Raw genomic sequence first — 115,343 nt, forward strand, 5'->3', positions numbered from 1 at the left:
CCAGAGCCAACACCAGAGCCAACACCAGAGCCAACACCAGAGCCAACACCAGAGCCAACACCAGAGCCAACACCAGAGCCAACACCAGAGCCAACACCAGAGCCAGAAATTCCGGTCGTGTCAGACACGGCAGCTAGTGTTACCACTTTGAATAATGGAAATATCATTATTACTTATGCAGATGGCACAACGGCCACGTTTAAGATTTTTTCTGGAGTTGGTAAACCAGTGGCTGCCTTAATTAATGATGGTAACTATATTATTGCTTTAAACAAAACTGGTCGAGTTGTGGAATTAATCGACATAGCCAATGGTAGTGTAATACAAAAGATAACCATTCGTGGTCAAGCGCAACAAAACAGTAAACTACTCGTTTATAATTTTTATAACGATACCACTGAAGAAATAGTTATCGCCACACGTTACAACACAACAGTTAAACTATCCTCACTATCATTATCAGTTGATCATATATTAACTAAAGGTGAAATGTTGTCTACTTCAGCTAAAAGACAAGCCATAAAATTGCATAGAATAAATAATAATGTAGTAATAAAACAACTCACTGCCATTGTATTGAAAGCCAAAGTAAATTCGTCAGCTAGTTTGCAGGCTTTATTTTAGCTTGACTTTTCGCATTTTTTCTAGTAAACTCAAAAACAATAATAGTTATTTATTAGTTTAATAAACATTTATTTATGGTAGCCCAAGAAGCACATATTCCTATAGCACGCAGAGAAACTGAGCCGACTCGGGTTGATATTAGTGAATTGGATTTTCGTGTGGAAAATGGAAAAGTTATGTATTACAATCCACACGATCAAGTCCTGGATAATAGTAATGTTGATGATGTGTATAGAGAAGCGACACCGGCTATCTTAGACGCTGTACAAAATAGATGGAATAAATTAGTACAAGATGAAGTTAGAATGGGTGATGACTCACCGGCTGCTGTTAAAGAGGAGTTGGCTGCAACTAGAAATCATTTTAAACCCGTCATGGATTTTTTACTTAGTCCTAAATCTGTAGCGGAGGGTGCACTAGTCGATAAAAATTTTGTTAGATTTCAACAAAATTTTGGAGTAGAAGATATATTAAAAATGGCCGATTTATATTCTTTATATCAAAAACCAGGTGCCTTGGCTGTATCTGATGAAAAAAAGAAAACAACCTCGGTAGTTAGATTTGAGTACGTTGATAGTGCTAAACCAAATAAAGGTTGGAAAGTAGCTGAAGTAGTATCATCTGATGAAGATAATATTGTTACAGTTGGGCAAATATTCAGACGTGACTTAACGGATTTGCCACTTGAGTTAAAACAAGGGTTAGATCAAACAGTTGCCGCTCAAGGTGAAACAGTGTCGACTATAACTAAAGATATGTCCGATGCCAAAGAAGCGGCTAGAAATGTAACTAAATTACAAAATGAGATATTAAATAAAAAACCTGAAACTTCACCGGATAATGTCGAGATAAATTTAGGTCGTAAAGGTAGGGTAATAGTTAGTGTCGGGACACGGACAAATAAGGAAGGAAAATCATTATATACGATAGTATCAGCTGATAAATCATCTGGTTATGTGAAAGGTACAACTTATACTGAAACAACTCTGCCAGTAGAATTGTCTGATGAAATAATTAAAAACTATTAAAATGCTTCCCAGTGAAGCCAAACAAAAGGTTGAAGAACTGACCGGACGGATAGATGCGGTGAAGGGAGAGATGGTTAAAATTAAACAGGAGATTGATCGGTTTGTTAGCCAAAATTTACTCGTAGAAACTAAAGAAGCGCAGGCGGATTATAATCGACTCCAGCAGCGGCGGGTGCAGCTTGAACAAGAGTTAGCCAAGTATCGGCGATTCTGGTAGAATAAGACTCCTTATGGGAGAACTGTCTACTTTACACGCCATCAGCCCAAGCGACGGTCGTTACGCCGACGATTTAGCGGTGTTGCGGCCATTTTTTTCTGAAGCGGCTTTAATGCGCTATCGCGTCCGGATAGAGCTACAGTATTTTATTGCTCTCACCAAAACAGTGGCCAAACTCAGTAAAGCCGAGGCTAGGTTTTTACAGGACATAACAGTGACTGATCGGCAACTTGAGCAGATAAAAACCATCGAACAAGCCACGCGCCATGATGTTAAAGCCATTGAGTATTATTTAAAAAATCAGCTGGCTAAAACTAGTTTAAAGAATCGTTTAGAATTGATTCATTTTGGTTTAACCAGCGAAGACATAAATAATCTGGCTTATAGTTTAATGTTGCGTGATAGTCTTAAGCAGGTGTATCTGCCGGCTTTAAAAAATTTAATTTACCAGCTAAAAAAAGCGGCGCGGCATAATGCCAGTTTAGCCTTATTGAGCTTAACCCATGGCCAAGCCGCCACACCCACTACCTTAGGTAAAGAACTAAATGTATTTGTCTTACGCCTGCAACGGCAATATGATCAATTACGGCAGATCAAACAATTTGGTAAGTTTAGTGGAGCCACCGGTAACTGGGCAGCTCTCCACGTTGCCTATCCAAAAATAAATTGGCTAAAATTTAGTAAAAAATTTGTCCAGAGTTTGGGTTTAGAATTTAATCCAGTCACCACTCAGATTGAATCACATGATCGATTGGTGGAAACGTATCATATTATTAGTTTAATAAATTCTATTATCAAAGATTTGGATCAAGATATGTGGTTGTATATGGCTCGTGGCTTGTTTGTGCAACAACACATTACCGGAGAAATTGGTTCGTCGACGATGCCACATAAAATCAATCCGATATTTTTTGAAAACAGTGAAGGTAATGCCGGTGTGGCCAACGCTTTATTAAATCATCTCGCCGAAAAATTACCCATCTCTCGTTTGCAGCGCGATTTAACCGACAGTACGGTTTTGCGCAACCAGGGTGTCGCGGTCGCGCACAGTTTATTAGCCGTGCGTAATACCATAAAAGCACTGACGCGGGTTGAGCCCAATAAACCGGCTATACAGCATGAGTTGAACCAACATTGGGAAGTGTTAGCTGAACCAATTCAAACAGTGATGCGTCAATTAGGTAAAACCACACCTTATGAACAACTTAAACGTTTAACGAAAGGTCAGCAACTTGATAAGATGACTTTACACATGTTTATCGATCAACTAGATATCCCAACTGTGACAAAACAAAATTTAAAAAAACTCACGCCCGCCAACTACAGCGGTTTATCTAAACAACTAGCCAAACTGTAACATGTGCGGAGTGATTGGTATCTACGGTAAAAAAAATACTTCAGTTAATCTGGATTTATACGACGGCATGATTGGTTTGCAACATCGTGGCCATGATGCCTGCGGGATGGTGACATACGATGGTCAGTTCCATACCAAAAAAGCTTTGGGTTTAGTGCGTGACGTGTTTCATCTCTCTACGATTCAGCGGTTGCGTGGTCATATGGGGTTAGGGTTTATTCGTTATGCTACCGCTGGCGGTATGTCCATGGAAGATTCGGCTCCGTTTACGGTTAGTGCGCCCTACGGCATTAGCCTAGTGTTTAATGGTAACATCACTAACTTCGCCGCTCTTAAACAAGAATTAAGAACCGAAGATTTAGTTAATCTTAATGCCAACAGTGATATTGAAGCCATGTTACACGTGTTTGCTCAGGAATTGATGAAACGAGCCGATGGTTCCATGGTTGAACAGGTTTATCAAACAGTGCGTGCCGTACACAAACGCTGTCACGGTGCCTACTCAGCCATAGCCTGTATTGCCGATCATGGGATGGTGGCCTGGCGTGATCCATTAGGGATTCGTCCTTTGATGATTGGTAAACGCGGGCGCGGTAAGTACGTGGAATACATTGTGGCATCTGAGTCGGTGATGTTTACGATGTTGGATTTTAAATATATCGATGATGTCAAACCGGGTGAGGTGGTATATATCGATGAACATCATCAACTGCATCGTAGCGTGGTGACACCGGGTAAATGGAAACCGTGTTTATTTGAGTATGTCTATTTTGCTCGGCCAGATTCAATTCAAAATAATATTGGTGTCTACAAAGCTAGGTTACGCATGGGAGAAAAATTAGCCGATCGCTTACAACCGTATTTAGCAGACTTAAAAATAGATGTAGTAGTGCCAGCTCCGGCTACTTCTAATACGGCGGCTCTAGCATTAGCACAGAGGTTAGGCTTAACCTACCGTGAGGGTTTATATAAGAATCAATTTATTGGGCGTACTTTTATTATGTCTGGTAATCGAAGAAAATCTGTCCGGAGAAAGTTAAACCCGCAGATTTTAGAAATTCGCCGGAAGAATGTCTTGTTAGTGGATGATAGTATTGTGCGCGGTAATACTTCGCGGGAGATTATTAAAATGTTGCGCGAGGCTGGGGCTAAAAAAGTTTATATGGTATCAGCGGCACCACCGGTTATATCACCGTGTGTGTATGGCGTCGATATGCCCACGCGACAAGAATTAGTGGCTAACCAAGTGGGCGGCAGCATTGAAGCGATTCGTAAATATATTGGGGCAGATTTTTTACTTTATCAAACCATTGCTGATTTAATTGAGGCGGTAAAAATAGACAAAGGTCCGGCGCAAGATTTCTGTACCGCCTGTTGGACCAAACAGTATCCTACCCCAGACGTCACACCAGCGGTGTTACGCAAAATTGAGCAACAACGCTTACGCGATAAATCATGAATATAAATGTTGCCATTATTGGGAGTGGTGCCAGAGAACATGCGCTGGCCTGGAAATTAGCGCAACAACCGGATGTAATATTATTCAATTTTGGTGCAACTGATAATCCTGGTTTGAAACAACTCTGTCAGGCGGTTATGTTAGGTGATGTTAATGATGTCACGGCGGTGCTGACTTGGTGCCAAGAACAACATGTCACGATAGTTTGGATTGGGCCAGAGGCACCTTTAGCAAGTGGTCTAGTGAATGCTTTAGAGGCGTTTGGGATTGCCTGTATTGGGCCAACCCAAGAATTAGCTCAACTGGAATCATCCAAAGCCTATACCCGGAAGTTATTGGAAAAATATGATATTAACGCTTCACCGGCTTTTAAAGTATTTACCACATTAGATGGTATTAGTGACTACATGTGGTCGTATCATGATAATGTGGTGATTAAACCGGATGGTTTAACTGGCGGTAAGGGTGTGCGGGTGCTGGGGGAGCAACTTAAAACTCGTGAAGAGGCACTACAATATTGTACAGAATTATTTTCAACTGGCAGTGAGCGAGTTGTTATTGAAGAAAAGCTTGTGGGGCAAGAATTTTCTTTAATGAGTTTTTGTGATGGAAAACATTTAATCCATATGCCGGCTGTGCAAGATCATAAACGAGCGCAGGTAGGCGACTTAGGTTCAAACACTGGCGGCATGGGGTCTTATACCGATGTTAATCATAGTCTGCCATTTCTTAATGAACATGATATTAAACTTGCCCAGCAGATTAATGAGAAAACAATTCAGGCTATTCAAGAAGATTGCGGCGAAGAATATAAAGGAATTCTGTATGGTGGTTTTATGGCCGTACGCGACGGTGTTCGTTTAATCGAATATAATGTACGCTTTGGTGACCCTGAAGTGATGAACTTACTGGCGTTGTTAGATACACCGCTCATTGCTATTACCCAAGCCATTGTTAATCGATCGTTAGATCGACTGACGGTAAAATTTTTACCATTAGCGTCAGTGTGTAAATATGTTGTACCAGCCGGGTATCCAGAGCATCCGGTTAAGGATCAATTGATTGATGTGTCGCGAGTTGATACTAAACAAGTGCAGCTGTTTTATGGAGCGGTCAATACTACCACCCAAGGTTTACAGCTGGCTGGTTCACGCGCGATCGGTTTAGTATCTACCGGTACTACTTTGGCTGAAGCTGAGATAAAAGTAGAGCAAGAAATTAAAAAAATTACTGGGCCTGTTTTCCATCGAGCGGATATTGGTACAGCCGCTTTAGTTTCTAGCCGTGTGCAAATGTTAAAAACCATTCGTTATGCTTAATATTGCTGTGCTTGGTTCAACCCAAGGCGCCGATCTTCAGGCTTTGCTTGATGCTAAGGTTAACATTGTGGTGGTGTTATCCAATAAACCGTTAGCCGGTATTTTAGATAAAGCTCGGCAAGCTGGGGTCGAGGCTTTATCGTTTGAGGATAATTTTGAAGAGCAAGCCTTAGTAGTCTTAAAAAGACGCCAGGTTGATTTGATTTTATTGATTGGTTTCATGAAAATTTTATCACCTAATTTTATAAAACAATTTGAGCATAAAATATTAAATATTCATCCTTCATTACTACCTAAATATGCCGGTGGTATGAACATGAACATACATGCCGAAGTATTAAAGAATAAAGACGCAGTCACCGGTTGTACTTTACATTATGTCACAACCGAGGTGGATGCCGGCCCGATCTATGGTCAAGAAGCCGTGCCGGTGCTACCAGATGATACTCCAGAAACTCTTAAAGCCCGCGTCCAACAAGCCGAACAGAAATTATTATTACGAGCCATTAATGAATTATCCATCTTACTGGTTTGAAGCCATACCAGATAAATTACACTTTCCAAAATTGACGGGTGATAAAACTGTTGATGTAGTTGTAGTCGGTGGGGGCATGTCCGGTATATTGACCGCCTATCTTTTAACCAAACAAGGCAAAACTGTTGTTGTGTTGGAACAAAACCATATTGGTACCGGTGATACAGGATTTACCACGGCTTTTTTGAATCGTATTCCAGATACTGACATAGTAAAATTAACCACTAAATATGGTATTAATCGGGTGAGAGATATTTATGAAACCTATAGTGCCGCGCAGAAATTATTATTTAAACTCATTCAAGCTGAACAGATCGACTGTGATTTTATGTCTGCACCGTCACGGCATTATTCTAATATACCAAACAGTGCCGCTTTGCTCGCTGAATGGAATATTGTTAAACAACTTGATCACCAGGCGGAATGGAAAGATAATAATATACAATTTAATCAAGAAGGCTCATGGCACATTCGTAAATTCATTTTTGCCTTAGCCAAAAAATTACAAATTTACGAACAGACAGTTGTTACTGGTATAAAAGTAAATAAAAAAAACGTACTTGTAAATACTAGTGAGGGGGAAGTTACTGCACAGAAAGTTATTGTCACCACAGGTTTACCGGCCACACTGACGGAATGGCATCATTTATTTGAAACTAGATTATCCTATGTGATTGCCTTACAGTATGATAAACCTGTCACCTTGGCGGATGGGCAATTTTGGGACAGTGCTGAGCCGTATCATTATTATCGCAAGGTAAATGAGCGCACCATCATTTTAGGTGGTGCGGATCGATATGGTTGGCAGCCACAACCGGCGCAGACTCCATATCAGCAGTTAGAAGATTGGGCAAAACAAAACTTATCAGGAAATTTTACTGTCACGCACCGCTGGTCGGGCAGTTTGTTTGAAACTAGTGATGGTTTACCATATATTACGCCGCATCCCTATTATCCAAAACAGGTGTGGTTGGCCTGTGGATTTTCTGGAAATGGTATGGTGGGCAGTGCCGTAGCGGCGCAGCTAATCAGTCAGGAAATAGTGTCGAAGAACTTTACATTGCAACGTACTAAACAAACATTAGCTCGCCTGACCACTTCAAACCCTATGACACAAGGTTGGTGGAAATGGCCAACCCGGTTATTGTTATTTTTAATTTATGGTGTTGCCTTAATCACTCCGGCGGTAATATTTTATCAAGATCGCGGTGGCTTTGGTTGGCAGATAAACATTTTTCCCTTGGTTGGTTTGTACGCCTTTACATTGGTGTGGGCACAAATCGTATTGGGAGCGGGGATGTGGGTATGGCGCCGGGTATTTACTTGGATTGAACCGTATCATCGTGCCGAGGGTGTGGTGGCTTTATTATTTGCTTTACTTCATCCTATTCTAATTCTTTATAGTTATGGTTTATCCAGCTATTTAGATCGTATACCGTTTCTGTATTTAGGTTATTTTCAGTTAATATTATTATGTAGCACAGTCGGTACAGCCATTTTGATGAAATGGAAAAGACTAAAACACATTTGGTTATATATTCATCTAGCGAACTATGTTGTATTTACTTCAGTCTGGATTCACAGTTGGTTTATCGGCAGCGATGTACGCTTTAGTAATTTGAAATATCTCTGGATGTTTTATGCTATAACCGCGCTGGGGGCGGTGGGGTTACGGTTATATAATTATTTCAAACCAGTGAGTGCTCGGGTTAAAACCAGTGGCTGGGTGCAGGCGGCTAAAATTTCTGCAGTGCTAATGGGGCAACCATATTTAGCTCGCGTTGGTCAATTACAAGTTGCCATATTCAACATCAAAGGTCAGTATTATGCCATCGATAATGTTTGTAGTCATGCCGGTGGGCCACTTTGCCAAGGCTCATTGAACGGAACGACCATTCAATGTCCTTGGCATGAATCAAAGTTTGATGTTGTTACCGGCCATGTTGTTACCGGTCCAGCACGACGCGACCAGCGTCGGTTTGCCACAAAAGTAGTGGGAGATAGTATCTATATTAAGTCTTAGTTCAGCGTACTGAAAGGAACTAATTTAGAATATCTGCCACCCAAATAGGTACCAACAGCGCGCACGTGAACCTTATAGGCAGTGGCGGCGGTGAGGCCTTTAACGGTGAGTTGGTGTTTGGTTGTGATAACCTGTTTTTTTAGTTTGTTACCATGTTTAATTTGCAACACATAAAGATCGGCTCCGGCAACAGTGCGCCAACGAATTTGTGCTCCTTTGCTTGTTTCTTTTGAAACTGTCACATGTTTTACTTTGGCTGGAGCAGTCAGAGCAGTACCGCTTGGCGAATAACTAGTCGTACCAACATCGTTAACATAGACAGCACCAATTAGTTCAGCTTCTTGACCATCCGGATTAATCACATCAACATTTTGAAAACCACCGGATCCACCACTGGGTAGCAAACCAACTATGGCAGTATCGGTCACGGTTAGATCAATTAATGGTACACCGCCAATGGCTGCGACTGCACCATCCACAAAGCCGGAGCCACTAATGGTAATAGTGGTAGCCGTACTATCATCAGCTGTTTCCGGTGACACTGAATAAATAGTTGGAGCTGTATCTGTCGTCACAACTAAGGCATTTGCTACAGTCGTTTGTTTACCACTGGGTGAAGTAACGCGAATGCCATATGTACCGTTACTTAATGAACTTGGTACAGTGACTTGAATTTCTGTACTGCTCACAACAGCCACGGTATCAGCTTCAACAATAGAACGGATGGCAGCACTACTGGATGAACCAGGTATAAACGATACAGTTGAGTTGGCTAAGAAATTATTGCCATATAACCAAACTAAACCACTTGGTTGCGCAGTGGCTTGGCCGGGTCCACCATAAAAGCTGGCTGTTCCACTGACAGTAGTAGCATCTGGGCAGGTTTGGCCAGCTGGTAGTTTTACCCAAAGTATATAGTAACCAGCATTCAAGAAGACACCACTGTTAATGCCGGCTGTTCCAGAAGTCACATAATCATCAGACCCAAATGGGGTAATGTACCAATCACCAGAACTTTCCACCTGGACTTGTTGAGCACGATATAAATACATTTTAGCCGGTGTCGCTATAGCACCACCACTATCACCACCGCAACTTTCACTGGCTTGAGCAGTTTGAGAATCGAAAGATGGTTTAACGGAAGCATCATCAGTAATGCGCACATCATCAATCAGCCAGCCGCGAAAACCATTATATTTTTCATCCATCGTATCAAAACTGAATTTGAGTTTTATGGTACTACCAACGTACTCCGACAAATCAGCTTGCGTATGAATCCATTGTCCAATTTCACCCAAACCGCCAGAGCTATATGGTTTAAATGATTCACCATCAACATCATTAATTGGGTTCATACCAACTACTTTAGCCCAAGTGACGCCATCATCGGTCGTAACGTAGGTATCCATTAAATCATAACGATCAACATCGACACCTTCTATTTCCCACCAGCTCCAAAAAGTTAAGTCAGCATTAGCAGCTGTTGTTAGATCAATTGATTGGCTGACTAGTTCTCCAGAATTTGATAGAGCTGACCAGCCACCATTTTTTTCCACTTGATCAGCCAAAGTCCAGTCACCTAAAAATGTGCCATCTGCACTACTGCCATACCACCAGACATAATCACCCGAATAGGCCGATGGTAAGTAGCCAAAATCAGGCAATGATACCAAAGCTGGGTTAATGTCACTTGAAATGGCCACATCATTTGGATTAGCCTGGAGGTGCCATTGGCCAGTACTGGTCCAATTACCCACGCCACTTTCCATATCGTCAAAAAATAATGTCGCGGCACTGACTGGTTGTGAGCTTAAGCTAAGAGCCAAGCCACAAATGATACCGAGCAAAAGTCCTTTTTTCATATTTTTTCTCCCCCTTAATTTTTAAAAACTTATCTCTTTACTTCAGTATAGGATAACTTGTTTAATCTGGCTAGTTCCGCTATGCTGGGCACATGATTAAACGCGCCTTAGTTAGTGTTTCTGATAAAACTGGCATTGAAGAATTGGCTCGTGAATTGATCGAATTAGGAGTAGAAATTGTCTCCACTGGTGGTACCGCGAAACGTCTCGCGGACGCTGGCGTGACTGTGCGCACCATTGATGATCTGACCGGCTTTCCAGAAATGATGGATGGCCGCGTAAAAACTCTCCACCCCAATGTGCATGGTGGTATTTTAGCGGTGCGGGATAATCCGGTGCACATGGCTGCGGCGAAAGAACATCATATTGAAATGATAGATTTGGTAGTAGTGAATCTATATCCATTTGAGTCTAAACCTAGTATTGAAAATATTGATATCGGTGGGCCAGCCATGGTGCGGTCAGCGGCGAAGAATTATCACGATGTTATCGTAGTAGTTGACCCATTAGATTATTCTATAGTATTAGATGAACTCAAACAAAATCAAACTGTGTCTGAACAAACTCGTTACTACTTAATGCAAAAAGCCTTTGCGCATACGGGGTACTATGATTCTATGATTGCTAATTACATGAATCAAACCCGCGTGTTTACGACCGAACTCAGTTTTGGTTATCGTAAAGTGGCCAATTTACGGTACGGCGAAAATCCACATCAAGCCGCTGCGTATTATGCCGAACCTTTATTTCATGGCAGCAGTATTGTGCAAGCCGATATTTTACAAGGTAAGCAATTATCCTATAACAACATCATGGATGCTGATGCTGCCTTACGTTTGATCGTTGAATTTCATCAACCCGCCGCAGCGATTATTAAACACACTAATCCGTGTGGTACGGCAGTAGCTGATAATATTACAACCGCTTTTACTAAAGCTTATGAAACAGACAGCCTATCGGCTTTTGGTGGGGTCGTGGCTTTAAATCGAACGTGTACGGTGGAGATTGCAGAATTATTGAGTAAAGTTTTTGTGGAAATAATTCTGGCGCCGGATTTTGAAGACAAAGCCGTTGAGGTGATGAATAAAAAACCCAATGTGCGCTTGTTAAAACTAGGTGCTTTAACTCCACCGGACGGAACTTGGGAAACGCGCAAAATATTAGGTGGTGCCTTAGTGCAAGACACCGACACAAAAATTATTACTGAGCATAATTTGTCTTTTGTCACTGATAATAAACCTACCAAAGAGCAGGTATCAGATTTATTATTTGCTTGGACAGTATGTAAACATGTTAAATCCAATGCGATTGTTCTAGCACAAAATGGGGTAACCTTAGGAGTAGGCGCCGGTCAGATGTCTCGGATAGAGGCTGTTAATATTGCTTTACAAAAAGCTGGCGATAAAACCCAAGGAGCCGTGCTGGCGTCGGATGCCTTTTTCCCCTTTAGAGATTCCGTTGATGCTTTAGCCAAAGCCGGAGTTAGTGCCATTATTCAACCGGGTGGTTCAGTGAAAGATCTTGCCGTGATTGAAGCAGCTAATGAGCATAATATTGCCATGGTATTTACCGGGCACAGAGCCTTTTTACATTAATATGTCTCACCAATACATTGCCGTTATCGATTTTGGTTCACAATTTGCTCATCTGATTGCGCGCCGGATTCGGCAGCATGGCGTGCTAGCGAAAATATTTACACCCGATACAAATCCTACTGAATACGCTGATGCCAAAGGTATAATTTTATCCGGTGGGCCCAAGAGTACTATTGCGGAAGATGCTGTGCCATATAATCATCGTTTGTTCGATATTAAGGTACCGATTTTAGGTTTATGTTACGGACATCAATTAATTGCCCTGCATTTTGGTGGTCAAGTGGCCAAAGGTAAAACCAAAGAGTACGGTCAGGCTGATCTAACAATCACTCAGCCCGATGTTATTTTTACCAGTCTATCTAAAAAACAAAGAGTTTGGATGAGCCATTGGGATGTAGTTACCCAAGTTCCGGCTGGTTTTACAGTGATTGGTCGAACAGCAGATTGCGACATGGCCGCCATGGTTAACCCCACCAAAAAAATCTGGAGTTTTCAATACCATCTGGAAGTGCATCACACCACACATGGTTTAAAAATGTTGGAGAATTTCTTGTTTAAAATTTGTCAGGTGCGCGCCGATTGGAATATAGCGAAGATTGAACAAGAGATTATTAAAGATATTAAAAAAACTATACCAAACCATAAACAAGTCTTTGTGTTGTTATCCGGCGGAGTCGATTCGACTGTAACTTTTGCTTTGTTAGAAAAAGCCTTGGGCAAGAAACGGGTTTATGGTTTACATATCGATAATGGTTTTATGCGCTTAAATGAAAGTAAGCAAGTTCTTTTCGCTTTGAAAAAAGCCGGTTTCGGTAATATGCATATGGTGGATGCCTCAGAGCGGTTTTTGCAATCTGTGGCTGGTATGACTGATCCAGAAAAAAAACGTCAGGCCATTGGTGAAATGTTTATTGAGATTGCCAATGAAGAAATAAAAAAAATGTTGTTGTTGGATAATTATATATTGGGTCAAGGTACAATTTATCCAGATACGATCGAATCTGGTGGTACCAAACACGCTGATAAAATTAAAACTCATCATAATCAAATAGATTTGATTAAACAAATGATTAAAGATGGGAAAGTAATTGAACCATTACGCAATCTTTATAAAGATGAAGTGCGCGCGATCGGTAAAAGACTGGGCATAGCCACGAGTTTATTACAACGTCAACCTTTTCCCGGGCCTGGTTTAGCGATTCGCACATTATGTTCCGATGGTCAGAATCCGGTAGTCGCTGCCGGGATTTTGCCAATGAAATCAGTGGGCGTACAGGGTGATGAACGATCCTACAAACATCCCGCCATTATTACTAAACCAAAAACTTGGTCGCAACTCAATGAATTATCTGTGCGTTTAACCAATGAAGTGTTTCATATTAATCGTGTGCTTTGGCTGGTAGCAGGTAAAAATATCTCACAAGCCAAAATGCATCCCGCTTATCTAACTAAAGCTAGATTGGATTTATTAAGACAAGCCGATGACATTGTACAACGAGTCATGCGGCAAGATAAACTCACCAAAGATATTTGGCAATTTCCCGTAGTACTGGTGCCGTTTGGCAGAAATCAGACCGGTGAAACCATAGTTTTACGACCAATTCAATCACAAGAAGCTATGACGGTAAATTTTTACCCCATGCCCAGAGCGAGTTTAAAGAAGATAACCAAACAGTTATTAAAACTTCCAAAGGTTGAGTATGTTTGTTATGATGTCACCAATAAACCACCTGCTACCATTGAGTGGGAATAATTATTAACAAGGGAACTATGTATAAATATATTGCCAGTATCTTGTTCGCAGCCACAGTGGCTGTGCCAGCTTTAGCTAATACACAACCGGCCGCAGTGCAGAATGTGGCTGTTGAAAAAAAATTTGCCCATCGGGTAAAACTCGATTGGTCAGATAGTCAGTTAGATACTGTGACCGGTTATCAAGTGCGCGTCATGAAACAGGCCAATAATCAGTTAGTGAAAAAAGTCCGGACACCAGAATCACAAGTTGTGGTTACAGAGTTACAACCAAACACGGCCTACAAAATGCGTATTCGTACTATTGCCAGTGGTGAACTCGGTGATTATTCCGAACCAGTTGAAGTCACAACTAAACCGGTGGCATCTATTACTGTCACAGTTGATGGGTCTAATGTCAGTTGGGTAGTAGACGGTGATGCGGTGAATGGTTTCAAAGTAGTCTGGTCAAAAAATGAGCATCCAACTTATCCAACCAGAACGGGGGATCAATATCAATATGTTAGTGCTGATACTAGTTTGGCTACTTTAACCAGTTTTGATGGTGCCGGTACTTATTATGTGCGGGTGTGTAATTATACTGGTAGTGGCTGTGGTGTTTATTCCAATGAAGTTACGGTTACTCTAGAGGCAACCAATGAAGTTGAAAGTATAGTTTTGAGTTATGTTGAGGGCAAGAAAGTATCTTGGGTAGCCGATGGTTATTCTGAGAATGGTTATAAATTAGTCTGGTCAAAGAATCCCCATCCAGAATATCCCACCCGCGATGGTGATTCATACACCTATTATGGTGCCGATGCGACCTATGGTTATCTTAATGTCACTGAAGCCGGTACTTATTACGCTCGGGTTTGCACTTATGTAAATGGTGCCTGTGGCGTTTATTCCAATGAATTAACCTTGGATTTGGTAGAATAAAAAATAGGAAACAAATATAAATAAACAAAACTAACGTAGGGGTAATTCATGAATTACCCCTACGTTAGTTTTGTGTCTCTACTGGTTTTGATATATATTTGTTCTTGACCGATTAGAAAATTCATGATATCGTCATCTTGAAAGCGCTGAAAAGGGCGCTTTTTGTGTTGTTATGGAATTACATACCAAACCAATTGTTGAGGATTTTATTCAAAACCTAGAAACGTCTACAATGGCTAAAGTTTCTAGAACAATTGATTTATTAGAAAAATTTCAATACTCATTAGGAATGCCGCATAGCAAAAGAATTGGCCGTAATATTTTTGAGTTACGAATTAGAGGTAAACAGGAAGTCAGATTAGTTTATACATTTAAAGATGATTTTATCATTTTGTTTTATGGATTTATTAAGAAATCTAATCAAATTAATCAACGAAACCTAAACAATATCTACCATTTATTTGACAGTTTATAACGTATAAGTTATAATCATTCTTATATGGAATATAAGAAATTTAAAGAAAGAGTATTACGTGATCCTGAGGTAAGAAAAGCCTACGATGCACTGGGACCAGAGTTTGCTTTAATTGAATCTTTAATCTCTAAACGTATAGCCAAACAACTCACTCAAACAGCTTTGGCTAAAAAAATTAACACTAAACAATCTGCCATCGCTCGGTTGGAGTCTGGGAAGTATAATCCCAGTTTAGCTTTTCTGAATAAAGTAGCCGTAGCATTAGATACCAGAGTAAAAATAACTATTGAGTAACTATATTTCTTGACCGATCATAAAATTTATGATATCGTCATCTTGAAAGCGCTGAAAAGGGCGCTTTTTGCGTAGACGGCACCTTGAAAATATGATATAGTCCGAACCTATGGCGAAGAAATCGAAAAGTGGAAAAGCTCGAGCTAGTGAGCCAATGATGGATCAAACCACCCGTCGTGGCGTGTTAAGTATCATTATTCTGGCCTTAGCTCTCATTACGATCTTGAGTTTATTCGGATTAGCCGGAACCATCGGTGTTTATTTCAATACCGGATTAACCACCGTAGTGGGATTAGGTCGATATATAGTACCGATTTTGCTACTCATTGTTGTTTATCATTTATTGGCACCAAAAGACGCCGAATTGGAATTATCTCCATTATTTATCACAGGCATGGTAATAATGGCGGTGGGTATCTTTGGCCTAATTGATATTGTTCAACCGCAAGCTGGTGGTTATGTGGGTACGGCTTTAACCTACCTGTTCAGAACTATGGCTAGTGTGGGGGTGGCGGTGGTAATATTCGTAGCCTTCATTCTCATTTCTATCCTGATTGTCTTTAATGCTTCATTGTTGAATATTATTCAGCACATTCCAGCACGTACCATGTTAGGTAAGACACTGCGGTTTGTGGTTGCCTTTTTTGGTAGTGCTCGACAAAGATTAGCCATTGCTAAAGAAGAAGCCATGACTGAGGTCGAAGCAGTGGAGGAAATTCATGAATTGCCAACTGATGAACCTGAACCAGATTACACAGAAAATAGTGTCGATGCATTGGATGAAGAGATCATTGATACAGAAGAAGGTAAACAAATGAAACTAGTGCGCATACCAAAACATCATCGCAAGATCGATTTACCTTTAGATTTATTATCTAGTAATAAAGGTAAGCCGACCAGTGGTGATATTGAACACAATAAAGAGATAATTGTGCGCACACTGCAAAACTTTGGGATTGATGTTGAATTAGGCCCGGTCAGTGTTGGGCCAACTGTGACACAATATAGTTTTCGTCCAGCCTCAGGTGTAAAAGTATCCCAAGTTGTTTCATTGCAAAATGATTTAGCTTTGGCCTTAGCGGCTCATCCAATTAGGATCGAAGCACCAATTCCTGGGAAATCATTAATTGGCGTGGAAGTACCAAATATTAAGGCAGCTCAAGTGGGGTTGCGAGAACTACTTGAATCAGATGAGTTTAGACAACGTAAAACCAATCTAACTTTAGTGTTTGGTAAAGATGTCTCTGGTAAAGCCTTTGTTGGTGATCTAGCTGCCATGCCGCATATGTTAATTGCTGGTGCCACCGGTTCTGGAAAATCGGTTTGTATGAACACAGTGCTGATCAGTTTGCTTTATCAGAACGGACCCGATGATTTGAAGATCGTGTTAGTTGATCCAAAACGAGTTGAGTTTAGTATGTACAATGACATTCCGCATTTACTGACACCAGTTATTACGGATGTGCAAAAAACCATCAATGCCTTACAGTGGACGGTAAACGAAATGGATCGTAGATACGAAGTCCTCGCTCAAGCTAAAAAGCGTGATATTGCTGGCTATAATACAGCTCATCCTGAGCAAACTTTACCTTATATAGTGTTTGTGATTGATGAATTAGCTGATCTGATGGCCACAGCACCACGTGAGGTTGAAGCCGCGATTGTTCGTTTAGCTCAAATGGCTCGGGCAGTAGGTATTCATTTGGTATTGGCTACGCAACGTCCGTCGGTTGATGTTATCACTGGGTTAATCAAAGCCAATATCACAACGCGCTGTGCCTTTTCAACCGCATCGGTGGTTGATTCACGCACCATTCTTGATATGTCTGGTGCCGAAAAACTATTAGGACGAGGGGACATGCTTTATATGAGTACCGACTCATCTAAGCCGCGTCGTTTACAAGGTGCCTTTGTATCGGAAGAAGAGATTAGTCACGTGGTCACTTACTTAAAAGACAATGGTAAGCCGGATTACGATACTGAGGTGGTGGAACGGGGCAAGACCGGTGCCTTACCACAAGCCTTTATGGATAGCGAGGCCGATGATGAATTATTACCCGCTGCCAAAAAGGTGATTGTCGATTCACAGAAAGCCTCAGCATCTTTACTGCAAAGACGTCTGCGGGTAGGGTATGCCCGAGCGGCGCGCTTACTGGATATTTTGGAAGAGCAAGGTTTTATTGGCCCGGCTGATGGTGCTAAACCACGTGAAATCATGTCCGTGTCTACTGACACAGATATTCCCACACCTGAAGCAGTTGACGAAGATGACACTACCAACGTTTAATCAGCGAGCGGTTACCAATAGTGAAACGCTTGGTCAAAAATTGCGTCGTGTGCGTGAACAAAGTCGTTTCACTATTGCCGATATTAGCCAGCGTTTACAGATTAAAGCCGAATACTTAACTGCGATTGAAGAGAGTCGGTATACAGATTTACCCAGTGCCGTATTTGTAAAAAATTATGTTCAGCGCTACGTAAAAATATTAGGAGTGAGTTTTACTACAGTAGAACCATTGCTATTATCTGAACTAAAAGTTTACGAACGTCAACCAACCATTCCAACCTTAAAACGGTATTTGACCCAACGGCCATTACGTATCTGGACAGTTGTCTTTGGGCTGTTAATGCTCTTCGTTGTGCTCGCCATTGGCACATATTTCGCACTGGAAATTAGCCATAGTATTGAGCCACCGGTAGTAACTTTAGAGACAATGCCGCCTAAAGTTGCCTACGTCGATCGAGTAATAACTGTGGCTGGACAAACCGTTCCGGAAGCGGTAGTGTCTATAAACGAACAAGTGATTCCAGTATTACCAGATGGTCGTTTTAGCCAACTAATGTCTCTCCAAGAAGGTAATAATATATTAAAAATTGAAGTTAAAACAAAACGCAGTCAGTCAAACATTCAGTACGTTCAAGTTTACGTTGATAAAAAATAATTAGGTAATTAATCAAACGACAATAAAATTTATGACAAAAGCAACTAAAGTATCAGCTAATAATCCAAGACAAAAAGCAGCCGAAACCGCCATTCAGCAGATCCGTGAGCGGTTCGGTGACAGTGCTATTATGAAGATGGGCGAGGCTAGCCAAATGCAAGTAGAAGCAATTCCAACTGGTTGTATCTCGCTAGATTTAGCCTTAGGCATTGGTGGCGTACCCAAAGGACGCGTGATCGAATTATATGGTCCTGAAGCATCCGGAAAAACTACCTTGGCTCAACACATTGTGGCTGAAGTGCAGAAAAAAGGTGGTCTAGCTGCCTTTGTGGATGCGGAACATGCCCTCGACCCGGAATATGCCAAACGCATTGGTGTTAATGTCGAAGAATTATTAATTTCACAGCCAGATAGTGGTGAACAAGCCTTAGACATTGTAGAAACCTTAGTGCGGTCTGGTGGGGTAGACGTTATAGTGATTGATTCGGTCGCAGCGTTAACGCCAAAAGCTGAAATAGAAGGAGAGATGGGCGATATACAGATGGGTGCTCAGGCTCGCTTAATGAGCAAAGCATTACGTAAACTTACCCCGATTGTCAGTAAAAGTGGTACAACGGTAATATTTATTAATCAGGTTCGCCAAAAGATTGGTGTAATATTTGGCAACCCAGAAACCACGACCGGTGGTACGGCCTTGAAGTTTTATGCCTCAGTGCGCATTGAAGTGCGGCGCTCAGCTCAAATTAAACAAGGGGATAGAATTATTGGTAACCGTGTTAAAGCCAAGATTGTAAAAAATAAAGTGGCCGCACCATTTAGAACTACTGAGTTTGATATCATGTACAACGAAGGTATTTCTTTGGCGGGTGATCTACTCGAAACTGGTGTCCAGTTTGGAGTGATCGAGAAATTAGGCAACAGCTATGTGTATAAAGAAGATAAATTAGGGGTGGGTCGTGAAACGGCCAAACAGTATTTACGGGAACGGCCAGAATTGATGGCTAAAATTAAAGTCGATATTTATTTAGCAGTCGCCCAAGGTGAAAAAGGTGCCATGGATACGCCTGACCCTCAAGACGACGAGAAATAAAAAAAAATGCACGGGACGAATAATATTCGTCCCGTGCATTTATGCGATTTGCCGGTGTGGATTTAAAAATTGAATTTCCGGCTGAGGTCGTAAGCGACTGGGATTTTCCAATATTTGCCTTGTAGTGTATTGACGACGGCAATAACATCTAATACTAAGACAACGACGCCCAATAACCAGCCGATTACTGGAATGACAGAAATGAGTAAGGCCACGAACATTACAGCTCCTTGGCGAGCATGTTCTTGGCAGAACTTACTATCCTTTTTGGCTAACATTGGAATCAAGAACAAGATGCCAACATAGCTTAAACAAGCCATGACTTTGTTTTCCTCAACATCTTTGGGGTCAAACTTGACCTCGCTCATATTTTTGTTATCCATAATAATTTGGATTGATTACATTTATTAATAATAATTATTATAACACGTTTACATCATTCCGCCCATACCACCCATGCCGCCCATACCACCTGGCATTGGGGCTGGTTCATCTTTCTTGGGGATTTCAGTAATGACAGCTTCAGTGGTGAGCAACATAGAAGCAGCCGAGGCGGCATTTTCCAAAGCTGATCGAGTTACTTTAGCTGGGTCAATAATACCAGCTTTAACAAGATCAACATACTCACCAGTGGCGGCATTAAAGCCAATATTACCCTGGCGTTGTTTAACACCTTCTACCACGACCGACCCTTCAAAACCGGCATTTTGAGCAATTTGACGGAGTGGTTCTTCAAGAGCGCGGCGCAGAATATTTAAACCAATGGTTTCTTCATGATCGAGTTTTAAACCATCTAAGGCTGGTAAGGCTCGAATCAAAGCGGTACCACCACCAGCTACAATCCCTTCAGCCATCGCGGCTTTAGTAGCGGACAGGGCATCTTCAATGCGATGTTTCTTTTCTTCCATTTCAGTTTCAGTCGCGGCTCCCACTCGTAACACGGCAACACCACCAGATAATTTAGCTAGACGTTCCTGTAATTTCTCACGATCGAAATCTGAATCGGTTTCGGTAATCATCTTTTTAACTTGAGCAATGCGGTTAGCTAATACAGTTTTATCACCTTTACCTTCAATGATGGTGGTATTTTCTTTGGTAGCTTTTACTTTACTGGCTTTACCTAAATCAGCTAACTCAACGTGATCAAGTTTCAAACCAACTTCTTCGGTAATAACACGACCACCGGTAATAACGGCAATGTCTTCTAACATTTCTTTGCGGCGATCACCAAACCCAGGGGCTTTAATCGCCAAAGTGTTGAAGGTACCGCGGAGTTTGTTCACCACTAAAGTAGCCAGCGCTTCACCGTCGACATCTTCGGCAATGATGACCAATTCTTTTTTACCGGCCTGAGCCACTTTTTCTAAAAGAGGAACAATTTCAGAAACTGAAGAAATTTTCTTATCGGTAATTAATATATATGGATCACGGTATTCAGCTTCCATGCGATCTGGATTAGTGATCATGTAGTGGGAGACAAAACCTTTATCAAATTGTAAGCCCTCTACTTTTTCTTTCTGTAAACCAAAGCTTTGTGATTCTTCAACTGTCACAACACCGTTATCACCCACTTCATCAATCGCTTCAGCAATAATTGTACCAATTTCATTATCGTTGGCTGAAATTGACGCCACTTGAGCTTTTTCTTCTTTGGTAGTGACTGGTTTACTGAGATTCTTTTTAAGATATTCCACCACGGCCTGCATACCTTTATCAATCCCTCTTTTTAAACTTAATGGATTGATACCGGCGGTAACATTTTTTAAACCTTCATTCACAATGGCTTGAGCTAACACAGTGGCGGTGGTTGTACCGTCACCGGCGACATCATTCGTTTTAGAGGCGGCTTCTTTAATAATTTCCGCACCAATATTTTCAATCTTGTTTTCTAATTCAATTTCTTTAGCGACCGTAACGCCATCTTTGGTAATCACTGGAGCACCATAACCTTTATCAATCACCACATTGCGCCCTTTCGGCCCTAAGGTGACTTTAACCGCATCGGCTAATTTATTGGCGCCAGCCCGAAGGCCATCGCGACAGAGTTCATCGTATTGAATATTTTTGGCCATAATTATTTCTTAACAATTGCTAAAATCTCGTCGTGCTTGAGGAATTTTAAATCCTCATCATTGAATTCAATATCATCGCCGGAATATTTACCAAACACGATGGTATCACCGACTTTGAGAGTAAGTTTTTTGGCATTCTCGCCATCACCAATGGCCAGAACTTCACCTTCAGCTTTTTTTTCACGATCGACGGTATTGGGTAGCACGATGCCTGAAGCAGTGACTTCCTGCTCAGTCAACGGGCGAACCAAGACGCGATCACCAACGGGTTGTAGATTCATACGTTTTAGTGGTTAGAGACATACCATGGTATGTCTTTACAAATTAGCTAGTTAGCACTCTCGGTATTTGAGTGCTAAAGTAGTGTAGCGAAAGGGGTTACTCCCTGTCAAGCCGGTAAAACCAGCCAATAATTACGCACCAAATGAGGGTTAAACTGGGAATGGTCCAGAAATAATGATCAGTTATACCCAGTAATAATATCGCTAATAATAAGTATGCGGCTGGTTTGGAAATGAGCTGGTTTTTATGTAAGATAACGGGGTATAAAATGAACCAATACCAAATAATAGCACCAAATACTCCCAGTTCGCCCAGAATCATCAGTGTGACATTATGAATTGGAGTTACTGTTTCACTGGTATATTGACCAATGCCAATACCGAGTGGCCAACGTTGTTTAAATACGGTGCTAAATTCTTGTATTTGGTCTTGTCGTTCAGTGATAGAATTTTGTTCAACATAATTGGTCGCTGTTATACGGCTATTTATTAGTGGCCAATAAATAATCAAACAAATAATTAATACTCCCAGACTACTAATAAGAAAATAAGGATCAATTTTTTTAGCGATAATCATTATTACCAGCATGACACACCAGACTAATAAAGCTGTTCGAGAAAAAGTTAAAATTAAACCTAATGTCATTACCGCACCAGGTACAGCTAGCCACCAGTATTTTTTCGAGAGATAAGCCGTTGCTATTAAGCATAATAATATTAAACCGCCGGTGATATTAGGGTGAGGCATTAGGCCATAAGCCCGTAACCAACGACCGGAATCTGTTAATACCACCGCCACACCAGAGGTAGCTGGTAGTTGACTGGCTACCCCGAGCCATTTATTCGGAATAACTTCCTGAAAAATGAATTGACTAATATTTGTAAAAGATTGGATACAACCAATTAAAGTAAAAGTACCAAGCAACCAATCAGATTTTAGCGGAGATGTAGCGATAATGGCCATGAGCCATAAACCAAGAGCGAGATGTAGCCAATAATACAAGGCTAGATTTTGATCGTGACCAAAATAGCTTGAGCCCGCCGCCACTATTAAAATGGCACATCCCAACAAACTGGCTAATAAATTTGGCTGTAGGGTTGTTTGGTGATACCAGTACCATAACCACAACAAACCAACTATGACAATTAATATATCAAAACCATACAGAGCGATAATCGCGAACTGGTTTTGTGAAATTGTTAATATTAGGCGTGTTTGAAAGGGCAAAAAAAATATTAGGGTATATATGGCGACTTGAAGAACAACTGGTAGTTTCATCTTCTTATCATAACACAATCTAACCAGAATACACCTTCCCAACCTTCCTATTGTAGGAAGGAGTAAGAAAGAAAATGTAAACGGAATGGTGTGTTGCGGGGGTCCTTCGATAAACTCAGGACGAGCTTTTTTTACTCAATTCCTTAAGTAGGACAATATTTTGTTGAATTAAGGCCATTTTTTTAGCACGTGACCAGCCTTTTATTTGTATTTCTCGTTTATGAGCCATGTCTCTAGAAGGATATTGTTCTTGATATACCATTCGTATGATGGTGAATTTTTTCGTAAAAAAAGAATCATGGTTTTTGTGTTCAAGAAGACGTTTTTTTATGTTATTCGTAATACCAGTATAAAATACAGTGTTATCGCATAACAAAATATATAATGTATACATAAAAGTACATAAGTTAAATAATGGTATTAATATTGATATTTTTCGTCCTCAACTAACCAAGGTATACTCCTGAAATGGCAATATCATTTGGCTAATTGGAGATATTTTTCTTCTATCCCTTCGACAAGCTCAGGATTGAAAGTTCACACTGAGCGAGCGAAGCGAGTCGAAGTGTTGCGGGGGCGGGATTCGAACCCGCGACCTGATGGTTATGAGCCACCCGAGCTTCCACTGCTCCACCCCGCGATAAATGTGGCACTATTGTACTGTGGACTAATCGTTATGTCAATGTGCTATACTACACAATATGTCGGAGTTTGAAAAACAAATATTTGCTAATGCCAACCAGGATTACGACGCCGCCTTTGCCAAATTATTTGGGGCGTATTGCCATGATGTTTTTCGAGTCGCTGTGGCAGCCTCATACTATTCAGTTGATCCAGCTATTGATTTAACGCGGGAAGTGTTTGCTGAGGCCTATAAATATATCCATGCTTTTTCACCACAACAGGGTAGTTTTCATTTACATCTCATGATGGTTTTGGTGAAAGTTTTACGCAAGCGATCCACCCCTGTCCCGTCCACTCACGAAATCATACCGAAATATTTAAAACACAGATTACGGCCAGATGCCGCTCGACTGTGGTATGCCATTCAGCATTTACCGTTTGATCTCTGGTTGGTATGTGAACTATTTTATGGTGGACATTTTACACCTCCAGAAATAGCTTATATTTTAAATCAACCAGTTAGTCAAATACAAACTTTACTAGGCCAAGTACATCATTATTTACGCCAAGTAACGCCGACTTATCATGAACATTTGATAAAAATATATAAACGGCGCAACCGATTTGCTGTGTTAAAACCAAATCAACAAGTCCGTTTGATGCGTTTGCTCTTAGAACGAAAGCGCATGCGAATGACTTTTATTCAACGCAGTGTTTGGCAACGCTTAGCTCGACCGAGAAATATATTAATTTTAGCAATAACTGGTGGATTAATCGGTGCAATGATTGTAGCTCTATTATATCGTGAGCCGGCTCGACAATTATTTACGCAAAATAATTTACCAACTACAAACCAAGTATCCAGTCTATTTACTAGTGTAGTAACAGATCGTCGACCCAGTTTCTTATATAAGTCAGGTGACTTACCAAAAGTTGAGGTTGTGCGTGAATCATTAGTAACCGTTACTGAAAAATTATATGGTACCAAATATGTTAGTGATCAAACTCAGCCAACTGATGCTGATGGTTTAACACCGCAGTTTAGTTTTGCTTTCGCTGAGGATAAATATATCCAGGTTAGTACGGCTTATACTTACATGGTGCCCGAAAAATTATCTGAAGATACGTTGCAATATGCGGCCTTAAAACATTTTGTTTCGCTCCCATTGAATCAATTTACTTATGTGAACGGTACATATTATATCCCGGAAGATCCTACTCAATTTCGGCCGTTATTTATCTCCTTTAATAATAACGGTGCAATTGATTATCAAATGCGACAAGTCGCGATTTGTGATTTACCCAATTTAACTGAACCAATTGCTGATACGCAAGCGCAATCATTTGGCTATGAGTTTTTAAAAGCTCATAAATTTATTGAAGCCGATGAAGCTGATTTAGAGATTGAACGAATGAGTAGTGAAAATCGTACTGTACCACTCGATGCCTTTTGTAAAAATGGTGATACCAAACCCGTGCAAGATCGTTTATTAGTGTATTTTACTCCACAAACCTCATTGAAATTTGGCACAGCAGCGAATGATCAATTACCACTGCGGTTGCCCGGTGTGGCGGTGCAATTACATGGTAAACATATTACTAATCTACGGGTCGATCCATTATTTTTACTTTTACAATCAGCGGTGCGCGGTTCAGACGTGACCTTGAAACCCCTCAGTCAAGCGATGACAGAGTTACAGAAATATCACTATCCCAATGAAGCGGAGCTAGGTGAAGCACAGCGTCATGCTACAGTCTTTCCACAATGGAATCATAGTCACGGGTCAGATCGATTTACGCAAATGGCTGTGAGCACAGTGGCCTTAGAATATGTTTATGATGAACTCAATCACACCATCGAACCTTATTATATTTTTACTGGTATGGGTACTGATGGTAATGGTAAAACTATTTCAGCACGGTGGTATGTGACAGCTTCTACAACTGATGTTGAATTAAGGGGACCGTACAGGGAATAGAAACATTCCGGAGTTTACCCACTCACTGGAATGTACCCCCTAGCCCCCTTGCAGGGGGAACAAGATTTTTTCTCACACTTTTTCTTAGCCCCCTGCAAGGGGGTTGGGGGTAAATTCCGTTTAAGAGATCAGTTCTTTCATTGTCTGTTCCCATCTCTTCTGCAATTCTGGTCTTGGATCATAAGTATGAAATTTCAGAATATCATCTGAGAGTACCACAACGCTCGATTCTATCGGCCCACTAAGTTGTTTGAGTTGTTTAGGCATGAACCACAGTTGGAGTTTTTTTAATAATCTTTCCCATAACCACAGGCGATCTGGCAGGTGACTAGAACCAACTGTGCGATTAGGGTACATTTGATAGGCTGGTGTATTAGGTAAAACTTGTTTGATCCAATCATATTGTAGATTTTTAAACAAATGTTGTGGGTCATAAATGGGTAGGAGTTGCGCTAACCAATAGGCCTCTAATAAATCACCATCGTTGTTTCTCAACTGGTCTAGTTTGGTTAAACCAGTTGGTGTGACATAAAAACTTAAACATATAGCATCTTTGGTATGATTTGGTTTAGGACGAACATTAAGTAGTTTGGCTAATAAAGTTGTATAAAATCTGGTTGACCAGATATGATCAGGAGCAGTGACAATCAGGATATCAACATCACTATTACATTGTACATTGTGATAGGCTAATGTGTTTACTAAAGCCATGGCTCTAACGCCGGGCAACATGGTTAACCAACCTAATAAGCGGCGGCGTTTATTCCATTTTCGTTCAGATTCTTGGTAACGTTGTTGTCGTATAACACTTAAATTTTCACGCCCCTGAAACATAACAAAACCACCGTGTTCTATTAATTGTGGTAGTTGTTTGGCTACAGTCATCGTTTCACTTAATGAAGTTTGAGGTGACCGCCATAAATAGCGATAAATTTCTGGATAGGTGAGGGGAAAATCAAATGAATCAAAATACACTAGTGTTGCCAGAATCGATTGTTGTAGTGGTGTCATAAGCGCCGTAAAAACTGCGCGGTGTAGGAGTTCTTTACCAGTTTCACTTGTTCTGGAGTACCTTCAGCAATAATTTCGCCACCACCATCACCACCCTCGGGGCCTAAATCTATCAACCAATCAGAACATTTTATAACATCTAAATTATGTTCGATAATCAATACACTGTTACCTTTATCAACTAACTTATGTAACACACTAAGTAATCTTTTGACATCGGCAAAGTGTAAACCAGTGGTTGGTTCATCTAGAATGTATAAAGTTTTACCAGTGGCGCGGCGTGATAATTCTGTGGCCAGCTTAATTCTTTGGGCTTCACCACCAGATAGGGTTGTAGCATTTTGTCCGAGTTGAATATAACCCAAACCGACATCTAATAAGGTATGTAATTTTTCATGAATCGCTGGAATATGAGTAAAAAACTGGACAGCCTCTTCAACCGTCATTTCCAAAACATCAGCGATCGTTTTACCTTTATAGTGAATTTCTAAAGCCTGTAAATTGTATCTTTTACCCTGACATTCATCGCACTTTACATAAACATCTGGTAATAATTGCATAGCAATGCATTGGACACCATCACCTTCACACGCCTCGCACCGGCCACCCTTCACATTAAAAGAGAACCGGCCAGCTTTATAACCGCGCATTTTGGCCTCTGGTACTTGCGTGAATAAATCACGAATGGCAGTAAAGACCCCGGTGTAGGTGGCGGCATTAGAACGTGGGGTTCGACCAATGGGGGATTGATCAATATGAATGACTTTATCGAGATGTTCCAAGCCGGTTATTTCACGATGTTTACCGGGATGATCTTTGGCATTAAAAAAATGTTGCGCCAGTGCTTTGGCGAGAATATCGATCATGAGTGTAGATTTACCTGAACCAGATACGCCGGTGATACACACTAATTTTCCTAATGGAATAGACACATCAATATTTTTTAAATTAAATTCTTGCGCCCCAAAAATTTTAATGGCCTTACCGTTGCCTGAGCGATATTTTTTAGGTGGAGAGATTGTCTCTTTGCCAGATAAATACAAACCAGTCAGAGAATGTTTATTTTTCTTAATGACGGTCGGTGTACCTTCCGCGACAACTTCACCACCATGGCTACCGGCGCCTGGGCCAATATCAATCACATGATCAGCGGCTTCAATGGTGTCGGCATCATGTTCGACCACAATTACGGTGTTACCTAAATCACGCAAGGTTTTTAAAGTAGCAATCAAACGAGCGTTATCACGTTGGTGCAAACCAATTGACGGTTCATCTAGTATATAAATCACCCCCATGAGGGCTGAACCAATTTGGGTGGCTAACCGAATGCGTTGGGCTTCACCGCCAGACAAGGTGGCAGCGGCGCGATCTAAAGTTAGGTAATCTAAACCGACATTATGTAAAAACTCTATCCGTTCTTTAACTTCTTTCACAATGGGGGAAGCAATTTTTTGTTCGCGTTGCGTTAATTCATAACTGGAAAAAGTTGTACGCAATTGGCTAATACTTAAGGCACACAAACTAGCAATATCAGCAGCATGAATGGTAACTCCGAGTACGGCTGGTTTTAATCTTTTGCCAGAACAGGTTGGACACAGTGAGATGCGCATGTACCGTTCGATTTCACCGCGCATGTAATCAGATTCAGTTTCTTTGTAGCGGCGTTCTAAATTCGGAATGACACCTTCATAGGAGGTATAAAAACCTTTAACTTTACCAGGTGCATAAGGGGCATTGATATCATAACTATTATCTCCAGAACCAAATAACACGGTTTGCAGAGCAGCGGCTGATAAATCTTTCACTGGATCATGAATCGAAAAACCTTGGGCTTGTGCCACGGTTTCTAAAATACGCATCATCCAGGTTTGATTAGCCGAGGTGCGTGACCACGGGCGAATGGCTCCTTCGGAAATAGATAAGCGTTTATTTGGAATAATCAAATCAGGATCCACTTCAAGTTTGGTGCCTAAACCGGTACATTCTGGGCAAGCGCCATGGGGGCTATTAAACGAAAAATTACGCGGTTCCAGTTCTTCCATATTAAAACCACAGTTGGGGCAAGCGAACCGTTCGGAAAATATTTGATCACGTTCAACTGTGGTATCGTGAATAATCACTAAGCCGTTTCCTAAATCTAAGGCCGTTTCCAAAGATTCAGCGAGGCGTTCTTTATCCAAGTCTGCCGTGATGGTGAGGCGATCAATCACAATATCAATAGCGTGTTTTTTCTTTTTATCTAAAGTCATGTCTTCAGCTTCTTCAATCGGAAGCATCAGACCATCAATTCGTAAGCGGCTGTAACCAGATTTTTTGGCTGTGTCTATGACATTACGGTGTTCACCTTTTTTATCACGAATCACCGGAGCTACGATCATTACTTTGTGATCGATTGGTAAATGAGTGACCGCTTCAATAATTTGTTTAACCGTTTGTTTACAAACCACTGTGCCATCATTTGGGCAATGGGGGATACCGATACGGGCATAGAGTAAGCGCAGATAATCATAGATTTCAGTGACTGTGCCAACGGTGGAACGGGGATTGTGTGACGTAGTTTTTTGATCAATTGAGATGGCCGGTGACAAACCAGAAATTTGATCAACGTCTGGTTTATCCATTAAACCCAAAAACTGGCGCGCATAGGCTGATAAGCTTTCCACATAACGGCGTTGCCCCTCAGCGTAAATAGTATCAAACGCCAAAGATGATTTTCCTGAGCCGGATAATCCGGTAATCACCACCAATTGATTACGCGGAATATCAACAGAAATATTTTTTAAATTGTGTACCCGCGCTCCCCGGATAGAGATGAAATTATCCATATGAATCGCGAGTAGTATACGCCCGTGATATACTATGGTCAAGCATGCGCACTGTTATAGCTCAACAATTAAAGACTTTACCCAAACAACCGGGTGTATATTTGTTCAAAAACCGGTTTGGTAATGTTCTGTATGTCGGCAAAGCCAAAGTTTTACAACAACGGGTGCGGTCATATTTTCGCGCACAGACCGACTTATCTGATTTAAAGTTATTAATGATTCCACAGATTGATGTGATTGATACCATTCCGGTAGCGACAGAGACGGACGCGATTGTTTTAGAAGACCAACTGATTAAAGATTATCAGCCACGCTTTAATACTTTAGCCAAAGACGATAAAAGTTTTTTATATATTCATATTACCGCCGAAACTACTCCGCGTATCCTGGCCGTCCGGCGGCCAGATTTAGCGAGTGGAGGAATTTTTTACGGACCATATCCGTATGCAAAAAATATCCGATCGCTGTTACTTTTAATACATAAAATTTTCCCGGATACTCAACAAATCGATCGGGTGATTGCCTTGTTAGAGGGTAAATTGTCTAACTTAATTCCAGACTTACAGACCGCCATGCAGCAGGCAGCGCGCCAAAAACACTTTGAACGAGCCGCCCATTTACGCGATCAAATCCGAGCTGTGCAACAATTAAAAATGTTACGCAAAACACCGCGCCAATACTTGTTAGAAAGAATGCAAACTACATCTTTGGATATAATGATCGGCCTGAAGGAATTATCACACGCCTTACATTTACCAGAATCTTTGCACCGCATTGAAGTGTATGACATCTCGCACCACCAGGGGCGATATATGGTTGGTTCGATGATTGTGTTTATTGATGGCTTACCGGATAAAGCCGAGTATCGTCGATTTAAAATTAAAAGTGTGTTAACCGGTCAATCGGATGATTTTAAAAGTTTACGGGAAGTGGTGCAGCGCAGATTAAAACGTGATTGGTCATTACCGGATTTGGCGATTATGGACGGCGGTAAGGGGCAACTTAGTGCGGTGGCACCATTGTGGCAATTAGCCGGAGTGCCAGTAGCAGCTTTAGCCAAAAAACGGGAAGAATTATTTTTACCCGGTATACCTTTGCCGGTATTATTATCAGCCGGGAGTCAGGGTTTATTTTTAGTACAAAGAATGCGCGATGAAGCGCACCGGTTTGCGATTAGTTATTATCGTTTATTGCACAGCCGGGCTATGCGCCAGGCAGGGAAATAATATCCTCAGCGGTCGCGCCGATCATGAGTAATTCAGCATCAGTGACAGTTAATTCTTCAGTACCAGATCGAATAACTATACCATTACCAGTGTTAGACCGGAGGATAGTGGGTTGCTTATTTAATAAAGGTTGAACGGCGGGTAAAGCTGATAATTTTGTCATTAAACCAGAGGCTGGTTTTTGTAGAGGCAATTCATGAATTGCCTCTACAGGTTGTTGAGTGGGTTCAGGTTGTTCAAATGTGGCTAAAGCTGTTTTAGTGGCTTGAACTTTCTTTTGCAGATCAGTGAGTTGATCGGCATAGCGTTGGTTAATATGATCCATTTCATCCAACAGACCCTGGCGATCTAACCCACCGGCGGAATAATTATCAAAAGCTTTTTTCTCATCGATTTTTTGTAATCTAACCACTTCTTTGAGTTGGGTATTTTGTTTTTGTAAAACCTCTTTTAACTGAGCGATCTGTGCGGTGTTATCTGGCACAGCGGCCGTTTGACGATCCAGTTCAAACAATTCACGTTCTAGTGCCTGTTGGCGGGTTTCACTACCTTGGATTTTAGAAATCCAATCTTTCATGTTACCCAAAAGAGTATTCTCTTCTTGTTGTAATTTTTCTAGTTCAGCTTGTACCGCACTCCGGCGATCCGGCGTAGCCGAAACTGGTGTCACAGGTGGAACTGGTTGTAACTTAACGTTGGGGGATAAAGTTATATCTGGCATAATGTTTAGCCTACTCTAAAGTGAAGTCCTTTAAAAGGTTACTAACTGTTTTATCAAAAATCACACTTGATCCAGTTGGGGCATACTGACCAAGAATTGTTACCACGTATTGTTCAGACTGAGCAGTTGTGACGGGGAAATAATGCACTATGATGGGATTATGATTGGCGTCATAGGCATGTTGCGTAGCGCCGTTGCGCGCAGCGACAGCCGTAGGGGATGATACCGCAATGGTGCCGTCATAAGTGGGGGCGGCTTGTTCGAGCCAAGTGGAAAAATCGGCTAAGTCATTTTTTGTCACCGTGATAGTCATAGTAGTAGCATCGATGCCAGTGTGTGTGTAGCGCACGGAATTGGTGGCTTGATCGGTTAACGTCCAACTGATCGGTAAGGCCAGGGTCATTTCACCAGCCGATGTCAGAACTTGTCTTTTTTCTATTGTGTTCAGCATAAATAAACCGCTGTTATCCTTGGCTAAGGCAGACATTTCTAGGAAAGTGGCTTGGGCATAGCCGGCCACAACAATTAACGCCAAGGCGCCAACAAACACAATACTATATATATTAATCAGGTTATGTCGCATCGACCAGGTTTTAACTTTATGTTTATGATGGGTCTGGTGTTTGGGTGCTGACGCGGGTGGCTCGGCCGGCACATGCGGTGACACCTGATAGATGTCTAATGGGCTGACGGCCGACTTTTTTTTACGACTAACACGAGCCCGGGTTTTTTTGGCGGTGGGTGCAATTTTTTTCTTAGGTGTGGTTTTTTTCTTTGTAGTTTTTCTTTTCATAGAACAATATGAGAATTGTACAACGGATGTTTTTTTGAGGCAAGGGGGAGACCTCTCCTCCCCAACCCTCCTCTCCTTCGTTAGGAGAGGAGGGAGTAAGAAAGAAAACCCCCTCTCCTTCTGAAGGAGAGGGGCAGGGGGAGAGGTCTCATTCCTCTTGCACCAGTTCTTTGGGTATATCCTTTAAAAATCTCGATGGGGCAGTAATTTGAGTAGCCCCATAGACCGTGCGCTGGGCAGCATAAATAAAATAGGCACGGCGCTTAGCACGAGTCAGAGCGACATAACACAAGCGGCGTTCTTCTTCCATTTCAGCGGGTTGAAAAATACTGCGGGCATGGGGAAACAAACCTTCTTCCATACCACAAATAAACACCGTATCAAATTCTAAACCTTTGGCTGCATGCACTGTCATCATATTAACCGCATTAGAGTCATCATTAACCTCGTCTTGATCTGACACTAAGGTGATATCTTCCAACATGGCTATAATACCATCGGCTCCTAATTTATTATCAAACCGTTTGGTCACCGATTTTAATTCATCAATATTTTCTAGTCGGCTCAAGTCTTCCGGTAATTTAGTATTATATTGATCTTTGAAGTGGGTTAGTGACACAATTAGATCTAATGATTCAGATGGCGTTAGGGTAGAAATTTTTTGGTTGATGGTTTTCATTAGATTTTGAAATTTCAAAAATGCCTCATGTTGTTGGGTGCGTAGTTCAGGTAACGAATCAGGTGTAATGTCTAAATAGGTGACACCTAAACTGCGGCACTGGGCTTCAATTTTTTTCCAACTATTCGCACCCAAACTGCGCGCTGGTACATTCACAATTCGTTCCACACTCACCCAATCTTGGGGGTTAACCACTGATCTTAAATATGCTACCAAATCTTTAATTTCCCGCCGTTCATAAAATTTAATACCACCAATAATGTGATACGGTATATTATAGCGTAAAAAAGTTTCTTCTAAGGCACGGGATTGAGCATTAGTGCGATACAGTAACACATATTTACGTAAATCAATTTGATGTAATTGTTTTTGAATCGTGCGTTGTAAAGAAAATGTTTGGCTGGACATGATTTTATCTAATATTCCCGGGGTTGGTTGGGCATCTTCATCAATATAATGTACCTCATCCTGTTCGGTGACTGTTTGGGTGGGATTGAATATTTCTTGAATGATATATTCACCTTCTTGTTTTTCATCGCTCACGGCTTTGATGGTGATTTTGTGGCCGCGCTCATTGTCTGTCCATAGGGCTTTGTCTTTTTGTTTGACATTATATTTAATAATTTCATTGGCGGCTTCTAGAATATGTTGGGTGGATCGATAATTTTGCTCTAATAATATTACAGTGGGGTTTTTATAATCGGTTTCAAAATCCAAAATATTTTGTAGATTAGCACCTCTCCAACTATAGATGGATTGTGCATCATCCCCGACCACACAGATGTTATGATATTTTTCCGCTAGCAGGTGGACTAATTTATACTGCGCCTGATTAGTATCTTGATATTCATCCACTAATATATAATGAAAAGCCTCTTGGTATTTTTTTAATACTTCAGGGTAGTCAGTAAAAATCCGCACAGTTAAACCAATTAGATCATCAAAGTCTAAAGCATTATGATCTTGTAAGGCCTTTTGGTAAGTGTTATAAACCCCGGCCGCCGTGCGTTCCATGACATTACCGGCTTGAGTGGAAAAATCGGCTGGGGAGATTAAATCATTTTTAGCTTGAGAAATCATGTGTTTCATTAAACCTGGTGCAATCACTTTAGTATCTAGACCTTGATCTTTCATCACTTTTTTTATGAGAGAATCGGTATCTGCTGTGTCATAGATCACAAAAGTCTTTTTGTAACCCAATGACTCTATTTCACGTCTAAGAATTTGGACACAGACCGAATGAAACGTTCCCATGATGGGATAATATTTAATCTTACTACCCAAGAGTTTTTGTAAACGCGTGCGCATTTCTTTAGCTGCTTTATTGGTAAAGGTAACAGCTAAAATATTTTGTGGGGCGGCTTTTTTCTTGGCAATAATATAGGCCATGCGGTGAATCAAAGTTTTAGTTTTACCGGAACCAGCGCCTGCCAAAATTAACACCGGCCCATCCGTGGCTTCCACCGCCGCGCGTTGTTTATCATTTAATGAAGCTAACAATTCATGCATAGACTGGATAGCATAGCATTACTTTAATTTCATTGACAAATTCACCCGATAGTATTAAATAATCTGACATCTGGAGGGAAGATGAAAGAAAAGAGGGGACGCGGTCGGCCTTCTATGGGCAATGAAGCCCGAAACGTCAACGCGGTGGCGAGAGTCACCGCAATGACGTTGGAAAAGGTTGACCAGGCCGCTGCAGCAGCCGGTGTGTCACGTTCCACCTGGATCGCCGACACCATCGAGCGGGCGTTGTACCCGCCCGTCGTCGGCGAAGATTGTACTGGGCTCCCGGGTGAGCCCGAGGACAATCACGTCGACCTTGGAGTCGACGTTTCAATTTGTGAGGGAGAGTGTATGGGAGAAGAAACTCCCATTCGCTATCTTGATAATGATGAGGAATAGGCTTGGGTTGAGTACAAAACACTCCCCAAGCCTAAGTTACATAGTGTATTGACACTGTCATGACAGTATGATATGGTGGGTGTATGAACAACATGGATACAATTCAAATTAGAATTGACACAAAAACCAAACAATCCGCTCAGCATGTGTTAGATGAGTTGGGATTAGATATGACCTCAGCTATTCGGGTTTATTTAAAACAAATCGTTTTGCAAACTAGTTTACCTTTACGTTTGTTAACGAGTAATGGTTTAACACCAAATGAAGAGCAGGCTATTCTTGCCGCTTCAACTGAAGCGAAGACAGGGATGAATGTGACGAAACCAATGTCGGTTAAGGCAGCTCTAAAATATTTGGATACCTTATAATGTACATTCAGTATCATAAAAAATTTGAGAAACGGTTTACCAAACTAACACCCCAACTCAAACAGAAAGTGAAAAAATGTATTGAACGGTTTGATCAAAATCCATTTGATACCCAATTAAGGAATCATGCATTGACTGGAAAATTAATAGGTAAAAGAGCCATTTCTGTAATGGGTGACATGAGGATTATCTTTGAAGAGCAAAATAATTATGTTTTAGTTATAATGTTAGATGTCGGAACACATAATCAAGTTTATTAAAAAATAAATATATGTACGACGATAACGACCCAAATATAACTTGGCAGGATCGGTGGGAAGGCGGCGCTCGAGAAGAACGTGTGCATTACCAACAAATGACACCAGATCAACTACTGCAGTGTCTGAACCAACATGATTTTGGTAGTTATTACAGTCTCTGGTATGTCATTGGAACACAAACCACGCAAGCTGATAAATTTATTTGGCCACTATATGACGTGATTGCCTCTTCGGCTGATTTTTTAACCCGTTATCATGCCGCTACTAATTTGGCTAAATTACTAAATTGGCCAGACGATCATTCCATTATTAAACAAATTAAATTAAGCCAAGAGCGCCCAACTGTGGAGCTAGTAAGCAGTCTTAAAGAGGTATTGACACAAATACCCAAATAAACTAGTATCACCTCACTGTTTATGAATCTTGCTTTGATTCTCTCAATCGCACAAGTTATCGTCGTCGTTATGCTGGTGGCAGCCGTGCTTTTGCAGCAAAAAGGCGTTGGGCTGGGTTCTAGTTTTGGTGGTGGTGATAGTGTGTTTACGACCCGCCGTGGTCCTGAAAAAGTCATCTTTAATGCCACGATCGTTTTATCTAGTTTGTTCCTTGGGTTAGGCATTGCTGCCTTTCTTCTCCAATAGAATTCAATAGTTTTTTTATCAAATAATTTTGTATGTCTGAAAATCGTCAATCACGATTAGTACTCGGTGTGCCTAAACGACGGCTGCCAACCATGGCGCAATTGCGCTATATCAACAACTTACTAACCTTCAAACAACAAATCACAGTGTTGCTTTGTTCAGTTGTATTTGTGGCCGCATTAATTTTTATGGGGGTATATCGTTATTTAAGTACGACTCATGTTATACCTGAGTATGGCGGTTCATACGTGGAAGCGTTAGTTGGACAGCCACAATATATCAATCCGATTTTGGCGCAAACGAATGATGTTGATCAAGATTTATCACGCTTGATGTTTTCCGGTATGTTTAGGCAAACTAAAGAGCAGAAACTCGAACCTGATTTAGTCACCGCTTACACTATTTCTGACGATCAACTAACTTACACTTTTACAATTCGGCAAGACGCTAAATGGCATGATGGTGAAGCGCTCACCGCCAGCGATGTTATGTTTACCATTCAAGCCATTCAGGATCCAAATTATCAGAGCCCATTAGAGTCAAGTTTAAGAGGTGTGCAAGCTGAGAAAGTTGATGACAACACTATCAAGCTAACCTTAAAAGAGCCATTTGCACCATTTTTATCTAGTTTAACTTTTGGTATTTTACCTGAACATATTTGGTTTGATGCTTACAAAGTATCTTCACAAAATATTACCCTATCTGAATACAACATCAGACCGATTGGTTCTGGACCATTTATGTTTGATTCGTTAGTCAAAGATGGTAGCGGTGTATTAAAATCATATAAGTTAAAACCGTTTAAACAGTACTATGGTCAAAAACCATATCTCTCCGCGCTGAGTTTTTCATTTTATAGTGATTTAGATTCAGCCGAGCAAGCCTTACAGCATAAAGAAGTTGATGGCCTCGGTTTTATAACTCCAGAACAAAAAATTACACTACAAAATAAAGTAAATAATCTTAATTATTACCGTTTACAATTACCCCAATACACAGCGATTTTCTTTAATCAAAAGAAATCTGATGTCTTAGCGTCTGACTCGGTGCGTCAAGCGATGGTGTGGGGAGTTGATCGTACCACTATTATTGATCAGGCTCTCAGTGGTGAAGGCGAGCCGATTTATACACCAATTTTACCGGGTTATTTAGGCTATAATACTGAAGTTGAAAAATATGGCTTTGATTTAGAAAAAGGTAAACAAATCTTAGAAGACAATGATTGGAAAATACCAGAAGGTGAGCAATACAGAAAAAAGGGCGATCAAGTATTAGAATTTGGTATTGCCACAGTTAATCAACCGGAATTTTTGGCGACACTTAAAGTGCTGCAAGATAATTGGGCAGCTATGGGCATGAAAGTAAACGTTAATGTCTATGAACCAGCCGATATCCAAGAACAGATTATCAAACCACGTGCTTACGAAGCGCTCTTGTTTGGTGCGATCATCGGGAGTGATCCTGATCCATATGCTTTTTGGCATTCCACGCAAATGTCTCATCCTGGTTTAGCTTTGGCCGTGTTTTATCAAAAAAATATCGACGATTTATTGGAAACCGCGCGTAAAACCAGTGATGAAGAACAACGGCGGTTAAAATATTTTAACTTTCAAAACATTTTAGCAGAAGAAATTCCGGCCATATTCTTATACAATCCTTATTATACCTACGCTATGAACAATAGTGTTAAAGGTATCACTTCACAATATATTTCACTACCCTCCGATCGGTTTGTGGATATCCTTAACTGGCATATCAAAACCAAACGGATTAAAAATTAATGTTTTTATGATGCAACAGCAGTCACATCCGCATTACTTTAGGCGGAAACCTCGCACTATTCAGCGCACAGTTAGTCGTGCTAATGGTGGGCAAAGATTTGTTCAATCACCCAGTGTCGCTCCGGTGGCAGTGGGCGTAGGCAAACATAAATTACGCGTCGCCATTGTCGGTGGCGCGGAAGAAGTTGGTCGTAATATGACCATGATTGAATATGGCAAAGATGTCATATTAATCGATTGTGGTTTACAGTTCCCGGAAGAAGATCAACCGGGCATTGATTACATTATTCCTAATGTGTCATACCTGAAAGGTCGTGAGCAAGATGTTAAAGGGATCGTTATTACCCATGGTCATTATGATCATATTGGCGGTATACCACATCTGTCACCCGTCCTGCATCATCCACCGATTTACGGTACTAAACTAACCAACGGTATTATCATGAAGCGGCAGGATGATTTTCCAGATAAAGGCAAAATTGATTTACGGGAAATTAATCCAGATCAACCCATTCAGCTAGGGATATTTAAATTAGAATTTTTCCGGGTCAATCATAATATTCCAGATTGTGTTGGTATTATTGTGCATACACCAGAAGGCACTTTAGTGCATACTGGTGATTTCAAGTTTGATTTACAACCCATCATGGATGAGATCACAGATTTTGCTAAAATGGCCGTGCTTGGTCAACAAGGTGTTTTAGCCTTGTTATCTGATTCAACCAATGCTCCATCGGCTGGCCATCAGATTTCCGAAACGGTGATTGGTTATACCTTGGATGAAATTTTCCGCAAAGCTAAAGGGCGCGTAATTGTTGGTACGTTTGCTTCACTGTTAAACCGGTTACAACAAGTCATTTGGATTTCGGAAAAGTATGGTCGTAAGATTGTCATTGAAGGTTTCAGCATGAAGAGTAACATTGAAATTGCCAAAGAGCTAGGCTACCTGAAAGTGAATCCAAAAACTATTATCACGCCACAGGAAGCCGTGCGATTGCCAGAAGATAAACTCACTATTATGTGTACCGGCGCCCAAGGGGAGAGTAACGCGGCACTGATGCGCATTGCCACCCGTGAGCACAGATTTTTCCGGATCCAAAAAGGTGACATGGTGATCTTTTCCTCATCGGTCATTCCTGGCAACGAACGCACCGTGCAACGTTTAAAGGATACCTTACTGAAGGAAGGTGCTAAGGTGATTCATTACGAAATGATGGATGTGCATGCCGGTGGTCACGCCAAAGCCGAAGATTTGAAATTACTCTATACCTTACTAGATCCAAAATACATTGTGCCAGTGGAAGGTAATCGTTGTTTGTTGGAAGCCAATAAAACAGTAGCCCTCGAAATGAAATGGCCAGACGAGCATGTTTTCGTGACAACGAACGGTCAGATTATGGAATTTTCTGGTGGTGAAGGTAGATTAACCAAAGAAAAAATCCCCAGTGATTATGTGATGGTAGATGGGTTAGGTGTCGGTGATGTGCAAGAAGTGGTGCTACGTGATCGCCAATTAATGAGTGAAGATGGCATGTGCATTATTGTTGTGACGATTAAAACTCAAACCGGCGAAGTGATTGGCGCACCAGAAATTATCACGCGTGGGTTTATCAACATTAAAGATGCCAAACATTTAATTGATGAAACCCGTGAAAAAGTAAAACGCATTTGCCAGCAAAAACATCCTGAAGCGGCGGCCACTAATCCGCAATTCATTAAAAACAAGTTACGTGATGATATCGGGCAATTCTTATTTCAACGCACCCAACGCCGTCCCATGATTTTACCGGTGGTGGTTGAGGTGTAAAAAACACGAACCGTTGTCCGGTAGAGACATGCCATAGCATGTCTCTACCGGACAAAAACATTTATTTCAATGGATCAACCATTCTACCCATGAATAAAATATTTCCGCTTTGGTTGTCAAGAATAATAAAAACAAACGGATGATCAGCGCGAAACACCGGTATTTCAGTTTGTGCGGCTGACAATGACGTAGTTACACCAGTCGCAGCGGCAGCTTCAGTGCCGGCTTCATTTACATCAATAAACGCTTGATGAATGACCGATTGGATAAATAAATCTTTAGTTCCATCCATACCAGAAAAATCAGCGTTTGTAGAAAAAGCCGTTGGCATGCCCATGGCCTTTAAGGTGTCATTCAAAGTATATTTTGTATCCAGGGTGAATTTTGGTAGATAGACATCAACTAGTTGTTCATTCAGGCTAGCTTTCCAAGCATCAAGTTGTTTTACAGAGAGTGATGATTCTAATATTGAGAGATCATTGGTTTTGGGTAGTAAAACCAACATCGATAATTGTTTACCTTGATAGGGGAGTTCAAGCACCTGAGTGGTAACATCAGCCACATAGCGAAATTTTGTTGCGGTGTTGGTTTGCTGCATCATGGGAACGCGCACAGTTTCAGTAGAGGAGATATTAAAATTCTCTTCGCTGGTGTCAGTTTGGTTAAACTGTGTTAACCACTCACCTTTAAAATATACCGCATTGGTTAATACCAATTTGGTTATTTCAGAAATTGTACCATTCGGAAAAAGATCTTTAATTTTATCATTGGTTTTGTCTGCCACCCAGGTGTTAATAGTATTCCTGGATGCTTCTGGATTATTGGCAAAATCCAAATTGGTGGCTTCACCGCCAAAGTATTGGTGTACTGTATTTAAATAATCAGCCTGCAATTTATAATCTTGTTGTACCCATAAAGCATTGGCGACATTAAATTGATAATCAGTGTTAGTAGTGGTCAGTCGATCATTCAGTGCTTGATAGGCAATGCGCCGATCAGTTTCATCAGTTGGAAATTGAAAGACCGCTTGCATTTCTTTAGCAGTGTTACCTCGAGCGCCTTCATAAACCATGGCAAACGCTGTAGACAAACTATATGGGGAAAAGAACACATTACCAGAATCATTTTTTAATTGATTATAAAGATTAAAGGCAAATCCATTATTTACATCAACCACGGCCGTAGCACAAGCCAAGGCTTTATTATTATTGGTTGTGGCACTGGGAGATTTAATAAATGGGTTGTTTTTACTAAAATAAATTAAAACATCAGCACAAACAATAGCAACTAGGGCAAGTACCATAATGACCAGAATTTTCTTTTTCATAACCGTAATTCTATCCTAATGAAACCTACGATGCAACTTGACGAAAGGGATTTTTTTTGCTACAATACACCTTAATAATCCTTCAATCATGATTGTTTTGATCAAACAACAAATAAAAAACCAAGAAAACCAGCCCAGATCGATCTTTTCTGGTCTGTGGTTATTGTTAATGCATGTGTTATTGGGTGTTTATCACGTCATATTGATCATGTTTTTCCCGGCCAGCACCAGTTTTGCCAAAGTGAATGATTTATCTAGCAATGGGTATAAAACATCATATATAAGACACTGTCGTTTGCAACACAATGTTCGGTTCGGTACCTTAGCCTATTCACTGGTGTTGGTAACTATCATAACGATGATTCAGGCCACTGTCTCGATTATTAACCCAGAACAATTTGGTCAATCAGCTTATGCCGCCACCTTTGAAGTAAACACAAATGAATTCACCAGTGACGGTAGTTGTGACCCACTAGGTGGCGGTGGTTTAGATTGTACTATCCGTGAAGCCATTGCTTTAGCTGGTCCAAATGACAGCATCACTTTTGATAATAATTATACTATTACTACAACTATCCCTCTTAATATCTTGAATGCTGGATTAACAATTGATGGAGCCGCGGCCGGAGGAACGGTGACAATAAATTGTAATAATGTAGCCAATTTTGGTTTTGTAGTATCGGCTGATGATGTTACGCTAAAAAATATTACAATCGAGAATTGCACAAATGACTCTATCATATTAAAAAATAGCGGTTTTTTAGTCGATGCCGTGACAGTATCGAGTGGTAATAATCGTGGTATTTATGTTGAACCTGCTGTAACTAGCGGTACTATCATGGGGAGTACATTAACTGAAAATCTAGTCGGAATTTTTGTGATAAATAGTTCTGGTCTTACTATTACGGGCAATACAGTTGAGCAGAGCACTTTGCAGGGTATGCAAATAAATGGTGTGACTGGTTCTGTCATCACCGCTAATACAATAACCAACAATAGTGATGTTGGTCTTAGTTTATTACCGAACAGTGATAGCAATACTATTACTAATAATACAATTACCAATAATAGTGGTAGTGCCGGTTTAGCCATTGATACTTCAGACAGTAACTTGATTACTGGTAACACCATCACTGGTAACACAACGAGAGGGATGTATTTCACGAGTAGCTCTAATAATCAAGTAAGTGGTAATACAATCAGTGGAGCAGATGCTGTGGTGGTTGATGCTGGTTCAACTGATAATATCATTGGTGCCAGTTTAACTAGTCCGGATACGACGGGTAATAACATAACTAGCACAACAGATGGTATTGAGTATATTAGTGCTACCACTAAGGACAACTATCATAGAAAAAATAGTTTCGTTTCTGTTGGAGCAAGTTTTGTTGCCAATACCAGTGGTGCCCAAAGTGATAGTTCAACTCCAGTAATTACTGCTTGGTATAATGATGGCATTTATGGTACAGCCAGTGCTGATAGTACGGTTGATATTTACGATGCAGCAAATTATATTACTAGCACTACAGCCAACTCAGCTGGTTTATGGTCGATCACAGATAGTTCATTATCTGAACAGACTACTCTGGCGGTGATGGCCACAGTCCAAGCTGCCGGCTCAAGTGATTTTGCTACTACTACAGCGCAAACTCCTTTAGCCATTTCTAGTGTTGTCACTGAGCCATCCACTAATTTGGCTACAATCAGTTGGGGAACTAATTTGTTGGCAACCAGTACACTGCGTTATGCGCCGGCTAATGGTGGAGCCGAGGCCGTGACTGTCACCCTAGCTGATGCTAGTACTACTTTTAGTACAGCGTTATCTGGTTTAGCTCCAGCTTCACAATATGATTGTACCATTACCGGTACGGCTGAATATCTTACTGATAATACAGCTAGTGGTGATTGTACTTTCACAACTAGCTCAGCTTCAGCGACCGAAACAACCTATGCTGATACGGTTGTAAAAAATGTGACTGTGATAGATGCTTATGATAATCATACTACTATCACTGGAGCGGCTGATCAGAGTGAGATTTTTCCGTATGGTAAATTAACCTTTGTTTTTAAAGATACAGAGTTACAATTAAATGATTACCGCTTACATTTTGTCTTACATGAAGCTAAGCAAAATGCGACCGATATTATTAATAAAAAGAAAGCCTTTGATAGTAATGGTCGAGCTGAGTTCAATGTCAAGAAACAACAACTAGCACTCGAAAAAACTTATGCCGTATTTTCTGGGTTAGTAGCTAGTAATGGGACGTATTTAAATACAGATGGCTTAGCTAGACAATTCACCTTTAGTTTAATTGACGCGCCACAATTATTAGCACCAAGTGAACGAGTTTACAATGGTATGCCAGAGCGATTTGTAGTGGCATCAGCCGCACCTAGCGTGACCGTATATTTAGAAAATCAGGCCGGTGTGGAGCAGTTTCATTGTACCGCTACTATGGTGGATAATGTTGGTGCCTGTACGCCACCCTTCGGTGTGGCCTTGGGGGATTATACTGTGCGTTTAGTTGATGCGCGCGGTGGTGTGGTCACAAAATCATTATATATTACAGCTCAAGCTCCCGATAATGTTATCAACACAGATGATCGATCTGATAATTACAACAAACGTTTGATTACCACCGGTCAGCCAACCTTAGTTGGTATTATTCCAACTGGAGAAAAAGTTGAGATATCCATTCCGCAAATTAATGGTGCCATGTTAGCCGATGTGGCAGATAGTACCGGGCCAATCACGACCTGGTCATTCACTTTACGTTTAACCACTTTACCATTAGGTGAAACCGATATTAAAGTGAATGATCAAACCATCTTAGTGTATCGTGTGCCTGGGGCGGTGCAACCAGCCGTGATTAGTCCAGATAATAATAGTGCAGCACCAATTGCACCACGGATTCAAGTAATTAGTCCGGATGATCATGAATTAGAGATCTTGAACAGTGCCGGTGTGCAGCTGTTCAGAAATGGTTATACCAATGGTGGTTTAGTAGTTGATTTACGTGCCTGGTATACCTTGCCTGGTACTTATACTATTACATTACGCAATCGTAATACTATAAATTTAATTTCTAAGAGTGTTTCTTTTACCTTTACTATTACCGCACCTGTTAGCGTGACAACTACCACGCCAGAACCAACCATAATTGAACCGATTGTAACTCCAATTACAACTCCAATCGTAACTGAACCGATAGTTGATGTCGTTAAAGTTGAAACGGATTTACAACAAGTTGCCACAGAAACACAACAACCGCCAGTTTTTCCAACTATTACTACGCAGCATGTTGTCGTCGACGATACCTTTAAAGCTTTAATCACAAAAGAAGTGAGTATCGGTACAGTGGTGGATTTTGCACCTGATGAAAACACTGTTGTAACACCGGGAGAATTACCGATCATCACTCATACCGTGGAAGTATCACTTTGGGATTGGCTGACCGGTCGCACATCAACTTCAGTTGATAAAACTAACGTGGTGTTGTGTGGCACGGTAAAATTACCAGAGGAAGTGAAGACTGAGCCAGCCTATATGATTGTGTCGGTCTTTTCAGCACCAGTGGTAAAAATTGCCCAAGTTAATCATAACGGTCAGTGGAGTATGACGGTGCCGGCAGAATTATTAACCACGGGTGAGCATACCGTGTTTGCTGCCTTGGATGTAAATGGCACACAATCCGATCAAGTTGAAATTGCCCGGTTCGTGATTCAACGGCAACAACGTCTGTCGAATACAACTTGGTTAGTGATTATCAATGTAGTGGTGGTACTCATTGCTGGATTATCTATTTGGTTGATTCGATTACGTCAGAAGCGAATGAATAATTCAACTTTATGAAACGGTTGTTATTATTACTCTGTGCATTATCATTTTACCCGGCTAGTTTAGCGGCTGCGACCGCTGGCAGTGTGCATGTCGTGGCTCACGCCAACGATGCGGCTGCGCTTGAGATAGTCGATCGCACAACCATCGTGAAACAAATCGATTATCTTGGTTTAGATTCAACCAGTCAACCCGTCACAACAGAAATTGAGTTTAGTGGGACAGCGGCGACACCACAAGCTACAGTTAAGGTTTCTATTCCGGCGGCTGACATTGCGCAATTAACCGAAGTAGACAGCGCTGGTAAATGGAGTATAGCTTTACCAACTCAAGCACTGACACCAGGGAATTATTATGCTTATGTATCAGCCGCAGATATAACTGAGACCAATAAAACTCTAGGTTTACCCGTAGCCTATTTCACCGTGTTGAATAATCAATCATTGTCGGTGGCAACCTGGATATTTTTAGTCACCAGTGGATTAGCCATTTTTGCTTTATTATTGGCGATTACTTTACAATTGCGTTATAATGCTGAACATCATCCCGTTTTATGACAATTTTTTCCGGTATTCAACCGTCTGGCTCAATTCATTTAGGAAATTATATCGGCGCTATTCGACAATGGGTTGAACTTCAAACCAGTGCGCAGCCGTGTCTTTATTGCATTGTGGATTATCATGCTATCACTGTCCGACAAGATCCTGACACACTCAATGAAAATATTCGGTCACTGGCCGCCATGTATCTGGCCGTCGGTTTAGATCCAACAAAAGTTATCTTATTTAAACAATCAGATGTATCAGCGCATACTGAACTAGCCTGGATCTTGAACACGCTAACCTATATGGGTGAACTGGAGCGCATGACGCAATACAAAGATAAAATCAAACAACACAAAAAAAACAATAATGTTGGTTTATTTACTTATCCAGTCTTGATGGCAGCCGATATATTATTATATCAAACTGAGGCTGTGCCCGTCGGGGAAGATCAATCGCAACACGTTGAATTAACTCGTGATATCGCGCAACGCTTTAATGAACGTTATGGTGATACATTTATCGTACCGAAAGTGTTGCAACCTACTGTCGGAACACGGATTATGAGTCTAGATGATCCAACTAAAAAGATGAGTAAATCCGCCACTAGCCCGTTAGGTTATATCAGTTTAACTGATACGCCAGAGGTGATTACAAAAAAAATAAAAAAGGCCGTCACTGATTCCGGTACGGACATTATTGCCAGCGATGATAAACCGGCTCTTAAAAACCTCTTAACTATCTATTCAGTATTGTCCGGTAAAACTATCACTCAACTCGAAACACTTTACGCCAAGCAAGGTTATGGTAAATTCAAAACTGATTTAGCCGAAGTAATAGTGAATTGGGTAAAACCAATTCAAGCACGTTATCAAACTTTAATGGTAGATCAAGTTAGTTTAGATCAAATCTTACAGCACGGCGCTGACCAAGCGAAAATTTTGGCAGATAAAACATTGCGCGATGTCAAAAGTAAAATCGGCCTCAACTAAAATCCCGACCATCCTAATTTTTGGGTTAGGCGGTTATGTGCATGGCAGTGGTACTGCCGCGGCTCTGTATTTTGCTAAACAGGGCTATCATGTGATTGTGACCGATCAAAAATCTGCCGATCTATTACATCAAGGCACAATAAAAAAATTAAATAAATACCCCAATGTTGAGTTAGTGTTGGGAAAACATCGTAAAACCGATATTAGACGAGCTGATTTGATAGTTCGTAATCCGGGTGTGTCGGATCAATCACCCTTTATGCAGTATGCCCACCAATTAAAAAAACCGATTACAAATGATGTGGGTATTTTCTTGGATGAATTAAAAGAGCAGTTCGGGCCAGATGGTGTGACGGTGGTTGGTATCACCGGAACGCGCGGTAAAAGTACCACTACGGCTTTAATTGGCCACATGCTACAAGCACGGGTGGGCGGAAACATTGGTTTGTCACCCTTAACTTTTCTCAATAAAATCAAAGCTAATGATGTAGTAGTGTTAGAGCTATCTAGTTGGTTATTACGTGATTTACATCTACCTAGTTTGTCTGTCGCAGTAGTAACAAACATGTTGCGCGATCACATGAATTATTACAAAAACATGTCATTGTATCAGGCCGATAAAGAACGCATCTTTTTAGGCCAAGCACCCTACCATCATGCTGTAGTAAATGCGACTGATAGTAGAGTTCGTCAGATGGCAAAAAAAACTAAAGCGCAATTACATTGGTTTAATAAAACCAGTATTAAGGGAGTACAATTATTAGGTGAACATAATCAATTTAATATTGGGGCGGCTTGGCAAGTAGGGAAAGTATTTGGTTTAACCGATAAACAATTAGTTGCAGCTGTTAAATCATTTAAACCATTAGCGAATCGTTTAGAAGTAATTCGCGTACATAACGGTCGGACATTTATCAACGATACTACAGCCACAACTCCAGATGCGACTATTGCAGCACTGTTATCATTTAAGAAAAAAGTGATTTTAATTGCTGGTGGCAACTCTAAACAGTTATCATTAACAGCCCTGCGTAAATTAATCCCTCAACATGTAAAAAAACTGATTTTATTACCCGGTAATGCCAATCATGATTTTCCTCCTGGTATTACTGTGTCTACCATGGCGCAAGCCGTGCGTACTGCCTGGCAGTTATCCAAACCCGGCGATATTATTTTATTATCGCCGGGTGTGACCTGGTTACCCTTAATGAATGAATTTAAACGCGGTGAAGAGTTTGTTAAGGAGGTAAAAAAACACCTCCCCAACCCTCCTATATAGGAGGGAGTAAGAAAAAATCTTAACCCCTTCCTAAATAGGAAGGTGTATTCCGGCATTATAAATGCGCGTAGCGTTTGATTTGTTCAAGAAAGGGCATCTTTTCTCCACTACATTCAAAGATGTAACTAGGAGGAGTATTGTGTAATTTTGGTTCGGCCTGTTGCATAACTCGTAGAGTTTGACGTGCCACGGCTTCATTTGAATCGATCACTTTAACATCTGGTCCAACCAGGCGTTGAATTCGTCCCTTTATTAGGGTGTAATGGGTACAGCCTAAGACAACAATGTCAGCCTCGCCAATTGGTTTGAGATAGTGTTTTAGTTGTTCTTCGGTTAAACGGTGAAATTCAATGGCGGTGGCTAAACCAATGCAGGGAATTTTTTTCACGTTTTTATCGGGCGCAAATTCAGCAATCAATTGGTCAGTATAAGGTGATTCAGTTGTGACCACCGTAGCCAATAAAGCAATCTGACCATTTTTAGTTAGAGCCGCGGCTGTTTTAATAACTGGCACAACTCCAATAATAGATTTTGGTACATGCGCACGAAAAAAATCTAAATCGTTCACTGAAGCAGTATTGCAGGCCAGCACAATAACATCACAAGTTTTGGCTAATTTTTTTAAACCGTTTAAGGTAATGTGCCGAATTTCATCTGGAGTGCGTTCACCAAATGGAAAAAAAGCTGTATCGGCATAATAGGTGATACTTTCGGTTGGTAGAACTTGTTTGATAGTATTGAAGATGCCGAGACCGCCAATACCTGAATCATAGACGCCGATCATAGTTGGATCAGTTTAACATGTTAATGAATAATCAGACTAGTGCCAGTCATGTCAACTGGTTTTGGTTCACCCAGGATATCTAAAATAGTGGCCGCGCAATCTTTTAAAGTGCCATCATCGCGCAATTTAGCTTGTTTATGTTGGTCATCAATTAAAATAAATGGGACAAATGAATCCGTGTGAAAGGTATGTGGGCAGTTATAGGTGGGATCCCACATGACTTCGGCATCACCATGATCGGCGGTTATTATCATCACACCATCATGGACTTTTAATTCTTGATAGATGATATGTAAAGCGCGATCAATCGCTTCCACCCCTAAAATGGTGGCGGGTTTGTTACCGGTATGGCCGAGCATATCGGCATTGGGAAAATTCATCACATACACATCAAAAGCATCACTTTTTAAGTGTTTCACAGCCTCAGCGGCAATGGCCTCAGCTTGCATTGCTGGCTTTAAATCATAGGTGGCAATTTTATCTGATGGAATCAGGACACGTTCTTCACCTGGAAATGGATCTTCGCGCATGACATTAAATATTTTGGTCACATAAACCCATTTTTCTGTCTCAGTGAGACGGAGTTGTGAATAACCACGTTTACTCAATACTTCACCTAGAATATTTTTCGCGGCCAGTTCAACACGCGCCAATGCGGCTGGGGCGGGCATATCAGTATAATATTCACTCATGCCCACATAATGTAACTTTGGTACAGTGCGCCGAGTAAAATGTTTAAACCCTGGTTCTATTAAAGCTTGTGTAATTTCAATTTCCCGATCGATGCGAAAATTAAAATTTATCACCACATCACCATCACGCATTATGCCATCGGGATTAATAATTGTCGGTTGAATAAATTCATCAGTTTCACCGCGCGCATAAGCCGTTGTAATAGCAGCATCGGCGGAGTTTGCCTGGTGTAAACCTTCGCCTAGAACTAATAATTTATAAGCCGCTTCAATCCGTTCCCAACGATGATCGCGATCCATCACCCACCAGCGGCCTTGTAGTGTCGCCACATCATTACCCAATTTGGCCACATATTGACGCGCGGAAGTTGGCGGCACATCACGTCCGTCTGTAATGGCATGAATAAACACATCCTTCACTCCACCAGCTTTGGCCATGGCGACTAATTCATGACAGGCTGTGTCGTAAGTATGTACACCACCATCGGAGATTAAACCCATAAGGTGTAAACGGCCAGTTCCGGTAACCGCTTGTTGGATGGCTTTTAATAGAACGGGATTCTTGCGAATATCTCCTGTCGCAATGGCCTGCAGTAATTGCATTTGAGGCAACAATAAGTTGCGTCCGGCTCCCATAATTAAATGACCCATCTCGGTTGAACCAGGGTGACCTTGTGGTAGACCAATGTGTGGACCAGCCGCACCAATCGGTTTGTTGGGATAGTTCGCTAGAAAAGAGTCGATCGTGGGAGTTTTCGCTAAAAAAATCGCATTATGAGCATCATCGGTACCAATACCCCAGCCATCGAGAATAATAAACATCACCGGACGTTTACTTTTCATGCGCGAATCAAGGTTAACAATTCTTTAGTTTTTTCATCCAGTAATTGCGCGGATCTAGCCTCAAGATTTAAGCGTAATAATGGTTCGGTATTAGACGCTCGTACATTAAACCAGTAATCTTCATACTCAATGGTGATACCATCTAACTCTGAGATTTTTTTCGCCTGTGGTCCATAAGTATTTTTAATGTTTGCCATGACCTGTAATGGGTGGGTGACAGTTGAGTTTATTTCTCCGGAATGGAAATATTTGCGTAATGGCCGCACTTGGTCAGCGATCGTAGCTGATTCACGACTGAATAACTGTAAGAGTTTTAATACTACAATACATGGTGCTTCAAATGTGCCGTGGGGTAATTTTACAAAGAAATGGCCAGATGACTCACCGGCAAAAACGGCGCCTTCTCTTAGGGCTTGTTCTTTAATCAATGAGTGGCCAACTTTGGTAACCGATGGTTTACCACCATATTGTTCGATCATATCCTGGGTGATGCGACCGGGTCTAATATCGTAACAAATCGTACTGCCAGGAAATTGTTCCAGAAAAACTTTGGCTAATAATCCACGCACCATGGCTGGTTCAATTAATTTACCCTCATTGTCGATGAAAAAAATCCGATCACCATCACCATCCGTGGCAATACCCAGGTCGGCTTTTTCTTCCACAACTCGTTTCATTAAGGCGAGATTATTTTCCTCTTTGAACGGATCAGCTTCATGGGCTGGAAAGGTACCATCCAAATTAAAATTCATCATGATAAGTTCACACGGGAGATGCTTGAATAATTCTGTGAGATAAGTTGCCCCCATGGCATTAGCCGCATCGGCCACAATCTTAAATGGTTTTATATTATTAGTACCAGCAAACTGAATGGCCTCAGCCACATCATTTATGACAATATCAGCACGGGTTTCGACGTGACCAGTATTTTTTTTATTATTATAATCAACGTTTTTCGAAACGGCATCACGTAATGTCATAATGCCGGTATCTTTACTGACCGGGACACCACCGGCCCGCACCATTTTTAGACCATTGTATTGTGGGGGATTGTGTGAGGCCGATACCATCAAACCACCATCATAACCATACTTTGCAACAGCAAAATAGAAAGCCGGCGTTGAGACTAACCCAACATCAACTACTATTTGGCCTTCATCTAACAAACCCTGAATGACCGCCTGCTTCAAACTAGGTGATGATAGACGCATGTCCGCGCCGACGACTAATTTTAATTGACGATTATTTTGTTCAGCCGAAATTAATTGAGATAAAGACCGGGCAGTTTTATAGGCGATATCCTCGGTTAATTCCGAACCATAAACGCCACGAATATCGTAGGCTTTAAAGATTTCTCCCATATTGTTGTATCAAGCTACCCATGGCCCAAGCCATTGCCACTACCATCACGACACAACTTAATAACCAACCAAAGAAACCAAACCAACTCATCACGCCAGTTACTAGATATAACATACTAAAACCTAACATAAACTGTCCGAAAGAAGATTTGGCTTGTGGTAACAGCAGATAACCTAGACCAGAACCAGCTAATACTTTTGCCCACATCAGTACAACCAATAAAACTAAACCACTCATGGTGGCTAATGGTAAGCCAACTAAGGTTATAGCTAAGGTAAGTAAAACAGCCGGTGCTAGAACTAATATGCCAATACCATATAGTAGACTTTTGCCCGGCGCTGTTTTCATGCGCTGTATAACGGTGTTGCTATTTTTCGGGAATAATTTAAGAAGCACAATTCCTAATATTACATAACCCAACCAACCAAGCATGAGTTTAATAACCTGAAAGACGGTGACCAAGGGTTTTTTTACATCTGGTTTTGGTGCGGTTTGGTTATTATTTTGTTCTTCAGGTTTAGTGTGATGCACTTCACCTAATATGCTGGCCGTGTTGCCTGTGTTTAATTCATTGGCTGTGACAGTGACATCACCGTTCACAGTGCCGTTAACATCCAGGGTGTTAGATTGCACAGTAACGTCTTGTCCAACATGGGCAGTTTTAGCAATGGTAACTTGATTACCAAATACAACTAAATTTCGTCCGACTGACTGTTTTATGGTAACAGTGCTACCAGCGGCTCTAAGACTTCCATTAACATCGCCATCAACTATCACTGTTCCACCAGCTACAAATAAATCTCCTTCAATTGTGCCAGTTACCGTCACGGTATTACCAGCGACGAAAACATCATTCAAATAATGTTTATCCAAAACCACATCTTGGTTAGCATACAAGTACATGTGTTCAACCGTGTCTAAGTTTTCTTCTTTCACTGCACCAGTTGTGTTTTTAACTTGTTCATTAATTGGGTCAGTTTCAGCTGCCAACATAGCATCGGCTGGAGTGAGCGTAAATAAAACAATGCCTCCTAATACAAGTGCAATAAAAGCACTGATTAATGGGATAGATTGGGTCACTTTAAATTTCATACTAGTGTTAGTTTATATGAATCAAGTGGGCGTACTATACACCAGTGAGGGGGTATTGGCAACCTGGAATTTATCTCTTTAGTCTTACCCCCAACCCCCTTGCAGGGGGCTTAGATTAATGATAAAGTTCTTTTAAGAAGCGCCGCCTTGTGAGGGGGCGTTTTATGTACTTAAAAGAACCTACTCAAAATCAGATTAAATTACAACATAAACTACAATTGTTAGCACGTAAGTTACGAAATAATCCTACTCAAGCTGAAGTGGTGTTATGGAACAGATTAAAAGAAAAACAACTTGGTTGTAAGTTCAGACAGCAATATCCACTCTTTCAATTCATTGTAGATTTTTATTGTTCATCTCATCGATTAATCATTGAGGTCGATGGTTTAATCCATGAACAACAACGTGATTATGATCAGTTACGTGATCAGATAATGATGCGACATGGTTACTCAGTGATGAGATTCGCGAATGCTGAAATCATGAATGATCTAGATAAGGTAATCGACAAGATTAAGGAGAAACTAAATGGATTTACCCCCTCACTGGAATTTACCCCCTAGCCCCCTTGCAGGGGGAATAAGATATTTAAACCACTTTTTCTTAGCCCCCTGCAAGGGGGTTGGGGGTAAAGTTAGATTATTGGCAAACCGTCACGATATTCCTATTACCCTCACCTAACTCATTTTTTATAACCCGTAAACCGGCGTGTTTACACAACTCAGCCAATTCTGTAAAGGTGAATTTATGATAGTAACGCTTGGCTAATACCTGGCCCTGACCGTTTTTCCACGGGACTAAATAATCACCCGGATCATAACCGGCACCAGCCACCGGGTAACTCTCTGGAATATTCCAGTTAAGCATAAATAAAACTCCACTTGGTTTTAAAACTCTGGTCATCTCCTGAAGGGCGGCTTGGCGATAAACGTCTGAAGGAATGTGCTGTAAACTAGCCACAGCTGCTACTACATCAAAAGATTGATCTGGATAAGGTAATTTCAGCATCGAACCATAATCAAAGTGATATAGCGGATGTAGTTTTTTAGCATGATCCAACAATTGACGAGACAGGTCTAAACCGGTATAGTCAACCGCCGGAATGGCAGCAATTAGCCGGCCATTACCACAACCTATATCCAACAGTTTAATTTCCCCTACCATCACATTTATGATATCAACCAGGTATTTAAATTCATCCCATTGGTACGAGCGGGTATGAGAAAATTGATCAGCAATATTATTATAATCCTGCTCTAATTGTTTAATAATTTGATCAGCGAATGAAACAAGCATTACAAGAATTAATTCAATTAGCTATTGAGCGCAGTGTAGCAGATGCGCCAGCTTTGCGTACAGTCAAAGCCGAGATTTCCAAGAAATATAAAATGGCTATGCCCACTAATGCTGAATTATTGGCGGAATTAAAAAATTTAAAAATCACCGATGCCCGGTTGCAAAAATTGTTGCAAATTTGTAGTGTGCGCACATTATCTGGTATCGCACCCATTACGGTTTTAACCAAACCATATCCTTGCCCGGGTAAATGTATTTATTGTCCGGCTGAGCAAAACATGCCGAAGAGTTATATTGATACTGAACCGGGAGCCATGCGCGCCTTAGGCTTACAATTTGATCCGTATTTACAAGTGACCAAACGGATTGAAGCGTTGGAACAAAATGGGCACATTCCGGAAAAGTGCGAGTTAATTGTATTAGGTGGTACGTGGACAGCCTATCAAGCAGATTATCAAGAATGGTTTATGAAACGCTGTTACGATGGGTTTAATTTTGATGAAGTGGGGGCGGCTACGTTAGATGAAGCTAAGACTAAAAATGAGACAGCCCAGTATCGGGTAATTGGTTGCACTTTAGAAACCAGACCAGATCATATCACTCAGGCTGAGGTGAAACGTCTGCGCTGGTTTGGAGCCACACGGATGCAGTTAGGTGTGCAGAGTTTAAATAAACATGTGCTTGAATTGAATCGACGGGAACAAACTAACGAACAAGTGCAAACCGCGACTAAATTATTAAAAGAAGCCGGTTTGAAAATCACTTATCACATGATGCAGAACTTACCCGGTTCCGTACCCGAGAGTGATCTGCAAGATATTAAAACCATTTTTTCTCATCCGGGTTATCAACCGGATCATATTAAAATTTATCCCTGTGTGGTAGTGAAATCAGCTCCGTTGTATCGTGATTGGCAAGCCGGTCGGTTTAAATCTTATACTCCGGAAGTGTTGCTGAATTTATTGGTAGATATAAAACAACAGGTGCCGGCGTATGTGCGCATTGAAAGATTAGTGCGCGATATTCCAGAAAATTCTATCGTGGGCGGCAATGTAGTGACTAACTTGCGCCAGATTATGCAGCAAAAGGGAGTACAGTGTGTTTGCATTCGCTGCCGTGAACCGCGCAATGATTTAAGTGGCTTAGATCAAGCTGAGTTGGTCACGCGTGACTATGACTCGGCTGATGGGACAGAGTATTTTATCTCTTTTGAAAATACAGAGCACACAAAGATATTTGGATTTGTCAGATTACGCTTACAACACCGCACGCAACATTGGTATGAAGTCTTACAAGATGCCGCCATCATTCGAGAGTTGCATGTTTATGGCCAACTCGTACCGGTAGCTGAGGATGGCACAGCTATTCAGCATAAAGGGATGGGTAGAAAATTAATGGAACAAGCTGAGACCATTGCTCAGAATCATGGGTTTAAAAAAATTGTTGTGATTGCTGGTGTGGGGGTACGGAAATACTATGAAAAGTTGGGTTATCAGCTCGACCAGGAGTATATGGTCAAAAAGTTTTAGTGTGCTAGAATAGGCAGATGTTAGAACATTTACGCCACCAAGACCCGGAGCTGGCCGGTTATATCACCAGTGAATTAGATCGACAGCGTCATAATTTAGAGTTAATTCCCTCGGAGAATTTTGTCTCATTGTCGGTGTTAGAAGCGTTAGGGAGTATTTGTACTAATAAATATTCAGAAGGCTATCCCGGTAAACGTTATTACGGTGGTAATCAATTTATCGACAAAATTGAGCAATTAGCCATTGATCGAGCCAAGCAGATTTTTGGCGCCGAGCATGTGAACGTGCAGCCATTATCTGGTGCACCGGCTAACTTAGCGGTTTATACAGCTTTGCTACAACCAGGCGATACAGTGTTGGGGATGGATCTTACGCATGGTGGCCACCTTACACACGGGCACCCGGTGACCTTCATGGCTAAAGTATATAATTTCATTCGTTATAAAACTAAACCGGATGGTTTAATTGATTTCGATCAAGTGCGTGCCTTAGCCTTAGAACATAAACCAAAATTAATTCTGGCCGGTTTTTCAGCCTATTCACGTGAGTTGGAGTATGAAAAATTCCAAGCTATTGCCGATGAAGTTGGTGCTATGACCATGGCCGATATTGCACACATTGCCGGTTTGATTGCGGCCGGTGAATTAAAAAACCCGGTACCGATTTTTGATGTTGTCACTACTACCACACATAAAACATTACGCGGTCCACGCGGTGGTATGATTATGTGTAAAGCCAAACATGCTGCGGCTATAAACAAAGCGGTGTTTCCTGGTGTGCAAGGTGGCCCGCATGAACATCAAATTGCGGCCCTGGCTGTGGCGCTTAAAGAAGCGATGACACCAGAGTTTAAACAATATGCTAAGCAAATTCGTTTAAATGCGCAGGTGTTATGTACTGAACTTAAAGCCGGAGGTTTAACTATTATGCATGGTGGTAAAACAGATAATCATTTGCTTGTGGCTGATGTTACTCCCTTAGGTATTACCGGTAAAATCGCGCAGACGGTATTGGATGAAGTAAACATCACGTTAAACATGAACACCATTCCAGACGATCCACGTGGGCCAATGGATCCATCCGGTATTCGTTTAGGTTCGCCACCAATGACAACGCGCGGTATGAAAGAACCAGAGATGAAAATCATCGCTGAGTTGATTCTAAAGACATTGAAGAATCATAATAACGAGACAATTAAACAAGAGGTTAAACAAGCCGTGATTGCGTTAACCGATAAGTTTCCGCTGTACCCGGAGTTAGGTTAATATGAGTTTACAAATTGGTATTGTTGGCTTGCCGAACGTGGGGAAATCCACTTTGTTTAAGGCGCTGACAAAAATTCAGGTTGATGCCAGTAATTATCCATTTTGCACCATTGACCCGAATGTGGGTGTAGTGGCTGTGCCGGATGAACGCTTACAAAAATTAAGTGATTTATCGCACTCGGCGAAAATGGTTCCGGCGGTGATTGAGTTTGTGGATATTGCTGGGTTAGTGGCTGGTGCCTCAAAAGGGGAAGGGTTAGGCAATAAATTTTTAGCCAACATTCGTGAAGTTGATGCCATCATTCAAGTAGTGCGCGAGTTTACTGACAATAATGTGGTGCATGTCCATGGTAAGGTTGATCCTAAAACTGATATTGAGGTAATCAATTTAGAATTGATTATGGCGGATTTACAACAAATCCAAAATGCGACGGAAAAGTTAGGTAAAAAAGTGCGGGCGCAAGATAAAGGAGCGGTCGCAGAATTGGCGGTTTTGGAAAAAATTAAAACCGCTCTTGAAGCCGGCCAATTAGCCAACACAGTGGCATTAGATGCAGAGAAAGAAGAACCATTGATTAAACACCATAGTTTATTAACACGAAAACCAATTTTGTATGTGGTTAATGTTGATGAAGCGGTGCAGGCCAAAATTATCATTCCCGGAGCGGTGACAATATCGGCGAAAATAGAATCGGAATTAGTGGAGCTTTCGGCTGATGATGCTAAAATGATGATGGATGAATTAGGTATGACAGAAACCGGTTTGGAAAAATTAATTACCGCGTGTTATAAATTATTAGATTTACAATCATTCTTGACCACTGGTGAAGATGAAACCAGAGCTTGGACAATTAAACGCGGCACCAAAGCCCCCCAAGCCGCCGGTGTGATTCATTCTGATTTTGAACAAAAATTTATTCGCGCTGAAGTGATTAATTGGCAAAAATTACTCGAAGCCGGTGGTTATCCAACTGCGCGTGATAAAGGTTGGCTACGCATGGAAGGCAAAAATTATGTGATGCAGGATGGGGATGTGGTGGAGTTTCATCATGCTTAGACCTCTCCCCTAACCCCTCTCCTTCTGAAGGAGAGGGGAATAAGAAAAATAATGTTGAATCTATTTTTGTGTTCTTACTCCCTACTCTCCTGATGAAGGAGAGGAGGGCTGGGGAGGAGAGGTCTAGGTTCGTTTCAAAAAATAAATTTTCCGTAACACCCTAGCCTGATCGCGACCATAGAAAATCGGTTTATGAAATACCGTGAAGCCGGCTTGTTTAATGGCTTGGTCTAAATCCATTTGGAGTATACCCTGAGATTGTTTCCAAGCTGGTAGTGCTAACACCATACGGCCAGTTGGTTTTAACAACTTAGATAATTCTATAAAAACTTTACTATAAAAATCCGTGAGTTGTTGTTTGATTTGGTTAATGTTATGTAACTGTACCGGGCCAAGTGTACCTTCTCCCACAATAACATCAACAGCTTGATTTGATAAATGATCTTTTAATTTTAAAACATCCGCACAGATTAATTTGGCTTCAGGTAATTTTGCCCATGATAAATTGGCTTGCGTATCGGCAATACACTGTGGGGAAATATCACTGCCAACTACAGAGGTATAACCTAATTGTAATGCTTCTTGCACAACTGTGCCGGAACCACAAAATGGATCCAAAATGGTATTAGATTTCATCGGACGGGCAATATTTAGCATCATTCTGGCTACTTTGGGTGGCAGCATGCCGGAAAAACTATCTCGCTTAGGGCGGCCATAATCGTTCTGAGAAAAGGTTTTAAAATCTTGCACTGCAGTAGTGCGACCGAAAATGGTTTTATCTTTATAGAGAGCCACAATAAAATCGGTTTGATCGCGTAACAAGTGTTCTTTGGTGACAATGACTGATGATAAATTAGTTTCATTACTCACCACAAATCTAACCGATCGACCACCCTCACGTAATTTTTTTTTCCAAGTTAAACCCAATTCCCGTAGTTGATGGTTTTTATCATTAATCATACTAGCTGATATTGTCTCATCACCGGCATACACACTGAACCCAAATACCAATTTATGATCAGCCGGAATCTGTTCTAATAATTGATAAATTTCATCAATGTTTCCATCAATCTGGTCGGCAATTTTAACCGTACCACCCAAATCCCGTAGGGGTAATTCATGAATTACCCCTACGGGATTTATCAACACAACCTGTCCACCGGTGTAATCCACACCCAATTCCAAAGCGGACAATTCTGGGGTGTTTCCTAAGACAGCAAGTTTCATAACCGGTGTGTCTTATACCAGTTTACAAATTGTGTCAAACCGACTTGGAGTGATGTGGTTGGCGAATAGTCTAATAATCTTCGAGCTTTACTGATATCAGCTAGAGTGTGTTGCATCTCGCCAGTTTGGCTGGGTTGTGGCTCGATCACGGCGGTTTGACCGGTAATATTTTCTAAAGTTTTGATAAAGTCATTCAATGATACAGCTTGGTGGTTACCTAAATTAATTATTTCAAAATCTAACGGGTGATTGATAGCCGCCATAATTCCAGAAATAATATCCTGAATGTAAGTATAATCGCGGCTGGTAGTACCGTCACCGAATTTATGAATCGGTTTATGGTTTAACACGGCTTCAGTAAATAAATATGGGGCCATATCCGGGCGGCCCCTTTCGCCATACACGGTAAAGAATCTCAATATGGTGGTGGGTAATATTTTTTTGGATAGGTACTGTTCAGCTTGTAATTTGTAGACGGCATAAGGTGATACAGGAGATAGATTAGTGATTGATTCTGAGAAGGGGGGAGTGATGTTACCATACACCGCCGAGGTTGAGCCAAAAATAAATTGTTTCACCCCAAACTGTTTGGCTAAATCGACTAATTGTTTTGTCCCTTCATAATTGACTCTTTTATATAACGCCGGATTCTGCACAGACGGACGCACCCCAGCGCGCGCCCCCAAATGAATCACCACGTCAGGCTGATGGGTTTCAAATATTTTTTCTAAACTTACTCGATCACAAATGTCGGTTTTATAGAAAGTATAATTTTTGTAAGCTGAAAATAATTCCAAATTTTGTATTTTAAACACCGGATTATAATAATCATTCATTTCATCGACATTAACAATTACATGACCAGCTTGGTGTAGCGCTTGAATGAGGTGTGAACCAATAAACCCAGCGCCACCGGTAACTAGGATAATCATATTTAACTTTTAGCCGGTTCAGTTATTTTGGCTATTATGGCCAGTATCATTACAAGCAACATAAAAGACCAGGGACCAAAAGCGCGGGTGGGGGCTAAGATCTGATCTTCATAATAGGGATCACCTAACAAAGTAGTGTCACCTAACAAAGCTAAATAAATCACCCACAGTGATAACGACACCAATAGTATTACTATCAGGTTAACGCAGACTATATATACGATAGGTTTGGTTTTCATATATTTGGGGGAATGAAGCTGGCTGAGCGGTTTGCCAAATAATGTCAGCTTGAGAGCCTTTCGGCATGATTAAATAACTTAAGTGGTATTGTTGTGCGGCTGGGTAAGCTTCAGGTGAATTTGGTTTGGCTATAATATTATAGAATGCTTGGACACGCAAATATTCTGCACTAGTCTGGTCAGTAAATACGGTTTTGTATAAAGAGCTATTAGCTTTAAATGATTTTAAATTGCGATGATTCAAATTATACCAAGGATATGATGCAATTGGTCCATCGTACCACAAGGGGGCAAACGTAATTTCTCGATTGGCCGCGGCCATAATACCCACTAGCACACCATCATTAGGTTGGTTGGTATTTAACCACTGCACCGCTGTGATAAATTCAGCTTGTGGTTTGAATCTATTACTCCAACCGGTGATATCGTCTTTTATGTAAACAACGGTATGCGCTAATTGAGCACTCCAGATTAATAAGACACATCCTAACCATAACCACGCCGGCCATTTAATCATCGTGCGTAATTGTTCAATCCCAACGGCAGCTAATAAGACTACTCCCAACCAACAGTAAGCCACAAATCTATCCGGTAATAGTATCCAACCAATCACAGATAGATGACCCATAATTAGGGGAACAACTAACCAACTAATCATCAAACCATACACCGCTGATCTTTTATCTTTATAAAATAACAAACCAATTACGGCCAGTGCCGCTAAACCATAACCAAGAAAGGCCGGGTGATCGTACAGTGGGTGATCATAGCCGGAGTAAGCGCCACTCTTAAACAAATTAACCGCCTCATGCAGTGACACTGGCAATATCTCAAACTGCCACACCAAGCCAAAACCAACTAAACCTAAAATACCAATCACCAGTTTCCATTTCCAGTTAGGCAGATACCATAAATAAAACCACACGGCACAGGTAACGCCAGCTACGCCAAAACTCAATGAGTGAATATAGCCTAATAATCCAGTGACCGGTATAACCAAAAACCATAACCACCAGTTTTTTGTAGTAACAATCAGGGCTAGTGATAAAACTAAAATGCTAATCAAACAATACCCAATTAAATTTTGTGGGGTTAGAATCTCAGCGCGCAATACAATTGGTACCAAACTGGTACTTAAACCAGTTATAGTAGCCACCAACAATGAACGTGATGTGACCCAACCAATTGCCCATAGCACACCAGCTAGTGTCATTAAAGTTAACACTAATACAACCGGCACTAAGTGATAGCCGGGTACATGGGTTAGTTTGATGATTCCGGCCAGGAAATATTGCAAACCTGGATAGGTACTAGAGGTCCAACAGATATTAAAATTATAACCTAAATCTCCGGTGTGTCCTGTACTGAATTGGCCGGTATCAGCTAAAGTCTGCGCGCCACACGACCAACCACCAGCATCCGGCGTGGTTAAAAACCAACCATACATGAGGTACGGTAAAACACCAACCAAGCCAGCTTGAACCAGCACAAGCACCAGTGAGATAATTACCTTAAATGGTTTCGACATAATCGGCTACTCCGGTAGCAAAACTCCAATGTGGTTTCCAACCTAAATCACGTCTGGCCTTAGTGGCATTGATATAGGTATGCATCACTTCGCCAGCGCGGATATTTTTGAAATGTGGTTTGCCGGATTGTGGGAAGTGTTGAGCTATAGTGGTATAAACAACTTGATCAGAAATTGGTTTACCTAAACCTAGATTATAGATTTGATCATTACCTGATTGTAAAGCTAATATATTAGCCGCCACAACATCTGGTATATAAATATAATCGCGCGTTTTGTCACCTTGACCAAAGATAGTAGTTGGTTGATGTTGGGACAATTGTTGTGCAAAAATAGCTACGACACCAGCTTCACCGTGTGGATCTTGTCTGACACCAAAAACGTTACCATAACGGAAAATAGTGTAATGCAAACCAAAGGCACGGTGATAGTATTGGATCCAGTTTTCTCCCAATTGTTTAGAGGCAGCATAGGCTGAGATTGGTTCTAACGGTGCAGTTTCTTTAGTAGGCAACTGTTTGGCGTTACCATAAATGGTGCCGCCAGTTGAGGCAAAGATAATTTTTTTTGTACCGGCTAAAGTAGCACAGCGTAAAACATTGGCTGTACCTAAAACATTCACATCTAAAGTAGTATCAGGATCACGCATCGATATCACCACTTCTGAGAGCGCGGCATGATGATTCACTACGTCAGGTTTCTCCGTAATAAAAATCTGTTGTAACTTAGTTTGATTGCGCACATCGACTCGATAAAATCTTGCGGCTGGATGCACATTCTTTTTAAAACCATGTTGTAAACTATCTACTACAATCACGTGATGGCCAGCCTGGACGTAGGCATCAACAATATGGGAACCAATAAACCCGGCTCCACCGGTCACTAATATGCGCATAGTAGCGTTAGGATACCACGACTTGCCAATCAAGGCTATATATGTAATAGTATGGGCTCATTTATGATTACCGCTGCGGTTATTCCGGCTCGAAATGAAGCAAAACGCATTAGAAGTGTGGTCGAACAAACGCGCTTACATGTTGATTATGTTGTAATAGTGGACGATGGTTCAAATGATGGTACGGCTGATATGATTAATGATTTAGGGGAAACAGTGGTTGTTTTGCAGCATGATGTTAACTTAGGTAAGGGAGCGGCTTTAAAAACCGGCTGTGATGCAGCATTATTACTGAAAGCTGATGTGATTGTCACACTCGATGCCGATGGGCAGCATAATCCGGCTAGTATTCCTGGCATGATTAAACAATTACAAGATGACAAACTCGATATTGTCTTTGGTATGCGTCAGTTTAATAGTAAAATGCCCATGATGATGCTCATTGGTAATCAATTCTTATCAAAACTGATTAGTTTCTTATTTAAAGTAATGATTCATGACACGCAATCCGGCTATCGTGTGTTTACTGCGCATGCTTATAAAGATTTACGTTGGCACAGCACTGGCTATGAAGCCGAAACCGAGATGATCGTGCGCACGGGGGATCATCATTTACATTATGCCGAATTCGATATCGCTACGATTTATCACGATAATTATAAAGGCACTACAGTCTTTGATGGTATTAAGATTTTATTACAAATTCTAAGGTGGAAATTCATCTAAAATATGACTAATATTCAAATTATTGCCAGCGTCTTCGGATTAGTAATGATGTATCTATCTTTTTTACATTATAAGCGGCATGAGTTTAATCGCTATCAGTTTGTTATCTGGGAAATACTCTGGCTAGGCTTTGCTTTAGTGACACTATTACCGAATCGATTTAATTTTGTGACCGAAAAATTGGGTATTGCGCGCGCGTTTGATTTATTTTCTATCATTGCTTTTGTAATTATACTGTTTTTAACCTTTCATAATTATTTATTAGTGACAAAATTAGAAAAAAGGTTAGAAAACCGGGTGCGGGATAAAGCCCTGGAACCATTAAAAAAATAACTATGACACCTATGAAAACAGCCTTAATTATTGGTATTACCGGACAAGATGGTTCTTATTTAGCTGAGTTATTACTAGCCAAGGGTTATACTGTACATGGTACTATTCGGCGTGCCAGTACGTTTAACACGGGGAGGATCGACCATCTTTATCAAGACCCACACGTGCATGGCGTGAATTTGTTTTTGCATTATAGCGATTTAAGTGACGGTAGTAATCTAGCTCGTTTGATTCGTGAATTAAAACCAGATGAAATATATAATTTAGGTGCCCAAAGTCATGTGCGGGTGAGTTTTGATATTCCGGAATACACCGGTGAGGTCACTGGCTTAGGCACATTAAAAATTCTCGATGCCATTCGTGATGCCGGTGATAAAATAAAGTTTTATCAAGCCTCTAGTTCGGAAATGTTTGGTTTAGTGCAAGCTGTGCCCCAAACCGAAACGACACCGTTTTATCCGCGGTCACCCTATGCGGTGGCTAAAGTATATTCCTATTGGATTACGCGCAATTATCGCGAAGCTTATAATTTATTTGCCTGCAACGGCATTTTATTTAATCACGAATCACCGCGCCGTGGTGAAACATTTGTCACCCGTAAAATTACTCGCGCTCTAGCCAAAATTAAATTAGGCATCGATGAAAAATTATATTTAGGTAACATCGATGCGAAACGGGATTGGGGTTATGCCAAGGATTATGTCGAAGCGATGTGGTTAATGATGCAACAAGATAAACCGGATGATTATGTGGTAGCCACTAATGAAACTCACACGGTGCGTGAATTTATCGAAGTGGCCGGTAAAGAGTTGGGCATGGACATTACTTGGCAAGGCTCCGGTGTAAACGAAAAAGGGATTGATACTAAAACTGGTAAAGAAATTATCAACATTGATCCAAAATATTTTCGGCCGACTGAAGTAGATTTATTAATCGGTGATTATAGTAAGGCAAAAAAAATCTTGGGTTGGGAACCAAAAGTGAGATTTACTGAATTAGCTAAAATTATGGCTTTAGCTGATTACGATTATTTTGCTAAAGAAAAAGGACATTTAGCTGCATGATGGAACTCACTGCAAAAATATACGTAGCCGGTCACCGTGGTTTAGTGGGCAGTGCGATCATGCGGCAGCTCACAACGTTAGGCTACACAAACCTGATTACAAAAACGCACAGTGAATTAGACTTACTCAATCAAGCCCAGGTTAAGGCTTTTTTTGAGACAGAAAAACCAGATTATGTTTTTATGGCGGCTGCCAAAGTAGGCGGGATTCAGGCTAATAATTTATATCGAGCAGATTTTATTTACCAAAATATTCAAATTCAAAATAATGTCATTTGGAGTGCCTATCAAGCCGGTGTCAAAAAACTATTATTTTTAGGCAGTAGTTGTATTTATCCAAAACTTTGCCCACAACCAATTAAAGAAGAGTATCTTTTAACTGGCGCATTGGAAGCCACTAATGAGCCTTATGCCATAGCCAAGATTGCCGGTATAAAATTATGTGAAGCATTAAATGTGCAATATGGTACCAACTACATCTCCGTAATGCCAACTAACATGTATGGCCCGGGTGATAATTATGATCTGAACAATTCCCACGTGTTGCCCGCGTTGATTCGTAAGTTTGTTGAAGCGAAACAATCTCAGGCACCGACTGTCACTGTTTGGGGTACTGGCACACCGCGCCGTGAGTTAATGCACGTTGATGATTTAGCTAATGCCGTTGTGTTTTTAATGAATAATTATGACGGTAAAGACATTGTTAATATCGGTACCGGTATAGATCACACGATCATGGCCATTGCCCAACTGGTAAAAACAGCCGCCGGTTTTGTCGGGGAAATTGTGTTGGACAATACTAAACCAGATGGTACACCCCAGAAATTGTTAGATGTGTCGCGGATAAATAAGTTGGGTTGGCAGGCAAAAATTGAATTGAAAGAGGGAATTAGACAAAGTGTTGATTGGTATAATAAAGAAATGATATGAATAGAATCGATTCAAAACGTATTTTAATTACTGGAGGTGCTGGTTTTATTGGGTCACATCTCTGTCGTAGTTTATTATCTGATGGACACGATATATTGTGTGTTGATAATTTTTATACGGGTAGTAAGCGTAATGTGCTCGATTTAATCGGTCATCCACATTTTGAGTTGCTACGTCATGATGTTACTTTTCCACTCTATGTTGAAGTTGATGAAATTTACAATTTAGCTTGTCCAGCTTCTCCAATTCATTATCAGTTTGATCCAGTGCAAACTACAAAGACATCAGTTCATGGTGCCATTAATATGTTGGGACTAGCAAAAAGAGTAAAGGCTAAAATTTTTCAGGCCTCTACTTCTGAAATCTATGGTGATCCCAGTGTTCATCCTCAAACTGAGGCGTATTGGGGAAATGTCAACACGACTGGCCTTCGTGCTTGTTATGATGAAGGTAAACGGTGTGCTGAAACTTTATTTTTTGATTATTATCGACAACATCACTTAGATATTAGAGTGGCTAGAATTTTTAATACCTATGGCCCTAACATGCATCCACGTGATGGGCGAGTTGTATCTAACTTTATTGTTCAAGCGTTAACGAATCAACCCCTCACGTTATATGGGGACGGCTCTCAAACGAGGAGTTTTCAGTATGTTGACGATTTGGTTAATGGCATGATTGCTATGATGAACAACACAGAGCAATTTATTGGTCCGGTTAATTTAGGAAATCCGCAAGAGTTTACTATTCGTCAATTAGCTGACTTAGTTCTCAAGTTTATTCCAGAGAGTCATAGTCAACTTGAATTTAAATCACTTCCGGAAGATGATCCCAAACAACGTCAGCCAAATATTCAACTCGCTCGCACTAAATTACAGTGGGAACCTACCATATCTTTGCAAGAAGGATTAGTAAAAACAATTAGCTATTTTAAGGAACTATTAAAAGTCTAATCATGTTGCGAACTGTACAAAATTTTATTACAGCAGTACGTCAAAGATATGGAAGCTTTCCAATTTTTTTTGTGATTGGCGGCAGTTGTGGTCTATTAGATTTGGCTATTTTATATACATTAACAGATGTTTTTAAAATATGGTATTTATATGCGGGTGTTATTTCGTTTCTGATCATCTCTATTATTAGTTTTTTCTTACATAAGACAATTTCATTTAACAGTGCGTCAACAAACTATCGGCAGCAGTATATTCAATTTCTATTTGTTATCACAGTGGGTATTGTTATTAACAACTCTGTATTGTATATTTGCACCAGTCTATTGGGCATATGGTATCTGACATCTCGCATTATTTCATCCTTAGTGGCCATGATCTGGAATTATTGGTTTAATTCACGCATAGTGTTTACTAGTCCTATGCAACATTTATGAAAATAGTTTCAATCATTATCCCTGTCTACAATGAAGTCAAGACGATACCGGCTATTATCCAGGCAGTAGAGCAGGCTTCAGTGGGTCATTTGCAAAAAGAGATTATTCTGGTTGATGATTGTTCAACCGATGGTAGTCGAGCGCTACTTGAATCTTATCAAACCAGTCATCGAGTATTTTTTCATAAAGTTAATACTGGAAAAGGTGCAGCCCTGCATACAGGACTGGTTCAGGCTAGTGGCGATATCATCATCATTCAGGATGCCGATTTAGAATATGACCCAACTGAGTATGAAGAATTATTGGCTCCCATATTGAAAGGTAAAGCAGATGTTGTGTTTGGTTCACGCTTCATGGGTGGTAAACCACACCGCATTTTGTATTATTGGCATTTTATTGGGAATAAAATGTTAACTACATTTTCAAATATGTGTACAAATTTGAATCTGACAGACATGGAGACCTGTTATAAAGTGTTTACTCGATCGGTTTCAGACTTGATCGTGCCTAAGCTCACTTCAAAACGTTTTGGATTTGAACCAGAATTTACATCGTTAGTGGCCAAATTGGTGAAACAAGATCAGTGCCGCATTTACGAAATTGGTATTTCTTACAGTGGTCGTGGTTATAGTGAGGGTAAAAAAATTGGTTGGAAAGATGGCATTGAAGCGATCTGGTGCATTATTAAATTTAATCTATTACGTTGATGAACAGACAACGTGCTCATTTTCAAGGTAAAGAAGCTAGTTTAGAAAGTCTATTACGTTGGTTGCGTTTAAGAAGAATTGTTCGACATATCCCTGACAATAGTGTGGTGGTTGACTTAGGGTGTGGTTATGACGCTGGTTTTTTACATACGATCGCATCCAAACTAAAGCGCGGCATAGGTGTAGATTTATCTGTTGGACCTAGCTCGGTTCAGCACATTGAAATGTTAGCAGCCAATCTCAATGAGCCATTGCCATTACCTGATAAAACATTTGATATCGTAGTATCGATGGCTAATTTAGAACATTTGGAAAAACCAGAGGTAGCATTGCAAGAAATGAAACGGGTTTTAAAACCAGGTGGCAAAGTATTACTAACCACACCTTCTACCTATGCTAAACCGGTGTTAGAATTTTTAGCTTATCGCTTACATGTTGTGAGTGAAGATGAAATTCGTGATCACAAATTGTATTTCAATAAAGCCTTACTTCATCAGTATTTTAAGGAGGCCGGTTTTAATAATATTCAACATCACTATTTTCAATTTGGTATGAATAATTTCGTTTTAGCAGTAAAAGACTACTAGATTAGTTTCGACAATGTTATTTACACTATTAGTTTGGCTTATCATTACAGTTATTATCTATACCTTTGGTTTGCTGATACTGCGTTTATGGAGTCGTTGGTTACAGCACGATGTAGGATTGAATCATTTTGATCCGCCGACGATCGCCATCATTGGATTTATGGCGTTAACAGTACTATTACTTTATCTGTCCATTATTTTGCCCATTGCTGGTTCAGTGCGTATGATCATTTTAGGTATATGTGTGACTTATTGGTTATATGATAGCCACTTTATCTACTTGCACGGTAAACAAGTCGCCGAGTATTTATGCGCTAAACAATGGTGGCTACACCTTGTTGTAATAGCAATACTAATCATTGCGGCTTTTCAGTCATCTATTGGTCCTGATCATCCAGATGCCGGCCTATATTACGGGCAGACTGTGCGTTGGGAGCAGATTTATCCAACTGTGCTTGGATTAGGCAACTTGTCAGGGAGATTAGCATTTAATTCTAGTTGGTTATTACCCCCAGCGTTAGTTGAAATTGAATTAAATGGAAATGAAATTTTTCATAGTCTTAATGGATTATTTTTGATTTTATTTATTATTTATTGTCTCTATGCTATTGATGATTTATTATACAAAAAAACATCGTATGCAGCATTGGCTGCTGGCTTGTTTTTGGTGTTAACCCCTTGGTTTGGTTTTTTTCATCCATATGATATTTCTTCACCATCGCAAGATCTGCCCCAAGCTATTCTATTATTTTTAGTCATTATTGCTCTATTGAAACTACCGGAAGATAGTAGTGAGCAAAGATCATATCACTTACTATATTTGGCAATGCTAATAGCGTTTGCCATCACGGTGAAGCTAACTAATGCATCGTTGATTTTTTTATTTATTTGGTTGATTATAACAGAGTGGCGTAATAACCGTTATCATACAATGCTTTTTATACTATTACACAGTGTAATTTTACTACCTTGGTTGATTAGAAACATTATCTTGTCTGGTTATTTAATCTATCCATTTCCAACATTAGATCTCTTCAACGTTGATTGGAAAATACCTATTGCAGAAGTTCAAAATATGAAACTACTAATTAAAACTTGGGCACTTGCACCAAATCAGCCCATGACAGAATTAGTAGGTCTTACACGTTGGGAATGGTTTGTAGCTGTTATACAGAAAATTTATAATCATCCTTACCTAGTCTATTTACTGTATCCCAGTGTGGGGGTTGTTATATGGTCGTTCAAATCAACTAAAATTTTTTTTCGGCAGTATATTTCCATCATTATACTCTTAGTTATTACTACTGGTTTATGGTTATTCAGTGCACCAGATTTATCACGCTTTGGTTTTGGAATTGTCGCAAGTTGGGCAGTAATTTTATGTTTGTCCTTCATTCAACAATTATGGTTAAAAATAAAGTCATTATTTTGGCATACAGTTTTAATTAGCACAGTTTTAATAAGTTGGTTGGCTTGGATTATTTCTGGACATATTTCATACACGGAATTGAGTAATGCAACGTTATTATTCAATACACCATATCCACAAGAAGGTATGATTATACAACAATATGATGGCTTTAGTGCTGGTGTCAGTCAGAGTTGTTGGTTAGCAACTTTTCCTTGTGTGGCTGGTGATCAAATGTTAACTATTGAGTTGCGCGGTAAAGATTTAAAAGATGGTTTTCGCATAAGAGATTATTCCCAATAATATGAAAGTTTCCATCATCACTCCATCATTTAATCAAGTTCAGTTTATTGAACGCACTATTCAAAGCGTCTTAAATCAAACCGGCGATTTTGAGCTTGAGTACATCATCATTGATGGCGGCTCAACCGATGGCTCAGTTGATATTATTAAACGTTATGCAGAGCAAGATACGCGCATCCAATGGGTGTCGGAGAAAGATTCAGGACAATCTAATGCCATCAACAAGGGTCTAAAAAAAGCAACGGGTGATATTGTTGCTTATTTAAATTCTGATGATACCTATTTGCCGGATGCGATCAATGTCGTAATGGCATATTTTAGACAATATCCAAACAAACAGTGGGTAACTGGTCAATGTAAAATTATCAATGAACATGACCGTGAAATTAGAAAATTTATTACCTGGTACAAAAAATTATTACTAAAGCATTATAGTTATAAAAAATTATTGAGTGAAAATTTCATTTCTCAACCAGCTACATTTTGGCGGAAAAAATTACATGATGAAGTGGGTTATTTTAGTGAGCAGGAAAATTTCTGCATGGATTATGAATTTTGGTTAAGACTTGGTCAAAAATATCAAGCTGGCGTAATAAATAAATACATCGCAAATTTTAGATATTATCAGGGCAGTAAAAGCGGTAGTGTTAATAAAAAACAATTTCAGGATGAACTACGTTTAGCAAGACTTTATGGAAAAAATCATCCTATTATTCTACTTTTACACCAATTTAATTATTTCAAAATCATATTGGCTTATAAACTGATGGTGTTAATAAGATAATGATAAAGTAGTGTGAAAAAAATTCTTTTTCTATTTCCACATTTTTTTCTACCGGGTGGTGCCGCTAACTCAACAGTTCGATTTGCTCGCTATCTACAACACCACGGATATATTGTGGAAATTTTATGTGCCGGAGCCACGAGCGATTTTCTACAACAAAATAACGATCTCAAATTCAAACTTGTTAAAATACCACCCAGTAATACATTACAGTACTGGGCACTATTATTAATCTGGCAATTTAAAATCAATCTGGTATTATCTTGTTATAAAGACTATATTTTTTTCCCGCAAGTGTTACCGTCAAATTGGTGGGCTTGGTTATACAAACTAAACCATAAAAATCAAAAAATTATTTGGAATTGTAATGAACCAAGTGCCTTTATTCATTCAGTAGATTGGATTAATGCTATTAAGAATCCACTGATGCGGTTGGGAGCAAAGCTATTTCGTCCCATTTTAAAATTAATTGATGTCTATTTAGAAAAACAAAATGATCTGGTATTTGGTAATAGCCAGTTTGCCGCAGCTAGTTATAAGACATGTTATGGTAAAACTACTCAAGGCGTAATATATCCACCATCATATATCAAAGATGTTGCGCCAGCCTTAACGAAAGACAATTATTTTTTTACTGTCAGTCGGTTAACAAAATTTAAAAATGTTGATTTACTCATCAATTCATTTACTAAAATAGCTCAGAGATATCCAAATTATAATCTCATCATAGCTGGCCAGGGTGAATATTTAAACACTTTAAAAAAGTTAACGCAGAATAATAAAATCGAAGATCGAGTGACCTTTTTAGGGTCAGTATCAGACGATCAATTAGCTAATTTATATATTAAGGCTAGAGCAACAGTGTTTTGTTCAAAAAATGAACCATTTGGGCTTGTTCCAATCGAATCAATGATGTATGGTACACCAGTGGTTGCTTATAATAACGGTGGTCCAAAGGAAACGATTATTAATGGTAAAACCGGTTTTTTATTTGAGGCTGATGATATGTTAACCGGCTTCCTAGAAAGAATTATTAAGCTTGATGATAAATCTTATCAGGTTATGCAACACGCTGCTCAGTTACAGGCTAAAAAGTTTGATATCTCGATTTCTGGTGTTCAATTAGAAAAAATGATTATTGCAGTAGAATGAATATATACCTATTATGGGAGTACTAATCATAGCCACATACATTTTTGCAGTAGCCTTTGCCGGGTTACTACCTATAACATTAATAATACATCAATTCAAGATAGCACTTCGATATTGTGTTCCAACATCATTGGCCATACACATAATAATAGGTTATATATTCTACTGTTTTAATATTGTAGAGTTGTTTTCGCTGTGGTACGTCACTGTCATGATATCGATTAACTTATATTGTTTAGTGCGTTTATGGAGTGAGCGTACCTCCGTTATTTCTTCATTACGAGTTCGATTATGTTGGAGTAAGATAATTATTGGTTTCATAATATTTTTGCCCGTTATTTATACTCGTTTTTATGATGCTATATCAACAGCAGCACCTGGAAACAATGATACGTATAATCATGTAGTTTTCTTGCAAGACTTGTTTCAGGTAGGCGTATTAAATAGTACATACTACGCTCCAGGGTTTCACCTATTATTTTTTCCGTTACAGTATTTTGTAAACATTGTAGATATTTATAGATTTGTTGGACCAATAATAGGGGTATTGTTTATTATTGTTTGTTATTGGCTCATACGTACTTATATACAACAACCGCTTGTTCGAGTGTTATTTATTTTATTGTGTACTTTGCCTGTAATGAATCAATTGACGTTACAGACGATTAGTTTTTTTCCATCAGCTTTAAGTTTTTTCTTTTTTATAGTTTTATTGGAACTACTGACACGTCCAAAAGATCTGACAACCTGGCAACGTTATAGTTTATTTTTCGTAAATGGGGTTGGATTAGCTTTAACTGTGCCTTATCTATATATACAATTACTACCAATTATTGGTTTGGCGTGGGTAATGATGATGGTTATCAGAACGAATTTTGAATATAAACAAAGACGTTATGTTTTAATATGTGGGTGCTTGGCATTGCTCGCTTTTAGTGTAGGCATAGGACATGTATTTTTGCAAACAAAAATATTGAAACGTGGGGGTGGTTTTCCTGAAATACCGATTGTTCAACAGCAAAATAATTCTTTTCAAGTGGTATCAAATTATGGTACAGATAATATTATGGAGGAGTATAATTTTAATGATAACAATAATTCAAACACAGATATAGGTAAAACGGATGTAGGTATAAAAAAACCTTATTTATTTGATAATGTATTGTCAAATTTACAAAATAGTGCTTTTTATCAAAACAACTTAAAGCCCATGGTATCGTCTGCGATCGATATTTTAAACGTAAAAAACATTAGACAAATAAATAATATGTTAGCTGTCGGTGCATACTTATGGATTTTTATATCAGCTTTTATACTATGGCACAGTATAAAAGCCCACAATTTATTTGGATTATTTATTGGAGTTAGTTCTTTTGTATTTGGTTTAGCTACGCAAACAGGCATTTTAGAAATGAGCTATTATCGAGGTAGGTGTGGATGGTATTTATTATTATTAGCCATCTTAGGGACAGTTTATTTGGCACAACAATTTTACAAACAGAATTATGTTTCATGGTTAATTGTTGGTTTAGTCATTTTATATGTGGGTAGTTTTACGAATCCACCAATTTTTTATAGGTCATATTTTGCCAGTATATTTGATCATACATATGAACTGGTACAGCGCTCAAATTCATCACCTATTAGGTTTATTACGCAAATGAATCAATTGAATATATTTATTCCAAATAGTCAATTATTACCACAAGAATTGACCAATGTGGCTTCTGATCCGGGTACTAGTGAGCAATACTTAATATTGGAAAAGAAGTATTTAGTGGTTGATCCAGTTTTGTCGCAACAGGCTATTTCCAGTGATAAAAACTATCAGCAATTTTATAAACAACAAGCTGTATTGAAAACCAATTTTGAAACCCGGCGGCAAAAAATATTAACTGATTCATTTTTTCAAACGCATTATCGCTTAGACTGGTCAGATGATAATGTGGAATTTTATCGCTATTACACTCCCTCATGAAACTTTCAATTATTACGCCGTCATATAATCAGGGTCAATTTATTGGGAAAACATTTTCTAGTATCTTACAACAAACTTGTGTCGATGAGCTTGAATATATTATTGTTGATGCTGTTTCTACTGATGAAACAGCTCAAGTTATTCAAGAGTATTTACCAAAATTTGAACAACACAAGATTACAGTTAAAGTTATTTGTGAGTCAGATAAAGGTCAATCTGACGCTATTAATAAGGGTTGGAATTTGGCGACAGGTGACATTATAACTTATCTAAATTCAGATGATTACTATGAATCAAATGTTTTACAAGCAGTTTTAGATTATTTTACAAATCATTCTACAACCCAATGGGCATATGGCGGTTGGAATTTAGTGAATCGCTCTGGTAAAGTATACACTATCGTTAAACCAACCAATTTTGTGCGCCAGAATTTGTTAGACTATGATAATATTGGTCAGCCCAGCTGTTTCTTTAGAAAAACTTTATTAGATCAATGTGGTAGGTTGCGACAGGATTATCATCTAGCCATGGATTATGATTTATGGTTGCGATTTTTGCAAAAATATGAACCAGCTATTATTCCAAAAGTTATTGCAAACATGCGCTATTATGCTGATGCAAAAAGTGCGCAACGCACCAAACAACAAGTTTTAGAAATGTACCATATTGCTAGTCACTATACAAAACCATTGAGTTATCAAAGATTTCGCCAGTATTTTTTTGTGTGTACTGGCTGGTTGGTAAGTATATTACATCTAGATATTTCTCGTCGTATTGACCGTATGACTCAGTAGGTACCACCCAAGAAACGACGTTTAACTAAGTACAAGGTATATAATCCCTTCAAGAAATAATTTTTAAATAGCAAATTAATTTGATATGATCGTTTAGCCTGAGCTGGTTCAGACATAAACTGTAAAATGAGTTGAGTTTGTTTTTTCCAATCCGTATATCCTTGAGTGGTAATTTGATGAACTTGAGTACCTAATGTTGATAGGTTGTCAAAAGACAATAGTTCAAGTTTTTTCCATAGTAGTCCATTCTTACTATGTTGAATATATTCATTCATTGTAGGATGATCCAGTGCTATTGGTACAAGCCCCATCGCCATGGCTTCCAAAAAACTCATACCAATACCCTCATAACGGCGCGGGCAAATAAATACATTACATGATTGCAGTAACTTTAGATAAGAAGTTTTATCTGTAAAACCGGATTCAACAATTTGAATATGATATTTTTTAATATCTTCAGCGGTTGGTCGACTAGCGGCAAACTGAGGATCAGGATTTAGCTTCACGATACATTTTTCAACAGGAGTATTTCCAATAATTTTCTTGACATGTTGAAAAGTAATATCGGTACGTTGCCAAAAAAATATCCGAATCGTACTGTAATCCGTTACTTGTGGTAACGTTTCTGGGTTAAACCAATATTGGACAAACAAACTATCTAATTGGTTGTTAAGTAAATGTCTATGTAAAGTACTGCTGAAGGTCAACATTTTAATGGGGATCGTGGATAATTCAAACCAGTAAGCTCGATTATGAATTGGTACCGAATCGTACATGGGTGCCCAAATAATCTTCGGTTTTATTTTTCTCAATTCACTAAAAGTTGGCAGCGATTGGAAAAAAAATACTACGTCTGCTTGGGTTTCATTGACAGCTTGAGCCGTTATACTTTTACCCTTTTTCCAACCATCGTCCCACAAATCTTGAACAATATATTGTTCGCTGAAAAGCTCACGTAAGAAGTCGCCGGAATGAGTGTTGCGATGAAAGGAATGATCAACAAAAGCTAATCTAGTCTTCATGAGGCACAAGTAATGAGTTATAGAATTGCTCAAACTGTTGATCTAGTTTAGATTCATCATAAATTGTTACAACGCGTTGTCTTGCAGCCGTACCCATAGCGTTTAACTTAACCGGAGATAGTTCGGAAAGTTTTGCTATATTTTCAGCTAGCATAGCTGAATTATTTGCTTCAACTAATTGGCCAGTAATATTATGTTGAATAATTTCTGGAATGCCGCCGACTTGAGCAGCAATGACTGGTTTACCAGTACTCATGGCTTCAATGGCCGCCAAACTACCGCAAGCCCTGGCTCCTTGAGTTGGTGCCACTACTATTGAAGCAGCGGCATAAAATAAAGGCAATTCATCGAAGGGGATACAAGTTGTAAAAAAAACCCGTTTAAGATATTTTTCCGACAATTGTTGGACTGCTTTAGTTGCATCACCAGATTCACCGGCAATAATATATTTTATAGATGGTTTGTTTAAGACCAGTTGATTAATAGCTTCCAATAGAGTTGATAAACCCATATCATGGCAGAGTCGACCAACAAAAAGAACCACCAAGTCAGTTGGGGTTAAGTTAAAACGTTTACGAATAATGTCTCCATTATTATCAGGTTTGAACATTTTAATATCTACTCCATAAGGGATAACCGTAACATTTGGTTTTAACCCAATTTCGGAATAACTGTCTGCACAGTGTTTGCTCATAGCTAACAATTTTGTACTGCGCTCACAAACGTATTGAGTCAGGTTAGGATTTTTTTGAAAAAATGTCTTATGACTATAAAATTCACCGAAATTTGTCACAATCAACGGAATGTTATAAGCCTCACTCAAGTAGGCTCCGATAGGTGCGTAACTATACATATTAAAAGCACTAATGAGCTGAATGTTATGCTGTTCAATAATGTGACGTCCCATCTCAATGTAAGTGATATAACGCAACCAATCGGGGCGTGCTACTTTTTTTAATTGTTGAAATACTGGGTGATTTGGTTGATGAAATAATTGACGAGTAAAACTAAAATAACGTTGCCATTGGGTAGGTTTGTAGACAGTTAGATCAGCTTGTTTCTTAATACCACTATTGCCACCAGATAATACGTGAATAGACCAATTTTGTTTTATAAGATGTGGCATGAGATATTCAAAATGACGCGGTACTCCGCCATAAGGCGGAGGGTAATTACCAATAAACAAAATATTTTTTTTCGAACTATTAGCCATGTGGTTTATTTTTATACAATATGGCCAGCAAATTTTGGCTCACAATATATGGCACTTTTCCAGTTTCGGTGAAAAGCAGTAATTTATAAATTTTTTGAACGCCCCACCACATGATTTGTCGCATGGTTTCTTGGATACCTCGACCTCTAGAAAATATTTGATAAACATCGACTTGAGCAAAACCATATTGTTGGCCAATCTGCATTATGGTATTACGGGTAAAAGCCAATTCATGAGTGTAGTCACCATAGCGAACGCGGCCAAAAAAGGGTGATTCTCCATTTGGGACATGCACAATCAATTTTCCATTTACGGCCAGAGCTTGTTGACAATATTGAAGTATGCGCACAACATCTGGCTTAGAAAAATGTTCTAATACGTCCCGTGCTATGATTAATTCAAATTGAGCAGTATTCTTTTCTAAGAAAGAAAATAGATCACCACAAACAATATTTTTTACTCCTAACTCTTCACCAATTTTAATTTGTTCCGGGCTAATATCAATACCACTGGCTTCCGTATAACCTTTTTGTTGTAACCACCACACAATGCTACCATTACCACATCCAAGATCTAAGATTTTAGCAGTTTGATTTACGGGTAAAAATCGACCCATTTCATGATTAAATGGATAAATCCGGTTTTGAAAATCAACCAACGAACCAGCCCCTTTTCGATGTGCCGTGTGGGTTGTGACGTAATTATTGTACAGCTCTTTTTTATAATCAGACATATGTTATTAACCCGGGCGGTAAATAGTATCCATTAATTGTTCGGCTCGCACTATAGCAGTGTCTAATGATAAAATCAAGCAGCCTGGTTAGGATGTATGATTTTTTTTAGTTCTTGAATAATCAGTCGTATGCTATTACGGTCTAACCAATATAGTATAATTAAATAGATAGAACCATCAACCAGTAAACCACAAATTAGTCGGAACCAAAATAAACTTGGTATAAAATGAATAATTAGTAAAAAACCAAGACCAGCTAACACACTGGATCCGAAAGATGGCCATAAAGCAAGCATAATATCTTGCCAACGAATCGGCAGAAGCTTATGAATTAAAAAATACATTATAGTTAAACTAACGAGGTAGACAATTGTGATCATCCAAGCTGCTCCCGATAGAGCAAAAAAATGAATTGCAATAGGTAAACTTATCGCAGTCGCTAAAGTAATTCCAATTGACCAATAAAGCAACCAATTAAGTTTGTCAAACGCTTTGAATATTGGTCCTGCGGGAGATACTATCACTTGGACATAGGTTAATATTGAAAGGATTTGTAAAATTGGAATAGTTTTAATCCATATATTACCCCAAACAGCCGGAACAATAATTGGGGCCGTTATGATAATAGTCATAAGAATAGGTGTAACAATTGTGTGGGTTACGCGAGTGGTTAATAAATATGAGTTTACTACAGCTTTAAGATCAGTTTGAAGATTGGAAAATTTTGGAAATAAATATATACCAATTGCTCCAACAAACATAGTAATTGGTGTTACGGTAAATTTGAATGCAAATGAATAAATTCCAAGAGTCACTGTACCAAGCATCAGGGAAATAAAAATTTTTTCTGTATTTTGTGCAAAAAATTTAATAATGTTGAACACTAATAGACGCGAACTATAAGGCCACAATTCTTTTACGGCTACCATTGAAAATTCTTTCAGATTTGGTCTCCAATCAGAGACACCCCATAATACCAACGTATTTATGACTGAGAGGCAAACTGTCTGAATGACTAAACTCCAGACACCAAAACCAAATAACGCTAGGGTGATGCCGATGCCACCACTGATAACAGTTGAAATAGTATCTCGAATTGCTAAAACACGAAAATGTAATTTTTTTTGAGCTAAAGCAATTTGAGTGAGAGACAATGTATTAATTATAAAACTGAGTGACAATATTTGAATTACTGGTTTTAAGAGTGGAGTCGAAAAATAATTTGCGGCAAAACCAGCGCTAACAATACCGATAATAGTAAGTATCATTCCTACTAGAACATTAACAACAAAAATAGAACTAAAATGACGGTTGGTGACATTTTGTCGTTGAATTAAAGCCGAACTGAAGCCGTTTTCAGTGAAAGAATCCAGAAAAGAGATCATTATCATGGCTGTGGCCAATACACCAAAATCCTTAGGGCTAAGTAACCAACTTAAAATCGCAAAAATTATAAAAGAAAGACCTTGTTTACTGATCACTTGCAGAATAGACCAAATCATGTGGCTAATGATAGCATTAGAATTTGGACTTGTCTTGATCGAAACCGCAGAAGTGTTATTGGACTAAGCACAATATTCAGGAGTTGAATATTTTGACTAGCTGTGATATACCACATCACGTATTTATAGTTAATCAATTAGTTTGTTGTTTACATGAATATTTTAAAAAAATTTTATCGAGCTCTCGTGATATTGCACATTTGGACAATAAAACAATATCAAAAAAAAATTGTCACACCTTGTAAGCGTTTAAGGGCGTATTATAAATTTAGATTTGTATTTCCTAAGCTTGGAAGCAGTCCCATAAAAGATTTAAATTTATATGAGGCAAAAGTATATTCTCAAAATGGAGAAGATGGAATAATCAAAGCAATTTTTCAAAAAATCGGCACAACTAATAAATATGCGGTAGAAATTGGTGTTGAAGATGGCACTGAATGTAACACTCGTTATTTAATTCAAAAAGCTGGTTGGAAATCATTACAATTAGATGGTTCAGACAATAATTCACCCCAAATCAAACAGGAGTTTATTACAGCGGAAAACATTAATATTTTGTTAAAAAAATATGCTGTACCAACTGAGTTTGATTTACTATCAGTGGATATCGATTACAATACCTATTGGGTATGGAAGGCGATTGAGCAGTACTCACCTCGCGTTGTGATTGTAGAATATAACGCAGCCTTTCCACCAACCGAGAGTAAAGCAGTCGAATATGATCCAAATGGAGTGTGGGATAGTACTAATTATTTTGGGGCTAGTTTGTTAGCTTTTGTGAACCTTGGAAAATTAAAAAATTACACTTTAATTGCTTGTGATAATAGAGGAGTAAATGCTTTTTTTGTGCGCAATGATTTAGCCAATAATTTTGTTAGCAAAGACATTATTGAGATTTATAAAGCCCCCCAATATGGGCAAAAGGTTAAAGGTAAATATATTGGTAAGCCAGTCAGTAAAAAAAAGATGATGACGGTATAAGTTGTTTTAATACTGTTAGGTGCTATAATGCGATCATGAGAGAGCTACAAATCGGTCAAACAATCATTAATGATAACAGTGATTGTTTTGTTATTGCTGAAATTGGGCATAATCATCAAGGTAATCTAGAAACCTGTAAGTCTATGTTTAAGGCCGCCAAAGAAGCAGGAGCAAGTGCTGTTAAAATTCAAAAGCGAGATAATAAATTTTTATACACAAAAGATTTTTATAACTCACCATATAATTCAGAAAATGCCTATGCTCCAACCTACGGTGAGCATCGTGATTTTTTAGAGTTTGGAGAAGCTGAATATCAAGAGCTAAAACGTTACGCCGCAGAATTGGATATTATTTTTTTCGCTACACCTTTTGATGTGCACAGTGTCGAGTTTATGGAGAAGTTAGATACTCCGATGTATAAAACAGCCTCAGCCGAGCTAACCAATATTCCATTCTTAGAATATGTTGCCAAAAAAGGTAAGCCGATGATTATTAGTACTGGAGCAGCTACGATGGAGGATGTTGAGCGCGCCTATAATGCTGTGACCGCGATAAATAAAAATGTTGCTTTATTACAATGCACGGCTACCTACCCAACACCACCAGAAGTAATCAATTTACGTGTGTTAGAGACGTATCGGAAAAAATTTCCGGATGCAGTAGTTGGTTTATCAACTCATTTTAGTGGCATTGTCATGGGTCCGGTAATGTATACCTTAGGCGGTCGTATTATTGAACAACATTTCACCATTAACCGCGCCATGAAGGGGACGGATCAAGCTTTTTCATTGGAACCAGTCGGATTAAGCAAAATGATTCGTGATATGAAACGAACGCGCTTAGCCTTGGGTGATGGTAAAAAAGTATTATTGGATGCGGAAATTCCTGCTAGTATTAAGATGGCCAAAAAAATTGTGGCCGCTAAAAATTTACCGGCTGGTCATGTTCTAACTGAAGCTGATTTAGCTTTCAAATCTCCCGGTGATGGCTTAAAACCATACCATGCTCAAGAATTATATGGCAAGACTTTGAAAGTACCTTTGCAGGAAGATGAAGAATTGTCTCTCGATCATGTCTAAGGCATTACCACAGCTTGCAACTACTACCAAGACTAAATTAGTCGTGTTTGATTTCGACGGTGTGTTTACAGATAATACAGTTTGGACAGATCAACATGGCAATGAATCGGTGCGGTGCTGGCGCAGTGATGGGCTTGGCTTAGTAAAACTTAAAAATCTTGGAATAAAAATTTATGTTCTGTCCACCGAAGAAAATCCAGTTGTAGCAGCACGGTGCAAAAAATTGAAAATACCGTGTATACCTGGTGTGAATGATAAAAAAGCGGCTTTGCTTAAATTGATGACAGATCAGGGGGTATCATCTGACAATACAATTTATGTTGGTAATGACATTAATGATGTCGAGTGTTTAACCTTAGTTGATTGCTCCATTGTCGTAGCTGATGCTTATCCGGCAGCACTTAAAGTGGCGAAATATCGAACCACTAAGCCAGGTGGTTATGGTGCAGTGAGAGAGATTTGTGATTGGATAAATAATAATTATGGAAAAAAATAATATATTTTCATTAGTAGGTAAAGTGGCCGTTGTTACCGGAGCCAAAGGAAAATTAGGTCGAGTTTGGGTTGAAACTCTTAAGCAAGCCGGTGCTAAAGTGGCTGAGCTTGATTTACCTGAAGCTGATGTTACTAACAAAGCCTCCCTCGAGGTGGCTCGCCAAATGATTGAAGCCGATCTTGGTGTGGTAGATATTTTGATCAACAACGCTGGTATCGATCAACCACCTAACCAACCAACGAAAACATTTTTATTAGAAGATTTTTCTGGAGATATTTTTAAACAGGTGTTAGATGTTAACGTAGTAGGAGCATTTTATTGTATGCAAGTTTTTGGTAAGAGTATGGTACAACAACAACATGGTTCCATTATTAATATTGGTTCTTTGTATGCTTCAGTTTCACCTGATGCGCGGTTTTATGATCACTTAAAAAATGATCCACCTTTTTTAAAGCCACCTGTCTATGGAGCGTCGAAAGCCGCTTTAGTTCAATTAACTAAATATTTTGCTACTCATTGGGGTGATTACAATGTTCGGGTTAATACTTTGTCACCAGGTGGAATTGAGGGAGGGCAAGACAGTGAGTTTAAACGTAAATTTAATGAGCGTGTGCCGCTGGGTCGAATGGGTAGCACAACTGATCTGGTTGGACCGCTCCTTTTTCTTGCTTCAGATGCTTCTGGTTATATGACCGGCCAAGAATTGATTATCGACGGTGGCTTTACGGCTTGGTAGAAAATTGATACAGTAGAGCCCTTATGGCGTACCCCAAGATGGTGCAACACTGGATCAATAACCAGATAGCTACCAGTACCACTGGTCAATTTTATGATAAGTTAAATCCGGCCACAGGAGCATCATTAGCTCAGGTAACACGGGGTGGAGCCGTAGACGTAGCATTGGCCGTGCAGGCTGCTTTGGCAGCAACCAAACAGTGGCAGGAAACTAGTATTATGCAGCGCGCTGAGTTATTACGGGCGGTGGCTCAACTCATTCAACAGCGCAGTGCCGAAATTGCCGAGATTGTTAATTTGGAGACAGGTAAGTCGATAGTTGATGCGACCGGAGAAGCAAAAGCAGCTATGGAAATGGGGTTTTTTGTGGCCGGTGAAGGACGCCGCTATTATGGTAAAACTACTACCAGTAGTATGCCGCACCGTACGGCTATGATTGTGCGCCAGCCAATTGGAGTATGTGGTTTAATTATTGCCGCCAACACTCCATTGCCGAATGTGGCTTGGAAAGCATTTCCAGCCTTGCTGTGTGGTAACACTGTAGTACTAAAACCATCTGAGGATATTCCATATACAGCTATTTGGTTCGCTGAATTACTCAAAGAGGTAGGTATACCGGCTGGCGTGTTTAATGTGGTTCAAGGCTTTGGTACGGAAGTTGGCGTACCGCTTGTGGCAGATGAGCGTGTGAAATTAATTAGTTTCACTGGTTCGGTACCAGTTGGAAAACAAATCAACAAAATTGCCGGTGAACGCTTGGCAAAAGTTTGTTTAGAATTAGGCGGTAAAAACCCCTTTGTGGTTTGTGATGATGCCGATTTGGAAGCGGCGGCAGATTTTGCGGTGCAGTCAGCTTTTTCTAATGCTGGTCAACGGTGTGCCGCCGGTAGTCGTATTATCGTGTTTGCATCTGTTTATGATAAATTTAAAACTCTATTTCTCGAACAAGCTAAACGGTATAGCACTGGCCCAGTGATAAATGAGAAGCAGTTAAATAACATGGCGGCAGCGGTTGAACGGGCAGTAGAGGCTGGTGCTACGTTATTGTTGGGTGGGAAAAGATTAACCGATAGCGAACATGTTTCTGGATTTTATTATGCACCAACTATTTTAGAAGGAGCTAAACCAACTGATGCTATTTCTTGCGCAGAATTATTCGGACCGATTACTGTTTTATATCAAGTAAATAATTTTCAGGAAGCACTAGATTTAGCTAATAGCACTGAGTTTGCCTTAACGGCTGCCGTTCATACCAGCTCAATTCATCGCAGCCAAGAATTTCAAGATAAATGTGTGGCGGGTGTTATTTCAGTGAATGGGCCATCACATGGCAGCGAACCACATTTACCCTTTGGTGGAGAAAAGAATTCTGGCACTGGTTGGCGAGAAGCCGGTACTGAGGCGTTAGATGTCTATTCCGATTGGAAAACAGTTTATATTAAACATAATCCCAGTCATGTTTAGTTGTGTTGCTCTCATTCCCGCTCGAGCTGGTTCAAAGCGCGTAGCAAATAAAAATGTTAAGTTGCTCAATGGACATCCTTTGTTGGCTTATACTATTGTTGCAGCTAAACAAGCTGGCATATTTACTGATGTTATAGTGTCTACTGATAGTAAAGATATTGCAAAAATAGCAGAACAGTATGGGGCAACTGTATTTGGGCTACGTCCTGCTGAATTAGCAACGGATAACTCGCCTGATATAAAATGGGTGCAATATGTTTTAAAACAGTTAATGAAACCGACCGATGCTTTTGCCATACTACGTCCTACTAGCCCATTTCGGCAGGTCAATACCATTCAACGCGCTTGGCAAGAGTTTTCTACTAAACACGTTGATTCTATTCGAGCAGTAGAATTATGCAAACAACATCCCGCTAAAATGTGGCGCGTAGTTGATGATCAGATGGAACCAATTATGAGTAATCCAGATTTAACCGCGACACCCTGGCATAGTTCACCCTATCAAACTTTGCCAAAAGTGTATGCGCAAAATGCCAGTTTAGAAATAGCTTGGTGTCGTATACCACTAGAACAAGGTACTATTTCTGGTAAGTTTATTGCACCATTTTTTACTACTGGTTATGATGGTTTTGATATTAATTTGCCAGAGGATTGGGTCGTGGCCGAGTATTTAATTAAACAACACTTAGTTACTTTACCAAATATAGTGCTATGAAATTATCATTCGTGCCATTATCCGAAATTCAGCGTTTACGGCGAACTATTACTGACCCTGTAAAACAAGTTAGGGTGCTCGCTACAGTGTTTCGCATCAATACACTGTATATGATCGCCCAAGCTGGTTCTGGGCATATTGGTTCCAGTTTTAGTGCCATGGATATAGTAACGTGGTTGCATCTCAATGTGCTGGGAAAAGACGATGTCTATTTTTCATCGAAAGGTCATGATGCTCCGGGGTTGTACTCTATTTTATTAGGTTTAGAAAAAATACCCTTCGAAAAAATTCATACCCTAAGACGGTTAGGTGGTTTGCCCGGTCATCCTGATATTGTGAATACACCTTGTATAGTAACTAACACTGGTTCATTAGGTATGGGAATTGCCAAAGCCAGAGGTATGGCTTTAGCTAGACGCTTAAACAAACGGCCAGGCAGATTTTTTGTGCTCACAGGGGATGGTGAATTACAAGAAGGACAGAATTGGGAATCTTTACAACCGACTGCTAATGGGCATTATGGAGAAATTACCGTGATCGTGGATCATAATAAAATGCAATCGGATACTTGGGTAAAAAAAGTGAGTGATCTTGGTAATTTGGAAAAAAAGTTTGCGGCTTTTGGTTGGGAAGTAGCCAGAATTGATGGCCATAATTTGTTACAATTTTCTGAAACTTTAGAGCGATTTAATAATATCACTGACAAACCTAAAGTTATTATTGCTGACACTATCAAGGGTAAAGGAGTAAGCTTCATGGAAGGCAACTCATTAGGCGAAGATGAACTGTATAAGTTTCATAGTGGTGCACCCAGTGCCGATAACTACGCTAAGGCTTTAACTGAATTACTAAAACAAGTGGAAGTGACAGATTTAGTTTTAGAACAACGTGAGGCTTTAGCAAAATATACCACCAGCTCTCAACCGCAGAAATTGATATCAGCCTATGGTGCTGAACTTAAAACTATTGGTGATGAACACGCAGAAGTTGTAGTGTTAGATGCAGATCTAATGTTAGACACCGGTTTGATTCCGTTTAAAGAAGCACATCCTGACCGTTTTGTTGAATGTGGCATTGCTGAACAAGATATGGTGTCTTTGGCCGGGGGCTTAGCTTTATCTGGCAAATTACCTATCGTGCATTCTTTTGCCTGTTTTTTATCAACTCGACCCAATGAACAGATTTATAATAATGCCACAGAAGAAACTAAAATTATTTACGCTGGTTCATTGGCTGGAATATTGCCAGCCGGACCAGGCCACTCGCACCAATCAGTGCGCGACATTTCTATATTAGGCTCCATTCCCGGCTTAACATTAATTGCACCGAGTTGCGAACAAGAAGTGCGTTTAACTTTACGCTGGGCTGTAGAAAAAAATCCACTCAGTACTTATATTCGTTTAGAAAGTTTACCAATTGATTTACCATTTTCATTGCCGAAAAGTTATTCATTGCAAGTTGGCTTGGGTCAAACCATTTATTCCGGCCATGATATTGCCCTAGTAGGGTATGGTCCAACTCTGTTGAAACAAGCTTATTTAGCGGCTCAACAATTAGCCAAAGAAAATATTAGTGTGGCGGTATATGACTTTCCATGGCTAAATAATATTAGTGATAAATTTATTACAGAGTTGTGTAAATATCAGACGGTGTTAACCTTGGATAATCATTATCTACAATTTAGCCAAGGTATGATGATTCGAGCGCATGTACCTCAAGCTGTTAGTCTTGGTCTGACTGACGTGCCGGTCTGTGGCCAAAATGATGAGGTGTTAACAAATTCTGGTTTAGACATCAGTAGTATAATAAATGTCGTTAAAACACATAGTAAAAAATAAATATGCCATTATGGCGCCACATTTTAAGAGGTGGGATATTAGATAACATTTATAATTGGCGTCATTTGAGTGCCGCTTTACAACAGTCATCTGCACAGGCTCAGACCAATCACTCTCCGCGGATATTACTAGCACCCAACGTGTACTGGGAACAGTTTATCAACATGTATACATTATTGGCTGCGGCTTTGCGCTTGCGTGGTGCCCAAGTTGATGTGTTTTACGATGATATTCTTCCCGCCTGTGAAAAATGTACATACCATAACAATGTGCATCATTTGGGGAGACATAAATTTGACCCAATTCGAATGCGTTGGATATGGAAACCGCTGGGCGTTAAATTATTACCTATTAGTCAGTTTTTAGATCAGGCGCAAATTAAGCAAGCAAAAAAACTTTCTAACGAAATACCTTTTTCGGAAATCGCAACAGTACAATTAGATAAAGTTAAAATCGGTGAGCATGCTTATGCTGGAGCGTTGCGGTATTTTGCGACAGGAACCTTAGATGGTCAGCCCAAGGCTGAACATGTTTTACGTCAATACTTATTAAGTGCCCTGTTAATGAAATTTGCCACAGAGCGGTTGTTTAGTGAAAAACAGTACGATGTTGCCTGTTTTCATCATGGTATTTATGTACCCCAAGGTATTCTTGGAGAAGTGGCGCGTGCCAAGAAAATACGCGTAGTTAATTGGAATGTAGCCTATCGAGAAAAATGCTTTATTTTTTCTCATAATGATACCTATCACCATACATTATTAGATGAACCCACTAGTTGTTGGGAAAATATTTCTTGGACTGAAACTTTAGACAATAAAATTACGCAATATTTGGACAGTCGTCATACTGGCAGTAAAGATTGGATTAGTTTCAATCGCTCACCGATAGAAAATACTAAAATAATTATTGATCAATTAAAAATTGATCCAAATAAACCAATCATTGTTTTATTAACCAATGTCATTTGGGATGCCCAGTTGCATTATAAAACCAACATTTATCCTAATATGATTGCTTGGGTTAATGATACCATTACATATTTTTCGAAACGGCCTGATTTACAATTAGTTATTAGAATTCATCCGGCTGAAAAAAAGGGAACAATTCCATCACGGCAACCAATGTTAGCTGAAATAAACAAGGTTTTTCCTGTTCTACCAAAAAATGTTGTGGTCATACCGCCAGATAGTTCGATTAGTACTTATGTAATTAGTAATTTGTGTAATGCTGCTATTATTTATGGTACTAAAACTGGCGTAGAGTTGGTGAGTAGCGGTATTCCAACCATTGTGGCTGGTGAGGCTTGGATTAAGCAAAAAGGTTTAACCATGGATCCGACAAGTGTTGCCGAGTATCATACGTTATTAGATACATTACCCCTGTCCGGTAAACTTGACGTTGCTACAATAAAACGTGCGAAACAATATGCTTATCATTTTTTCTACCGGCGCATGATTCCAATTAAGTGTATTCAGTCTGGTAAGTTGATATTCTTTAAATTACATATCAACAGTTTGGGTGATTTGTTACCCGGAGCCGACCCTGGTTTAGATGTTATTTGTCGGGGGATTCTTACAGGAGATCCATTTATATATCCTGATGAAGAGATTAATGCTACAGCATCAGAAGGTCAGTCCACAGCCTGGCTAGACATGCGTTAAATAAACCTGTAATGTACTAAATTATTATGAATAAAATCTATAAATTACTTTACCTCTTACGCGGTCGAAAACCATGGACATTAGGCTATGTACCATATAAAGAGGAAAAAATTGCCACTGCCTTGGCCGATGTAACTTTACTGGACAGGTTTGTTAATAGACAACCTTTACCGCCTGAGTTTGCTCAAAGATTGGATGAGCGTTTAGTCGAGTTTCCTTGGTTGATGTCTAGTTTGCCAAAAGAATCAGGAAAATTATTGGATGCCGGATCAACTATTAATCATTCGTACATTATCAACCAAACAGTTTTGCAGAACAAAGATATAACAATAATGACATTAGCACCTGAAGATAAGAGTTTCTGGCAGAAACGAATTTCATATATCTACGGTGATTTACGCAATGCTCCATTACGTGACAATTGGTTTGATAGTGTTACTTGTATTTCAACACTAGAACATGTTGGTATGGATAATTCCATTTACACGGCTGATAAACAATATCATCAATCCGACACCACTTCTCATTTGAAAGTGATTGCTGAATTACAGCGCATGCTTAAGCCAGGAGGTAGATTATATTTAACTGTACCGTATGGTCTGTTTAAAGTAATGGGTTTTCAGCAAGTGTTTAATGCCGAAATGGTACAGAACGTTATCAAACAATTTGGTGGCAAAGTTATTGAGGAGACTTATTTTAAATATACAGTTGATGGTTGGCAATTAGCTCAAGCTGCAGACTGTGCTTCAATGGATTATTTTGATATCCATGTTACTAAACAATATGATGCCGATTATGCCGCCGCCGCTCGCGCCGTGGCTTGTTTAATCTTGGAAAAATAATGAAATTTATACAAACCTACTTATTTGGTCATCATTAAAAACGATCACATAATCACTAATACTTGGCAGTTTGGTTTAAATAATTCGATTATTACTAAGAAGTAAAATAAATTATTTTTCTGACTGAGTGATAATAAGCAATGCAACAGAAGCAGAATATAATGCTGGATATATTAGAAGACGCGACCATGATACACTAATCATAGTTGATATATTTGGTTCTGTGCTGAATAAATAAGTTAGACTCATTCCGAAAATATATATTATTATGGGTATAATAATATATGTATGAGCCAACATACCCTTAATCCCAAATGGTTTTTTGTACATCAGTACAATTGGCATACTTAGCATTAATAACCAACCAGCCCGATCTTCATAACTTATGAAAGAAATATTTCGTAGTACTATATTATAGTAGAGCTCGAAGTGAATAATGATTTGATACAGATTAATTGGAGCATACACCACACTGTGAACTCCTAAATAGTTTTTTTGTATTAGCCAAATTGCATATGGGATAGCTGCCAATCCAATGCTTAGAAACAATTTTTTTAAGGGTAATAGTTTTTTTTCAGCAAAGGTTAAAAGTAGAAATGGTGCAAAAAATAATACAATTAACAACAAGCCTTCTTGTTTTGAAATCAATATAATGCTTACCAACATACTGAATAAATACCAAAAAATATTATGTTGTGTTTTATACCACAATATGCCGAGAATCATCAGTAATCCAAATAACGGCCAAAGTATTGTATCTGCCGCACTGGGTGTACCATGAACCGAAGGAATTATACTATAGAGTAGCCATATGGCAATTAGCCACCACAAACGATTAGGTGTCAAGGCTTTAATGGCTAAAGCCACGCTACTAACAAATATGATCTGTAAAAAAACACTAAATATTGCATAACTAGTCAAAAGTTGAGTTGTGTCTATTCCAGGGAAATACATTTGATCCTTTGAAATATGAAATACCCATAACCACAAGCTCAAGAAAATTGAAGGTCCAGGTGGATAATGTGTCAGTAAAGCAGTTTGCCCAATTTGTTTTGCAACTAAATCCACTGGCCAGTAACCATAATTATATACAAACATTGATCCATAGATATAGCGTAAATTATCACCCATTGTTAAAAGTGAATTCAGATATCGTGGTAAAAAGGTAAGGATAACAGTTCCTAGAATTAATCCAGTTGTAATTACGTGTGATATTAACTTTTGAAAGTTAATATAAGTAATGGTAAATCTTTTTACATGTCTAATGCTAAATAAATATAGACTGATTGATAATATCCATAGAAACACAGGCAACCAAGAAAATATATCTATAAGTATTACACTAAATAAAACAGTAATAGGTAAAATAATCAGAAATGAAAGATATCCAGAAATAATAGTCACACATAAGCGCCAGTATTTAGTTAGGTTTGAAGTAATGTGCCAGGCTAACAAACTGCCGTTAACGATTATTCCAAATAGTATAGCTAAACGTAACCAGATTATTATATCAGGAAATTTTCTAGGCTCAGTGGCAATGTAATAGGAAAAAAAATTTGCAAATGTGATTGGATTTACACTTTGAGCAGAATTTCCAATTCGATATTTAATACTTTCCCATATTTCATCACTTTCCACGAGAACAGTGCTAGATTGTAATTGTTGCAATAATTTAGTTTTTGTTGCAGTATCAACTAGTTCCCATGGAATCGTATCATTATCAAGACATCTTGATAATGTATCATTAATTTGTCTGCATGACGATATATAAAAAAAATTACCATCTTCATCAACAGCATAGAACCTGCCAACTCCACTATTACTATCAATAGATATTTTGGCATTTTCCTTTAATATAAACCAAATATTATTATCTTCAGGATAGCTTGATGGAATATAACTAGTGATGTCCCATGGAATACTATAACTATTTTCAGATGTAATAAAAGTATAATTTTGTCCCAAACTAGGGTGGGGGTTAATTATAGACGGCATTATATCTTTCCATGATGATGGCGATTGTAAAGTTACTAAAACACAAACAGCAAAGGCCAAAAAAAGTGGAGCAATTATTAACCAAAAAACTAGATGAACAATCTTTATCATAATTTAGGCGTAGCATAACCTAACATTAGTAACCTTGTAAATAGCTGAAAAATTTTACTAATATTATAATATAGTATATATTCTAGTGGAATGAAGTATGGTAAATAGAATTGCATTAATAACAGGAGTCCTCGGGCAAGATGGTAGTTATCTAGCACAGTTGTTGTTGCATAAAGGCTATCAGTTGATTGGTACGAAACGAACTACGAGTGATTTATCTAATCACAACTATTTAGGTATTACTAAACAAGTTGAATATGTTGATTGTGATTTACAGAACGAGACTGCTATTCAAGATGTAATCTCACATTACAAACCAGATGAGTTATATCACTTGGGTGGTTTATCAGCTCCCGGGCAATCCTGGTCGGATCCTAAAGCCTACACTGAAACTAATGCTCTCGGTATGTTATATTTATTAAATGCCATCAAGATGCATTCACCCAAAACAAAACTGGTCAATGCAGCCACTAGTGAAATGTTTGGTGCCCAACATCAAGGTGGTTTACAGACCGAAGAAACTCCCTTTCAACCAACTAACCCATATGCTGTGACAAAAATTTACGCGTATTGGATGGGTCAAATATACAAAAAAAGTTACAATTTATTCGTGGCTAATGCTATTTTATTTAGTCATGAATCACCGTTACGTGGCCCACAATTTGTGACACGTAAAATTTCTATGGGTGTGGCGAAGATAAAATTAGGTTTAACTGATCATATTGTCTTAGGAAATATTGAAAGTAAGCGTGATTGGGGGTTTGCCGGTGATTATGTAGAAGCCATGTGGCGCATTGCCCAACAAACCGAACCAGATGATTTTGTGCTATCAACAGGTGCGGTACATACAATTAGAGAATATTTAGACATTGCTTTTCAGTATATTGGTATTCAAGATTGGACATCATATGTTCAAACCGATCCAACATTGTATCGCCCAATTGATTTGCCTAACTTGTCTGGCGCTTCCGAAAAAGCGCAACGAGTTCTGGGTTGGAAGCCGCAAGTTGATTTTAAAGCGTTGGTTGAGTTGATGGTACAAGCTGATTTGGGCAGACTATCTGGTTGACAACTAAAGATCATTAGGTGTACAAGCACTAGTATGACTTCAAAACGTATAGTAACTATCATTTTAATCTGCTATGTACTCGTATCGGCTGGATACATTAGTTATCGTCTCTGGCAAGATTTTGTTGATCATTACTCAACTCAAGCCTTTGCTCAAGGTAAAGCTGCCACCATCCAAGCTGTTATTGAACAAGCCAGTCCCACAACCTGTAAATCATTTACGGTTTATGACGTTGATCAACAAGTGCAATTGATTAATACCGCCTGTTTAACTAATCAAGCAGCTGATCCATCAGCTCCAACCACTGGCCAATAACCTTATGAAAACATTTTTATCAAGCGTCATGATACTTTCTCTGGTTATGTTGCCTAGTTTAACTTTAGCCATAACGGCGAGTGATGTGGTGTGTGTGGGTTGTATTGGTCCAATTGATTTAGCCGATGGCGGTGTAACCAGTGCCAAGTTAACAAATAATGCTGTCACTGGTATAAAAATTAGCGATGGTACGATTTTAAATATTGATATCAATTCAGCGGCCGCTATTGACCCTAAGAAAATTTTTGGCACCGCCTGGACAGCCGCTAACGATGGTGTCAGTTCTGGTCTAGATGCAGATTATTTTGATGGATTAACGAGTAGTCAGTTTTTAAGGAGCGATATGTCTAGCCAAATTAATGGTACTTTTAATATTGTCGGATCTCTCGGTATTGGCACAACCAGTGCTCCTGTAAAACCATTAACTATTGCTGCTGGCAGTAATGACGCAATGTATATTACCAGTGACGCCAGTGATGATTGGTATGTTGGTCCTAATGTAGTCACATCTGGTTTTGGAATTTATGATGTTACAAAATCAGCTTCGCGTTTTCATATTACTACCGATGGTAATGTTGGTATTGGTACAGCCACACCATCAGAAAAATTAGATGTGCAGGGGAATATTCTTGCTTCTGGAATAATTTCAGGATCGGCAGCTGGATTATCTGGTAGTACTAGTGAAACAACTTTAGCTCTAAGTAATACTGGGACAGGTGGCAAAGATTGGTTAATTCGTTCTACCAATGACGCCTCTGGTCATGGTGGTGGTAAATTAGTCTTCGATATTGGCGGAGTCGGTAAAACCACCATCACAGCTGATGGCAACGTTGGTATTGGTACAACTTCACCATCAGAAAAATTAGATGTGCAGGGGAATATTCTTGCTTCTGGAACCATTTGCAATAGTACTGGTGCCTGTGTGGGGGATACTAGTAGTAGTTCCTCGGGTGTTAGTGGCTCAGGAACAGTAAATAGTCTATCAAAATGGACATCTTTAGGTGGTGGTGGCAGTAGTGGCAGCAGTAGTGCCAGTTTGGGTAATTCTTTATTTAACGATGACGGTTCTACCGCTGCGGTTAGTACAGCAGCGGAAGTGACTAGTCCAAGTGCTTCATCATTAACCCTTGGGTCAGTGGATACAACTAATGAAGGTGGAGAAATACGATTGGAAGGAGCGGCTTCGTATAAATATTCTTACATTGATAATTATCAGGGTCAAACTAGAATTATTTCAAAGGATACTTCTGGAGAACATACAGCTTTGACAATTGATGGAAATGGCTATGTTGGAATTGGTGACACTACGCCAGAAGATTTATTGAAAGTGAGTTTAACTGACTCCGCAACTAATGCCATCAATGGATCAAATTGGGCAACCACGGGAAATGCCGTAGGTATCTTTGGTTTAACCGATTCTACTAGTACTGGTAGCGGTAGTGCTGTTGGTGTTCAAGGTTTAGCAGATAACTCCGGTGAAGGAGGTGATGCGCTTGGTGTCTTTGGTCGTACCTTAACGCAAGGGGGTCACGATTCTAGTCATAGTGATGCAACAGTTGGTGTGTATGGTGATGCTACTGCTACATCAGGTTCAAACTATGGTGTGTGGGGTGATACCTACACTACAGATCATAATTCTGCTGGCGTGCGCGGTGTTTCTCTTGGTAAGAGTGGTACAGCTGATGGTGTACAAGGTGAAACAAAATCTGGTGATGCTGGAGCCTATGGAGTTTATTCTGCTGGGTCGACGGCAGCAACGGGTACTAAGTCAGCTGTGGTTTATACAGATTCACAAGGGCCAACTGAATTATACGTTGAAGAATCAGCCGGCATATGGTTCTCCGATTATGGTGAAGGTCAGCTTATTAATGGGAAAGCGCACATCACGATAGATCCACTTTTTGCTCAAACTATTACAGTTGATGATCAACATACAATGGAAGTATTTCTCCAGCCGTACGATTATGTTGGTTCAAATCAGTTAACTATTCAGCGTGGTTCTAATTCATTTGATGTCATAGAATCAAACAACGGTCAAAGTAATGCCCAATTTGCTTACAAAATTCTAGCCAAAAGAAAATATTACGCTGATCGTCGTTTAATGGCTACACCAGTCACCATTGATCAGTTCATGCGACCTGATCTTACAGAACAACAGAGGGCAGATTTGAATAACAAATGGAATATTGCTCAGCCTGTACAAAGTCATTCAAGAGAGACACCTATCATTGAGCCATAACAGTATTGACACCCACTAACCCCTTTGCTATTCTACTCCCACTAATTAAGTGTCCCACTCTTTATCCATATTATGCTCCCGCACATAGGGTTTAGCATAATGAGTGAGACCTAACCAATATTTCATGACCCAACATTACGAAATAATGTATATCCTACCTGGTTCGATTGAATTAGGTCAGGTACCCGCCAGTAAGGTAAAAGTTACCGAGCTGGTACAAGCGGCTGGTGCTGCCATTACCAGTGAGTTTGATATGGAGCGTCGTCGCTTAGCTTATCCAATTAATAAGGAAGGCTACGGTTACTATCATGTCATGCAGTTTGATGCCGAACCCAGTGTGATTAAAGCACTCGATGCTAAGATTCGTTTAGAAAACTTAGTATTGCGTTTTATTATCACCAAGTGCAAACCAATGACAGCTGAACAAATTAAAACCATGGTAGCGGGGGAACAGTATAAAAAGCAACGCCCACAACCGGAAGTGGTTGTAGCGGCTGTGAAATCTGAACAAACCAGTGCTACTGCCTTGAGTGAGGCCGAGATGGAATTTGCCAAATCCACTTCCAGTAAGCATGTTGAAGAAGTTGAGGCCATCGATCAAAAAGTTTCCATCGAAGAATTGGATAAAAAACTCGATGCCATTCTGGAAGATACTGACTTAGATAAAAAACTCTAACCTATAACTTTATGGATCTCAACAAAGTTATGTTAATCGGTCGCGTCACCAAAGACCCAGAGGTACGCACCATCCAATCTGGTCAAATGGTGGCCAGCTTTTCCATGGCCACAAATCGGCAATGGAAAGATGCTCAAGGTAACCGCCAGGAAAAGGGTGAATTTCACAACATCGTGGCTTGGAGAAAATTAGCCGAGATTATTCAAACCTATGTTAAAAAAGGTATGAAGATCTACATCGAAGGTCGTTTAGAAACGCGCTCCTGGGATGACCCACAAGGCGTTAAAAAATATCGTACCGAAATCGTGTTAGACAATATGATTATGCTTGACGGCAAGAACTCATCAACTCCAACAACTCGAACAACTCCAACATCTCCCTCATCTCCCTCATCTCCCGCATCTCCCGCATCTCCCTCATCTCCCGCGCCTGTGGCAGGAGACGTTCCTGCGCCAACCGTTAATAATTCAGACGAAGAAATTCGTATTGAGGATATTCCTTTTTAATAATACTTATGAAACCAACCAATAAATCACATTCCAGACAACCACAACCTCGTACCGGTAAACGCAATCGGTTCTATGTTAAAGCCTTAGAATCGCTAAACTACGATGAGATCGATTATAAAAATGTTGAGATGCTCCGTTTAGTGATGTCGAATTACTTCCGGATTTTGGCCGGTAATCGGACCGGAGCGCATGCTCGGATGCAACGTAAATTAGCCACAGCGATAAAACGATCGCGCACCATGGCCCTCTTACCATTTACCCGTCTCTAGTATGTTGACGATGAATGATCTAAAAGTCGGTGTTATGATTAACCTTGATAATACGCCTTATCAAGTAGTCTGGTCAGATTTCATGCGTACGGCGCAACGTAAGCCAGTGATGCGCACTAAATTACGTCATTTGATTACCGGTCAAGTATTAGAAAAAACTTTCAAGCCCGGTGATAAAATTGCCGAGGCCGACATGCGGCGTGGTCGCGCTCAATTCATGTATCGTGAAGGTGATAATTTCAATTTCATGGATAATGATAATTACGAACAATTTGCTTTTACCAAAGAGCAAGTGGGTGATATCGGTAATTATGTTAAAGAAGGTGAAGATCTTGATGTGATGAATTTCAACGATAAACCAGTGACCATTTCTTTACCACCGAAAGTAAATTTGCGTGTCGTCGAAGCTCCGCCTGGAGTGAAAGGTGATACCGCTGGTAATATCACAAAAAAAGTGAAATTAGAAACCGGCTATGAAGTGGCCGTACCAATGTTCATTAAAGAAGGTGAAGTGATTCGCATCAATACCGAAACCGGGGAATACATGGAACGGGTGAATGAGTAGAAGAGGCTCCATATCCCCCAATGTAAAAACAGTAGAGACATGCCATGGCATGTCTCTACTGTTTTTATTGTTAATCGTATATAATGATGTCTATGAAACGAACCAAAATTGTTTGCACCATTGGCCCGGCCTCGGAGAGCAAACCAGTCTTAATTAAAATGCTGCAAGCGGGCATGGATGTCGCGCGGCTGAATTTTTCGCATGGCACGTATGATAGTCATAAAGTTTTAATTGCCAACATTCGTGCGGCAGCTAAACAAGTGGGTAAAACCATTGCTATCATGCAAGATCTGCAAGGTCCGCGTATTCGGGTAGGGGAAGTGCACCGTGATGGCATTGAATTAACGCGCGGTGAACCAGTGGTGTTTATTCCGCAATCATTTATCAATTACAAATTACTAATAACTGGTAAAGAAAAAATCATCCCATTAGGTTATGAACAATTATATAAATTTACTAAACCGGGTAAACATATATTAATCAACGATGGTTTAATTGATATTCAAGTTAAACATATTAAAGACAAATTTATTTACGGGACAGTAGTGAAACCCGGTTTTATTTTTTCGCATAAAGGGATTAATTTGCCCGGTGTTAGCATTGAAGCTGATGTCATTACCGATAAAGATCGGGAAGATCTGAAGTTTGGTTTATCACAAGACGTTGATTATGTCGCTCTGTCCTTTGTAAAAGACGCCAGTAATGTCCGGGCGCTACGAAAATTAATTGGTAAACATCCGGTGCGGATTATTTCTAAAATAGAACGCAAAGAAGCCTTAGATAATTTTAAGGAAATATTAAACGAATCTGATGGTATTATGGTAGCACGTGGTGATTTGGGTATTGAAATTCGTCCAGCCGACGTACCGTTAGCCCAAAAAAGTATCATTCAACAATGTATGTTGGTCGGCAAGCCAGTGATTGTCGCCACCCAAATGTTGGAATCAATGATTTTAAACCCACGCCCAACGCGTGCCGAAGTATCCGATGTCGCCAATGCGGTAATCGATCACACTGATGCCGTGATGTTGTCCGGTGAATCGGCTTTTGGTAAATATCCAGTCGAAGCGGTGGCCATGATGTCAGATATTATTAGTGAAACCGAGCGGTCGAAATATGACGATGTACCGTTACACTTTTTAGCGCTACATGACCAAACTGTAGAAGATGCTATTTCGGTTGTAGCCGATGATTTAGCTGAACAACCACGCGTGCGTGCTATTGTGGTGCATTCGTTATCTGGTCACGCCGCCCGCATGATCGCGCGCCATCGCCCTGCCAAACAAGTGATTACATTAACCAATAATGCTGCCACCAAGCACCAGTTAGCCTTAAGTTGGGGAGTGGATACAATATTAATTCCAACCTGCCATAGTTTAGATCAATTGATTAAACTCACCACCACAGCGTTGAAAAAAGCCAAAGTAGTCAAAACCGGTGATTTTATCGTGTTGGTAACCGGTCAACCCGTGGCCAAATCCGGCGGTTTGAATTTGGTCAAATTGCACCAGGTGAAATAACTTTACCCCCTCTGTCCCCTTTGCAGGGGGATAAGATAAAAAGGTTAGAAAAAAATCTTTTCTTAGCCCCCTGCAAGGGGGTTAGGGGGGTAAACATCGATGATTAATATTCATGTTGCCCTTTTTACGGCAACCCTGTACAATACGCGCCATGAAACTTATCCTTTGGTTCAAAGAACTAACTATCCAAGACGTTCCCGTGGTCGGAGGCAAGAATGCTTCGCTCGGTGAAATGTATCAAAAATTAGCCAGTCAAGGGGTGCGGGTGCCTAATGGGTATGCCATTACGGCCGAAGCCTACGAGTATTTTGTTGAAAAATCTGGCGTGAAGAAAAAAATTTATGATATTCTACAAACTCTCAATACTCATGATTTAAAAAATCTGCAAGATCATGGTCACCGTGTGCGTGAAACAATCATGGCTGCCGAATTACCAGAAGATTTAAAAACTGAGATTGAAACTAGTTACATTGAATTGTGCCGCTTAGAAAATAACGGTGCTGAGATGGATGTAGCGGTGCGCAGTTCAGCCACAGCGGAAGATCTGCCGGATGCCTCGTTTGCCGGACAGCAAGAAACTTTTTTGAATATTCGTGGCGCGCATGATGTCATCGATGCCACCAAACGGTGTATGGCCTCATTGTTTACCAATCGGGCTATTTCTTATCGGGCGGATAAAGGCTATGATCATTTTAATGTCTCGTTGTCAGTGGGTGTGCAAAAAATGGTGCGCTCGGATGAAGCTGGTTCTGGTGTGATGTTCTCGATCGATACTGAATCTGGTTTTAAAAATGCCGTTTTGATCAACGCCGCTTATGGTTTAGGTGAAATGGTCGTGCAAGGTAAAGTTGAACCGGATGAGTACTATGTGTTTAAACCCACCTTACTCGATGGTGTTAAAGTCTCCGGTGAACAAATCACTTTCAAATATCGTCCGATTGTTGGTAAATCACGTGGGCACAAGGAAGATAAGATGATTTATAGTGTGGAAGGCAATTCACCGGTGCGTGAAGTGCCAGTATCTGAAGAAGATCGCAAAAAGTTCGTGTTAACCGATGATGAAGTTTTACAGTTGGCTTATTGGGCATGTTTGATTGAGCAACATTACCAAAAACCGATGGACATGGAATGGGCTAAAGACGGTATCAACGGCAAGTTGTATATCGTGCAAGCTCGCCCTGAAACTGTACACTCGCAAGGTGATGTAAAAATTCTCGAAGAATATTTGATGAAAGGTAAGGGTAAGACTTTAGTGGAAGGGGTGTCAGTCGGTTCCAAAATTGGTCAAGGGAGCGTACGGGTTTTGAAGGATACCAGTCACATTCACGATTTCAAAGCCGGCGAAGTATTAGTGACAGAAATCACCGATCCAGATTGGGAGCCGATTATGAAGATTGCCTCGGCTATTGTGACCAACTCCGGTGGTCGCACGTCACATGCGGCGATTGTATCACGTGAATTAGGTATTCCTTGCGTCGTTGGTACCAAAAAAGCTACTACTACATTAACTACTGGGCAAGCCGTGACCGTGTCTTGTGCGGAAGGCGAACGTGGTTATGTCTATGAGGGCTTAGTACCATTTGAGGTTAAGCGCACTGATCTTGGTGTGATTACTCCACCCAAAACTGACATTATGCAAATTGTGGGCGATCCATCACGCGCCTTTGATTTTTGTATGATCCCAAATCGAGGGGTTGGCTTAGCCCGGTTAGAAATGATTATTTTAAATGCCATTAAAGTTCATCCTTTAGCTTTATTACATTTTGATGAACTAAAAGATGAAACCGTTAAAACTGAAATTGCCGAATTAACACGGTTATACAAAGTGAAATCAGATTTCTTTGTGGATCTTTTAGCTACCGGGGTTGGTCGCATTGCTGCAGCTTACTATCCAAATCAAGTGATTGTTCGTTTATCTGATTTTAAGTCGAACGAGTATGCCAACTTAGTAGGTGGTAAACAATTCGAACCGCACGAAGAAAATCCCATGATCGGTTGGCGCGGCGCATCACGTTATTACTCGGCTGAGTATAAAGATGCTTTTGCCTTAGAATGTCAAGCTATGAAACGCGTGCGCAATGAGATGGGTTTAACCAATATGAAGTTAATGATCCCATTCTGCCGTACACCAGAAGAAGGTCGTAAAGTAATTAAAGTAATGGAAGAGAATGGACTAAAACAAGGGGAGAATGGTTTAGAAGTTTATATGATGTGTGAGATTCCATCTAATGTGATTTTAGCTGATGAATTCATTAAAATTTTTGATGGCTTCTCCATTGGCTCAAATGATCTTACTCAACTCACATTAGGATTAGATCGAGATTCTGGCTATGTGTCTCATATTTATGATGAGCGTAATCCAGCTGTGAAAATACTGTTGGGTCAGGCGATTAAATCTGTTCATGCCGCTGGTAAAAAAATTGGTATCTGTGGTCAAGCCCCATCAGATTTTCCTGAGATTGCAGAATTTTTAGTCGAACAAGGTATTGATACCATTTCGGTTACACCGGATACTGGTCTAAAAACCTGGACAAACATTTCCGCCTTCGAAAAGAAAATTGGGAGATAGATTCTCTGATATATTTTCATAATGAAGTTATGAGCATGATTATATGCTATACTGCTCATTATGCAACAACGCAAAACAATTGGATTAGCCTTAGGCGGTGGCGGAGTTCGTGGTATGGCACACGTTGGAGTATTACAAGTTTTGTTAGAAAACAATATTCCCATAGATTATATTGCCGGTACCAGCGTTGGTTCATTTATGGCCTCTCATTTTGCTATCCATCAAGATGTGGCGGCACTGGAGAAATTATCTTTGGGTTATAGAAGAGATAAATTCTTTTCGCTGCTTGAACCAACCTGGCGAGGAGGTTTTGTGAAAGGGGTAAAAGTGGAACGATTTCTAAAAAAATGGTTGGGAGTAGAGGAGTTTGCTGATGCCAGTATACCATTAGCGGTGGTGGCCACAGATTTGTTAACGGGTGATCCGGTGATATTTAAGTCCGGGCTGTTAATTCCAGCCGTGCGCGCTAGTATTTCTATTCCATTATTTTTACAACCCTTTCACTTCGATGGCCGTTGGCTAGTCGATGGTTGGTTAAGTTATCCGATACCCGATCGGGTGGTCAGAGAGATGGGGGCTGATATTGTGATCAGTGTTGATCTAGAAGATTATAAAATGTCACCACAGGTGGAACACTATAAGCCAACTTGGCGCGATACCGCTTGGCGCAGTATGATTATAATTAGAAAAAATTTATCTGTTTGTACTACTACTCATACGGATGTTTTGATCCAACCGCAAATTGCTGAGATTGGCCATGTGGCTTGGAAAAAATATTTCACTAATCATCCTGTGCGCGATATGATTGAGAGTGGTCGAGCCGCGGCTGAGAAAAAACTACCAGAGATTCGTAAGCTTCTTGCATAGATACACATCAGCGATCCTCTATTTGACCTTTTCTCCCACTTCTATTACAGTACCACTATTCTTAATTCTTAATTCTCGTTATTTTTATGGATCAAACTCCAACCAACTTGCAACCAAACCCAACCACGAACACAGTAGAACAACCCGAGGTAAAACCAGAAGTTAAAACCGGTGCTGTCATTAATGAAGCGACTGCCACTACCACCGGCGAATTATCCGGCGGGAGTCAAGCGGCGATTGGTGTAGGAATTGGGGTTGGTAATATTTGTTGCGGGCAAGTTTGTTATGCCTGTCCAACTTTATTATCATCAGCCATTGGTATTATTTTATACGCTGTGTGGCATAAAGAGAAACCAAAAACTGCCAAGAATATCCTCATAGTGACACTCGTCACCGGTGCCATTGGTTTTGCTATTTTTGCCTTACTTTTGGCTTTTGGTATGATCGGTTCAATGATGAGCAATTTTAACTATTAGTTTTGGAGTGTTACAGTATTTTTGGCATTGTCATCGGTTACAGAACAGATCATTTTTCTATAAAGGTAAACAATTTCCGGTCTGTGCGCGCTGCACCGGTGTCTGGCTTGGGTACCTATTTGGTCTTCTGGTAATTATTATTTTTACTTTACCGTGGTGGGTTGGGTTGATTTTATTAATCCCAGCACTGCTGGATGGTGGTACGCAATTACTTAATCTTAGAACCAGTACTAACGATTTACGGTTCACCACTGGTTTGATACTGGGTGTAGGAGAGATGATTCTATTCGGTGTAGCGGCGCGTTGGACGATAACATTAGGCTACTGGCTCGGCCAAAATTTCTTTCAATAAATCATTCACTCCAGTTTTAGTTTTTGATGAGTAAGGAATAATTAAATGACCCGGTAACTGTGCGCGCAGGTTGGCCATTTGTTGGGCAAAATCAGGTTGTCTAATTTTATCAATTTTGTTCGCGATCACAACCACATCTTTATCATGTTCGTCTAAGCGGGCCAGCATTTCCAAATCTAAATCAGTCGGCCCAAGGTAGGCGTCAATAATTAAGACCACTTTTTTTTGAATGTATGGGCCTTTGAACAAATGCCAGTTAATTAATTTCTGTAACCAGACCTGATCTTTTTTTGACACTTTGGCATAGCCATAACCAGGTAAATCTAAAAAGTAAATCTTTTTATTGATCAAAAATAAATTAATTTCTTGAGTTCTGCCCGGTGTTCGGCTAACACGCGCTAATTTTTTATTATGGGTTAAAGAGTTAATAATAGTAGATTTACCAGCATTAGATCGGCCAATGAAAGCCACTTGCGGCACAGCATCATCCAATATTTCAGTAGTGCCGACAATTCCTTGAATGAATTTAGCAGAGGTAATAGGCATAGGCATTGAGTATACACTTTAACGGTGAACGAGTATACTGGTCTGCATGTATTTATTATTACTCATAATTGGTGAGGGCGTAGTCTACCTGGGGTTGGTTTATGGTTTTTCTATTTTTTTCGAAAAAGCCAAACGGCATAATATTAAAACCAAGCTGTCTTCTATACTGATAATAATGGCCAGCAGTAGTACTGCAATTATCATCAGCAATTTAATTCCAAATGAAGCACTGGGTAATCGTTTTCAACATTCCATTGGGGGTGGGTTTATCGGTCTGTTGATTTGTTTTTTGGCCGCGAAAGATTCCGCGGTGAAAATTAACCGTTTACAGTTTGCCGTGTTTAGTTTTTTAATCACCATCACATTAGGAACATTTAACGAAAACGCTGAGTTTTATTTGCAAAATTATTGGTACGAAACTTTATATCTAGTTTTTTCCAGAACGGTGAATGATACGTGGTTAGATCTGGTTAGTAACGCCGTTGGTGCAATATTAGGAGTGATTTGTTTTGTACCATTTTTTCCTGAACGGAAAAAGTAATAGGTTTTACTCACATGCTTTACCATGTTATAATAATATTATATTTATATGGTAAAGAAAAAAATAATAAAACAAGTTTTATTCACAAGTATTTTGTTGTTGACCATTGTACCGACAATTACACAAGCAAAGAATTTATTGCATAATGGTAACTTTAAATCAATGAGATATTGGGTGATTTCTGGAAAATGTCAAAGAAATCCTGATACTTGTATTCGCGAAAGAATTCCGACAGACTTAAATAAGTACAGAGCAGTTTCGCATTATTTCCGCTTTGGTCATGTTAATACAACCGATTCAATTTCTCAAATTGTTAAACTTAGTAAACACAAACTGAAATTAAAATTTAAATTAAAATTCTTCAATACGTCTGGGAAACACTATAAAAGTGATTTATTTAGCATTATTGTAACCGGTAAAGGGATTGATCGTAGTTGGCGGAAAGATATTGCATACAATCCCAAAAAACATGGTTGGCAGCAACTAGATTACAATTTGCATAAAATTGCTAAAATAAATCAAGGTGAAGATATTGTTGTTAGTTTTTTTGTGAAAAATAATAATAGGGGCTTAAGTAAAGCACAAATTACAAATGTTAGATTAATACAGAGTAATTAATTGATGCAAAGCTTGTTAGAGGCCATTTAGAAAGTACCAGTCATAATGTAGGTAATATCAGTGGTGTAGGTGCCGGGTTCGGTGGTGGAAGCAATGTTGGCTAGATAGTAAGCGCTGATGGTTTCTGTTGTGGTAGTACCAAGCTCACTAAAGAACGGAGTAGTTGCTCCAGCGACGAATTTATATTCAGGTGCACCACCCGTAGCATTATAATCGGCAACGATAGAACCATCACCATTCGTAGTGATACCAAAGGCAAACTGTTCACTGTTCGGTGAACCATCCGTATCATTTGTAACCGTGGCAGCACTAATGGTGTCTAAATCGGTATTGGTGAGTGTAGTGCCAAGATATGTTATAACATACCCACTGGCGGCACTACTAAAGATGGTGAAAGTATGAGCAACGGTTGGGGTAGTGTCAAAACCGACTAAATCTCCAGTGGCAAACCGGGCGTTGGACGTGGTCAGATCGCCAAAACCAACCGTAGTGTCGCTGATGGCGAATGTAAGAGATTCAAAATTCCAACAGGTGTTTCCTGTAGAATTAAGATTAGAAACAGCCGTACCATCTATGTTGGGTGCTTGTCCACAAGCATCAGAATCTTTGACATCAGTATTATATATTGAACGAGTACCAACAACGTTTAGGTTCCAATCTGTCGCGGCGATAGAGCTACGTAAGGCTACGCGGGTAGTAATGGTCTGTCCGTTGAAAGAGACGTTTTGGAATGTGTATGTTCCCCCAGCTAGAAAACGAAGTTTAGTACTGGCCGTCGTTGCCGTGAAGTTACCGGCTGTAGTGGCCGAGGCAGAAAAAATGACAGATGGTGATACGTCTGGATCAGTGCCTGATGTATTGGTGATGGTTAGATTATTAAAATCAGAGCTACCAGTCATTGTACCATCGAGAGTTTGTTGTGAACCTCCAGCTAGGGTGACTGTACTAGAGTTATCGGTGAAGGTTCCAGAATTTGTGTAATTTCCATTGATATTCAACTGGTTTGTACTGTTCGCGGATAGGGTGGTGCCAGCTCCTATGGTGAGCGCACCGGCAATGGTGGTAGTAGGATCACTAACGTTAAGTTCTAAAGTTTCCGTACCAGCTCCGGAGCGAGAGAGATCAAGGGTAGATGAAAAGTTCAGTGTCCCTGCAGCCGCGGTTACCGCCCGAGCGACTCCGCTACTGTTATAAATTTCTACTGCACCACCGTATGTTCGAGCACCCATAGCTTGGCTATTATTGACTGAATCAAAACGTAACACAGCGGAGATGGTGCCAGTGGTAGGGAAGTTGGTTGGGCTTTGATACGTCAGTTTCCCAGCCCCAGAAATGGTACCATTCAAGATTAATGTTGCACCACTGTGCGTAAGTACAACACCTGAACTTAAGGCCAACGAATCACCTGTATCGACGTTCAGCGTGTTTGTCACAGAAGTACTATTTGATAGAGTTGTGGCAGCAGAACTAGCAGTACCAATGATTAAGTTATAAAAATTCAGAGTTGGTGTAGTCCCGCCGCCAATCGAACCTGTTCCGGTCATGGTCACAGTAGGTGTACCGGCAGATTTTGTGACGATAGCCGACGTTCCAGCTGTTGTAATATCTCCACCGGTTACAGCAGTGTCTGCATCAATGTTAAGCGTGGCACCGCCATCCACCAAAAGATCTCCGGCAATGGTATTTGTTGCGGTATCTAGATAAGCCGTAGCATTATCATCCACATGCATATTTGCACTAGTAGTAGTAACCGTGCCACCCGGATCATATGATTTACTATCTTTAATATGTAATTCCATGCCGGAATCAACAGCTATATTGCTTCCAGTCATCCCATAAAGAATACCAGCGTCACCATTATCGGCGGTGATTAAGTTCGCATTAGTGATGGGTCCAGCGCTTTCGTGTGTCAGCACAACTCGGTCGCGGTAAATATCCAAATTACTAATAGCAGATCCATCAGCTGCCAGTGTAATGGTTGTGCCATCGGGCGTTTCTCCGCTATCAATAAATACGACAACTGGTTGCCCGGCTGCTGGTGTAGTAGCTGTTACCGTATATGCACCAGTATCTGCAGAACAGCTGCCATCTGCATTAGCTCCGCCGTTTACTGATACATGAATAGTTAATGGATCGGCGTTACAATCGTAGACTGTGGATTCGTTTGTGCCGCGGATAAATCCTGTAATGGCAACTCCCGCGGTACAGGTCCAATTCGTGTTACCAGAATCGCAATAGTTTGTCCCATTAGTCGCGTCAATCACTGCTCCGGAAAGGGTTGCGTTAGAATCCTTGACATTGGTATTGGAAACAGACCGTGTGCCAGTGGCCGCAAGCAGCCAAGCTGATCCGGTGGAAGAAGAGCGTAGAAATACTCTGGATGAGATGTCCAACCCATCAAACATAATATTGGTCAGTGTATAGGTGGAGGTAGCATTGAAACGAATTTTTACATTCGCTTCGGTTGCGGTAAAGGTACCGGCCGTGGTGGCCGCAGTAGAAAAAATAACAGAAGGAGAAGCATCAGGGTCAATACCAGAATTATTCGTAATAGTCAAAGCATTAAAATCAGAGGTGCCAGTCATAGTCCCGGCCATAGTTTGTTGGCTACCACCAACCAGAGATACAGTTCCAGAATTGTCCGTGAAAGTTCCATTATTGGTGTAATTCCCGCTAAGATTCAATGTGGCCGGAGCGCTAAACACAGTTGTTGCACCTATCGTCAGGTCGCTAGCAACTGCCGTAGTTCCGGTCGCTGCACTTAAATCAGTCGTTACCTCTCCGGCTCCACCGGCGGCAGTTGTAAGCGTTGAGGAAAAGATATAATTCCCAGCCGCGGCTGTGATGGATTTGGCTGCTCCATTATTAGCGTAGAGTTCAACTGCCCCGCCGTATGTTCGTGCATCAAAGGTAGTATTAGCTATGCTGGCGGTACTAGCATCGTATCTCACCACAGATGACAAGGTACCAACCGCTCCAGGACCACTTGAGGTATTAAGGATGCGCAATGTGCCGGTACCAGAAATTGTCCCATTCAAAGTCAGTGTAACTCCGCTGTGTGTCAGCATGACCGTGGTGATGGTAAGAATGTCGCTGGTATCAACATTAATAGTACCGGCAGCTGTACAATTATCTGTTTGCATAGTCCAGGTGCCACTACCATCGCTGCCAATAAAGGTCACACTACTAAATGAAGAGGTTCCGCACTCTATCGTGTTATCAGTATCGGCCGCATCAAAAATGACAGTTCCACTGGAATGCGTAAACGTCGCATTGTTATCCCAGTTACCACCTACATTAAATGTTCCAGTACCAGATGCAATCAGAGTGGCAGCGGCTGAAATAGTGATATTACCATTCACATCAAAGGTTGGATCATTTGTGTCTAAATTAAAAATACCGGCCGTGGCACTATCACCGACCACCAAATTACCCAATACTGAAAACGTTCCACCACCGTTGGCATGAAAAGTGACCGCGCCGCTCGGCCGTACGCTCAAATTCCAATAGGATTCAAGTTGAATATCCGTGGCTGCGTTACCAATGAAATCCACAGTTGAGTTTGTTCCCTCGTTTAAGGTGCCGGAGACAATAAATGGACGAGAAGCACCTTGCCCAGAACCAGTCAGGGTAAGGGTATAGCCAGATGATCCTAGTGCTAATGTGTCACCCGTTGTGACATCAACCTTCGTTGCTCGAGCATTCCCTGTTAATGTCACTGTTGATGGTGCACCATTGATGGAAACTAAGCCAATATCTTGCCCAGATGAAGCATCAGACCAATTAGCTGCTCCGCCGTCAAATGTCCAGGTAGCGGTTCCGTTATCGGCTTTAGTGACCAAGCCACTGGCGCCGATAGTTACGTTACCGGTCGTAGTTACATTCGGGTCGAGCACGGCCAAATCCAAGTCACCGTCCGTGATGGTAAAAGTACCGTTCACATCCAGATTGCCATCAACGTTCAGATCATCTGTTGCACCAGCACTGCCGGTGTTATTAAGTGTAATATCTTGGTAGGTCTCAGCGCCCGTCGTAAATGTTTGAGCGGCCGACGTGCTGTTGAATGTAATAATACCGCCGGTGGTAGCAGTGTATGCCGCGGAACCCGCCACAATAAAATCTCCGGACACGGTGATGCTGTTGTTATTTGCAGTCCAATTGCCAACGCCAGTCGTCGCAGTATCGCCGATTTCGATGTGAGTGGAAGTCACATCACCGCCGCCAGCAGAAGCCGGTTGGAAGGTATCGCCATCATCAATGTATAATTCTTCCTGACTAGATTGTGCTTCCGCATCCACCGTTAGATCGTTATCGACACTGACATCCCAAAACACATCGTCATCGCCGATAGCAACTGAATTGTCATAGACACCAACATCGCCATTGGTGATAGTTTGACCATCGACACTACCAATAGTGAGGTGTTCCTTAAACAAAGGGATGTTCGTCATGTCACCACTGCCATCGTATTTCGCCACTGCCCCGGATCGATCGGACATACTAGCAGCCGCATCAACCCATACCGTTACGATTTGACCGGTGGTAACTGTGACACCAGTGACTTCCCATGTACCAGCAATCACAGTATCTTCTTGCGCTTGCACACTGCCATCCACTGCTACTTTAATTGTACCGATATCTGTACAGTCAGTAGATTGGTCGAACGCATCACATGTTCCTGAAACGGTGACGGTGGGTGCTACTAATGTAGTAGCTCCTGAAATTTCTCGATCGTAAGCTGGGCCGATGCCTCCAGTGGATACTGCTACATCCGTTGATGGGGTGGTAATTTCTAATTCAACGGTTTCACCAGCCGAGGCCCCAGATGTGATATCTAGCACTACATAGACACACATGGTAGAGGTCGGTGTGATTGCGACAGAACCAGTGAAGGTTGATGTGCCATCAGCACTACTGAACCCATCGGTATCAGTAGAGCCGTATTGCGTTTCTGTACCGGCAAATGATTCACTCGAACAATTATAAGGAGCGCTGGTGTCCGGCTCGTAATAGAGTTTGATGTTATCCAAATCAGCTTGAGCATCCACCGTGCCATACTCAGTAATCATGATACTGGTAATGTTGGCAGTGGCAAGTGACTCGTTGATGGAGAAGGCTCCACCCATGGAATTACCCGTTGTGTTAATAGTGACAGAAGAGGTTTGTGTACCTAACACGTTGACATTGGCGGTGTTAGAAGCCCGAAAGGCAAAGTCATATGGCTTGGTCGGCAATGATGTGGTAAGCGTCGCACCGGTAGACAAATCTGCTTCCCAAGCTCCCATGGTGGCTGTTTGGGTTAACCAAGTGCCGGTGGAAGCACCATTCCACAGTTGGGATTCAGGTACTAAATCCAGTGTAAGGTCTTCCGCATTGAGCATGATTTTGTCTGATGATGGATCTGGAGAAAGATCAATACCCGACGGAACGTCAGCCCAAACCCCCAAACCTGAACACGGCCCATTCGAATCTTCTGCCGCTGATAAGTTGGTGACTTGTTCAGTGGTACCGGCTCCGCCTTCAGTTAACAAACAGAGTGAAGCATCGTCTATGGTCTGGAATTGCCCGGCCGACACATCAAATACCATCCAACGTAGTGCTGTTTCAGATGTAGTCCCGTCACGCCAAGCAAACAAGGCTCGATCCCCACCACCTTGCTCCCATTCCACATCTATCCCCTGGGCAAAGCCATTACTGTTAATGTCAACGTCCATGGTGGTAGGCTGTGTAATGGTTGTCCAATCTGAACCGTTCCACATGTCCACATTCATGTCAGCCGTATTGGTAGAGGCAGTGTCCTGCACAATCACGGCAATATAGTCGTTATTTGGGCTGTCCGCGATCCGTAACCACTGCACAGCAGCCCCAGGATCTGTCATGCCAGTAGTGTCCGACCAACCGCTGCCCACGGTGTAGGTTGAAGCGTCAATAAACGGCGCTGCAGTGACATCGCCATACACAATCATACCCTCACCAGAGGAACCTTCCCAAGCAACGTCAAAATCTTGGCGTGTGGAGAGGCCATTTTCCGCATTGATCTGAGCGATGTCCTGCCAGGCTGACCCATCCCAGCGTGCGCCATACACACCAAGATTGGTCCCTTCCCGCCAGCCGCACAAAATATTATCTGTCCCAGGATCTGATTCGCACTCCACCCAGCGCGCAACATCATTACCTTGGTCGACACCGGAATAGTCAATTGAAGATTCACCAGACCAACTAGCGCCATCCCAAGTTTGATATTTAAGTGCCCCGTCACCTGTGGAACTATTTTCGTAAACTACAATGGCATCACCCGTATCACTTTCATAAGCAATATCAAAGCCGCGGTAAACATCATTCGTGGTGCCAATACCAGTTTCAAAATCTCCGTTGGTCGGTGCGTTAGTGCCATTAATCCACGCCGAAGTCGGACCATTATAGATCTGGACATCTAAATGACCAGAGGCATTCAGCCGCCCCATCGTATATTCATTTCGATTTGGTGCTGATTCAATAATAGTGTGATTCGTATCATCACTCGCGGTTTCGTCGTCTTGTAGTTGACTTTCAGCGCTTAAATCCGTTGTGCTCCAGGTGCGATAGTGAGGAGTGGTATTATTGGCACCATCTTCGTCATACACTAATATGCCTGTACCATCAGGCGTATCCGATGCAATTTGCCATGCTCTATCCTCTTCCCACACAGTGTTGTCTGTGACTAACAATACTAATGGGCCAAGTAAATAGAGTTCTGGACTGATGTCAGGGGCGTCAAAGGTATAGCTTAGCTCGTAGGTTTCACCTGCTGTCCAATTCACATCCCAGGTGATGGTTCCACGACTCATGGCACCGTCACCTTGATTAGAGATGACAAAATCCTCTGGAAAAGATTCCTGGACGGTACCGACAAAATTCGCTCTGGGTGTTACGCTAAACTCCATAGTGTAGGGTGCCATTGGCCAAATTCTAGTTGGACCAACTCGTTCAACTTCAAACTCTGGAGCCTTTTCGACATCATAATAATCACTAATCTCGTATTCGCCATTGGCGGTGGTGGCCGTTAATTGCAGTTCAAACCGCCCAGTTTCGGAACCGTTATCAAAATAGGTATAATAATCTGGCAGTTCTACCACCGTGTCGCCGGCACATTCACTGCTGTAGGTAATACTGCCATCATTGGTAGATAGAGTGGTAGCTGTTCCAAGCGGAGAAGTGATAATTAAGTCCAGTTCGGCATCACATAATGTGTGACCAGTTTCGTCCAACACTCCCATTTGAATAAAGGCTTGATCATCGGGGGCGAAGGTTCCTTGATTAACGTTGATGGTTAATACTCCCCAACTAAAGTCACGGGTGATAGTGGTTGTTTTTCCATTTTCATCGACAGTGATTGAAAAAGTATATTTTCCTGGTTTAGTAAAGTTATTTGTTCTGAGTTTATACTCGGCATTTGAGTAACCATCCTTGGTTGTATTCTGTAAGTCATATTCAGGAGTTATAGTCTGACCATCCGGATCAATCAGTTCAATTTGTTCAACTGTGCGTTGCTCAGTAGTAAAACCTAGTTTTCCCCAAAAATCCTCATCTTTAATACCCGCTACAGTAACACTAGGTGTTTGGCCTTGTTCAAAATCGGGAGCGGGTAGTGTGATTGCTTCGTCAAGTGATGGTTTTTCAGGACGTTGAAACTCTAACTGTACTGCCACACCATCCAGCAACGCTTGTGTGGATTGGTCTGTGGGCACCGCATCATATGCAACTTTGATTTTTAGTTGAGACAACGTGGTTTGAATATTATTTGCATCTAGGGTTAAGGGATATGTCCAATACCCACCATGTTTCGCATTATCATTATCCTCAACGAAGGCGAAAGAATCCAATGGTAGCCAAGTGTTGTCAGTTGTTTGGACAAATAATGAGACAACGTCTTCATTGTCCGTATATCCATCAAGCGCGAGAGAAAAAATAACCTCAACTTTATCCAGTGTTTGTCCATCAGGAATGTTACTAGGCCAAACAAAGTCAGAACACACAATACTTGGATTGGCTGTAGTTATCTGTTCCGCTGGTTGATTATAAAAGACAGCCGAGTTTTGTTCAGAAAATTGTTTTTTTCCGTCACTGCCTAATAAATCAATCGTGGTAGCCTGAGCCGCATGTTCCCAACCGACGCAATTAGTCGGTTGAACAGTTAAGGTTAGGCTGTTATTTTTCTCGGCCTTAACTGAAGGTATTGTTTTCCAACCAATCAACAAGATAATAAAAAAGATCACTAAACTAAAGGTGCTAGGTAAGTTACGTTGATGTCTAAGTGCAGCCATCTTATTTAGTATGTGTTTTGGTATTTTTATGATTGTGCAGATGTACCGACCGTCTTTTATGAATGAACCCAAAGATCCAGAGATACACCAACACAATGATGAGTAGTATGAACAAAACAATCGCTAACCAATAATATGTAATAAAAATTATTCCAAGATAAAAGCCAACCCCTGGCCATTGTTCAACAATTGTTATAGTTGTTTTGGCGTCAGTAACATTTCCAGCTTTGTCTAAAGCCAAAACAGTAATGGTATGCTCACCATACGATTGTTCATCTAAGGTTATATTAGTCAGTTTGGCTGGTGTAATCTTGGCAAATATTACTTGGCTATCAACTAGCACTGTATAAAAATCTATACCTGAAGTCTCATCTGCTGTGTAAAAATTAAAAGTTGGTCGACGATTTTTTGTAATAGAATCCGCATTTAAATTAATTGTAAATACTTTTGGAGGAGTATTATCTATCATTATCGTATAGTGGCGAGTTTCGCCCCAACTGGTGTCATTGCCTGATTTCACATGAAAATACCAAATGCCATCCTGGCTGTTTGGCAACTCGGCAACGTTGTTGGTTCCTTCCACAGTATCATCTGGAACAGTATCCAGTTTATCATCATAGCTCCAACTAAAACGGGTCGCCCCAACAATTGGATCGAAACTAATTGTACCGTCATCATTGTTATACCACTGCTTTTGCTCAGATTGTATGCCATTAATAGTAATTGGCATGGGTGATGGCAAGGTCTTCTCAGCTGTCGTTTTTTCCTCTTCTGTTAGTGTTTCTTCTGGCTTAATATATTTGGCCTTGTTTTCAACTGATACTGGCGGTGGTAATGTTTGTGCTGCGATATTGTAAGTGGCTCCAGCAGCCCCGCCATATATATTCGTTCCTAACCCATCATTGGCCAAAATTTTTCCACCAACAACACTGAGTACAGCTGATCCATTAGCCCTGGCTTTAAAGGTGATACTAATAATAGTGCCATGCCCGCTATAACCAGGTGAGGCAACTCCACCGGAAAAGGAAATGGTGCTACTGGAATAAGATGGTTCTGACGTCCAGAGGGTAAAAATACCACCCTTACTAACACTAACAACTTCTAATTTGTCACCCGGATAAGTAACGGTAGCTTGAGCTGCATTTATTGCCACACCACCTGTATTGATAGCCACGGCAACAGTTTTGGTCTCGCCAATTTTCATGGTTCCCGTGGCAGGTGATAATCCCAATGTGGCCATTGCCCAGGCGGATGAAGGAATTAACCAAACTAGTAACCCAACGATCAAGGTGAAAGTGAAAACAGTACTGTTTTTACTAAACGTCATATTAAGAGATACTAACAAAATTTTTTATGATTGGCTACAGGTTTATGTGAGGGGTTGATCTCGATTGTATTGTGTGCTATAATAATCCCATTATAATAATAATAAAAATTATGAAAAGAAGAATGCAAATATTTGGAAGTGTGATTGTTCTGGTGATGGTATTAGGCTTTTTATTGCCATTACGTCAGGTTCAAGCCGCTTCATTGACCAATACAAAAGACGTAATGAGTACTGAAACTGCTACAGCCAATGCAAACCACACCATCTCATTTATCTCACCGTCCGCCATTACAAATGGATCAACCATTACATTGACATTCCCGGCCGGGTTCGATTTAACTGGTATTATTGAAGATGATATTGACATTGCTGGTTCAACGGAAGGGGAATTAACGACCGCGGCTGACTGTACGGGTTCAGAAAAAGCCGGTATTGCTAGCCCTGGTGCCCAAGTTATTACTATTAATTTGTGTGCTGCTGACGGAGGAGATTTTACTGGCTCAGAAACTGTTACAATTGAGATCGGTACGAACGCAGCCTCTTCTGGTACAGGAGCTAACCGAATTGATAACCCAGGAGTAGGTGCTTATAAGATAGCCATTGGAGGCACTATGACAGACGCTGGGTCTTACGCTGTATCTATTATTGCCGATGATAGTGTTAATATCACGTCTACTGTTAATCCTACACTTACCTTTGCGATCAGTGATACCGCAATTGGTTTTGGCACATTGACCACGGCTAACGCCAGGTTTGCTACAGGGGATTTAGTTGGTGCTGATACTACTCCAACCATTGCTCATACCTTTAGCATTGCTACTAATGCCACTACTGGTTACTCAATCACTTATAATGGAACCACACTGACCAATGCTGATGCTGACACAATTGATGTTGCCACTATTGCTAGTGATGATGACGGCACACCAAATTCGGAACAATTTGCTTTTGGTGTTACCACTAACGGAGATGGTACTATTGTCCCTGCTTATGATGCCAATAGTTCAGCTGAATATAAGTTCATTGCTGGAGCAACTACTCCATTCTTTAGCGAGCTTGGTGCCACTGCTACTGAAACTATTAGTGCATACTACATTGCCAATATTGCCGCCACCACTGAGGCCGGTACCTACACTACCGACATTACTTACATTGCAACAGGAACTTTTTAAAACTTTTTTCTTAGAAATTTGAAACGATGAAAAAATCATTGTTAAAGAGATACAATGTGATAATGATGGTCGTTTTAGTTGGGTTTGGCTTTTTATTCTGCACATCACCGGCTCAGGCACTCACTATCATTCCACCCTCCATGGAAATCGATCTCACTCCAGGTGTACCTTATAATGATCAGATTAAACTGTTTAATGAAACAGACTATCCTGTTACACTTTATACTGAAATAACGAACTTTACGGCATCCGATGACGGAACAAAACCACAGTATGAATTTGGATTGGAATTAACTGATGTCGCAACTTGGATCCAAGTTGAACCAGGTCCCTTTGTGCTGCAACCAAAAGAACGAAGAAGTGTTCCGTTTATTATTAACCCACCAGCAGAGGCTGATCCAGGTGGG

General features: G+C 40.3%; 98 protein-coding genes and 1 tRNA gene (1 of these 99 running past the window's edge). 69 read left to right on the plus strand and 30 right to left on the minus strand.

Annotated features, from left to right (window positions below):
- The 8 genes from WCV88_01930 to WCV88_01965 form a co-directional block, all read left to right on the plus strand.
- A partial coding sequence (locus WCV88_01930; protein MFA6474940.1) for a hypothetical protein occupies window positions 1–624 on the plus strand: 624 nt, incomplete at its 5' end.
- Window positions 625–698: 74 nt separating this feature from the next.
- Window positions 699–1,652, plus strand: coding sequence for a hypothetical protein (locus WCV88_01935; protein MFA6474941.1), 954 nt, complete (start codon window positions 699–701; stop codon window positions 1,650–1,652).
- A 1-nt stretch (window position 1,653) separates the two neighbouring features.
- Complete coding sequence (locus WCV88_01940) at window positions 1,654–1,869, plus strand: hypothetical protein (protein ID MFA6474942.1); 216 nt, start codon at window positions 1,654–1,656, stop codon at window positions 1,867–1,869.
- 13 nt (window positions 1,870–1,882) lie between these two features.
- Entirely contained in the window at window positions 1,883–3,226 is a 1,344-nt protein-coding gene (gene purB / locus WCV88_01945) for an adenylosuccinate lyase (GenBank protein ID MFA6474943.1), read from the plus strand.
- Between the two features lies 1 nt (window position 3,227).
- Complete coding sequence (gene purF / locus WCV88_01950) at window positions 3,228–4,685, plus strand: amidophosphoribosyltransferase (GenBank protein ID MFA6474944.1); 1,458 nt, start codon at window positions 3,228–3,230, stop codon at window positions 4,683–4,685.
- Window positions 4,682–6,004 (plus strand): phosphoribosylamine--glycine ligase, encoded by a 1,323-nt coding sequence (gene purD / locus WCV88_01955; GenBank protein MFA6474945.1) that lies wholly within the window; start codon window positions 4,682–4,684, stop codon window positions 6,002–6,004. Before purF ends, purD begins: the two co-directional genes overlap by 4 nt.
- Complete coding sequence (gene purN, locus WCV88_01960; GenBank protein MFA6474946.1) at window positions 5,997–6,539, plus strand: phosphoribosylglycinamide formyltransferase; 543 nt, start codon at window positions 5,997–5,999, stop codon at window positions 6,537–6,539. Before purD ends, purN begins: the two co-directional genes overlap by 8 nt.
- A complete protein-coding gene (locus WCV88_01965) occupies window positions 6,514–8,562 on the plus strand; it encodes an FAD-dependent oxidoreductase (GenBank protein MFA6474947.1) in 2,049 nt (682 codons plus the stop codon). The genes purN and WCV88_01965 overlap by 26 nt, the downstream gene beginning before the upstream one ends.
- On the opposite strand, the gene WCV88_01970 is transcribed toward WCV88_01965, so the two are convergent.
- Window positions 8,559–10,424, minus strand: coding sequence for an IPT/TIG domain-containing protein (locus WCV88_01970; protein ID MFA6474948.1), 1,866 nt, complete (start codon window positions 10,422–10,424; stop codon window positions 8,559–8,561). The two genes, WCV88_01965 and WCV88_01970, sit on opposite strands and share 4 nt — an antisense overlap.
- Before the next feature lie 92 nt (window positions 10,425–10,516).
- Between WCV88_01970 and purH the strand changes: the two genes are divergently transcribed.
- The 8 genes from purH (at window position 10,517) to recA (ending at window position 19,490) form a co-directional block, all read left to right on the plus strand.
- Window positions 10,517–12,019, plus strand: coding sequence for a bifunctional phosphoribosylaminoimidazolecarboxamide formyltransferase/IMP cyclohydrolase (purH, locus tag WCV88_01975; protein ID MFA6474949.1), 1,503 nt, complete (start codon window positions 10,517–10,519; stop codon window positions 12,017–12,019).
- A 1-nt stretch (window position 12,020) separates the two neighbouring features.
- Entirely contained in the window at window positions 12,021–13,772 is a 1,752-nt protein-coding gene (gene guaA / locus WCV88_01980) for a glutamine-hydrolyzing GMP synthase (GenBank protein MFA6474950.1), read from the plus strand.
- Between the two features lie 17 nt (window positions 13,773–13,789).
- Window positions 13,790–14,689 carry a fibronectin type III domain-containing protein gene (locus WCV88_01985; GenBank protein MFA6474951.1) on the plus strand — a complete coding sequence of 300 codons (900 nt, stop codon included), beginning with the start codon at window positions 13,790–13,792 and terminating at the stop codon, window positions 14,687–14,689.
- Window positions 14,690–14,861: 172 nt separating this feature from the next.
- On the plus strand, window positions 14,862–15,164 hold the full coding sequence (locus tag WCV88_01990) for a type II toxin-antitoxin system RelE/ParE family toxin (protein MFA6474952.1): 303 nt from the start codon (window positions 14,862–14,864) through the stop codon (window positions 15,162–15,164).
- 24 nt (window positions 15,165–15,188) lie between these two features.
- Window positions 15,189–15,458, plus strand: coding sequence for a helix-turn-helix domain-containing protein (locus WCV88_01995; protein ID MFA6474953.1), 270 nt, complete (start codon window positions 15,189–15,191; stop codon window positions 15,456–15,458).
- A 109-nt stretch (window positions 15,459–15,567) separates the two neighbouring features.
- Window positions 15,568–17,745 carry a DNA translocase FtsK 4TM domain-containing protein gene (locus WCV88_02000; GenBank protein ID MFA6474954.1) on the plus strand — a complete coding sequence of 726 codons (2,178 nt, stop codon included), beginning with the start codon at window positions 15,568–15,570 and terminating at the stop codon, window positions 17,743–17,745.
- Window positions 17,726–18,400, plus strand: coding sequence for a helix-turn-helix domain-containing protein (locus WCV88_02005; protein MFA6474955.1), 675 nt, complete (start codon window positions 17,726–17,728; stop codon window positions 18,398–18,400). Before WCV88_02000 ends, WCV88_02005 begins: the two co-directional genes overlap by 20 nt.
- A gap of 31 nt (window positions 18,401–18,431) precedes the next feature.
- A complete protein-coding gene (recA, locus tag WCV88_02010; GenBank protein MFA6474956.1) occupies window positions 18,432–19,490 on the plus strand; it encodes a recombinase RecA in 1,059 nt (352 codons plus the stop codon).
- A gap of 62 nt (window positions 19,491–19,552) precedes the next feature.
- Here recA and WCV88_02015 read toward each other — a convergent pair whose 3' ends face one another.
- The 5 genes from WCV88_02015 to WCV88_02035 all read right to left on the minus strand — a co-directional run bounded on the left by WCV88_02015 (window position 19,553) and on the right by WCV88_02035 (window position 23,762).
- Window positions 19,553–19,873 carry a hypothetical protein gene (locus WCV88_02015; protein ID MFA6474957.1) on the minus strand — a complete coding sequence of 107 codons (321 nt, stop codon included), beginning with the start codon at window positions 19,871–19,873 and terminating at the stop codon, window positions 19,553–19,555.
- A 48-nt stretch (window positions 19,874–19,921) separates the two neighbouring features.
- The gene (groL, locus tag WCV88_02020; protein MFA6474958.1) at window positions 19,922–21,562 is read right to left on the minus strand and encodes a chaperonin GroEL; all 1,641 of its coding nucleotides are present in this window, start codon (window positions 21,560–21,562) and stop codon (window positions 19,922–19,924) included.
- 2 nt (window positions 21,563–21,564) lie between these two features.
- Entirely contained in the window at window positions 21,565–21,843 is a 279-nt protein-coding gene (locus WCV88_02025) for a co-chaperone GroES (GenBank protein MFA6474959.1), read from the minus strand.
- Window positions 21,844–21,940: 97 nt separating this feature from the next.
- Window positions 21,941–23,122 carry an O-antigen ligase family protein gene (locus tag WCV88_02030; GenBank protein ID MFA6474960.1) on the minus strand — a complete coding sequence of 394 codons (1,182 nt, stop codon included), beginning with the start codon at window positions 23,120–23,122 and terminating at the stop codon, window positions 21,941–21,943.
- Window positions 23,123–23,690: 568 nt separating this feature from the next.
- Window positions 23,691–23,762, minus strand: a tRNA-Met gene (locus WCV88_02035).
- A gap of 61 nt (window positions 23,763–23,823) precedes the next feature.
- Here WCV88_02035 and WCV88_02040 point away from each other — a divergent pair.
- Complete coding sequence (locus WCV88_02040) at window positions 23,824–25,725, plus strand: sigma-70 family RNA polymerase sigma factor (protein ID MFA6474961.1); 1,902 nt, start codon at window positions 23,824–23,826, stop codon at window positions 25,723–25,725.
- A 120-nt stretch (window positions 25,726–25,845) separates the two neighbouring features.
- Here WCV88_02040 and WCV88_02045 read toward each other — a convergent pair whose 3' ends face one another.
- Together WCV88_02045 and uvrA are read right to left on the minus strand one after the other, a co-directional pair.
- Entirely contained in the window at window positions 25,846–26,736 is an 891-nt protein-coding gene (locus tag WCV88_02045; protein MFA6474962.1) for a hypothetical protein, read from the minus strand.
- Window positions 26,733–29,561 (minus strand): excinuclease ABC subunit UvrA, encoded by a 2,829-nt coding sequence (gene uvrA / locus WCV88_02050; GenBank protein ID MFA6474963.1) that lies wholly within the window; start codon window positions 29,559–29,561, stop codon window positions 26,733–26,735. The genes WCV88_02045 and uvrA overlap by 4 nt, the downstream gene beginning before the upstream one ends.
- Before the next feature lie 44 nt (window positions 29,562–29,605).
- Between uvrA and WCV88_02055 the strand changes: the two genes are divergently transcribed.
- The gene (locus tag WCV88_02055) at window positions 29,606–30,787 is read left to right on the plus strand and encodes a UvrB/UvrC motif-containing protein (protein MFA6474964.1); all 1,182 of its coding nucleotides are present in this window, start codon (window positions 29,606–29,608) and stop codon (window positions 30,785–30,787) included.
- On the opposite strand, the gene WCV88_02060 is transcribed toward WCV88_02055, so the two are convergent.
- From WCV88_02060 to WCV88_02070, 3 genes are all read right to left on the minus strand, one after another.
- Complete coding sequence (locus tag WCV88_02060) at window positions 30,765–31,508, minus strand: hypothetical protein (protein MFA6474965.1); 744 nt, start codon at window positions 31,506–31,508, stop codon at window positions 30,765–30,767. The two genes, WCV88_02055 and WCV88_02060, sit on opposite strands and share 23 nt — an antisense overlap.
- 10 nt (window positions 31,509–31,518) lie before the next feature.
- Window positions 31,519–32,301 carry a hypothetical protein gene (locus WCV88_02065; GenBank protein ID MFA6474966.1) on the minus strand — a complete coding sequence of 261 codons (783 nt, stop codon included), beginning with the start codon at window positions 32,299–32,301 and terminating at the stop codon, window positions 31,519–31,521.
- Window positions 32,302–32,449: 148 nt separating this feature from the next.
- On the minus strand, window positions 32,450–34,489 hold the full coding sequence (locus tag WCV88_02070; protein ID MFA6474967.1) for a UvrD-helicase domain-containing protein: 2,040 nt from the start codon (window positions 34,487–34,489) through the stop codon (window positions 32,450–32,452).
- A 114-nt stretch (window positions 34,490–34,603) separates the two neighbouring features.
- Between WCV88_02070 and WCV88_02075 the strand changes: the two genes are divergently transcribed.
- The 6 genes from WCV88_02075 (at window position 34,604) to WCV88_02100 (ending at window position 39,745) form a co-directional block, all read left to right on the plus strand.
- The gene (locus tag WCV88_02075; protein ID MFA6474968.1) at window positions 34,604–34,888 is read left to right on the plus strand and encodes a hypothetical protein; all 285 of its coding nucleotides are present in this window, start codon (window positions 34,604–34,606) and stop codon (window positions 34,886–34,888) included.
- 92 nt (window positions 34,889–34,980) lie between these two features.
- Window positions 34,981–35,256: a type II toxin-antitoxin system RelB/DinJ family antitoxin gene (locus WCV88_02080; protein ID MFA6474969.1), complete on the plus strand. Its 276-nt coding sequence runs from the start codon at window positions 34,981–34,983 to the stop codon at window positions 35,254–35,256.
- Between the two features lie 271 nt (window positions 35,257–35,527).
- Window positions 35,528–35,911 (plus strand): hypothetical protein, encoded by a 384-nt coding sequence (locus WCV88_02085; protein ID MFA6474970.1) that lies wholly within the window; start codon window positions 35,528–35,530, stop codon window positions 35,909–35,911.
- A gap of 21 nt (window positions 35,912–35,932) precedes the next feature.
- The gene (gene secG / locus WCV88_02090) at window positions 35,933–36,157 is read left to right on the plus strand and encodes a preprotein translocase subunit SecG (protein MFA6474971.1); all 225 of its coding nucleotides are present in this window, start codon (window positions 35,933–35,935) and stop codon (window positions 36,155–36,157) included.
- A gap of 32 nt (window positions 36,158–36,189) precedes the next feature.
- Window positions 36,190–37,938: an ABC transporter substrate-binding protein gene (locus WCV88_02095; GenBank protein MFA6474972.1), complete on the plus strand. Its 1,749-nt coding sequence runs from the start codon at window positions 36,190–36,192 to the stop codon at window positions 37,936–37,938.
- A 7-nt stretch (window positions 37,939–37,945) separates the two neighbouring features.
- Window positions 37,946–39,745, plus strand: a complete 1,800-nt coding sequence (locus tag WCV88_02100) for a ribonuclease J (GenBank protein MFA6474973.1) — start codon at window positions 37,946–37,948, stop codon at window positions 39,743–39,745.
- A gap of 61 nt (window positions 39,746–39,806) precedes the next feature.
- Here WCV88_02100 and WCV88_02105 read toward each other — a convergent pair whose 3' ends face one another.
- The gene (locus tag WCV88_02105; GenBank protein MFA6474974.1) at window positions 39,807–41,072 is read right to left on the minus strand and encodes a serpin family protein; all 1,266 of its coding nucleotides are present in this window, start codon (window positions 41,070–41,072) and stop codon (window positions 39,807–39,809) included.
- 88 nt (window positions 41,073–41,160) lie between these two features.
- On the opposite strand from WCV88_02105, the gene WCV88_02110 reads away from it, so the two are divergent.
- From WCV88_02110 to murD, 4 genes are read left to right on the plus strand one after another with little or no spacing between them, the layout of a single operon-like run.
- Window positions 41,161–44,925 carry a right-handed parallel beta-helix repeat-containing protein gene (locus tag WCV88_02110; GenBank protein MFA6474975.1) on the plus strand — a complete coding sequence of 1,255 codons (3,765 nt, stop codon included), beginning with the start codon at window positions 41,161–41,163 and terminating at the stop codon, window positions 44,923–44,925.
- The gene (locus tag WCV88_02115; protein MFA6474976.1) at window positions 44,922–45,467 is read left to right on the plus strand and encodes a hypothetical protein; all 546 of its coding nucleotides are present in this window, start codon (window positions 44,922–44,924) and stop codon (window positions 45,465–45,467) included. The genes WCV88_02110 and WCV88_02115 overlap by 4 nt, the downstream gene beginning before the upstream one ends.
- On the plus strand, window positions 45,464–46,444 hold the full coding sequence (trpS, locus tag WCV88_02120; GenBank protein MFA6474977.1) for a tryptophan--tRNA ligase: 981 nt from the start codon (window positions 45,464–45,466) through the stop codon (window positions 46,442–46,444). The genes WCV88_02115 and trpS overlap by 4 nt, the downstream gene beginning before the upstream one ends.
- Complete coding sequence (gene murD / locus WCV88_02125) at window positions 46,416–47,723, plus strand: UDP-N-acetylmuramoyl-L-alanine--D-glutamate ligase (GenBank protein ID MFA6474978.1); 1,308 nt, start codon at window positions 46,416–46,418, stop codon at window positions 47,721–47,723. Before trpS ends, murD begins: the two co-directional genes overlap by 29 nt.
- 55 nt (window positions 47,724–47,778) lie before the next feature.
- Here the strand turns inward: murD and murI are convergent, their stop codons facing one another.
- The 4 genes from murI to WCV88_02145 are packed head-to-tail and all read right to left on the minus strand — an operon-like array spanning window position 47,779 to window position 52,496.
- Complete coding sequence (gene murI / locus WCV88_02130; GenBank protein ID MFA6474979.1) at window positions 47,779–48,507, minus strand: glutamate racemase; 729 nt, start codon at window positions 48,505–48,507, stop codon at window positions 47,779–47,781.
- 20 nt (window positions 48,508–48,527) lie between these two features.
- Complete coding sequence (gpmI, locus tag WCV88_02135) at window positions 48,528–50,042, minus strand: 2,3-bisphosphoglycerate-independent phosphoglycerate mutase (GenBank protein ID MFA6474980.1); 1,515 nt, start codon at window positions 50,040–50,042, stop codon at window positions 48,528–48,530.
- Window positions 50,039–51,403 (minus strand): phosphomannomutase/phosphoglucomutase, encoded by a 1,365-nt coding sequence (locus tag WCV88_02140; protein MFA6474981.1) that lies wholly within the window; start codon window positions 51,401–51,403, stop codon window positions 50,039–50,041. The genes gpmI and WCV88_02140 overlap by 4 nt, the downstream gene beginning before the upstream one ends.
- The gene (locus WCV88_02145) at window positions 51,387–52,496 is read right to left on the minus strand and encodes a polymer-forming cytoskeletal protein (protein MFA6474982.1); all 1,110 of its coding nucleotides are present in this window, start codon (window positions 52,494–52,496) and stop codon (window positions 51,387–51,389) included. Before WCV88_02145 ends, WCV88_02140 begins: the two co-directional genes overlap by 17 nt.
- 164 nt (window positions 52,497–52,660) lie before the next feature.
- Here WCV88_02145 and WCV88_02150 point away from each other — a divergent pair, with 164 nt between their 5' ends.
- On the plus strand, window positions 52,661–53,059 hold the full coding sequence (locus WCV88_02150) for a DUF559 domain-containing protein (protein ID MFA6474983.1): 399 nt from the start codon (window positions 52,661–52,663) through the stop codon (window positions 53,057–53,059).
- A gap of 76 nt (window positions 53,060–53,135) precedes the next feature.
- Here the strand turns inward: WCV88_02150 and WCV88_02155 are convergent, their stop codons facing one another.
- A complete protein-coding gene (locus WCV88_02155; protein MFA6474984.1) occupies window positions 53,136–53,792 on the minus strand; it encodes a class I SAM-dependent methyltransferase in 657 nt (218 codons plus the stop codon).
- Between WCV88_02155 and WCV88_02160 the strand changes: the two genes are divergently transcribed.
- Genes WCV88_02160 through ychF form a run of 3 tightly spaced genes read left to right on the plus strand, consistent with a single transcriptional unit; the run spans window position 53,780 to window position 57,643 of the window.
- Window positions 53,780–55,321 (plus strand): tRNA uridine(34) 5-carboxymethylaminomethyl modification radical SAM/GNAT enzyme Elp3, encoded by a 1,542-nt coding sequence (locus tag WCV88_02160; GenBank protein ID MFA6474985.1) that lies wholly within the window; start codon window positions 53,780–53,782, stop codon window positions 55,319–55,321. The genes WCV88_02155 and WCV88_02160 overlap by 13 nt on opposite strands.
- A gap of 17 nt (window positions 55,322–55,338) precedes the next feature.
- Window positions 55,339–56,586: a serine hydroxymethyltransferase gene (glyA, locus tag WCV88_02165; GenBank protein ID MFA6474986.1), complete on the plus strand. Its 1,248-nt coding sequence runs from the start codon at window positions 55,339–55,341 to the stop codon at window positions 56,584–56,586.
- Window position 56,587: 1 nt separating this feature from the next.
- Window positions 56,588–57,643, plus strand: a complete 1,056-nt coding sequence (gene ychF, locus WCV88_02170) for a redox-regulated ATPase YchF (protein ID MFA6474987.1) — start codon at window positions 56,588–56,590, stop codon at window positions 57,641–57,643.
- Between the two features lie 123 nt (window positions 57,644–57,766).
- Here ychF and WCV88_02175 read toward each other — a convergent pair whose 3' ends face one another.
- Genes WCV88_02175 through WCV88_02195 form a run of 5 tightly spaced genes read right to left on the minus strand, consistent with a single transcriptional unit; the run spans window position 57,767 to window position 62,464 of the window.
- Window positions 57,767–58,870 (minus strand): methyltransferase domain-containing protein, encoded by a 1,104-nt coding sequence (locus tag WCV88_02175; protein MFA6474988.1) that lies wholly within the window; start codon window positions 58,868–58,870, stop codon window positions 57,767–57,769.
- The gene (locus WCV88_02180) at window positions 58,867–59,802 is read right to left on the minus strand and encodes an NAD-dependent epimerase/dehydratase family protein (protein ID MFA6474989.1); all 936 of its coding nucleotides are present in this window, start codon (window positions 59,800–59,802) and stop codon (window positions 58,867–58,869) included. Before WCV88_02180 ends, WCV88_02175 begins: the two co-directional genes overlap by 4 nt.
- Window positions 59,803–59,804: 2 nt before the next feature.
- The gene (locus WCV88_02185) at window positions 59,805–60,041 is read right to left on the minus strand and encodes a hypothetical protein (GenBank protein MFA6474990.1); all 237 of its coding nucleotides are present in this window, start codon (window positions 60,039–60,041) and stop codon (window positions 59,805–59,807) included.
- Window positions 60,004–61,569: a hypothetical protein gene (locus WCV88_02190; protein MFA6474991.1), complete on the minus strand. Its 1,566-nt coding sequence runs from the start codon at window positions 61,567–61,569 to the stop codon at window positions 60,004–60,006. Before WCV88_02190 ends, WCV88_02185 begins: the two co-directional genes overlap by 38 nt.
- Window positions 61,553–62,464, minus strand: coding sequence for an NAD-dependent epimerase/dehydratase family protein (locus WCV88_02195; protein MFA6474992.1), 912 nt, complete (start codon window positions 62,462–62,464; stop codon window positions 61,553–61,555). Before WCV88_02195 ends, WCV88_02190 begins: the two co-directional genes overlap by 17 nt.
- Before the next feature lie 51 nt (window positions 62,465–62,515).
- On the opposite strand from WCV88_02195, the gene WCV88_02200 reads away from it, so the two are divergent.
- The 12 genes from WCV88_02200 (at window position 62,516) to WCV88_02255 (ending at window position 74,616) form a co-directional block, all read left to right on the plus strand.
- Window positions 62,516–63,190 carry a glycosyltransferase family 2 protein gene (locus WCV88_02200; GenBank protein MFA6474993.1) on the plus strand — a complete coding sequence of 225 codons (675 nt, stop codon included), beginning with the start codon at window positions 62,516–62,518 and terminating at the stop codon, window positions 63,188–63,190.
- Window positions 63,191–63,193: 3 nt separating this feature from the next.
- Window positions 63,194–63,523 (plus strand): DUF2304 domain-containing protein, encoded by a 330-nt coding sequence (locus WCV88_02205; protein ID MFA6474994.1) that lies wholly within the window; start codon window positions 63,194–63,196, stop codon window positions 63,521–63,523.
- Between the two features lie 11 nt (window positions 63,524–63,534).
- Entirely contained in the window at window positions 63,535–64,587 is a 1,053-nt protein-coding gene (gene gmd, locus WCV88_02210; GenBank protein ID MFA6474995.1) for a GDP-mannose 4,6-dehydratase, read from the plus strand.
- A complete protein-coding gene (locus tag WCV88_02215) occupies window positions 64,587–65,516 on the plus strand; it encodes a GDP-L-fucose synthase (GenBank protein MFA6474996.1) in 930 nt (309 codons plus the stop codon). Before gmd ends, WCV88_02215 begins: the two co-directional genes overlap by 1 nt.
- On the plus strand, window positions 65,513–66,469 hold the full coding sequence (locus WCV88_02220) for a UDP-glucuronic acid decarboxylase family protein (GenBank protein MFA6474997.1): 957 nt from the start codon (window positions 65,513–65,515) through the stop codon (window positions 66,467–66,469). Before WCV88_02215 ends, WCV88_02220 begins: the two co-directional genes overlap by 4 nt.
- Window positions 66,470–66,899: 430 nt before the next feature.
- Window positions 66,900–67,610 carry a glycosyltransferase family 2 protein gene (locus WCV88_02225; protein ID MFA6474998.1) on the plus strand — a complete coding sequence of 237 codons (711 nt, stop codon included), beginning with the start codon at window positions 66,900–66,902 and terminating at the stop codon, window positions 67,608–67,610.
- On the plus strand, window positions 67,610–68,197 hold the full coding sequence (locus WCV88_02230; GenBank protein ID MFA6474999.1) for a methyltransferase domain-containing protein: 588 nt from the start codon (window positions 67,610–67,612) through the stop codon (window positions 68,195–68,197). Before WCV88_02225 ends, WCV88_02230 begins: the two co-directional genes overlap by 1 nt.
- A 13-nt stretch (window positions 68,198–68,210) precedes the next feature.
- A complete protein-coding gene (locus WCV88_02235) occupies window positions 68,211–69,908 on the plus strand; it encodes a hypothetical protein (GenBank protein MFA6475000.1) in 1,698 nt (565 codons plus the stop codon).
- 1 nt (window position 69,909) lies between these two features.
- Window positions 69,910–70,692, plus strand: coding sequence for a glycosyltransferase family 2 protein (locus WCV88_02240; protein ID MFA6475001.1), 783 nt, complete (start codon window positions 69,910–69,912; stop codon window positions 70,690–70,692).
- Between the two features lie 12 nt (window positions 70,693–70,704).
- The gene (locus tag WCV88_02245) at window positions 70,705–71,844 is read left to right on the plus strand and encodes a glycosyltransferase family 4 protein (protein MFA6475002.1); all 1,140 of its coding nucleotides are present in this window, start codon (window positions 70,705–70,707) and stop codon (window positions 71,842–71,844) included.
- A gap of 211 nt (window positions 71,845–72,055) precedes the next feature.
- Window positions 72,056–73,822 (plus strand): hypothetical protein, encoded by a 1,767-nt coding sequence (locus WCV88_02250; protein MFA6475003.1) that lies wholly within the window; start codon window positions 72,056–72,058, stop codon window positions 73,820–73,822.
- Window positions 73,819–74,616, plus strand: coding sequence for a glycosyltransferase family 2 protein (locus WCV88_02255; protein MFA6475004.1), 798 nt, complete (start codon window positions 73,819–73,821; stop codon window positions 74,614–74,616). The genes WCV88_02250 and WCV88_02255 overlap by 4 nt, the downstream gene beginning before the upstream one ends.
- Here WCV88_02255 and WCV88_02260 read toward each other — a convergent pair.
- The 4 genes from WCV88_02260 to WCV88_02275 all read right to left on the minus strand — a co-directional run bounded on the left by WCV88_02260 (window position 74,610) and on the right by WCV88_02275 (window position 79,086).
- Window positions 74,610–75,638, minus strand: coding sequence for a glycosyltransferase (locus tag WCV88_02260; GenBank protein ID MFA6475005.1), 1,029 nt, complete (start codon window positions 75,636–75,638; stop codon window positions 74,610–74,612). The genes WCV88_02255 and WCV88_02260 overlap by 7 nt on opposite strands.
- Window positions 75,628–76,851: a glycosyltransferase family 4 protein gene (locus WCV88_02265; protein ID MFA6475006.1), complete on the minus strand. Its 1,224-nt coding sequence runs from the start codon at window positions 76,849–76,851 to the stop codon at window positions 75,628–75,630. The genes WCV88_02260 and WCV88_02265 overlap by 11 nt, the downstream gene beginning before the upstream one ends.
- Window positions 76,844–77,584 carry a class I SAM-dependent methyltransferase gene (locus WCV88_02270; protein MFA6475007.1) on the minus strand — a complete coding sequence of 247 codons (741 nt, stop codon included), beginning with the start codon at window positions 77,582–77,584 and terminating at the stop codon, window positions 76,844–76,846. The genes WCV88_02265 and WCV88_02270 overlap by 8 nt, the downstream gene beginning before the upstream one ends.
- Before the next feature lie 74 nt (window positions 77,585–77,658).
- Window positions 77,659–79,086 carry a lipopolysaccharide biosynthesis protein gene (locus tag WCV88_02275; GenBank protein MFA6475008.1) on the minus strand — a complete coding sequence of 476 codons (1,428 nt, stop codon included), beginning with the start codon at window positions 79,084–79,086 and terminating at the stop codon, window positions 77,659–77,661.
- 153 nt (window positions 79,087–79,239) lie between these two features.
- On the opposite strand from WCV88_02275, the gene WCV88_02280 reads away from it, so the two are divergent.
- Genes WCV88_02280 through WCV88_02320 form a run of 9 tightly spaced genes read left to right on the plus strand, consistent with a single transcriptional unit; the run spans window position 79,240 to window position 88,897 of the window.
- The gene (locus tag WCV88_02280) at window positions 79,240–80,067 is read left to right on the plus strand and encodes a hypothetical protein (protein MFA6475009.1); all 828 of its coding nucleotides are present in this window, start codon (window positions 79,240–79,242) and stop codon (window positions 80,065–80,067) included.
- Between the two features lie 35 nt (window positions 80,068–80,102).
- On the plus strand, window positions 80,103–81,146 hold the full coding sequence (locus tag WCV88_02285) for an N-acetylneuraminate synthase family protein (GenBank protein ID MFA6475010.1): 1,044 nt from the start codon (window positions 80,103–80,105) through the stop codon (window positions 81,144–81,146).
- Entirely contained in the window at window positions 81,139–81,642 is a 504-nt protein-coding gene (locus tag WCV88_02290) for an HAD hydrolase family protein (GenBank protein MFA6475011.1), read from the plus strand. The genes WCV88_02285 and WCV88_02290 overlap by 8 nt, the downstream gene beginning before the upstream one ends.
- Entirely contained in the window at window positions 81,629–82,378 is a 750-nt protein-coding gene (locus tag WCV88_02295) for an SDR family oxidoreductase (GenBank protein MFA6475012.1), read from the plus strand. Before WCV88_02290 ends, WCV88_02295 begins: the two co-directional genes overlap by 14 nt.
- 23 nt (window positions 82,379–82,401) lie before the next feature.
- Window positions 82,402–83,841, plus strand: a complete 1,440-nt coding sequence (locus WCV88_02300; protein MFA6475013.1) for an aldehyde dehydrogenase family protein — start codon at window positions 82,402–82,404, stop codon at window positions 83,839–83,841.
- A complete protein-coding gene (locus WCV88_02305) occupies window positions 83,834–84,556 on the plus strand; it encodes an acylneuraminate cytidylyltransferase family protein (protein MFA6475014.1) in 723 nt (240 codons plus the stop codon). The genes WCV88_02300 and WCV88_02305 overlap by 8 nt, the downstream gene beginning before the upstream one ends.
- Window positions 84,553–86,394: a 1-deoxy-D-xylulose-5-phosphate synthase N-terminal domain-containing protein gene (locus WCV88_02310; GenBank protein ID MFA6475015.1), complete on the plus strand. Its 1,842-nt coding sequence runs from the start codon at window positions 84,553–84,555 to the stop codon at window positions 86,392–86,394. Before WCV88_02305 ends, WCV88_02310 begins: the two co-directional genes overlap by 4 nt.
- Before the next feature lie 2 nt (window positions 86,395–86,396).
- Complete coding sequence (locus WCV88_02315; GenBank protein MFA6475016.1) at window positions 86,397–88,055, plus strand: capsule biosynthesis protein; 1,659 nt, start codon at window positions 86,397–86,399, stop codon at window positions 88,053–88,055.
- A 26-nt stretch (window positions 88,056–88,081) separates the two neighbouring features.
- Window positions 88,082–88,897 carry a methyltransferase domain-containing protein gene (locus WCV88_02320; GenBank protein ID MFA6475017.1) on the plus strand — a complete coding sequence of 272 codons (816 nt, stop codon included), beginning with the start codon at window positions 88,082–88,084 and terminating at the stop codon, window positions 88,895–88,897.
- Between the two features lie 111 nt (window positions 88,898–89,008).
- On the opposite strand, the gene WCV88_02325 is transcribed toward WCV88_02320, so the two are convergent.
- The gene (locus tag WCV88_02325) at window positions 89,009–91,003 is read right to left on the minus strand and encodes a hypothetical protein (GenBank protein MFA6475018.1); all 1,995 of its coding nucleotides are present in this window, start codon (window positions 91,001–91,003) and stop codon (window positions 89,009–89,011) included.
- A 97-nt stretch (window positions 91,004–91,100) separates the two neighbouring features.
- On the opposite strand from WCV88_02325, the gene WCV88_02330 reads away from it, so the two are divergent.
- The 12 genes from WCV88_02330 to WCV88_02385 all read left to right on the plus strand — a co-directional run bounded on the left by WCV88_02330 (window position 91,101) and on the right by WCV88_02385 (window position 102,429).
- Window positions 91,101–92,072, plus strand: a complete 972-nt coding sequence (locus WCV88_02330; protein MFA6475019.1) for a GDP-mannose 4,6-dehydratase — start codon at window positions 91,101–91,103, stop codon at window positions 92,070–92,072.
- 33 nt (window positions 92,073–92,105) lie between these two features.
- A complete protein-coding gene (locus WCV88_02335; GenBank protein MFA6475020.1) occupies window positions 92,106–92,387 on the plus strand; it encodes a hypothetical protein in 282 nt (93 codons plus the stop codon).
- A gap of 4 nt (window positions 92,388–92,391) precedes the next feature.
- Entirely contained in the window at window positions 92,392–94,626 is a 2,235-nt protein-coding gene (locus tag WCV88_02340; protein MFA6475021.1) for a hypothetical protein, read from the plus strand.
- Between the two features lie 124 nt (window positions 94,627–94,750).
- The gene (rpsF, locus tag WCV88_02345) at window positions 94,751–95,302 is read left to right on the plus strand and encodes a 30S ribosomal protein S6 (GenBank protein ID MFA6475022.1); all 552 of its coding nucleotides are present in this window, start codon (window positions 94,751–94,753) and stop codon (window positions 95,300–95,302) included.
- Between the two features lie 11 nt (window positions 95,303–95,313).
- Window positions 95,314–95,808: a single-stranded DNA-binding protein gene (gene ssb, locus WCV88_02350; GenBank protein MFA6475023.1), complete on the plus strand. Its 495-nt coding sequence runs from the start codon at window positions 95,314–95,316 to the stop codon at window positions 95,806–95,808.
- An 8-nt stretch (window positions 95,809–95,816) separates the two neighbouring features.
- Window positions 95,817–96,080, plus strand: a complete 264-nt coding sequence (rpsR, locus tag WCV88_02355; GenBank protein MFA6475024.1) for a 30S ribosomal protein S18 — start codon at window positions 95,817–95,819, stop codon at window positions 96,078–96,080.
- 10 nt (window positions 96,081–96,090) lie between these two features.
- A complete protein-coding gene (gene efp / locus WCV88_02360) occupies window positions 96,091–96,645 on the plus strand; it encodes an elongation factor P (GenBank protein MFA6475025.1) in 555 nt (184 codons plus the stop codon).
- 92 nt (window positions 96,646–96,737) lie between these two features.
- Window positions 96,738–98,165 (plus strand): pyruvate kinase, encoded by a 1,428-nt coding sequence (gene pyk, locus WCV88_02365; protein ID MFA6475026.1) that lies wholly within the window; start codon window positions 96,738–96,740, stop codon window positions 98,163–98,165.
- A gap of 151 nt (window positions 98,166–98,316) precedes the next feature.
- A complete protein-coding gene (ppsA, locus tag WCV88_02370) occupies window positions 98,317–100,734 on the plus strand; it encodes a phosphoenolpyruvate synthase (protein MFA6475027.1) in 2,418 nt (805 codons plus the stop codon).
- Window positions 100,735–100,794: 60 nt separating this feature from the next.
- A complete protein-coding gene (locus WCV88_02375; protein ID MFA6475028.1) occupies window positions 100,795–101,601 on the plus strand; it encodes a patatin-like phospholipase family protein in 807 nt (268 codons plus the stop codon).
- A gap of 86 nt (window positions 101,602–101,687) precedes the next feature.
- Entirely contained in the window at window positions 101,688–102,077 is a 390-nt protein-coding gene (locus tag WCV88_02380; GenBank protein ID MFA6475029.1) for a hypothetical protein, read from the plus strand.
- A 7-nt stretch (window positions 102,078–102,084) separates the two neighbouring features.
- Window positions 102,085–102,429 (plus strand): DUF2085 domain-containing protein, encoded by a 345-nt coding sequence (locus WCV88_02385; GenBank protein ID MFA6475030.1) that lies wholly within the window; start codon window positions 102,085–102,087, stop codon window positions 102,427–102,429.
- Here WCV88_02385 and yihA read toward each other — a convergent pair.
- Window positions 102,394–102,975 carry a ribosome biogenesis GTP-binding protein YihA/YsxC gene (gene yihA, locus WCV88_02390; GenBank protein MFA6475031.1) on the minus strand — a complete coding sequence of 194 codons (582 nt, stop codon included), beginning with the start codon at window positions 102,973–102,975 and terminating at the stop codon, window positions 102,394–102,396. The genes WCV88_02385 and yihA overlap by 36 nt on opposite strands.
- Window positions 102,976–103,021: 46 nt before the next feature.
- On the opposite strand from yihA, the gene WCV88_02395 reads away from it, so the two are divergent.
- Together WCV88_02395 and WCV88_02400 are read left to right on the plus strand one after the other, a co-directional pair.
- On the plus strand, window positions 103,022–103,516 hold the full coding sequence (locus WCV88_02395) for a hypothetical protein (GenBank protein ID MFA6475032.1): 495 nt from the start codon (window positions 103,022–103,024) through the stop codon (window positions 103,514–103,516).
- A 48-nt stretch (window positions 103,517–103,564) separates the two neighbouring features.
- The gene (locus WCV88_02400; GenBank protein MFA6475033.1) at window positions 103,565–104,134 is read left to right on the plus strand and encodes a hypothetical protein; all 570 of its coding nucleotides are present in this window, start codon (window positions 103,565–103,567) and stop codon (window positions 104,132–104,134) included.
- A gap of 26 nt (window positions 104,135–104,160) precedes the next feature.
- On the opposite strand, the gene WCV88_02405 is transcribed toward WCV88_02400, so the two are convergent.
- On the minus strand, window positions 104,161–112,437 hold the full coding sequence (locus WCV88_02405; GenBank protein MFA6475034.1) for a hypothetical protein: 8,277 nt from the start codon (window positions 112,435–112,437) through the stop codon (window positions 104,161–104,163).
- Window position 112,438: 1 nt separating this feature from the next.
- Window positions 112,439–113,764, minus strand: a complete 1,326-nt coding sequence (locus WCV88_02410) for a cohesin domain-containing protein (GenBank protein MFA6475035.1) — start codon at window positions 113,762–113,764, stop codon at window positions 112,439–112,441.
- Window positions 113,765–113,874: 110 nt separating this feature from the next.
- Here WCV88_02410 and WCV88_02415 point away from each other — a divergent pair, with 110 nt between their 5' ends.
- Both WCV88_02415 and WCV88_02420 read left to right on the plus strand, forming a co-directional pair.
- Window positions 113,875–114,936 (plus strand): hypothetical protein, encoded by a 1,062-nt coding sequence (locus WCV88_02415; GenBank protein ID MFA6475036.1) that lies wholly within the window; start codon window positions 113,875–113,877, stop codon window positions 114,934–114,936.
- 26 nt (window positions 114,937–114,962) lie between these two features.
- Window positions 114,963–115,343: the start of a hypothetical protein gene (locus WCV88_02420; protein ID MFA6475037.1), read on the plus strand. It continues 630 nt past the right edge of the window; 381 of the gene's 1,011 nt are visible here — the first part of the coding sequence; its start codon is at window positions 114,963–114,965; the stop codon falls past the right edge of the window.

This window comes from Patescibacteria group bacterium, from assembly GCA_041665365.1.
Classification (GTDB): Bacteria; Patescibacteriota; Patescibacteriia; order UBA9570; family UBA9570; genus UBA9570.

Excerpts from the sequence above, each read along its gene's own strand:
- WCV88_01935 (MFA6474941.1), top strand. The coding sequence starts at position 699 with ATGGTAGCCCAAGAAGCACATATTCCTATAGCACGCAGAGAAACTGAG.
- WCV88_01940 (MFA6474942.1), top strand. The coding sequence starts at position 1,654 with ATGCTTCCCAGTGAAGCCAAACAAAAGGTTGAAGAACTGACCGGACGG.
- purB (MFA6474943.1), top strand. The coding sequence starts at position 1,883 with ATGGGAGAACTGTCTACTTTACACGCCATCAGCCCAAGCGACGGTCGT.
- purF (MFA6474944.1), top strand. The coding sequence starts at position 3,228 with ATGTGCGGAGTGATTGGTATCTACGGTAAAAAAAATACTTCAGTTAAT.
- purD (MFA6474945.1), top strand. The coding sequence starts at position 4,682 with ATGAATATAAATGTTGCCATTATTGGGAGTGGTGCCAGAGAACATGCG.
- purN (MFA6474946.1), top strand. The coding sequence starts at position 5,997 with ATGCTTAATATTGCTGTGCTTGGTTCAACCCAAGGCGCCGATCTTCAG.
- WCV88_01965 (MFA6474947.1), top strand. The coding sequence starts at position 6,514 with ATGAATTATCCATCTTACTGGTTTGAAGCCATACCAGATAAATTACAC.
- WCV88_01970 (MFA6474948.1), bottom strand. The coding sequence starts at position 10,424 with ATGAAAAAAGGACTTTTGCTCGGTATCATTTGTGGCTTGGCTCTTAGC.
- purH (MFA6474949.1), top strand. The coding sequence starts at position 10,517 with ATGATTAAACGCGCCTTAGTTAGTGTTTCTGATAAAACTGGCATTGAA.
- guaA (MFA6474950.1), top strand. The coding sequence starts at position 12,021 with ATGTCTCACCAATACATTGCCGTTATCGATTTTGGTTCACAATTTGCT.
- WCV88_01985 (MFA6474951.1), top strand. The coding sequence starts at position 13,790 with ATGTATAAATATATTGCCAGTATCTTGTTCGCAGCCACAGTGGCTGTG.
- WCV88_01990 (MFA6474952.1), top strand. The coding sequence starts at position 14,862 with ATGGAATTACATACCAAACCAATTGTTGAGGATTTTATTCAAAACCTA.
- WCV88_01995 (MFA6474953.1), top strand. The coding sequence starts at position 15,189 with ATGGAATATAAGAAATTTAAAGAAAGAGTATTACGTGATCCTGAGGTA.
- WCV88_02000 (MFA6474954.1), top strand. The coding sequence starts at position 15,568 with ATGGCGAAGAAATCGAAAAGTGGAAAAGCTCGAGCTAGTGAGCCAATG.
- WCV88_02005 (MFA6474955.1), top strand. The coding sequence starts at position 17,726 with ATGACACTACCAACGTTTAATCAGCGAGCGGTTACCAATAGTGAAACG.
- recA (MFA6474956.1), top strand. The coding sequence starts at position 18,432 with ATGACAAAAGCAACTAAAGTATCAGCTAATAATCCAAGACAAAAAGCA.
- WCV88_02015 (MFA6474957.1), bottom strand. The coding sequence starts at position 19,873 with ATGGATAACAAAAATATGAGCGAGGTCAAGTTTGACCCCAAAGATGTT.
- groL (MFA6474958.1), bottom strand. The coding sequence starts at position 21,562 with ATGGCCAAAAATATTCAATACGATGAACTCTGTCGCGATGGCCTTCGG.
- WCV88_02025 (MFA6474959.1), bottom strand. The coding sequence starts at position 21,843 with ATGAATCTACAACCCGTTGGTGATCGCGTCTTGGTTCGCCCGTTGACT.
- WCV88_02030 (MFA6474960.1), bottom strand. The coding sequence starts at position 23,122 with ATGAAACTACCAGTTGTTCTTCAAGTCGCCATATATACCCTAATATTT.
- WCV88_02040 (MFA6474961.1), top strand. The coding sequence starts at position 23,824 with ATGTCGGAGTTTGAAAAACAAATATTTGCTAATGCCAACCAGGATTAC.
- WCV88_02045 (MFA6474962.1), bottom strand. The coding sequence starts at position 26,736 with ATGACACCACTACAACAATCGATTCTGGCAACACTAGTGTATTTTGAT.
- uvrA (MFA6474963.1), bottom strand. The coding sequence starts at position 29,561 with ATGGATAATTTCATCTCTATCCGGGGAGCGCGGGTACACAATTTAAAA.
- WCV88_02055 (MFA6474964.1), top strand. The coding sequence starts at position 29,606 with ATGCGCACTGTTATAGCTCAACAATTAAAGACTTTACCCAAACAACCG.
- WCV88_02060 (MFA6474965.1), bottom strand. The coding sequence starts at position 31,508 with ATGCCAGATATAACTTTATCCCCCAACGTTAAGTTACAACCAGTTCCA.
- WCV88_02065 (MFA6474966.1), bottom strand. The coding sequence starts at position 32,301 with ATGAAAAGAAAAACTACAAAGAAAAAAACCACACCTAAGAAAAAAATT.
- WCV88_02070 (MFA6474967.1), bottom strand. The coding sequence starts at position 34,489 with ATGCATGAATTGTTAGCTTCATTAAATGATAAACAACGCGCGGCGGTG.
- WCV88_02075 (MFA6474968.1), top strand. The coding sequence starts at position 34,604 with ATGGGCAATGAAGCCCGAAACGTCAACGCGGTGGCGAGAGTCACCGCA.
- WCV88_02080 (MFA6474969.1), top strand. The coding sequence starts at position 34,981 with ATGGATACAATTCAAATTAGAATTGACACAAAAACCAAACAATCCGCT.
- WCV88_02085 (MFA6474970.1), top strand. The coding sequence starts at position 35,528 with ATGTACGACGATAACGACCCAAATATAACTTGGCAGGATCGGTGGGAA.
- secG (MFA6474971.1), top strand. The coding sequence starts at position 35,933 with ATGAATCTTGCTTTGATTCTCTCAATCGCACAAGTTATCGTCGTCGTT.
- WCV88_02095 (MFA6474972.1), top strand. The coding sequence starts at position 36,190 with ATGTCTGAAAATCGTCAATCACGATTAGTACTCGGTGTGCCTAAACGA.
- WCV88_02100 (MFA6474973.1), top strand. The coding sequence starts at position 37,946 with ATGATGCAACAGCAGTCACATCCGCATTACTTTAGGCGGAAACCTCGC.
- WCV88_02105 (MFA6474974.1), bottom strand. The coding sequence starts at position 41,072 with ATGAAAAAGAAAATTCTGGTCATTATGGTACTTGCCCTAGTTGCTATT.
- WCV88_02110 (MFA6474975.1), top strand. The coding sequence starts at position 41,161 with ATGATTGTTTTGATCAAACAACAAATAAAAAACCAAGAAAACCAGCCC.
- WCV88_02115 (MFA6474976.1), top strand. The coding sequence starts at position 44,922 with ATGAAACGGTTGTTATTATTACTCTGTGCATTATCATTTTACCCGGCT.
- trpS (MFA6474977.1), top strand. The coding sequence starts at position 45,464 with ATGACAATTTTTTCCGGTATTCAACCGTCTGGCTCAATTCATTTAGGA.
- murD (MFA6474978.1), top strand. The coding sequence starts at position 46,416 with ATGTCAAAAGTAAAATCGGCCTCAACTAAAATCCCGACCATCCTAATT.
- murI (MFA6474979.1), bottom strand. The coding sequence starts at position 48,507 with ATGATCGGCGTCTATGATTCAGGTATTGGCGGTCTCGGCATCTTCAAT.
- gpmI (MFA6474980.1), bottom strand. The coding sequence starts at position 50,042 with ATGAAAAGTAAACGTCCGGTGATGTTTATTATTCTCGATGGCTGGGGT.
- WCV88_02140 (MFA6474981.1), bottom strand. The coding sequence starts at position 51,403 with ATGGGAGAAATCTTTAAAGCCTACGATATTCGTGGCGTTTATGGTTCG.
- WCV88_02145 (MFA6474982.1), bottom strand. The coding sequence starts at position 52,496 with ATGAAATTTAAAGTGACCCAATCTATCCCATTAATCAGTGCTTTTATT.
- WCV88_02150 (MFA6474983.1), top strand. The coding sequence starts at position 52,661 with ATGTACTTAAAAGAACCTACTCAAAATCAGATTAAATTACAACATAAA.
- WCV88_02160 (MFA6474985.1), top strand. The coding sequence starts at position 53,780 with ATGAAACAAGCATTACAAGAATTAATTCAATTAGCTATTGAGCGCAGT.
- WCV88_02155 (MFA6474984.1), bottom strand. The coding sequence starts at position 53,792 with ATGCTTGTTTCATTCGCTGATCAAATTATTAAACAATTAGAGCAGGAT.
- glyA (MFA6474986.1), top strand. The coding sequence starts at position 55,339 with ATGTTAGAACATTTACGCCACCAAGACCCGGAGCTGGCCGGTTATATC.
- ychF (MFA6474987.1), top strand. The coding sequence starts at position 56,588 with ATGAGTTTACAAATTGGTATTGTTGGCTTGCCGAACGTGGGGAAATCC.
- WCV88_02175 (MFA6474988.1), bottom strand. The coding sequence starts at position 58,870 with ATGAAACTTGCTGTCTTAGGAAACACCCCAGAATTGTCCGCTTTGGAA.
- WCV88_02180 (MFA6474989.1), bottom strand. The coding sequence starts at position 59,802 with ATGATTATCCTAGTTACCGGTGGCGCTGGGTTTATTGGTTCACACCTC.
- WCV88_02185 (MFA6474990.1), bottom strand. The coding sequence starts at position 60,041 with ATGAAAACCAAACCTATCGTATATATAGTCTGCGTTAACCTGATAGTA.
- WCV88_02190 (MFA6474991.1), bottom strand. The coding sequence starts at position 61,569 with ATGTCGAAACCATTTAAGGTAATTATCTCACTGGTGCTTGTGCTGGTT.
- WCV88_02195 (MFA6474992.1), bottom strand. The coding sequence starts at position 62,464 with ATGCGCATATTAGTGACCGGTGGAGCCGGGTTTATTGGTTCCCATATT.
- WCV88_02200 (MFA6474993.1), top strand. The coding sequence starts at position 62,516 with ATGGGCTCATTTATGATTACCGCTGCGGTTATTCCGGCTCGAAATGAA.
- WCV88_02205 (MFA6474994.1), top strand. The coding sequence starts at position 63,194 with ATGACTAATATTCAAATTATTGCCAGCGTCTTCGGATTAGTAATGATG.
- gmd (MFA6474995.1), top strand. The coding sequence starts at position 63,535 with ATGAAAACAGCCTTAATTATTGGTATTACCGGACAAGATGGTTCTTAT.
- WCV88_02215 (MFA6474996.1), top strand. The coding sequence starts at position 64,587 with ATGGAACTCACTGCAAAAATATACGTAGCCGGTCACCGTGGTTTAGTG.
- WCV88_02220 (MFA6474997.1), top strand. The coding sequence starts at position 65,513 with ATGAATAGAATCGATTCAAAACGTATTTTAATTACTGGAGGTGCTGGT.
- WCV88_02225 (MFA6474998.1), top strand. The coding sequence starts at position 66,900 with ATGAAAATAGTTTCAATCATTATCCCTGTCTACAATGAAGTCAAGACG.
- WCV88_02230 (MFA6474999.1), top strand. The coding sequence starts at position 67,610 with ATGAACAGACAACGTGCTCATTTTCAAGGTAAAGAAGCTAGTTTAGAA.
- WCV88_02235 (MFA6475000.1), top strand. The coding sequence starts at position 68,211 with ATGTTATTTACACTATTAGTTTGGCTTATCATTACAGTTATTATCTAT.
- WCV88_02240 (MFA6475001.1), top strand. The coding sequence starts at position 69,910 with ATGAAAGTTTCCATCATCACTCCATCATTTAATCAAGTTCAGTTTATT.
- WCV88_02250 (MFA6475003.1), top strand. The coding sequence starts at position 72,056 with ATGATATCGATTAACTTATATTGTTTAGTGCGTTTATGGAGTGAGCGT.
- WCV88_02255 (MFA6475004.1), top strand. The coding sequence starts at position 73,819 with ATGAAACTTTCAATTATTACGCCGTCATATAATCAGGGTCAATTTATT.
- WCV88_02260 (MFA6475005.1), bottom strand. The coding sequence starts at position 75,638 with ATGAAGACTAGATTAGCTTTTGTTGATCATTCCTTTCATCGCAACACT.
- WCV88_02265 (MFA6475006.1), bottom strand. The coding sequence starts at position 76,851 with ATGGCTAATAGTTCGAAAAAAAATATTTTGTTTATTGGTAATTACCCT.
- WCV88_02270 (MFA6475007.1), bottom strand. The coding sequence starts at position 77,584 with ATGTCTGATTATAAAAAAGAGCTGTACAATAATTACGTCACAACCCAC.
- WCV88_02275 (MFA6475008.1), bottom strand. The coding sequence starts at position 79,086 with ATGATTTGGTCTATTCTGCAAGTGATCAGTAAACAAGGTCTTTCTTTT.
- WCV88_02280 (MFA6475009.1), top strand. The coding sequence starts at position 79,240 with ATGAATATTTTAAAAAAATTTTATCGAGCTCTCGTGATATTGCACATT.
- WCV88_02285 (MFA6475010.1), top strand. The coding sequence starts at position 80,103 with ATGAGAGAGCTACAAATCGGTCAAACAATCATTAATGATAACAGTGAT.
- WCV88_02290 (MFA6475011.1), top strand. The coding sequence starts at position 81,139 with ATGTCTAAGGCATTACCACAGCTTGCAACTACTACCAAGACTAAATTA.
- WCV88_02295 (MFA6475012.1), top strand. The coding sequence starts at position 81,629 with ATGGAAAAAAATAATATATTTTCATTAGTAGGTAAAGTGGCCGTTGTT.
- WCV88_02300 (MFA6475013.1), top strand. The coding sequence starts at position 82,402 with ATGGCGTACCCCAAGATGGTGCAACACTGGATCAATAACCAGATAGCT.
- WCV88_02305 (MFA6475014.1), top strand. The coding sequence starts at position 83,834 with ATGTTTAGTTGTGTTGCTCTCATTCCCGCTCGAGCTGGTTCAAAGCGC.
- WCV88_02310 (MFA6475015.1), top strand. The coding sequence starts at position 84,553 with ATGAAATTATCATTCGTGCCATTATCCGAAATTCAGCGTTTACGGCGA.
- WCV88_02315 (MFA6475016.1), top strand. The coding sequence starts at position 86,397 with ATGCCATTATGGCGCCACATTTTAAGAGGTGGGATATTAGATAACATT.
- WCV88_02320 (MFA6475017.1), top strand. The coding sequence starts at position 88,082 with ATGAATAAAATCTATAAATTACTTTACCTCTTACGCGGTCGAAAACCA.
- WCV88_02325 (MFA6475018.1), bottom strand. The coding sequence starts at position 91,003 with ATGATAAAGATTGTTCATCTAGTTTTTTGGTTAATAATTGCTCCACTT.
- WCV88_02330 (MFA6475019.1), top strand. The coding sequence starts at position 91,101 with ATGGTAAATAGAATTGCATTAATAACAGGAGTCCTCGGGCAAGATGGT.
- WCV88_02335 (MFA6475020.1), top strand. The coding sequence starts at position 92,106 with ATGACTTCAAAACGTATAGTAACTATCATTTTAATCTGCTATGTACTC.
- WCV88_02340 (MFA6475021.1), top strand. The coding sequence starts at position 92,392 with ATGAAAACATTTTTATCAAGCGTCATGATACTTTCTCTGGTTATGTTG.
- rpsF (MFA6475022.1), top strand. The coding sequence starts at position 94,751 with ATGACCCAACATTACGAAATAATGTATATCCTACCTGGTTCGATTGAA.
- ssb (MFA6475023.1), top strand. The coding sequence starts at position 95,314 with ATGGATCTCAACAAAGTTATGTTAATCGGTCGCGTCACCAAAGACCCA.
- rpsR (MFA6475024.1), top strand. The coding sequence starts at position 95,817 with ATGAAACCAACCAATAAATCACATTCCAGACAACCACAACCTCGTACC.
- efp (MFA6475025.1), top strand. The coding sequence starts at position 96,091 with ATGAATGATCTAAAAGTCGGTGTTATGATTAACCTTGATAATACGCCT.
- pyk (MFA6475026.1), top strand. The coding sequence starts at position 96,738 with ATGAAACGAACCAAAATTGTTTGCACCATTGGCCCGGCCTCGGAGAGC.
- ppsA (MFA6475027.1), top strand. The coding sequence starts at position 98,317 with ATGAAACTTATCCTTTGGTTCAAAGAACTAACTATCCAAGACGTTCCC.
- WCV88_02375 (MFA6475028.1), top strand. The coding sequence starts at position 100,795 with ATGCAACAACGCAAAACAATTGGATTAGCCTTAGGCGGTGGCGGAGTT.
- WCV88_02380 (MFA6475029.1), top strand. The coding sequence starts at position 101,688 with ATGGATCAAACTCCAACCAACTTGCAACCAAACCCAACCACGAACACA.
- yihA (MFA6475031.1), bottom strand. The coding sequence starts at position 102,975 with ATGCCTATTACCTCTGCTAAATTCATTCAAGGAATTGTCGGCACTACT.
- WCV88_02395 (MFA6475032.1), top strand. The coding sequence starts at position 103,022 with ATGTATTTATTATTACTCATAATTGGTGAGGGCGTAGTCTACCTGGGG.
- WCV88_02400 (MFA6475033.1), top strand. The coding sequence starts at position 103,565 with ATGGTAAAGAAAAAAATAATAAAACAAGTTTTATTCACAAGTATTTTG.
- WCV88_02405 (MFA6475034.1), bottom strand. The coding sequence starts at position 112,437 with ATGGCTGCACTTAGACATCAACGTAACTTACCTAGCACCTTTAGTTTA.
- WCV88_02410 (MFA6475035.1), bottom strand. The coding sequence starts at position 113,764 with ATGACGTTTAGTAAAAACAGTACTGTTTTCACTTTCACCTTGATCGTT.
- WCV88_02415 (MFA6475036.1), top strand. The coding sequence starts at position 113,875 with ATGAAAAGAAGAATGCAAATATTTGGAAGTGTGATTGTTCTGGTGATG.